The following is a 106,445-nucleotide window of genomic DNA, read 5'->3' as shown; positions in this document are numbered from 1 at the left end:
CGACTTCAGGTCGAACAGGTCTTCGGCTTCGGTGTGGGCGTACTTGCCGAAGGTCGACCAGCCGGTGTTGGCGAACTTGTATTCGCCGCCGACATTGACGTCCCAGACGTCGGCGTCATTGGCGCCGCCGTCCAGCTTGGCGTAGCCGAGGCCGGCGTCCAGGCGGAAGTCGTCCGAGACGAAGTAGCGGGCTTCGCCGCGCGCGGCGTACAGGTCGGCGTTCAGGTCGTTGGATTGACCGTAGGCGACCAGGCCGTTCAGCGTGACGTTGCTGAAGTACTTCGAAGCTTCGGCGCCGACGGCCCACAGGGTGTCGTTCGACGGACGCGACAGGGCGGCGAAGCCGCCGACGCGCCAGCTGTCACCGACCTTGGTGGTCAGGTGAGCGGCGGTCGAAGCGACGGTTTCGTCGCTCAGGTCGTTGTCGTTGACCGAGACATTGCCGTTCAGGGTCACGGTCCAGGCGCCGGTCGGGATGGCGACCGAGCCGTCGACCTTCACCGAGGTGCCGTCGCCGCTGGCGATGTTGGTGTCCAGGTCGGTGTAGTTCACGGCGGCGCCGACCGAACCGATGTTCTGGGCGAAGGCGGGAGCCGAAACGGCCATCGCCAGGACGGCGGCGGCGGCAAAGAGTTGGGTCTTCATAGTGGGTAATCCCCTTACTGTGTGGCCTCGATCGGCAGGCGGTCGTTTGGGGAGGGCCGCCGGTCCGTCGAGGAGCGGCGGATTTATGGAGCTTCGCCCGGGTCCACAACCCGTGGACCGATCGACGGCGGCGGATTGATGCAGTTTTATGACACTTGCGGAAACGACCTGGGATTCCCAACGCGTGCGCCCGCACGTTCATGCTTTATCGATCGTCGATGAAGGGCATGTTTGACCTAACGCTGGTTTGTCGGGCGGGCTTGCACCCTGATCCCGCTTACCCCGGCTTTCGCCGGAATGAGCGGTTTGGGGGAGGCGAGGGCGAGAGCCTTTTGGTGTCGCGCAATCCCTCTCCCGAAGCGCTTGACGAAATGGGATTCGGCACGTAAAAGCCCCCTTCTGTTGGACCGGCTGTGAGCTTTCGGGCTTAGACGCGGTTCGCGAACGACTGCCGATCGCGCCTTTTGGGGCGCAGTTTTCAGTCACCGGCCCTTGCGGGTGACCGCCGGGGCCAATTTGTTTTGCGGACGCTGCGTGCGGAGTCTCTTTTCGGAGAGGTTCCGGGTTGGTCTTTGAAATGGTTCGAGACGCGGGCGCAGCCCACTAGGAAACCGAGCGATATGGATCGTCAGAACATCCGCATCCGGCTCAAGGCCTTCGATCACCGCGTGTTGGATCATTCCACGCGCGAGATCGTCAATACGGCCAAGCGCACGGGTGCGACGGTGCGGGGTCCCATCCCCCTGCCCACGCTTATCGAGAAATTCACCGTCAACCGCTCGCCGCACGTCGACAAGAAGTCGCGCGAGCAGTTCGAGATCCGTACGCACAAGCGCGTCCTCGACATCGTTGATCCGACCCCGCAGACCGTGGACGCGCTGATGAAGCTCGACCTGTCGGCCGGCGTCGACGTCGAAATCAAGCTGTAAGGAGAGCCGAACAGATGACTCTCCCCGCACAACGCACAGGCGTTCTCGCCAAGAAGCTGGGCATGACCCGCTTCTTCGACGAAACCGGACAGCACATCCCCGTCACCGTCCTTTCGCTGGACGGCTGCCAGGTGACGGCTCAGCGCACGGTCGAGAAGGACGGTTACACCGCCCTGCAACTCGGCGCCGGCGCCAAGAAGCCGAAGAACACCTCCAACGGCATGCGCGGCCACTTCGCCAAGGCCTCGGTCGAACCCAAGCGGGTCGTCGCCGAGTTCCGCGTCGATGAAGCCGCCCTGATCGAAGTGGGCGCGGAATTCACCGCTGACCACTACGTCGCCGGCCAGAAGGTCGACATCCAGGGCCTCACCGTCGGTAAGGGTTTCGCCGGCGCCATGAAGCGCTGGAACTTCGGCGGTCTGCGCGCCACCCACGGCGTCTCGGTCTCGCACCGTTCGCACGGCTCGACCGGCAACCGCCAGGATCCGGGTCGTACGTTCCCGGGCAAGAAGATGGCCGGTCACCTGGGTCAGGAAACCGTCACCACCCTGAACGTCACCGTTTGGAAAGTGGACGTCGAACGCGGCCTGATCCTGGTCAAGGGCGCTGTCCCCGGCCACGAAGGCTCGTACGTCAAGGTTCGCGACGCGATCAAGAAGGCCGCTCCGGCCGACGTGAAGCGTCCGGGCGCCTTCCGCACGGCTGGCGAAGCTCCGGCTCAAGCCGCGGCTGAAACCCCCGCTGAAGAAACCTCCGCGGCGACGACCGAAGAGGGCGAAGGCTAATGAAACTCGACGTCATCAAACTGGACGGCGGCAAGGCCGGTTCCGTTGATCTCGACGACGCCATCTTTGGCATCGCCGACATCCGCGGCGACATCCTGCAGCGCGTCGTCACCTGGCAGCTGGCCAAGCGCCGCTCCGGGAACCACAAGATTCAGGTCCGCAACGAGGTCTCTCGTACGGGCAAGAAGATGTACAAGCAAAAGGGCACCGGCTCGGCTCGTCACGGTTCGCGCCGTGCGGCTCAGTTCGTCGGCGGCGCCAAGGCCCACGGCCCTGTCGTCCGCAGCCACGCGTTCGATCTTCCCAAGAAGATCCGCGCCATGGCTCTGCGCCACGCCCTGTCCTCGAAGGCCAAGGCCGGCTCGCTGATCGTGCTGGACAACGTGGCTCTGACCGATCCGAAGACGGCCGCCCTGCGCGCCACCTTCGACAAGATGGGTCTGAAGAACGCCCTGGTCATCGCGGGTCCGGAAGTGGACGGCAACTTCAAGCTCGCCGCCCGCAACATTCCGAACATCGACGTGCTGCCGAACGCCGGCCTGAACGTCTATGACGTGCTGCGTCGCCACACCCTGGTCCTCACGAAGGACGCGGTGGAAGCGATCTCGGCGCGCTTCGCTGAGAAGGAAGCCGCGTAATGGCCGCTACCGCCCGCCACTACGACACGATCCTGTCGCCGGTGATCACCGAGAAGGCCACCCTGCTCAGCGAGCAGAACAAGGTCGTCTTCCGGGTGTCCGCCGATGCGTCGAAGGACGAAATCGCCGCCGCTGTCGAAGAGCTGTTCAAGGTCAAGGTCACCAAGGTCAACACCCTGGTCACCAAGGGCAAGACCAAGCGCTTCCGTGGCATCATCGGACGCCGCTCCGATGTCAAAAAAGCCATCGTGACCCTGGCCGAAGGCCAGTCGATCGACATCACGACGGGGCTCTAATCAGATGGCCTTGAAGCATTATAACCCGACCAGCCCGGGCCAACGCGGCTTGGTGCTGATCGACCGCAGCGAGCTCCACAAGGGCCGCCCGGAAAAGAAGCTGGTCGAAGGTCTGACCAAGTCGGGCGGTCGTGGCGGCAATGGCCGCATCGCGGTCCGCTTCCGCGGCGGCGGCGCCAAGCGCCTCTATCGCCTGGTCGACTTCAAGCGTCGCAAGCAAGGCACGGCCACGGTCGTCCGCCTTGAGTACGACCCGAACCGCACCGCCTTCATCGCGCTCATCAAGTATGAGACCGATGGCGAGCTGGCCTACATCCTGGCCCCGCAACGCCTGAAGGCCGGCGACGAAGTCGTCACCGGCGAGAAGGTCGACGTGAAGCCGGGCAACGCCTCGCCGCTGCGCACCATGCCGATCGGCACGATCATCCATAACGTCGAACTGAAGCCCGCCAAGGGTGGTCAGATCGCACGTTCGGCTGGCGCCTACGCCCAGCTGGTCGGTCGTGACGCCGGCTACGCCCAGATCCGCCTGAACTCGGGCGAACTGCGCATGGTCCTGGACACCTGCATGGCCACCATCGGCGCCGTGTCGAACCCCGACCACTCGAACCAGAACCTCGGCAAGGCCGGTCGTTCGCGTCACATGGGCCGTCGTCCGCACGTTCGCGGCGTCGCCATGAACCCGGTCGACCACCCCCACGGTGGTGGTGAAGGTCGGACCTCGGGCGGTCGTAACCCGGTGACCCCGGCCGGTAAGCCGACCAAGGGCGCCAAGACCCGCGTCAACAAGGCCACGGATAAGTTCATCATCCGTTCGCGCCACAAAGCGAAAAAGGGCCGCTAAGCCATGACCCGCTCCGTCTGGAAAGGCCCGTTTGTCGACGGGTACCTCCTGAAGAAAGCCGATGTCGCCCTGGCGTCGGGCCGCAAGGATGTGATCAAGACCTGGTCGCGCCGCTCGACCATCATGCCGCAGTTCGTCGGCCTGGTGTTCGGCGTGCACAACGGTCACAAGCACATCCCCGTCTCCGTGTCGGAAGACATGGTCGGCATGAAGTTCGGTGAGTTCGCACCCACCCGCAGCTTCCCCGGCCACGCCGCCGACAAGAAGGCGAAGAGGAAGTAGGCCATGAGCCAAGCTAAACAAGCTCGCCGCCTGCCGGCCAACGAGGCGATGTGCAAGGTTCGTACCCTGCGCACCAGCGCTCGCAAGCTGAACCTGGTCGCTCAGTCCATCCGTGGCCTGAACGTCCAACGCGCTCTGAACGAGCTCGAATTCAGCCACAAGCGTATCGCTCAGGACGTCCGCAAGGCGCTGTACTCGGCGATCTCCAACGCCGAGAACAACCACAACCTCGACATCGACTCGCTGGTCGTCGCCGAGGCCTATGTGGGCAAGAACCTGGTGATGAAGCGCTTCTCGCCCCGCGCCCGCGGCCGTGCGACGCGCGTTGAAAAGCCGTTCTCCGAGATCACCATCGTGGTCCGCGAACTGGGTGAGGCCGCCTGATGGGTCAGAAAGTCAATCCGGTCGGGCTGCGGCTCGGCATCAACCGTACCTGGGACAGCCGTTGGTTCGCCGACGGCGAGCAGTACGGCAAGCTTCTGCATCAGGACCTCGCGGTCCGCACGATGCTGAAGAAGCGCCTGTATCAAGCCGGCGTGTCGCGCATCATCATCGAGCGTCCGCACAAGAAGTGCCGCGTCACGATCTATGCGGCGCGTCCCGGCGTGATCATCGGCAAGAAGGGCGCCGACATCGACAAGCTCCGCAAGGACCTGTCGGTGATGACCGAAGGCGAGGTTCACCTGAACATCGTCGAGATCCGCAAGCCCGAAACCGACGCCCAGCTGGTGGCCGAGTCCATCGCCCAGCAGCTCGAGCGCCGGATCGCCTTCCGTCGCGCCATGAAGCGGTCGATCCAATCGGCCGTCCGTCTCGGCGCCAAGGGCATCCGCATCAACGTGTCGGGCCGCCTCGGCGGCGCTGAAATCGCGCGGATGGAATGGTATCGCGAAGGTCGCGTGCCGCTCCACACCCTGCGCGCCGACATCGACTACGGTTTCGCGGAAGCCAAGACCACCTACGGCATCATCGGCGTGAAGACCTGGATCTTCAAAGGCGAAGTGCTGGACCACGACCCGATGGCGCTCGACAAGCGTCTTGCCACTGAATCCGGCCCGGCCGGCGAAGGTGGCGGACGCGAGCGCGGCGATCGTCCCGACCGGGGTGATCGCGGCCGTCGCGATCGGGGCTAAGGATAGAGCGCTATGCTGTCACCGAAAAAAACCAAGTACCGCAAGCAGTTCAAGGGCCGTATCCACGGCACCTCGAAGGGCGGCACCCTGCTGAATTTCGGCTCCTACGGTCTGAAAGCCGTTGAGCCGGAACGCATCACGGCTCGCCAGATCGAAGCGGCCCGCCGCGCGATCACCCGCCAGATGAAGCGTCAAGGCCGCGTCTGGATCCGTATTTTCCCCGACGTGCCGGTCACCGGCAAGCCGGCCGAAGTCCGGATGGGTAAGGGCAAGGGCGCCGTCGATCACTGGGCCGCGCGCGTCGCGCCGGGCCGGATCATGTTCGAAATCGACGGTGTGCCGGACGATATCGCCCGCGAAGCTCTGCGCCTCGGCGCGGCCAAGCTGCCGATCCGCACGCGCGTCGTGACCCGCATCGACGCCGGTGCGGCTCTGGAGGCCGAAGCGGCATGACCAAGATCCAAGACGTCCGGGGCATGACGCCCGACCAGCTCGCCGAGCAACTGCTCAACCTCAAGAAGGAGCAGTTCAACCTGCGCTTCCAGGCGGCGACCGGTCAGGTGGAAAAGACCCACCGCGTTGGTGAGATCCGCAAGGAAATCGCCCGCATCAAGACCGTGCTGCGCGCCAAGGCCGCGGCTTAAGGAGAACGATATGCCCAAGCGTATCCTCGAAGGGGTTGTCGTCTCCGATAAGGGCGACAAGACCGTAGTGGTTAAGGTTGAACGGACCATCGTTCACCCGCTGCTGAAGAAGATCGTGCGTCGGTCCAAGAAGTACCACGCGCACGATGAGAGCAATGCGTACAAGGCGGGCGAAGTTGCCCGCATCGTTGAGTGCGCTCCGAAGTCCAAGCTGAAGACCTGGGAAGTCCTTCCCAAGGCTTCGGCTTAATCTGGAAGGTTTGAACCATGATCCAGATGCAAACTAACCTGGAAGTCGCCGACAACTCCGGCGCCCGCCGGGTCATGTGCATCAAGGTGCTGGGTGGCGCAGGTCGTCGCTACGCCAGCGTCGGTGACGTGATCGTCGTGTCCGTGAAGGAAGCCATTCCTCGCGGCCGCGTGAAGAAGGGCGACGTGCTTCGCGCCGTCGTCGTTCGCGTGAACCAAGGCATGAAGCGTAAGGACGGATCGCTGATCCGTTTCGACAAGAACGCCGCGGTGATCGTCAACAAGCAGAGCGAGCCGGTCGGCACGCGGATCTTCGGCCCGGTTCCCCGCGAACTGCGCGCGAAGAACCACATGAAGATCATCTCCCTCGCCCCCGAGGTGCTGTAATGGCCGCTAAGATCAAGAAGGGCGACCGCGTTGTCGTCCTGGCCGGCAAGGACAAGGGCAAGCAAGGCGCTGTGACCCAGGTTCTCGTCAAGGCGAACCGTGTCCTGGTGCAAGGCGTGAACCTGGTTCAACGCCACACCAAGGCCACCCAGGCCGATCCGCAAGGCGGCATCAAGAGCAAGGAAGCGGCGCTGCACGTCTCGAACGTCGCGATCGTCGATTCCAAGGGCAAACCCACCCGCGTCGGCTTCAAGATCGAAGGCGACAAGAAGGTGCGTTTCGCCAAGACGACGGGCGAGGTGATCAATGGTTGATCAAGCTTACGAGCCGCGGCTGAAGTCCGAATATCGCGCGCGTATCCGCGCCGCGATGAAGGAACAGTTCGCGTACACCAACGAAATGCAGATCCCCAAGCTGGACAAGATCGTCCTGAACATGGGTATCGGCGAGGCCGTGGCCGACTCCAAGAAGGCCCAGACCGCGCTGAAGGATCTGATGGCCATTGCTGGCCAGAAGCCGGTCGCCACGAAGGCCCGCAAGTCCATCGCCGGCTTCAAGCTGCGCGAAGGCATGGTGGTCGGCGCCAAGGTGACCCTCCGCAAGGACCGGATGTACGAATTCCTCGACCGCCTGGTCACGATCGCGCTGCCGCGCGTGAAGGACTTCCGCGGCCTGAACGGCAAGAGCTTCGACGGTCGTGGCAACTACGCCATGGGCCTGAAGGAGCACCTGGTGTTCCCGGAAATCAACTATGACCAGATCGAACAGATCTGGGGCATGGACATCATCGTCTGCACCACTGCGAAGACCGATCAGGAAGCCAAGGCTCTCCTGAAGGAATTCCAGTTCCCGTTCACGAATTAAGAGCGGGCAGGGAAACACACCATGGCCAAGAAAAGCGCCGTCAACCGCAATCTCGCGGTCAAGGCCCTCGTTAAGCAGTATGCCAGCAAGCGCGTCGCGCTGAAGGCGATCGCCAATGACGAAAGCCTGCCGCTCGAAGAACGCTTCGAAGCCCGCCTGAAGCTCGCGAAGCTTCCGCGCAGCTCGTCCGCCGTTCGCATCCGTAACCGGTGCGAAGTCACGGGCCGCCCGCGCGCCTATTATCGCAAGCTGAAGATGAGCCGTATCGCGCTCCGCGAGCTCGGCTCGTCGGGCCAGATCCCCGGCCTCGTCAAGTCGAGCTGGTGAGGACGATCAGATGTCGATGAACGATCCCCTGAGCGATATGATCGCTCGCATCAAGAACGCCGCCACGCGCAAGCGCGCCAAGGTCGCGACGCCGGCTTCCAAGCTGCGTGCTCGCGTCCTGGACGTGCTGGCCGACGAAGGCTACATCCGCGGCTACTCGCTGGTCGAGAAGCCCGGTGCGTTCCCCGAATTCGAGATCGAGCTCAAGTATTTTGACGGTGAGCCCGTGATCGCCGAAATCAGCCGCGTGTCCAAGCCTGGCCGTCGCGTCTATTCGTCGATCAAGGACCTGAAGCCGATCAAGAACGGCCTTGGTATCTCGATCCTTTCGACGCCGAAGGGCGTCATGTCGGACTCCGCCGCCCGCGACGCTAATGTCGGTGGCGAAGTCCTCTGCCGCGTCTACTAGGCGCGGGAGGGAAAAACATGTCACGGATCGGTAAGAAAGCCGTCGCGATCCCCTCGGGCGTGAATGTCACGCTCGACGGGCAGACCGTCACGGTTAAGGGCCCCAAGGGTCAACTCTCCTGGACCATCGCGGAAGAGATCACCGTCAGCCAGGAAGGTTCCGACCTTCTGCTGGTGGCCCGCGATGACAGCAAGCGCGCCAAGTCGATGTGGGGTCTGTCCCGCACGCTGGTCGCCAACATGGTGCAAGGCGTCACCGCCGGCTTCGAGGAAACCCTCGAGCTGGTCGGCGTCGGTTACCGCGCCGCGATGAAGGGCGATGCGCTCTCCATCCAGCTCGGTTTCTCCCACGATGTGAATGTCGAGCCTCCGGCCGGCGTCACCTTCGCGGTGCCCAAGCAGACCGAAATCAAGATCGCCGGCGCTGACAAGCAGGCGGTCGGCGAGATTGCCGCGAAGATTCGCCGCATTCGTCCGCCCGAGCCCTACAAGGGCAAAGGCGTGCGCTATGCTGGCGAGAAGGTTCGCCGCAAGGAAGGCAAGAAGAAGTAAGCCATGGCGCTCTCACCTCGCGAATCCGCCGTGCGTCGTGCCCAACGCACCCGCACCCGCCTCAAGGCCCTGTCCAACGGTCGTCCGCGTCTGTCGGTCTTCCGTTCGTCCAAGAACATCTACGCCCAGATCATCGATGATGAACGCGGCGTGACCCTGGCGTCGGCTTCCACCCTCGAGGGTGAAGCCGCGACCAAGGGCGCGGACAAGGACGCGGCCGCTCTCGTCGGCAAGCTCGTCGCCGAGCGCGCTATCGAAAAAGGCGTCAAGGACGTCGTCTTCGATCGCGGTGGCTACATCTTCCACGGACGGGTGAAAGCCCTGGCCGACGCCGCGCGCGAAGCCGGCCTGAACTTCTAAGGGAAACATCATGGCTCGTGGTGATCAACAGCGCGGAGAAGGCGGCCAAAACCGCGGCCGTCGCGACCGCAACGCCCCCGAAGAGCGGGTCGACAGCGACATCGTCGAAAAGCTCGTTCACATCAACCGCGTCGCCGCCACCGTGAAGGGCGGCCGTCGCTTCAGCTTCGCCGCTCTGATGGTCGTCGGCGACCAAAAGGGCCGCGTCGGCTTCGGTCATGGCAAGGCGCGTGAAGTGCCGGAAGCCATCCGCAAGGCGACCGAAGAAGCCAAGAAGACCATGGTTCGCGTTCCCCTGCGGGAATCGCGCACCCTGCACCACGACGGCTACGGCCGTTGGGGCGCTGGCAAGGTCATGATGCGCGCTGCCCCTCCCGGCACGGGCGTCATCGCTGGTGGTCCGATGCGCGCGGTTCTCGAAACCCTGGGCGTCCAGGACGTCGTGGCCAAGTCGACGGGTTCCAGCAACCCGTACAACATGGTTCGCGCCACGTTCGAGGCCCTGAAGGTTCAATCGTCGCCCCGCCAGATCGCCGCCAAGCGCGGCAAGAAGGTTGGCGACATTCTCGGCCGCCGCGCCGACGGAGCCTCGGCTCCGGACGCCATCGAGGGCTAAGACATGGCTACTGCAAAAACCGTCAAGGTTCGCCAAACCGGCAGCCCGATCCGCCGCAACGCCGTCCAGCGCGCTACGCTGGCCGGCCTGGGTCTCAACAAGCTGGGACGCGAGTCCGAGCTGGAAGACACCCCGTCGGTTCGCGGCATGATCCGCAAGGTCGCGCACCTGCTGGAAATCGTCGAGTAGTTCTGCTACGAGACGTCGAAATCGCCACCCCGGTGAAAACCGGGGTGGTTTTCGTTTGAGTTTAGATACTGTTTTCAAAAGCCGAGTCCGGCCGCTGGCCGGGCGCAGATCTCCAAGGAGAGGCACATATGACCAAGCTTAATGAACTGGCTCCGGCTCCCGGCTCGACCAAGGGCCGCATGCGCATCGGCCGCGGCCCGGGTTCGGGCAAGGGCAAGACCGGTGGTCGCGGCGTTAAGGGCCAGAAGGCGCGCTCGGGCGTCGCCATCGCCGGCTTCGAAGGCGGCCAGATGCCGCTGCACATGCGTATGCCTAAGCGCGGCTTCAACAACCCCTTCCGCCTCGACTTCGCCGAAGTGAACCTGTGGCGCCTGGAACAGGCCGTCGAAGCTGGCAAGCTGAAGGCCGGCGCGACGCTGACCGCCGCCGACCTGATCGCCGCCGGCGTGATCCGTCGCGAGCTGGACGGCGTCAAGCTGCTGGGCAAGGGCGAGATCAAGGCCAAGCTGAACCTGACCGTCTATTCGGCGACGCAAGCGGCCATCAAGGCCGTCGAAGCCGCCGGCGGTTCGGTGACCGTGACCAAGAAGGCCAAGGTTCAGGCCGAGGCCTAAGACCAAGCGTCATCCCGGACGCCGCCTCTTGGCGGCAGGCTGGGATCGCGGGGAGGGGAGGGCTCCGGCCCTCCGGAAACTTCCCGCGGCTTCCCACCGGGATGACAGAATAACGAGGCTCGCCGTGACATCGCGGCGAGCCTCACCTATGTACGGCTCCGTACTCGGGCCAAGCCCGGATCGTGACTCGCTTCGATCCGGGCCCGGCTTGTGAATTATGCTTGGAGCGCGACCTGACCGCGGACGCGGCGCGCGCTCTCGACGTGGGGATTTGAATGGCCTCGGCCGCCGAACAACTCGCAGCCAACATGAACTTCGGGTCCTTCCAGAAGGCCACCGAACTTCACAAGCGCATCTGGTTCACGCTCATCGCGCTGATGGTCTATCGGCTGGGCACCTATGTGCCGATCCCGGGGATCAATCCCGAGGCCTTCGCGGCGGCCTTCGCCGGCCAGTCGAAGGGCATCCTGGGCATGTTCAACATGTTCTCGGGCGGGGCCGTGCAGCGCATGGCCGTGTTCTCGCTGAACGTCATGCCCTACATCAGCGCCTCGATCATCGTGCAGCTGATGGGCTCGGTGTATCCGCCGTGGGAAAAGCTGAAGAAGGAAGGCGGCGAAGCCGGCCGCAAGACCCTCAACCAGTACACCCGCTACCTGGCCGTGGTGCTGGCCCTGATCCAGTCGTTCTCGATCGCGGTCGGCCTGCAGAGCCAGGCGGGCATGGTGGTCGGCGGCATCGCCCCGGCGTTCTTCATCGCCTCCACCGTCGTGGCCCTGACCGGCGGCACCCTGTTCCTGATGTGGCTGGGCGAGCAGATCACCAGCCGCGGCGTCGGCAACGGCGTGTCCCTGATCATCTTCACCGGCATCGTCTCGGCCCTGCCGCTGGGCGTGGTGCAGATGTTCACCCAGGTGCAGACCGGCGCCATGTCGCCCTTCGCCCTGTTCGCCGTCGCTGGCCTGGCGATCGCGGTGATCTTCTTCATCGTCTTCATCGAACGCTCGCAGCGCCGCATCCTGATCCACTATCCCAAGCGCCAGCAGGGCAACCGGATGATCGGCGGCGACACCTCGTTCATCCCGCTGAAGCTGAACACCGCCGGCGTCATCCCGCCGATCTTCGCCTCCAGCCTGCTGCTGCTGCCGACCACGGCCATGGGCTTCCTGGCCACCGCCAACCTGCCCAGCTGGCTGCAATGGCTGCCCACCGTGGTGGGCGCGCTGCAGCACGGCCAGCCGCTGTTCATGGCGCTCTATGCCGGCCTGATCATCTTCTTCACGTTCTTCTACACCTCGGTCGTGTTCAATCCGGAAGAGACCGCCGAGAACCTGCGCAAGTATGGCGGCTTCATGCCGGGCATCCGTCCGGGCAAGCGGACGGCGGAGTATCTGGACTATGTCCTGACCCGCCTGACGGTGATCGGCGCGGCCTATATCACCGCCGTCTGCATCCTGCCGGAACTGCTGATGAACAGCATGGGCCCGACCAAGTTCACCCTGGGCGGCACCTCGATCCTGATCGTCGTGACCGTGACCATGGACACCGTCGCCCAGATCCAGTCCCATCTGCTGGCCCACCAGTACGAAGGCCTGATCAAGAAGTCGAAACTGCGTGGCGGCAAGGGGCGCTAAGCCTCCTATCGACGCGACGTAAGGCCACAGCGCGGAAGCCGGTTGTCACAAACCGGCTTCCGTTTTTGTCGAACCCACTCTAGGTCTGGCTGGCACGGGCGGCAGACCCGGGGAACGCGGGAAGTGCATTGATGAACTTGATCCTGTTCGGACCGCCGGCGGCGGGCAAGGGCACCCAGGCCAAGCGCCTGGTCGATCAGCGCGGCATGGTCCAGCTGTCGACCGGCGACATGCTGCGGGCCGCCATCGCCTCGGGCTCCGAGATGGGGACGAGGGTCAAGGGCGTGCTGGACCGCGGCGACCTGGTCACCGACGAGATCGTCATCGCCCTGATCGAGGACAGGCTGCCGGAGGCCGAAGCGGCCGGTGGAGCCATCTTCGACGGCTTCCCCCGCACGGTGCCCCAGGCGCGGGCCCTGGACGCCATGCTGGCCAAGCGCGGCCAGAAGATCGACTCCGTTCTCCGACTCAAGGTAGACGAGCCGGCGCTCATCGAGCGGATCAGCAAGCGATTCGCCGAACAGGGCCGACCTGACGACAATCCGGAAGTGTTCGTGACGCGCCTGGCGGCCTACAACGCCCAGACCGCGCCGCTGCTCCCGTACTACCGCGAGCAAGGCAAGCTCACGGAACTGGATGGCATGGCTTCCGTGGAAACGGTGGCCGCCTCTATCGACGCCGCGCTTTCGGTCGTGGCCTGAGACTTCGTTGGAATCCTTTCATTCGATCGGATTCCGCCATTGACGGATGCGCAACTATCCCTATAACGGGGCGCTTCCGCGAAAGGGCGCGATCTGTGCGCGCCGGACTGGGTCGAAAGACCGGGCCGGGCGCGCCGTTCGCGTCTTTAGTGCGTGACTAGGAGAACATTAGACGTGGCCCGTATTGCAGGCGTCAACATCCCGACGAACAAGCGCGTTCTGATCGCGCTTCAGTATATTCATGGCATCGGCCAGAAGTCCGCTCGTGACATCGTCACGAAGGTGGGCATCGATGACGCCCGCCGGGTCAACCAGCTGACCGACGCCGAAGTCCTGCAGATCCGTGAAACGATCGACAAGGACTTCACCGTCGAAGGCGACCTGCGCCGCGAAAATTCGATGAACATCAAGCGTCTGATGGACCTGGCCTGCTATCGCGGCCTGCGTCACCGCAAGGGCCTGCCGGTCCGCGGTCAGCGCACCCATACCAATGCTCGCACCCGCAAGGGTCCGGCGAAGCCGATCGCCGGCAAGAAGAAGTAAGGCAGCCTGAACGATGGCCAAGGAACCGGCACGCGTTAAAAAGCGCGAACGCAAGAACATCACCTCGGGCGTGGCGCACGTGAACGCCTCGTTCAACAACACCATGATCACCATCACCGACGCTCAAGGGAACACCATTTCCTGGTCGAGCGCCGGCGCGATGGGCTTCAAGGGCTCGCGCAAGTCGACCCCGTATGCCGCTCAAATGGCAGCGGAAGACGCGGGCAAGAAGGCCGCCGAGCACGGTGTGAAGACCCTCGAGGTCAACGTGTCGGGTCCGGGTTCGGGCCGTGAGTCGGCCCTGCGCGCCCTCCAGGCCGCGGGCATGACCATCACGACGATCCGTGACGTGACGCCGATCCCGCACAACGGCTGCCGTCCGCCCAAGCGTCGTCGCGTCTAGTACTATTACTACCCAATTCTCCATCGCCGGCTGCGAGATTCGCGGCCGGCGAGCCGCGTTCAAGGGATCGACCACGTGATCGAAAGAAACTGGAACGAGCTGATCCGTCCTGAGAAGCCGCAAATCGAGACTGGCGCCGACGCGACCCGCAAGGCTCGCATCGTGGCTGAGCCGCTCGAGCGCGGCTTCGGTGTGACGCTCGGCAACGCTCTCCGCCGCGTCCTGCTCTCCTCGCTTCAGGGCGCCGCCGTCACCGCCATCCAGATCGATGGCGTGGTGCACGAATTCTCCTCGCTCGAAGGCGTCCGCGAAGACGTCGTCGACATCGTTCTGAACATCAAGCAACTGGCCGTGCGCATGCACGCCGAAGGCCCCAAGCGCATGACCCTGCGCGCCACGGGCCCCGGCCCGGTGACCGCGGGTCAGATCGAAACGCCTTCGGACATCGAGATCCTGAACCCCGACCACGTGCTCTGCACGTTGGACGACGGCGCTTCGGTGCGCATGGAGTTCACGGTCAACACCGGCAAGGGCTACGTCCCGGCCGACAAGAACCGTCCGGAAGACGCGCCGATCGGCCTGATCGCCGTCGACGCCCTGTATTCGCCGGTCAAGCGCGTCGCCTATCGCGTTGAGCCGACCCGTCAGGGCCAGTCGCTGGACTATGACAAGCTGATCCTGGAAGTGGAAACCAACGGCGCGGTCACGCCGGTGGACGCGGTGGCCTACGCCGCCCGCATCCTGCAAGACCAGTTGCAGATCTTCATCACCTTCGAAGAGCCCAAGGCCAAGACGGCTGACGAGGCCAAGCCGGAACTGCCGTTCAACCCGGCGCTCCTGAAGAAGGTCGATGAGCTGGAACTGTCGGTTCGCTCGGCCAACTGCCTGAAGAACGACAACATCGTCTATATCGGCGACCTGATCCAGAAGACCGAAGCCGAGATGCTCCGCACCCCGAACTTCGGCCGCAAGTCCTTGAACGAGATCAAGGAAGTGCTGGCCGGCATGGGTCTGCACCTGGGCATGGACGTGCCGAACTGGCCGCCCGAAAACATCGAAGATCTGGCCAAGAAGTTCGAAGACCAGATCTAAGACCTGAGTACCGCGCTTAATCCGGGCCGCTCTTTCCGAAGAGCGGCCTGGGCCTTTTGAAGCCGCAACAGCGGTGGAGGGCCCCGGCGCTTCGTTCTGACCCCGGCAGGGACGCCGCCGGGATTGGTGACAATCGGCGCTTTTTCGCGCGCCACAGCGGGCCGAGGCCCAGGAGACACTACGATGCGTCACGGTAAAGCACACCGTAAACTGGGCCGTACGTCCGCTCACCGCACCGCCATGTTCGCCAACATGTCGGCCTCGCTGATCAAGCACGAGCAGATCGTCACCACCCTCCCGAAGGCCAAGGAACTGCGTCCCTTCGTCGAAAAGCTGGTCACCCTGGCCAAGCGCGGCGACCTGCACGCCCGTCGTCAGGCCATCAGCACCGTCCGCGACGTCGAGCAAGTCGGCAAGCTGTTCGCCACCATCGGTCCCCGCTACAAGGACCGTCAGGGCGGCTACATCCGCGTCCTGAAGGCCGGCTTCCGCTACGGCGACAACGCCCCGCTGGCCGTCATCGAGTTCGTCGACCGCGACGTCTCGGCCAAGGGCAAGGATTCGGGCCCGGTGTTCGACAACGCCTCGGACGACTAAGACTTTCCAGCGCCAGCTGAACGGAAAAGGCCCCGGAGCGATCCGGGGCCTTTTTTGCGTCTTGGCGTTCCCTACACCCTCTCCCAGCGGGAGAGGGAGGGGCCCGCCGCGCAGCGGTGGGAGAGCGAGCGATTACACCCTCACCGTTTTCTCTGGGCGCTCTGCCGGCACGCCGGTCAGCTCAGAACCCCCTCACCCTCCCAAGCTTCGCTTGGGCCCCTCCCTCTCCCCATGGGAGAGGGTCCGTCAGAGCATGGACGCCCTTCGCACTCAACAAAATCAACGGCTTGAAGTTTCTCGATGTTTTTCGTCCTCACCCCCTCCAGCCTCCCCGATACTGACCTCACCTGAAGGCACGGGGAGGGCGCACGTACGGCGACCGATGCGGCTTTCAGGACCCCCTCCAGCCTCCCCGATACTGACCTCACCTGAAGGCACGGGGAGGGCGCACGTACGGCGACCGATGCGGCTTTCAGGAGTGGTCGAGCGGGAAGGCTTGGCCGCCGCGCCTCACAAGGGCGCCTCTGGTCGGTTCGGAGCAGGTTCGCCTCAGTCGCGACGAAGCTCCGGCGCCGGGGGGAGGCGGACAAGGCAGCAGGTGCGAGGGGGTTACTCGCACGGTCCGGGACCGGGGCTCGCCGCCCTGGCCCGCCCGTCGGGGGCGAATGCAGACCGGCTAAGTGATAAAACNCCGGGACCGGGGCTCGCCGCCCTGGCCCGCCCGTCGGGGGCGAATGCAGACCGGCTAAGTGATAAAACCACTGCCTACCGGACGCTCTCGAACAACGGYTCCACGCGAAGCGCTCGTCTTCGTCGAAACGGTACTTAAAAACGCAAAACCTCCGGGCGGAGCCCGGGCGCTTCGCACCCTCCCCAACAGCTCAGCGGGTTTCCGCGTGAGGCGGCGAAGCCGTGTGTCCCAAAGCCTCCCCCTGTGGGGGAGGTGTCGGCGAAGCCGACGGAGGGGGGAGCAGTATGGCCTGGACCGCACACAGGACCGACCGCCGCAAACTCCCCCCACCGGTCGCTACGCGACCGCCTCCCCCAGAGGGGGAGGACCTTGATGGAGCCCACATGACCCAGCCCCGCCCGCCCCGCATCCACGACCCCGTCGAGCGTCGCATCGTCCACCTCAAGGCCGCCAAGGCCCGCCACGCGCAGCAGGCGGCCTTGGCGCGGCTGGAGCGCGAGGTGGCGGCTTTGGGCGATCCGACGCCGCCGAGCGCCAGCGAGGTGTTCAGCCAAGGTTCCGACGCGCGGATCCAGGCGATCCTGCGCGACTTGACGGCGCTCGAGGCCGCCTGCGACGGACCGTGAAGCAAGGCCGGGTCGCTATTCCTTCGTCAGGTCCTGCCGCCTGAACAGCACCAGCGCGCCGGTGGCCAGCACCGCCAGCCACACGAGCAGCATCACCAACCCCAGCCCCGCCGGACCGGCGTCGGGCCGGAAGCCTTCCGGGGCGGCGACGAAGGTCTTGAGGGTGCGGGCCGCGTAGGCGGGGATGGCCAGGGTCTTCCAGCTGGCGGCCTGGACCGCGGCGGCGGCGGTGGACTGCACGACCACCACCACCAGGCCGGCGATCACCGCGCCCATGGTCGAGCGGGTGACCACCCCGACCAGGGCGGCCAGGGCGCCGATCATCAGCACCTCGAGCCAGGTGATCAGGAAGACGCCGGCGAACTGGCCCAGGAAGGCCGAACCCACGCCGGAGCCCACCAGCGGGGCGGCGTTGACGACGCTGCTGAACAGCCCGGCCAGCACCGCGGCCAGGGCCGTCAGCAGCAGGCTCCAGGCCGAGGCCTCGGCGAAGACGATCAGCTTGGCGGCCAGCAGGTTGAGGCGGCTGTTGCGCGGGGTCACCAGCCGCCAGCTCTCCCAGCGGTAGTCGCCGGCGACGATCGCCGCCGCGCCGATCAGCAGGAACAGGGCCGTGACCGGGCCCGAGGCGCCGGCCACCGCGCCCATGGCCCGGTTGGCCAGGTCGGTGGTCGCGCCGGGGATGGTCCTGTGAAAGGCCAGGCGCACGAAGATGTCGCCGGCCAGGCTGAACAGCAGCGAGGCGAGGGGGGCGAACAGGAAGCCCCAGAACACGGCGGTGCGGTCGCGGATTAGCCGGAAGCGCTCGGCGGCGATGGCGTCAGCGAGCATCGGCGAGATCCTTTGGTTCAAGCGCGCCCAGATAGGCGCTTTCCAGGTCGCCTTCGCGCCAGCGCGCCTCGGTGATCTCGACCCCCGCTTCCACGAGGGCCCGGATCAGGGCTGGGGTCTCGGCGCGCAGCACGTCGGCCAGCACGGCGTGGGGGCCGTCCGGTTCGCCCTTGGCGCCGAGCACCGTCAGGGCCGCCTCGACCGGCGTCACCGTCAGCCGCAGGCGGGGACGGCCGCCGGTCAGCGACTCGACGTCGCCCTCGGCGGCCAGCTTGCCCTTGGAGAGGATCGCCACCCGGTCACAGACCCGGCGGACCTCGTCCAGCTGGTGGCTGGCCAGGATGATGGTCACGCCTTCCTTGTCGGCCAGGTCGCGGATCAGGGCGCGGATTTCCTGGATGCCGGCCGGGTCCATGCCACTGGTCGGCTCGTCGAGGATCACCAGTTCCGGGCGGGTGAAGAAGGCGGCGGCCAGGCCCAGCCGCTGCTTCATGCCCACCGAGAAGCCGCCGGTCTTGCGGTCGGCGGCGCCGCCCAGCCCGACGCGCTCGATCCAGTATTCGATGTCGGCGCCGGCCGCGCCGCTTTCGAGGGCCAGCATCTTCAGGGTGTCGCGGGCGGTCAGGTAGGGCGGATAGCGCGGGGTCTCGATCATCGCCCCCACCCGCCGCAGCGACGAGGTCTGGCCGGCCGGGGCGCCGAACAGCCGCGCGGCGCCGCTGGTCGGGCGCACCAGGCCCAGCGCGATGCGGAACAGGGTGCTCTTGCCGGCCCCGTTGGGACCCAGCACGCCGAACACGCCGCCGGCCGGGATGCTCAGGGACAGGCCGTCCAGCGCGCGCACCGCGCCGTAGGTCTTGACGAGGTTCTCGGCCTCCAGGGCAAGGTTCATGCGGGGTTTGGTCCGGCGAGGTTCATTCGGCGACTCCCTGGAAGACGCCGCGACTATGGCCGGAGGCGCGAAAACCGCCAAGTTAAGTCGCGGTCATCCGTGGCGGGGCGTCACATAGTCGGGCTATAGCGAGGCTTGGTGGGGTTCGAGGTGCGTGATGGTCGCTGTGTGTCGCTGGGCTGCCCTGGCTCTGGTCTTGGTGCTGAGCGCTTGCGCCACCGGGACGCCGCCCGCCGCCCCCAAGGCGGCGCTGACCGTCCTGGTGTCGATCGACGGGTTCCGGGCCGACTATCTGGACCGGGGAAACACCCCGACCCTGAGCGCCCTGGCCGCCGACGGCGCGCGCGGGGCGATGCGGCCCTCGTTCCCGTCCCTGACCTTTCCCAACCACTATACCCTGGTGACGGGCAAGCGGCCCGACCACAACGGGGTGGTCGACAACGTGATGGAAGATCCCGCGATCCCGGGCGTGACCTTCAGGATGTCCAGCCACGAGGCGGTCGTGGACCCGCGCTGGTGGAGCCAGGCCAAGCCGATCTGGGTCAGCGCCGAGCAGCAGGGCGTCCATGCCGGAACCCTGTTCTGGCCCGGCTCGGAGACCGAGATCGACGGCGCGCGCCCCAGCCACTGGAAAGCCTTCGACCAGAAAATCGTCGCCAATGACCGGGTCGACATCCTGCTGTCGTGGATCGACGCCAAGGACCCGGCCCTGGGCTTCGGTACCCTCTATTTCGATCCGGTCGACACCCAGGGCCACCACTACGGCCCGGACTCGCCGGAGGTGAACGCCGCCGCCGCCGGTGTCGACGCGGCCATCGGCCGGTTGGTGAGGGGACTGAAGGCGAGGGGCCTCTACGAGACCACCAACATCGTCGTCGTCGCCGACCACGGCATGGCGCCCCAGCCGCTGAGCGGGCTGATCGACGTCTCGACCCTGGTCGATCCGGCCAAGGCGCGCTTCGTCAGCACCGGTTCGGTGGTTTCGGTCCGGCCGCTGCCCGGCCACGAGGCCGAGGTCACGGCCGCCCTGCTGCGCCCCATCCCGCATCTGAACTGCTGGGAGAAGGGCAAGATCCCGGCCCGTTACGGCTACGGGACCAATCCGCGCGTGCCGCCGATCGTCTGTCTGGCGGAGACGGGCTGGTACTTCGCCACGGCCGAGGCCATCAAGAAGCGCTTGGCCGATCATCCGCGTGACGGGGGCGCTCATGGCTATGATCCCGCCGATCCGACCATGCGGGCGGTGTTCGTCGCCCACGGCCCGGCGTTCAAGCGCGGCGTGGTGCTGCCGGTGTTCGACAATGTCGACGTCTATCCGCTGCTGACCCGCGTCATCGGCATCCGGGGCGACAAGGGCGACGGCCGACTGAAGCCGGTGAAGGCGGCGCTGCGTTAGAGCAGGGCCAGCAGCCGCCGCTCCATGCGCGCCAGGGCCGCCGCGAAGACCTCCGGGTCGTCCAGGGCCCGGCACAGCACCAGCGCGCCCTGGACCTGGATCAGGGCGTCCTCGGCCGCGTCCCGCGCTTCGGGCGCCGCCACGCCGCCGCGTTCCAGCGTCGCGGCCAGGGCGTCGCGCCAGGCGGCGAAATAGTCGCGGACCTGGCCTGGAAAGCGCTCGCGGACATTGTCGAGCGCGAAGGCCCCGACCAGGCAGACACGGCGGCCGGAGCGGAAATAGGTGTCGACGGCGGCGCGCATCGCCCCGATCGCCGCGCGCGGGTCGCCGGGCCCGCGCAGCGGCGCGAACACCTCGGTCTCGAACCAGCCGTCGATCTGGGCCAGGACGGCGGCCCCCATCTCTTCCTTCCCGCCGGGGAAGAAGTGATAGAGGCTGCCCTTGCCCAGGCCCGTGCGCTGGCCGATCACCGACAGGCTGGCGCCCTCGAACCCGTTCTCGCGGAAGGCCTCCGCCAACAACGGAACCACTTGCGCGCGTTCGCTGGCGCCCTTGCCTCCGACAGTCCTGCCCACGCGGTCACAACCCCATTTCGGTCAGGCCCGGATGGTCGGCCGGGCGCGGTCCGAGCGGCCAGAAGAACCGGCGCTCGCTCTCGTCGATCGGGCGTTCGTTGATACTGGCCTCGCGCCGCCTCATCAGGCCATCGGCCTCGAACTCCCACTGCTCGTTCCCGTAGGCCACGTGCCACCGGTTGGAGTCGTCGCGATATTCATAGCGGAAGCGGACCGAGATGCGATTGCCGGTGAAGGCCCAAAGCTCCTTGATCAGCCGGTAATCCAGCTCCTTGTCCCACTTGCGCGCCAGCAGGGCCTGGGCGGCCGCGCGGCCTTGCGCGAACTCGGCGCGATTGCGCCAGGAGGTGTCTTCCGAATAGGCCAGGGCCACCTTGGCGGCGTCGCGGCTGTTCCAGCCGTCCTCGGCGGCCTGGACCTTGGCGACGGCGGTCTGGTGGGTGAACGGCGGAAGCGGGGGGCGGATGGCGGACATCGGTCGGTTTCCTGCTCGTCTGTACCGATTGGTACAATTGTACTGATCGGTACAGTCGTTGAAGTTCGGCGTCAATCCTCAAGGCTTGCGATTTTAGTTTCGATATGCGTTAAATATTTCGCCAAACTGCAAATGGAGCTTCGCCATGGCCCGCGCTTCCCTGACCTCGGCCCTCTGCTATCGCGACCCCAAGGCGGCGCTGAAATGGCTGGAGGCGGCGTTCGACTTCGAACTGGTGATGCTGATCGAAGACGCCGACGGCAACCTGGCCCATTCGGAGATGAAGTTCGGCGACAGCCTGGTGATGATCGGCACGGAATGGACCGATCAGCACCGCAGCCCGGCCTCGATCGACGGCCTCAACACCCAGACCGTGCACATCAAGGTCGAAGGCGATGTCGACGCCCATTGCCAGCGTGCCCGCGCGGCGGGGGCCGAGATCCTGATGGAGCCGGCCGACCAGTTCTATGGCGACCGTACGTACCGCTGCCGCGACCTGGAGGGCCACTTCTGGACCGTGGGCGCGGCGGTCAAGGCGGTGAGCCGCGAGGAGGCCGAGGCGGCGTCGGGCTTGAAGATCCAAGGCTGGATGTGACCCGCCCATGACGCAGGACGATTTCCGCCGCCTGGCCCTGGCCCTGCCCGAGGCGATCGAGAGCGCGCACATGGGCACGGTGGATTTCCGGGTCGGACGGATCTTCGCCACCCTGGGCTACCCCAACCCCGGCTTTGGCATGGTGTCGCTGACCCGCGAGCAGCAAGAGATGGTGGTCGGGGTCGAGCCGACGATGTTCGCCCCCGTGCCTGGGGCCTGGGGCCTGAAGGGCGCGACCCTGGTCGTGCTGGCGGCCGTCGACGAGCCCACCCTGCGCGGCGCGCTGGAGGCGGCCTGGCGGCTGAAGGCCAACAAGCGGCAGATCGCCCTGCTGGACGCCGGTCGCGCCCCGACCGACGCTCAAGCGCCATCATGAGCGTCTCGCTCGACGTCACCCTGGCGGCCCTGGCCGACCCGCACCGGCGGGCGACGGTGGACCTGCTGCGCCAGGGCCCGCGTCGGGCCGGTGAACTGGCTCTGGCCGCCGGCCTGTCGGCTCCGGCCATGAGCCGCCACCTGCGCACCCTGCGCCAGGCTGGGCTGGTCGAGGAAACCCATCCGCCGTTCGACGCCCGGGTGCGGGTCTATGCGCTGCGATCCGCCCCGATGGCCGAGCTGAAGGCCTGGGCCGAGGCGACCGAGGCGCTGTGGAGCGATCAGCTCCTGGCCCTCAAGGCCCATGTGGAGGCGGGGACTTGAGTTCGAAGGTCCTGGTCGCCCTGCGCATCAAGGCCGCGCCGTTGCGGGTGTTCGAGGTCTTCACCGCCGACATCGGCGCCTGGTGGCGGCCCAACGACCTGTTCTCGTTCACCCCGCGCTCGCCCGGCGTGCTGGCGTTCGAAGGGGCGGGGGAGGCCAGGGGGGAAGGTGTTCGTCTCGTGGAACGCCTGCCCAGCGGCAAGGTCTTCGAGATCGGCCCCGTCCGCGTCTGGACGCCCGGCGAGCGGCTGGTGTTCGGCTGGCGCCAGGCGACCTTCGCGCCCGGCATGGACACCGAGGTCGAGGTGCGGTTCGAGGCCGTGGGAGACGAAACCCGCGTCACCGTCGAGCATCGCGGCTGGGATACGGTGCCGATCGAGCACGTGGCGCGGCATCACTTCCCGGACGGCGTGTTCCTGCACCGGCATGGGGCGTGGTGGCGGGACCTGCTGGAAAGTCTCAGGCAGTCGATGATTTCACCGTCCCCTTGAATCGTCATCCCCGAACAAGTCGGGGGATGACGACCGAGGTGGAAAGCGTCGAAGAACAGAGTTAGGGGAGGCGTCATGACCAAGGCCATCAGCAAAACCCACCGCCAGGCGGCGCTGGGCTTCATCTTCGTCACCGCCACCCTGGACGTGCTGTCGCTGGGCGTGATGATTCCGGTGCTGCCCGAGTTGATGAAGCGGTTCAACGGCGGCGACACGGCCGAAACCGCGCTGTGGACGGTGCTGTTCGCCACCACCTGGGGGGTGATGCAGTTCTTCTGCTCGCCGATCCTGGGCCTGATGTCCGACCGGTTCGGCCGCCGACCGGTGATCCTGACCTCGATCTTCGGCCTGGGGATCGACTTCCTCTTCATGGCCTTCGCGCCGAACCTCTGGTGGCTGTTCGTCGGCCGGGTGTTCAACGGCATGACCGCCGCCAGCTTCTCGACGGCCGGGGCCTATGTGGCCGACGTCACCGCGCCGCAGGACCGCGCCAAGGGCTTTGGCCTGATGGGCGCGGCGTTCGGGGTGGGCTTCACCTTCGGCCCGGCCCTGGGCGGCTGGCTCTGGCATTTCGACCATCGCCTGCCGTTCCTGGTCTGCGCGGCCCTGGCCCTGTGCAACTGGCTGTACGGCTTCTTCGTGCTGCCGGAATCCCTGCCGCCGGAGAAGCGGGTCAAGCGCTTCGACTGGAGGAAGGCCAATCCGCTGGGGTCGCTGAACCTGCTGAAGAGCAAGCCCGACCTGCTGGGCCTGGCCGGGGTGGGTTTCCTGTTCCAGCTGTCCCACAACGTGCTGCCCAGCGTCTTCGTGCTGTACATGGGCTTTCGCTATCACTGGTCGACCGCGGTGATCGGCCTGACCCTGATGGGCAGCGGGATCGCCGGGATTCTGCTGCAGAGCTTCGTGGTCGGCCCGATCGTCAGGCGGGTGGGCGAGCGCGGGGCGCTGCTGATCGGCCTGTTCTCGTGCGCCGTCGGGTTCCTGATCTACGCCCTGGCGCCGACGGGCTGGCTGTACCTGTGCGGCCTGCCGATCTTCGCCTTCTCGGGCCTGATCCAGCCGGGTCTGCAGGGCCTGATGACCCGCCGGGTCGAGCCCTGGGAGCAGGGCCAGCTGCAGGGCGCCAATTCGGCGATGATGGGCATCACCGCCATCGTCGGGCCCTCGCTGTACCTGCTGCCGTTCGCCTGGGCGATCCGTCACGACGCGACCCTGCACCTGCCGGGTCTGCCGATCCTGATCGCCTCGGCAATGGTGCTGGCCGCCGCCGTCCTGACCCTGCGCGTCGCCCGGCCGCTGGCGGCGGAACCCCAGGCGGCCTGAGGGTTTCCGTCTTCAGACCCAGGGCCAAGGTCTCGAACCTTGGCCGCCATCAATGCGCCCGAAAGCTCGGCTGATGTCACGGGCTGCTTCCACGGAGTCGCGAACCCCCATGCGATCCTATCGCGTCCTGCTTCCCGCCCTGGCCGTGCTGGCCGCCTGTTCGCCGCAAGGGCCGTCGAAGGCTCAATCGATCCCGGACCTGGCCCAGCCGACTCGCCGCGTCCCCAGCGACCCGGGCTCGATGAAGGCCTCGTTCTCGCCGGTGGTGAAGAAGACCGCTCCGGCCATCGTCAACGTCGCCAGCAGGCGCGTGGTGCGCCAGCAGGCGCGCGATCCGTTCTGGGACTTCTTCATGGGCGGCGGCGGCGGCGCGCCGCGCGATCAGGTGCAGGGCTCGCTGGGGTCTGGCGCGATCGTTCGTGCCGACGGGGTGATCATCACCAACCACCACAATATCGAGAACATGAGCGACATCACCGTCCAGCTGGCCGACCGCCGGGAGTTCCCGGCCACGGTGCTGCTGGACGATCCGCGCTCCGACCTGGCGGTGCTGAAGATCGACACCAAGGGCGAGCGCCTGCCGGTGATCGCCATCGACGACCAGGAACAGCTGGAGGTCGGCGACCTGGTGCTGGCCCTGGGCAACCCGTTCGGGGTCGGCCAGACCGTGACCAACGGCATCGTCTCGGCCCTGGCCCGCACCGACGTCGGAGCGGCCGAGTTCGGCAGCTACATCCAGACCGACGCGGCGATCAATCCGGGCAATTCCGGCGGTCCGCTGGTCGACATGGACGGCGACCTGATCGGGGTGAACACCTTCATCATCTCGCGCTCGGGCTCGTCCAGCGGCGTCGGCTTCGCCATTCCGGCCGCCGTGGTGCGGCAGGTCGTCGGCACGGCCCTGGGCGGCGGCCACAGCGTGGTGCGGCCCTGGCTGGGCGTGAAGGGCCAGCCCGTGACCGCCGAGATCGCCCGCGGCCTGGGCCTGGCCACGCCGCGCGGCGTGGTGATCTCTGACGTCTACCCGGGCGGCTCGGCGCAGCGGGCCGGCATCCGCGAGGGCGACGTGATCCTGACCATCGACGGCCAGGCGGTGAACGACGAGGGCGGCGGCGCCTTCGCCATCGGCACCCACAAGGTCGGCGACCGGGTCACGGTGCTGATCAACCGCGGCGGCAAGGAACAGACCCTGACGCTGAAGGCCGAGGCCGCGCCGGAAAGCCCGGCCCGCGACGAGCGGGTGCTGAAGGGGCGCAACCCTTTCGACGGAGCCACCGTCGTCAACCTGTCGCCCGCCGTGGCCCAGGATCTGGGCGTCGACGCCTTCGCCGGTCGCGGCGTGCTGGTCACCAAGATCGGCCAGGGCTTCGCGCTGAACGCCGGCCTGCGTCCGGGCGACTTCGTCCGCGAGGTCAACGGCAAGGCCATCAACACCACCGCCGAGCTGGCGGCAGTCGCCAACGCCGGCGGTTCGACCTGGACGGTGACGATCGAGCGCAACGGCCAACGGATCACGGCGCGGCTGCGGGCGTAGCGGAGCCCGCCTCGGTGCTCGCGACGCTTGTTCGAAAGGCGCGCGAGCGGTACCGTGGCCTGGCTGGCCAACCGACGATACGAAGGTCGAGGAAACGCGCCATGACCCATGTTGGAAGTTGCTTTTGCGGCACGGTCCAGTTGGAGGTCACCGGCGAGCCGGAGGCCATGGGCTATTGCCATTGCCAGTCGTGCCGTTCGTGGTCGGGCGGGCCGGTCAACGCCTTCAGCCTGTGGAAACCCGAGGCCGTGCGGATCATTTCGGGGTCCGACGAGGTGGCGACCTATCAGAAGACCGCGTTCAGCCAGCGGCAGTACTGCGCCAAGTGCGGCGGGCATCTGATGACCAACCATCCGACCCTGGGGCTGGTGGACGTGTTCGCCGCCACGCTCCCGACCCTGGCCTTCGCGCCGGGCGTACACGTGAACTACGCCCAGACCGTCCTGCCGATGCACGACGGCCTGCCCAAGCTGAAGGACTTCCCGGCCGAATTCGGCGGTTCCGGCGAGAGCATGGCGGAGTAGGCTTGCCTACGCCTTGATCTTCGAAGCGATCGACCAGCTGTGACCGAACGGATCGACTAGTTGGCCGTAGCGGTCGCCCCAGAACTGGTCGGCCAGCGGGAAGCGGACGGTCGCGCCGGCCTCGATCGCTCGGTTCCACCAAGTGTCGGCGTCGTCGACCTGCAGGTGCAGGGTGACCGAGGCGGGCGGGACGAAAGCCGCGCCGCCGGCCATCTCGGCGAAATGGTCCGACAGCATCACCCAGTCGCCATTGATGATCAGCCGTGAATGCAGGATCCGCTCGCCGTCATCGGCAGTGTTGCGGAACGTTTCCTCCGCCAGGAAAGCTCGTTTGTAGAACTCCACGGCCGCCTTGCCGCCGACCACGGACAGATAGGGGGTGACGCCGGATTGCGGAGCCCGGGTCGGGTCGCCGTCGTTGGTCATGGTGGTTCCTCCCACGATTAAGTAAACCTACCCCATGTCCGATCTTTTCCAAGCCGCCGGCCTGACGCCCCATGCGCCCAGCCCGCTGGCAGACCGCCTGCGACCCCAGACCCTCGACGAAGTGGTGGGCCAGGAACACCTGCTGGGCCCCGACGGCCCCATCGGCCGGATGGCCGCGGCTCGTCGCCTGGCCTCGATGATCCTGTGGGGGCCGCCCGGCACCGGCAAGACCACTATCGCCCGCCTGCTGGCCAAGGCCGGCGGCTACGAGTTCATGCAGATCTCGGCGGTGTTCTCCGGCGTCGCAGACCTGAAGAAGGCCTTCGAGCAGGCCCGCATGCGCCGCCAGGCCGGCCAGTCCACCCTGCTGTTCGTCGACGAGATCCACCGCTTCAACCGCGCCCAGCAGGACGGTTTCCTGCCGTTCGTCGAGGAGGGCATCGTCACCCTGGTCGGGGCGACGACCGAGAACCCGTCGTTCGAGCTGAACGGCGCTCTGCTGTCGCGCTGCCAGGTCTTCGTGCTCAAGCGCCTGGACGAGGAGGCGCTGGAGGCCCTGCTGGTCAAGGCCGAGGCCGCCGAGGGGCGGAAGCTGCCGCTCGATCCCGACGCTCGCGCGACCCTGGTGGCCATGGCCGACGGTGACGGCCGCTATCTGCTGACCCTGACCGAGACCCTGCTGGCCGTCGGCACGGACACGCCGCTCAACCCCACCCAGCTCGCCCAGTTCCTACAGAAGCGCCGCCCGGCCTACGACAAGAACCGCGAGGAGCACTACAATCTCGTCTCGGCCCTGCATAAGTCGGTGCGCGGCAGCGATCCGGACGCGGCGCTCTACTGGCTGGCGCGGATGCTGGAGGGCGGCGAGGACCCGCTGTTCATCGCCCGCCGCCTGGTGCGGATGGCGTCGGAGGACATCGGCGCGGCCGACCCGCTGAGCCTGCTGCTGACCACCGCCGCCAAGGACGCCTACGACTTCCTCGGGTCGCCCGAGGGCGAACTGGCCCTGGCCCAGGCCGTGGTCCACATGGCCAGCGCGCCCAAGTCCAACGCCGTCTACATGGCCTACAAGGCCGCCCGCCGCGCCGCCAAGGAGACCGGCAGCCTGCCGCCGCCGGCCCACATCCTCAACGCCCCGACCAAGTTGATGAAGACGCTGGGCTATGGCGACGGCTACGCCTACGACCACGACGTCGAGGGCGGGGTCTCGGGCCAGAACTATTTCCCCGATGGCATGGCGCGTCCCAGCCTGTATGAGCCCAAGCCGGTCGGGGCCGAGGCCAAGGTCAAGGAACGGCTGGACGCCTGGAACCGCCTGCGGAGAGACGGCAAGTGAAGCTTACACCCGCGGTCCGCGTGACCGCCGCGCTCTGCCTGATCCTGCTGGCGGTGGGCGGGCTGCTGCTGTGGCTGGCCGCCGTCACGCCCTGGCACAGCGACTCCAAGGCCTATTTCGCCGAGTTGCACGCCTTGCGCGGCCTGCTCTATTTCGGCGAACCGCAACTGGCCGACTTCAAGCAGGCCACGGCCCGGTTCGGCGTGCTGCAGGCCAAGTACGCCACCCACAAATGGCTGTACGCCGACCTGGCCTATAGCTGCCTCAGCCTGGCGGCCTTCGCGGCCGTCGTCGCGGGCCTCGTGGCGCGGTTCGGGACGCGGTTGCTGACGACCCAGCGCAACGCTCTGATCGTCCTGGGCATAACGTTCCTGGCCCTGTTGGCCACCCTGGCGGGCCTGGCGGCCGATCCGCTGCATCGGATGTATCGCGAGCAACTGCCGGAGTGGTCGGACGCCATCGCCATCCCGCTGGCCGGCGCGGTGGTGGCGATGATCCCCATCGCCCTGGTCACCCTGTTGCTGGTCGTTACGCCCCTGGTCGCCCGTCGCCGGGCGCGCGGACCGCTGCTGGTCCTCAGCCGGCCGCCGCACTGGCGGGCCTCGATGGCCAACCTCGTCCATGTCTTGCCGCTGGCCTTCGCGGTATTCCTGTTGACCAGCTTGGCCTCGCGCGGCGGCTGGGCCTTGGCGCCGGCCGGACTGCTGTTGCTGTGGCTGTTCCTCAACGCGCGCGCGCTGTGGATCGCCCCCAAGGAAGAGCCGGCATGAACCGTCCGCCCCGCCGTCCGCCGCTGGCTCCCAAACCCAAGGCCTCCGACACGCCCGTCGTCCTGACCGAGGCGGAGGTCGCGTTCACCCGATCGCTGGTGATCCACGAGGACGACAGCGTCTTCGTGCTCAACAAGCCGGCGGGCCTGTCCAGCCAGGGCGGTCGCATCCAGGCCCATACCCTGGACGACCTGCTGTGGGCCCTGGCCCGACGCGACCGGCCGCGGCCGCGGCTGATCCACCGCCTGGACCGCGACACCTCCGGCGTGATCCTTACCGCCCGCACCAAGCCGGCGGCGACCTTCCTGGGCAAGGCCCTGATGGGCAAGCGGTTCCGCAAGACCTATCTAGCCATCGTCACGCCGGGCGCGCCCGATCCGCGCGGCGGCCAGATCGACGCGCCCCTGCGCCGCGAGTCGATCGGTCGCGAGGCCTATATGCGGGTCTGCGAGGAGGGCCACCCGGACGCCGAGACCGCCCGCAGCCGCTACAAGACCCTGGCGGCGGGGGAGGGCGCGGCCCTGGTCGAGCTGAGCCCCGACACCGGCCGCATGCACCAGTTGCGGGTTCACATGGCCTCGATCGGCCGGCCGATCGCCGGCGACAGCCGCTACGGCGGGGCGCTGATGCTGGGCGGCGCGCCCGTGCCGCGCCTGATGCTGCACGCCGCCAGCCTGGTCTTCCCGCATCCCGAGGGCGGCGAGCGGCGGATCAGCGCGCCGATCCCGGACGACATGCGCGCGATTCTGGATAAGCTGGGCCTTGCCGTTCCAGACCGGCAGGGGCCGGAACGCCAGCGGCCGGACGCCCGTTAAGCCTGGCAGGAGATGTCGTCATGAAGCCGCTGATCGCCTTGGCCTTTTCCGCCGCTCTGCTGAGCGCCTGCGCCACCGCCGCCCCGACCCTCTATGGCGCGCAGACCGCGCCGCGCGCGGCGGGCTATTCCGAGTACCGGTTGGAGGCCGGTCGCTACCGCGTGACCTTCCAGGGCAATCCCGGCGCGCCGGTCAACCAGGTGTCGGACTACGCGCTGCTGCGCTCGGCCGAGCTGGCGCTGCGCGACGGCTATGACTGGTTCCGCGTCGCCGACCGGGTGACCCAGAGCACCGGCCAGGGCGGAGGCTCGACCCTGTCGATCGGCGGCGGTTCGGGCAGTTACGGCCGCAGGAGTTCTGTCGGGGTGGGGCTGGGCACCAGCTTCAACCTCGGTCCCGGTCCCGCCGTCAGCAGTTCGATGGAAGTGGTGTTCGGCAAGGGCGCCAAGCCGAGGGACCGCGACGTCTACGACGCCCGCGACATTGTCCGGACCGTGGGGCAAGGCCGGGCGGCGATCTAGCCGAGCCTCGAAGGACGCAGGGCGTGAGCTACCCGACCGCCTTCTTGGCGGCGGTCGCCGGGATCGGGTGCGAAGCCCGCAGCGCCGCGTGGGTCAGGCCAGCCGTCTCGGCGGCAGCGAAATAGCCCTCGGCGGGCAGGCCTTGCAGGGCGACCATCGGGGCTAGGCCCTTGGCGTCGCGGCCGAACGCCATGATCTCGGCGGCGATCTTCTCGGCCGGGCCGGACAGGTCGCTGGCGTCGAGGGTCAGGCCGGCCAGGCGGGCGTCGCGGAGCACGCGCAGCGCTTCCTTTTCGGGCGGCACGCGGGCGATGACGCCGCGCGTCAGGGCCTTGAGCAGGCCGACCACTTCCAGCAGACGCCCGGCGGGCGTGCCGCGCGTGACGTCGACCAGTTCCATCATCACCCCGCCGCGCAGCAGGGCCAGGGACAGGCCGCTGGTGCCGGTCAGCATGTCGCGGCCGCGCTGGGTGCCCAGGGTGCGGAACGAGGCCGGCACGATCAGGTCGGGACGGTCGTGGCCCTGCGAGGCGCGGGCGAAGACGGCGGCGAACTTCAGGGCCGCCTCGTCGATGAAGGCGGCGTCGCGGTCGGGCAGGCGCGAGACGGCGCGAGCGCTGATCTGCTTGCCCGAACCCAGGTGGGTGACGACCGGCTCGATGCGCACGGCTGTGGCCACGTTGCGGCGCAGGCTGATCATGTGCTCGAGGGTGAAGTCGACGCGCAGGGCCGCGCCGCCGCCCGTGGTGAAGGCCACCGGGGTGCGGCGGGTCTCTTCCAGCGGGTCGATGTCGAAGCGGATGGGCGAACGCGTCGAGTCGCGGCGGGCCCGGGCGGCCAGGACCACGGCGGCGTCGATCGGCCGGCAGACCACGCCGTTCGCCTCGACGCCGATCACGGCGCGCACGCCCAGATCCGACGGCTCGGCCGCGCCCAGCAGGTGGGTCAGCACGTCCTCGAGGATGCGCACGCTGGTGGCCTGAGCCGCCAGGCCCTGGTCGTTGTTCATGGCGATCAGGAAGTCGTCTTCGCCGATCCGGGCGCGCAGGTCGGCGCGGTCCAGGTGTTCGGCCAGCTTGCGCTCGACATAGGTCCAGACGTCGACGCGCTTCTTGTCCCACCAGTCGCCGGCCCAGCGGCGGATGGCCTTGGTGCTGATGATGTTGACCGAACCACGGGCGATCAAATCCGACCCCGCCAGCCTTTGCAGCACGGGGGCGCTGAGCGTCAGGCGCTCGTGGCGATCGTCGTTTTGGCTCGAATCGAAGGGCATGTTCGCCTTGGGGCGTGAGGAGGCTCCAGCATGCCCTTCATACGCTTAACAGTCGGTGCAAGAATACAGTTTCCAAACGCGGTTACCGCAAGTCGCTCAAGGGTTAAGCACGCTTCTACAGTATAGCTTAGTCTGCGATTTACTTGGGCGCGGGGAGAGTTCGGGCGGACTGCAGAGCACGGAAATCAGTCAATCCGACGGCCCCAGCGCCGGGCGGCGGGCCTGGACCGTTAAGGGTGTTGTCGGCGATCCCGCTGAAGGCGCCGGCGGGCCTTGCCGACGCGACTAGGGCGCCGCCGGTCCGACCGACTTGGCGTTCGGGCCCGCTCGGCGCATAAGGGGCCCAATGACCAAACTTTTCCTCGTAGCCGCCGGTGGCGCCATCGGCGCCGTCGCCCGATATCTGGTGGGCGTGCAGACCTTCCGGCTGTTCGGGTTCAACTGGCCCTACGGCACCTTCACCGTCAATCTGACGGGCGGGCTGCTCATGGGGGCGTTGGTTTCCTGGCTCGCCCACCGCGGCGGCGCCAATCAGGAGCAATGGCGCGTCCTGCTTGGGGTCGGCGTGTTGGGCGGTTTCACCACCTTTTCGGCCTTTTCGCTGGAGACCGCGCTGATGATCGAGAAGCGCGCCTACGCCCAGGCCTTTACCTATACGACCGCCAGCGTGATCCTGTCCGTGGCGGCTGTTTTCGCGGGCCTCTTGATCGCCCGCAGGATTTTCGCGGCATGAGAGAAGTACGCACCCTTTATGTGGACAACGGCGAGGACGGCGTCCGACTGGACCGCTGGTTCAAGCGCCGCTGGCCGCATCTGAACCACATCCAGCTCAACAAGCTGTTCCGCTCCGGCCAGGTGCGAGTCGACGGTTCGCGGGCCAAGGCCGACACCAAGCTGGCGGCTGGCGCGCAGATCCGTGTGCCGCCGCTGCCCGACGCCCCCGATCCGAACGAGAAGCTGGCGCTGTCCAAGCGCGACATCGCCTTCGCCAAGTCGCTGGTGCTGTACGAGGACGAGGAAGTCCTGGCGCTGAACAAGCCCGCCGGCCTGGCCGTGCAGGGCGGCACCAAGACCACCCACCACATCGACAAGCTGCTCAGCGCCTGGGGCGAGGGCGTCAACCGGCCCAAGCTGGTCCACCGCCTGGACCGCGACACCTCCGGCGTGCTGCTGCTGGGCAAGACCCCCGGCGCGGCCGCCAAGCTGTCGGGCGCCTTCGCCCGGCGTCGCGCCCAGAAGACCTACTGGGCCATCGTCGCCGGCAACCCGCACCCGACCGAGGGCGTCATCGAGCTGCACCTGGCCAAGCGCGGCGTGGGCGACCGCGAACTGGTCGTGCCGGCCGAGCCCAAGGATCCGGACGCCCAGCCGGCCGAGACCGAATTCGTCTCGATCAGCCGGGCCGGCCCCCGGGTCACCTGGATGGCCCTGCGCCCGCACACCGGCCGCACCCACCAGCTGCGCGCCCACATGAAGGCCATCGGCCACCCGATCCTCGGCGACCCCAAATATAGCGACGAGAAGGCGTTGCAACTGTCGGAGGGCCTGAAGCTGCAACTTCACGCCCGCTCGATCCTGTTGCCCCACCCGACGGTCGGTACCCTGGCCATCGAAGCGCCGCTGAGCCCCGAGATGAAGGCCGGCTTCGCCAAGTTCGGCTTCTCGGAAGACGAGGCCGAGTACGACCCCTTCGCGCGGCGGCAGGTGAAGCGGCGGTAGGTAGGACGCCCTGGACGACGCCGCCAGCCTGCCGCCGGCCCAGCGCGAGCGGCTCGACGTCGCCCGTCGCATACCCTCCCCGCAAGGGGGAGGGACGGGGCGCTGGGCTAAACCAACCCCGTAACCATCTTCGCCCCTGCGCTGTCGGGAAACACCGTCCCTTCCAGCGCCGCGCGCTCGACGCCCATGTGCTCGTTCAGCACGCCCTTGAACAGGCCACGCAGGTCCAGGCTGGGCGTCACGTCGCGGTTCTCGAACAGCGCCGTCTGTTTCAGGGTCGGCCAGTCGCCGATGATCCCGCCGCGCTTCAGGCCGCCGCCCAGCACCAGGGCGGTCGAGCCCGTGCCGTGGTCGGTGCCGCCGGTGCCGTTGACGCGGGCGGTGCGGCCAAACTCGGTGGTGACCACCACCACGGTGTTGCTCCATTCCGCGCCCAGCCCGGTGTTCAGCCCGTCGAGGACGGCGTCCAGGTAGGACAACCGGCTGTTCAACTGCCCGACCTGGCCGGCATGGGTGTCCCAACCGTCCAATGAGATCGCGGCGATGCGCGGCCCGCCCGGCTGGACCATGAAGCCGGCCAGGGTCGCGCCCAGGGACCGCGCGGCCTCGCGGCCTTGCTTCGGGTTGGGGGCGGCCGGGACCATGGTTTGCGCGCCCATCATGTTTGGCGGCATGGACGCCTTGTCGGCCGAGGCCGGAATGACCTTGGGAGCCGGAGGCGGCATCGCGGCCTGGGCCATGGCCTCGGTCTCCAGGCCACGCGCGAAGGCTGGGCCCATCAGCGGGTCGGCCTTGTAGATGTCCTGCAGCAGGGTCGGCAGGCGTGCGGTCTCGTCGACGCCCGGGCCCGGCGACCAACTGGCGGCCTGGACCTTGCCGCGCAGGATCAACGGGGCGGTGGCGCCGACCGACAGGCCCTCGACCTTGCGAGGGCCCATCACTTCCAGCGTGCGGTTCAACCAGCCGGAACCGACGCCGTAGACCTGGGCGGCGCCGGTCTCCAGCACGTCCTGGGCCTCGAAGTGCGAGCGGGCCCGGTCGGGGCTGGCGATGGCCGGGGCGATGCGGGCCTGGCCCTTCAGCGCCAGGGCGTGGACCGAGGTCAGGGCGGGGTGCAGGGCGAAGGTGGAATCCAGCTTCAGCGCCTGGTCGGCGGGCACGGCCACGTCGCCGCGTAAGCCTGCGTAGTCGGGATCGCCGACCGGCGGGCTGACGGTCAGGCCGTCCATGCCGCCTCGGCAGATCACCACCACCATCTTGCGCGTCGACAGGGGGCCGTCGGCGGTGGCGAAGGCCGATCCGCCCAGGAAACTGACCGAAAGGCCGATGCCGGCCAGCAGGGACCGCCTGGAGAGATGGGGGGAAGGGAGCGCGTTCATCGGCGTTGGAACTCCGGACTCATCAGCAACAGGGCCATGGCCTCGCGGCGGGTCTCGGCCCGGGCCACGGCCTTGGCGACGGGCGGGGTGAGGCGGGCGCCCAGGGTCGATTGGGCGAATTCGACGGGGTCGAGGCGGTCGGCGGCCTGGGCCGCGAAGGCCTCGCTGAACCGTAGGCGCTTGATCAGGGCGTCGGGCGCGCACCAGACCTGGGCCTCCTCCGGCCAGCCCTTGGGCGAGGGGGCCGAGAACGGCTTCTGGCCCAGGCCGGTCAGCACCGGCGCCAACTTGCCGATCGCCTGGGGCTGGCCGCCCACCGACCGCCAGGTCGAGATCGCGAACTCGTAGGGCATCTTGAACTTGGCGGGGGCGGGGTCCCAGGACTCCGGCGCGTTGACCAGCGCGCGGGCCAGGTCGTCGAGCCGCCCGCCGCTGTCGTTGAAGCTCTTCTCCAGCCGGGCCACCAGGGCCGGCGGGGGATCGTCGCCCACGAAATGGACGGCCAGCTTGGTCGCGACGTGACGGGCGGTCTGGGGGCTGGCGGCCAGGTCGCGCATCACCGCCAGGGCCTGGGCCTGGCCATCCTGGCCATAGCGCCGACCCATCACCGTCCGGGCGCCGGGCTCATGGGCGTTGTCGCGGAACAGGAACTGGAAGGCGCGTTCCTCCTGCGGCCGGCCGATGCTGAAACCGGTCATGGCCCGGGCGAATTCGGTGACGTCGGCCTGGCTGTAGCCGGCCTCGACGCCGACCGTGTGCAACTCCATGATCTCCCGGGCCAGGTTCTCGTTGAGGCCGCCGCCCTTCGCCCGCCGCTGCATGTAGGCGCCCGCCTTGCTGTCGGGACCGATCGACTGGGCCTGGTCCAGATAGAGCAGCATGGCCGGGTGGGTGGACGAGGCGACCAGCAGGTCCTCGAAGCGGCCGAACACGTGCGGGCGGATGGCCTCCTGCTCGAACGGCCCGATCACCGTGCCGGTGATCTGCTTGGTGGCCGAGACGGTGAAGTGGTTGGCCCAGAACAGCGCCCAGCGCTCGCGGAACGCCGCATCGGTGGTCGAGGCCAGCTGAGCGCGGGCCAGGAAGTCGCCGCCCGTGTCGTCGCGCAGCATCTTCTTGGCGTCCTTGAGCGGATCGGGCTTGGGATTGCCCCCCACCTCGCCTTGAGCGGCCTTCGCGTCGCGCTTCTGCATCTGGTAGTCGCGGAAGTCGGACAGCCGTTGAGCCGAGCCCTCGGCGCCGGCCTGCGGCTGGTCGGCGCCCTGGGGACGGATCTGGGCGGTCAGGAAGCCGCGCGGGTCGCTTCGCGCCGCCGCGATCTCGCCGGGGCGTGCGCCCAGGCCGAAGCGGGTGGCGGCGATGGCGGCCATCATGTCGGTCGGAGGCAGGCTCAAGCCGTCTCTCCCTTGCGTCGTGGGCGTTGTTTGCCCATTCAACGCGCTGGACGCGTTTCTTTGATGTCCGGATTGAAAAGAAGATCACGCCTTGGCCGACAAGCCCGACCTGCTGCATCGCCCCCGCCGGTTCTACAAGGCCGCGACCATCGCGCCCCACGAGGGCGGTTTCGCCGTGCTGCTGGACGGCCGCACGCCCAAGTCGCCGGCCAAGGCGCCGCTGGTCCTGCCCACCCAGGCCCTGGCCCAATTGGTCGCCGACGAGTGGGAGGCCCAGGTCGAGGTCATCGACTCCACGGTGATGCCCGCCACCCGCCTGGCCTTCACCGCCATCGACCGCATCCGAGAGACCCGCGCCGAAGTCGCCGCCGAGGTTGCGGCCTATGCCGGCTCCGACTTGCTCTGTTACTGGGCCGATCACCCGACGCCGCTGGTCGAGCGCCAGAAACGCGACTGGGGCGGCATGCTGGACTGGGCCCGGGCCGAGCTGGGCCTGAACCTGCAGCCGGTCAGCGGCGTCATCCACACGGCCCAGCCGCCGGCCGCCCTGGCGTCCGTCGAGGCGCTGGCCCTGACCATGGATGACTTCACCCTGGCCGGGGTGGCCTATGGTGCGGGCCTGCTGGGCTCGACCGTGCTGTCCCTGGCGCTGCGGGCCGGGGCGGTGACCGGCCAGCGGGCCCTGGACCTGTCGCGGCTGGAGGAGACCTTCCAGGCCGAAACCTGGGGTCAGGACGCCGAGGCCGTCGCCCGCGCCCAGGCCCTAGCCGTGGAAGCCGAGGTGCTGGAGCAATGGTTCGCGGCGCTGCGGCGGTGAGAACCATCGCCGTCCACGTCCCGGCGAGCGCGGCCTAGGGCGTTGCTGCACTGCCGCAACGGATGCCTTGCCACGGAGGGCTCGCGCCATTAGGCGTCGGTCCATAAGGTAGGGAATTCTACCCAGTAAGAGAGCAGGGGAGCGTCCGCGTGCAGCACATTCTCGAGGAACTGGATCGTCGTCGCGAGCAGGCCCGGGCCGGCGGTGGCGAGAAGCGCGTGGCCGCCCAGCACGCCAAGGGCAAGCTGACCGCCCGCGAGCGCATCGACCTGCTGCTGGACGAGGGCTCGTTCGAGGAGTTCGACATGTTCGTCGAGCACCGTGGTGTCGAGTTCGGCATGGCCGAGCAGAAGGTGCCCGGCGACGGCGTCGTCACCGGCTGGGGCACGATCAACGGCAAGGTCGTCTACGTCTTCTCCAAGGATTTCACGGTGTTCGGCGGCAGCCTGTCGGGCGCCCACGCGGCCAAGATCGTCAAGGTCCAGCGCCAGGCGATGAAGATCGGCGCGCCGATCATCGGCCTGTTCGACGCCGGCGGCGCGCGCATCCAGGAGGGCGTCGACAGCCTGGCCGGATACGCCGACATCTTCCTCGAGAACGTCATGGCCTCGGGCGTGGTGCCGCAGATCAGCGTGATCATGGGCCCCTGCGCCGGCGGCGACGTCTATTCGCCGGCCATGACGGACTTCATCTTCATGGTGAAGGACACGAGCTACATGTTCGTGACCGGCCCGGACGTGGTCAAGACCGTCACCAACGAGGTGGTCACCGCCGAGGAACTGGGCGGGGCCCGGGTGCACGCCAGCAAATCGGGCGTGGCCGAGGGGGCGTTCGAGAACGACCTGGAAGCCTTGACCCAGGTGCGCCGGCTGATCGACTTCCTGCCGTCGTCCAACCGCGAGACCACGCCCGAGCGCGAAAGCTTCGACGAGCCCTATCGCGAGGAGCCCAGCCTCGACAGCCTGATCCCCAGCGATCCGGGCAAGCCCTACGACATGAAGGAACTGATCCTGAAGATGGTCGACGAGGCCGACTTCTTCGAGATCAGCAGCGAGTGGGCCAAGAACATCGTCTGCGGCTTCGCCCGCATGGACGGCGAGAGCGTCGGCATCGTCGCCAACCAGCCTCAGGTGCTGGCCGGGGTGCTGGACATCGATAGCAGCCGCAAGGCCGCCCGCTTCGTGCGGTTCTGCGACGCCTTCAACATCCCGATCATCACCCTGGTGGATGTGCCCGGCTTCATGCCCGGCACCAAGCAGGAGTACGGCGGCCTGATCAAGCATGGCGCCAAGCTGCTGTTCGCCTATGCCGAAGCCACCGTGCCGAAGATCACCCTGATCACCCGCAAGGCCTATGGCGGGGCCTATGACGTGATGAGCTCCAAGCACCTGCGCGGCGACTTCAACTATGCCTGGCCCACCGCCGAGATCGCGGTGATGGGGGCCAAGGGCGCGGTCGAGATCATCTTCCGCCAGGAGGCCAAGGACCCGGTCGCCCTGGCCGCCCGCGAGGCCGAGTACAAGGAGCGCTTCGCCAACCCGTTCGTGGCCGCCTCGCGCGGCTATATCGACGACGTGATCATGCCGCACGGCACCCGCCGCCGCATCGTCCGGGCGCTCAAGAGCCTGCGGGGCAAGGAACTGACCAACCCCTGGAAGAAGCACGACAATATTCCGCTCTAGAGGCGGAACATCCTGACTAAAGCACGCCGTTGTCGTGCAGGTAGCGGAGTACGTAGTCTAAGGTCACCCCCTCCCGCTGCTGGATGGCGAGGGGGTGATCCGTTGGCTCCAGGACGATAGTCGGTCGTTGCCGGTTATCCTGCGGAACCACGTGGCAGGCCAACCCCTGTGTGTCGGGGTAGCCCGCCAACCGATTGGAAAACCAGCCGAACATTTCACCGAGCTTCGATTGGTCCTGATCGTCGAACGTCTCCACGTAGCGCCAGAAATTCTCCGCGCTTAACGTGCTCCAGACCCCGAACTCGAATACTTCGCTGTCGGAATCGACGATCGGGATTTTCAGCACGCAGCGAACGAAGAAGTGCTCTTCGCGAAACGCGCAGAAATCATCGCTCAAACGGAAGTCCCGCGCGCGCTCCTCTTCCGTCGCTTCCAACCATAGGCCGGGAGCGCGACAAGTAGAGGCCGGCAGTCCCTCATGAGTGACGCCGCATTGGCTGCAAATATAAGACAATCTACTTCACCACATCCATCGTCACGCTCAGCGTCCCATCCGGATTGCCCGGCGACTTGGGCGCGCCGCCGAAGGCGCCGGCATAGGCCGGGGCCAGCAGGGCCTGGAAGGTCGAGGCCGGGACGGTGACCTCGTAGTCGCCCTCGGCATAGGGGCCGACCACGTAGGGGTCGATGATCGCGGTCAGGCCGCCGATCTTGCCCGGCGTGGTCGAGGGGGTCAGCACCAGCACGGTTTCGGACCATTTGGGACAGGCGAACATGTCGTTCAGCGGCACGGCACCCTCGCGGTGCGACTTGGCGGCGCCGACCGCGTCGCAGATCGCCTTGTCCAGCACCTTCATGTCGGCGTCGGGACGGAACAGGGCCTTGGTCTGGATCTCGCTGTTGCTGGCGGTGTTCCAGAGCAGGGTCGAGCCGCCATGGTTGGGATGGGCGCCGCCGGTGTCCTCGAACCACAGGGCGCGTAAGGCCACCAGCGGCGCGGCGTCGGCGCTCAGGAACCATTGGCTTTGCCGGCCATAGGCCCGCCAGGGGTAGGATCCGTCCGACGCCTTGCGGTCGGCCTGGGCCTTGGCCGCGAAGGCTTTCAGGCCCGCGACCTCACGGTCGTAGAGCAGGGCGTGCAGGGCGGGGAAGCGGGCGATCTCGGCCGGCAGGCGCAGGGCGACCTTGGCGGCGTCGTCGGACTGGTCGAAGGCCAGGGGGCGGGCGGCGGGAGCCGGGGCGGCGGGCGCCGTCGGAGCGGCCGGGGCTTGCGGCGCCTCGGCCGGCTTGCGGTCGCAGGCGCCGAGCGCGGCGACCAGGGCGAGGGCGGCGAGGGCAGGGGTCTTCATCAGGCTTCTCCAGGCAGCGCGTCACCCCGAAAGCACAACCTGCCTTGCCGCGTCGGGATCGTCCATGGGGTGTGAAGCGTCGCCATTCGCGTCGAACGCGGCTACAGGGGCGTTGGGCTGACAGGGGAGCGGATGATGAAGCGCTGGGGACTTTGGCTGCTGCTGGGCGCGAGCGCGGCGGTGTTGGGGGCCTGTTCGACCACCACGGCGCCGATGGGCTTGACCGCCGGCCGGGCCGAGGACGCGGCCTCGTCGCCGCCCGCCAACATGGTCTGGAACTATCGTGAGGGCCTCGGCGGCAAGGTGCATCTGAGCTACGGCGTGCCCGACAGCGACATCGTCGGGATCATGTTCGACTGCCGCCGTCAGGCGCCGGCCGTCGGCTTCGTCACCGACCTGGAGAAGGGCAAGCCCGGCCCCGGCGCGGTGCGGTTCCGGTCCGCCAAGGCCGAAGGGCGCTACGTGGCGCGCCTGCAGCGCTCGGAACTGACCGGCGGGTGGGACGCGATGGGCGAGATTCCGCTGGCCGATCCGGTGCTGGCCAGTTTCGAGAAGACCGGCGCGATCGCCCAGGTCGAGGACCATGTCTACCCCCAGAACGCCCGCTCGCCGGACGAGCGGGCCAACATCAAGCGGTTCTTCGGGTTCTGCCGGGGGTGATGGTCCTCCCCCACCGTCGGCTTCGCCGACATCTCCCCCAAGGGGGAGGACTGGACCTTTAAGTTGACGCCCGCCGAGGGCGCCTTCAAATGAGCGGGCCCGCGTCGGGGCGAGAAGAACACGGTCGCAACTCGCGAGATGGACGACCACGCCGCTTTTCCGCAGAGATTTGAAGCCTTGCGCGTCGGCGTCGACCGTCGGCTGGCCGAACTCGCGCCGCCCGTCGGCTCGGCGCCGGACCGCCTGGTCGAGGCGGTGCGCTACGCTCTGCTGGCGCCGGGGAAACGTTTTCGTCCGATGGTCACCCTGCTGGCCGCCGCCGAGTTCGGCGCGCCGGAGGGCGCGGCCCTGGATGCGGCCTGCGCCTTCGAGATGATCCACGCCGCCTCGCTGATCCTCGACGACCTGCCGTCGATGGACAACGCCGGCCTGCGCCGGGGCCTGCCGACCATCCACCGGGCCTTCGACGAGGCCACGGCGATCCTGGCCGGCGTCGGCCTGCTGAACCAGGCCTATGCGGTGATCGCCGCCGACGCTGGCCTGCCGGGCCCCCTGCGCGCCGACCTGACCGCCCGCGCCGCCCAGGCGGTGGGGTTCTCCGGCCTGATCGCCGGCCAGGCCCGCGACCTGTTCGATCGTGAGAAGCTGCGCGACCAGGCCACGCTGGACCGGCTGAACCACGAGAAGACCGGCGTGCTGATCATCGCCGCCGCCCAGGGCGGAGCGGCGATCGCCGGGGCGTCCGTGACGGCGGTCGAGGCCGTCGGCCTGTTCGCCCGCCACGTCGGCCTGGCCTTCCAGATTCGCGACGACCTGATCGACGCCCAAGGTTCGGCCGAGGCGGCCGGCAAGGATGTCGGCAAGGACGCGGCCATGACCACGGTGGTCTCGACCCTGGGCCTGGCCGGCGCTCGCCAGGCCATGGAAGGCCACCTGGCCAGCGCCGCGAACGCCCTGGCCGGCGTCGGTTGCGGCGACCTGCTGGGCGCCTATGTCGGCGGCCTGTTCGCGGGGCGCAAGGCGGCGGCGTGAGTCCAGATCCCATTCTGACGGTAAAGGGCGCGGTCCACGCCTATGGCGGCAAGCCCGTGCTGCGCGACGTCGACCTGACGCTGCGGCCCGGCGAGATCTATGCCCTGCTGGGTCCGAACGGGGCGGGTAAGACCACCCTGATCCGCACGATCTGCGGCCGCATCCGACCCGACAGCGGCGAGGTGCTGCTGAACGGCCGCGACCCGGCCCGGGTCCCCACCGCCCGCGCGGGCCTGGGCCTGGTCCCGCAGGAGATCGCGCTCTATCCGAACCTGACGGTGGCCGAGAACCTCCAGACCTTCGCCGTCCTGGCCGGCACGCCGCGCAAGGCCGTGGCCGCCGCCGTGCGACGCGCCCTGGAACTGACCCGTACGGTCGATCGCGCCCATGTGCCGATCAAGCACCTGTCGGGCGGCTATCAGCGCCGGGCCAACATCGCCGCCGCGATCGTCCATGAACCCTCCCTGCTGATCCTCGACGAGCCGACCGTCGGCGTCGACATCGACGCCCGGGAGGCGGTCGACGTGGTGATCCGGGGCCTGCGTGACCTGGGCGTCGCCGTGCTGATGACCACCCACGACCTGGAGCAAGCCGGGGCTCTGGCCGACCGGGTCGGGTTCCTGCGCGAGGGCCGGATGGTGCTGGAAGGCGAACCCAAGGCGCTGGTCGCCGAAGCCTTCGGCGCCCGGATGGAGATCCTCGTCCACCTGACGACAGAGGCCGACCCCGCCGGCGAGGCCCGCTTGGCCCAGGAGGGGCTGGAGCGCACGCCCCGGTCGCTGGTCTGGTCGCGGCTCGACGCCGACGGCTACGCGGCCGCCGAGCGGCTGGACAAGCGTCTGCGCGAAGCGGGGTTGGCGCCGAGCGAGATCCGGGTGCGAGAGCCGTCGCTGGCCAACCTGTTCACCCTGCTGGCCGAGCGGAAGCAGGCGGCATGAGCGCTCGCCTGCTGATGATCGTCGCCATGGTGCGGGTCATGGCGCTGGAGCTGTGGCGCGACCGCGGCGCGCTGATCATGACCTTCCTGCTGCCGCCGCTGGTGTTTCTGATCTTCTCGTCGGTGTTCGCCGGCACCACGGGCGAGAATATCCAACTGAAGCTGGCCGTGGCCGACATGGCCAGGACCGAGACCTCCGCGCGATTGACGACGGCGCTGGTCAAGTCGCCCGACATCCGCGCCGAGGTCGTTTCTCCGTCCACGGACAGCGAGGTGCGCCGCCAGGTCAAGGCGGGACAGGCCGACGCCGGGCTGGTGATCCGCACCGACCCCGCCGGGCCGGGCAAGCCATTCCTGATCGTCGCCGATTCCAGCCGCGCCGTGGCCGCGCCCCTGACCCAGGCAAGGGTCCAGCAGGTCCTGGCGGCCGCCTTGCCCGACGTCGCCCTGCGCCGCACGGTCGACCAGGTCGCGCCGGCCCTGGGTTCGTTGACGCCCGCCCAGATCGCCCGGGTCGACGCCGCGGCGCGGGCCCTGCGCAAGGCTCCGCCCAGGACCGACACCAGCCTGTTCGACCGCGAGGAGGTCAAGGACGTCAAGACCGGAGGCGGGGTGATCGCCTACTACGCCGGGGCGGTGATGATCCTGTTCGCCCTGTTCTCGGCCATGCAGGGCGCGCTGGGCCTGATGGAGGAACGGCGCACCGGCGTCGCCGATCGCCTGCTGGCCGGGGTGGCCGGCATGGGGCCGGTGGTGACCGGCAAGTTCCTGTTCCTGGTCGCCCAGGGCCTCGTCCAGGCCGTGACGATCTTCGCCACCGCCCAGCTCGTCTACGGCGTGGCGGTGGTCCAGCACGCGGCCCTGTGGCTGCCGACCACCCTGGCGGCCTCGGCCTGCGCGGCGGGGCTGGCGCTCGGCCTGGTCTCGATCTGTCGGACACGCGACCAGGCGCAGATGTTGTCGACCTTCGTGATCCTGGTCCTGGCGGCGGTCGGCGGCAGCATGGTGCCGCGCTTCCTGATGCCGCCCTGGCTGCAACAGGTGGGCTGGTTCACGCCGCACGCCTGGGCCATCGAGGCCTATCAGGCCATCCTCTGGCGCGACGCCGGGGTCGGCGCGGTGTATAAGGCCTGGGGCGTGCTGACGGCCATCGGCCTGGTCGGCCTGGGCCTGGCCCATGTGCTGGCCCGCCGGTTGCGACGGTAGGAGAACGATGCAGATCCTCGGCCTCGACCTGGCCCTGTTCCTGGCGGCCCTGGCCTTCATGGAAGGCTTCGCCTGGTTCACGCACCGCTACGTGATGCACGGCTTCCTGTGGGTGTGGCACCGCTCGCACCACGAGCCGCGCACCGGCATGTTCGAGCTCAACGACCTGTTCGCGGTGGTGTTCGCCGCCCCGGCCATCGTGGCGATCTATTTCGGCGTACACGGGATTCCGTGGCTGCTGCCGATCGGGTTGGGCGTCACGGCCTATGGCGCGATCTACGCGGTGTTCCACGACGGCATGGTGCACCAGCGGTTCAAGGTGCCGCTGGGCAAGTCGCGGTACTGGCGGCAGTTGATCCAGGCGCACCGGATCCATCACGCGGTGCATACGAAGGACGGGGCGGTGTCGTTCGGGTTCCTGCTGGCCCGGCCGGTGCGGGAGCTGAAGGCGAAGCTGCGGGATAGGGGCGTGGGGGTTTAGGGCGTCTTCGGACTTGCCCCCACCTGGCGACTTCGTCGCCTGTCCGCCCCCATAGGGGGCGGAGCCCAAAGCGCGAAGCTCTTCCCCCTATGGGGGAGGAGGGCCGTCAGGCCCGGAGGGGGCAAGTGCGCCGTTTCCTAGATTTTCGACCATAGATCAGGCCGCGCCGGCGCCTTGCCCCAGCGGTCCAGCGTCGCCGAGCGCAGCGCCACGACGCCACCCTCCAGCGCCCGCCAGGCCTTCATCCGGCCGCTGACCACCACGCGCTCGTCCCACGCCGTGTCGCCAGCCTTCACCACGTCCAGCCCGATCTGCCGATAGACCCCGCGCGCCGCCGCGATGGCCCAGGCCGAGCGGACCGGCAGGTCGCGCAAGCCCCAGCGGGCGGAGGCGTAGTAGGGCTCCGCGGCGTCGACCAGCCTCTTCGCGAGGACCGCCACGGCGGTCCTGTGGGCTGGATCGGCGACCGCGTCCTCCGGCACGCCCCGTTCGGCCAGCCAGTCGCCGGGCACGTAGACCCGGCCGTTGCGGGCGTCCTCGACGATGTCGCGGGCGATGTTGGTCAGTTGGAAGCCCAGGCCCAGGTCCTGGGCGCGGCGCAGGGTTGGCAGGTCGTCCGGGCGGACGCCCATGACCAGGGCCATCATCGTTCCGACCACGCCGGCCACGCCCCAGCAGTATTCCAGCAGGTCGTCGAGGGTCTGGTAGCGGCGGCCGGCCACGTCCATGGCGAAGCCATCGATCATGTCCAGGGCGTAGCGCTCGGGAATGCCCCGACGCAGGGCCACGGTCTGGAAGGCGGCGAACACCGGGTCGGTGGGCCTTTCGCCTGCCATCGCGGCGCGGGTCTGGGCGTAGAGGGCCTCCAGCCGCGCCGGGCCGTCGGCCACCGGGCTCATGCCGTGGCCCAGGGTCTGGCCGTCGATCACGTCGTCGCAGTGACGGCACCAAGCGTAGAGCATTTCGGCGTCGGCTCGCGTTTCGGCGTCGAACAGGGCGGCGGCGGCGGCGAAGCTCTTGCTGCCCTTCTGGATCGCCTCGCGGCTCTGCGCTTCCAAGTCGCTCATGCGGGGACGGTATCGTAGTCGTCGATCATCAGGCCGGCCGTCGCCTTGGCCGAGCCGACCACGCCCGGAATGCCCGCGCCCGGATGCGTCCCGGCCCCGACGAAATAGAGGTTGGGGATCACGTCGTCGCGGTTGTGGGTGCGGAAGAAGGCGCTCTGGGTCAGGATCGGCTCCAGCGAGAAGGCCGCGCCCTTCCAGGCGTTGAGGTCGGTCACGAAGTCGTCCGGGGTGATGAACCGGCAGGTGACCATATCGGCGGTCAGGCCCGGGATGTAGTGCTTCTCCAGATAGGCCAGGACCTTGTCGCGGTACCTGGGCCCTTCGACCGACCAGTCGATATTGGCGGTCTCCAGGTTGGGCACCGGCGACAGGGCGTAGAAGGCCGAGCAGCCCTCCGGGGCCATCGACGGGTCGCTGGCGCTCGGGTGATGCAGGTACAGCGAGAAGTCGTCGGCCAGGCCGTCCTTGCCGTAGATCTCGCCGATCAGTTCGCGATAGCGGTTGCCGAAGCAGATGGTGTGGTGGCGGATCTCGGGGTGGGTGGTCTTCAGGCCGAAATAGACCACGAACAGCGACGGGCTCCAGCGCTTGCCTTCCAGCGCCTTGCCCACCTTCTTGCCCCGTGGGTCGTCGGCCAGAAGATGGCGATAGGTGTGCATGACGTCGGCGTTCGAGGCGACGGTGTCGAAGGCCTCGAACTGGCCGTCGGCGCGGATCACGCCGGTGACGCGGCCGGCCTTGGTGGTGATCTTCTGGATCGGCTGACCCAGGTGGATCTGGCCGCCCAGGTCTTCGAACAATTTCACCAGCGCCCGGACCAGGGCGTGCGTGCCGCCGCGCGGGAACCAGACGCCGCCGCGACGCTCCAGGGCGTGGATCAGGGCGTAGATCGACGAGGTGGCGAACGGGCTGCCACCGACCAGCAGGCTGTGGAACGACAGCGCCTGGCGCACGTGCTCGTCCTTCACGAAGCCGGCGACCTTGTCATAGACGCTGCGCCAGGCCTGCAGCTTCATCAGGGCCGGGGCGTTGGCGAGCATGCTGGAAAAGTCGAGGAACGGCACGGCGCCCAGTTCGACATAGCCCTTCTGGTACAGCTCCTCGGAATAGGCGTGGAAGCGGCGGTAGCCCTCGACGTCGGCCGGGTTGCGGGCGGCGATCTGGCGATCCAGACCTTCCTGGTCGTCAACGTAGTCGAAGACGTCGCCGTCTTCCCAGACCAAGCGGTAGAATGGATCGACCGGCAGCAGCTCGACATAGTCCTCGATCCTGCGGCCGGAGAGTTCGAACAGTTCCTTCAGGCAATCGGGATCGGTGATCACCGTCGGGCCGGCGTCGAAGGTGAAGCCGTCGTCGTGCCAGACATAGGCCCGGCCGCCCGGCTTCTCGCGGCCTTCGAACACGGTGACGTCGAAGCCGTTCGACTGCAGGCGGATGGCCAGGGCCAGGCCGCCGAACCCGGCGCCGATCACGGCGGCCTTGGGCTTGGGAGAGAGCGGCGTCGTGCTGGTCATGCGTCTTGTCCTCCGAACACCGAGCTTTCGCTGATGCATTTGATGGCCGCCGAGATCGGCACCGGCGGCTTGCCGATCAGGATCCGGACCCTGTCCCATCGGGTCAGACGGGCGGCGTAGAAGCGTTGGATCAGGCCGGGCGACAGGCGGTAGAACCGCTCCAGCACCCGGTAGCGCTGGTCGGGCGCGCAGGCCCGAAACAGCATGCGATTGAGCAGCCGCAGGAAGCGCCGCCGCCGCCAGGTGGTCTTGGATCGCGCCTCGACGCAAGCTCGGACCGTGGCGCTGGTGATCTTGGGCAAGCCGGCGATGGCCTCGGCCATGCGGGCCGCGTCGGGCAGGGAATAGCCGGTGGTCGGCTGGAAGAGGGCGGCGCGCAGGCCGACCTCGGCCACCTGCGAGCGGGCTTCCTTCCAGTAGGCGTCGATGTCGCCGCCCAGGGCGATGGGCAGGATGCCGTCCTCCTCGCGCTCGACCTGCGCGATGGTCCAGCCCTGGGCCTTGGCGTAGGCGCCGATGGCCCGGCGCAGGCCGACGCGGTCGAGGGCGGGGCCGTCGCTGTAGCGGGTGTCCTCGATCAGCAGGCGCGTGGGGTCCAGCGGCAGGACATAGACGAAGCGGTAGCCATCTTCCTGCGAGACCGTGGCGTCCATGATGATCGGCCGGGTCAGGCCGTGCGGCGCGGTCAGGCGCACGCCCTGGCCAACGAACTTCTGGTAGCCCAGGGCCAGGCTCCGGCTCTTGCGCGGGCCGCGGCCGTCGATCACCGCCCCGGCGACCAGGATCCGGCCGTCGGCCAGGGTGACCTGGTGCGGATTGACGTCGGTGACCGAGGCGCCCAGCCAGGCGTCGGACCCCAGGGCGGCGCCGACCACCTGGTGCAGGCGTTGCGAGGTGATGGCCAGGTAGTCGGTGGCCAGTTCGCGCCGATGGCCCGGAAACCGCACCTCGTAGCCCGACCAGCGATGGACGATCAGCGGTCGCAGCCAGCCAGCCACGGCGGCGTCGACGTCGGTGGCGAAGTGGCACCAGGTGTGCTCGCCGCCGATCGTCGGACCTTGCTCCAGCATCACCACGCGTAGCGTCGGCCGCAGACTTTTCAGCCGCAGGGCGATCAGGCTGTTGGCCAGTCCGCCGCCCACCAGGACGACGTCGGCGCGTTGGGATGCGGACGCGGAGACCATGGTTCGGCTCTAGCATGATTGGCGGACGGCAAAGCGACTTCCTGCGGCGGTTGGCGGATATTGCGTGCGGTCGATCCAGGGGCTAGGCACGCGCAAACAGGAGACGGCGATGTCGCAAGCCAGAATCATCGACGGCAAGGCCTTCGCGGCCCAGCTTCGCGAGAAGATCGCCGCCGAGGTCGCGGTGCTGAAGGCCGAGCACGGCCTGACGCCGGGCCTGGCCGTGGTGCTGGTCGGCGAGGACCCCGCCAGCCAGGTCTATGTGCGCAGCAAGGGCGAGCAGACTCTTGCCGCCGGCATGCATTCCGAGACTCACCGCCTGCCGGCCGACACCAGCCAGGCCGAGCTGCTGTCGCTGGTCGAGCGCCTGAACGACGACCCGGCGATCCACGGCGTGCTGGTGCAGTTCCCGGTGCCCGACCATCTCAGCCAGGCCGCGATCGTCGCGGCGATCTCGCCCGACAAGGACGTCGACGGCCTGACCGTGACCAACGCCGGCCGCCTGGCCAGCGGCCTGCCGGCCCTGACCTCCTGCACCCCGGCCGGCTGCATGGTGCTGCTGAAAGACGTGGTCGGCGACCTGACCGGCAAGCGGGCGGTGGTGATCGGCCGCTCCAACCTGATGGGCAAGCCGATGGCCCAGTTGCTGCTGGCCGCCGACTGCACGGTGACCATCGCCCATTCGCGCTCCAAGGACCTGCCGGCCATCTGCCGCGAAGCCGACATCCTGGTGGCGGCCGTGGGCCGGGCCGAGATGGTCAAGGGCGACTGGATCAAGCCGGGCGCCACGGTGATCGACGTCGGCATCAGCCGCTTCCCGTCGCGCGATCCCGTGGCCGCCGCGGCCGGCAAGACCCGCCTGGTCGGCGACGTGGCCTTCGACGAGGCCAAGGCGGTGGCCGGGGCCATCACCCCGGTGCCGGGCGGGGTGGGACCAATGACCATCGCCATGCTGCTGGCCAACACCGTCAGCGCCGCCAAGCGCCTGAACGGGATCGCCGAATAGTGCGCTCCCTGGCCGCTCTGGTCCTCGTCGCGGGCCTGGCGGCCTGTTCCAAACCGGTCCCGCCCGCGCCGACGCCGGAGCAGGCCCTGACGCTGGCGCCGGCCGACGCACGCCTGGCGACGCTCTATGGCGAGTCCTGCAAGGCCTGCCACGCCATCCCCGGCACGGGCGCTCCGCTGGTCCACGACCGCCAGGCCTGGGACCCGCGCTGGAAGCAGGGCGAGGCCATGCTGCTCGACCACAGTATCCAGGGTTTCCAGGCCATGCCGGCCGGCGGCCAGTGCGTCGCTTGCAACCCGGACGATTTCAAAGCTCTCATACGCTTCATGGCGGGGCGCGAAGACTCCGCGACATAAGGGTGGGGGAGCGCATGAAGGTCTCGAGACGCGGGGCGCTGCTGGCCGGAGGCTTTGGCCTCGGCGCGGCGGTGGTCGGCGGCGGCTATGCGGTCGCCACCCACGACAAGCCCGAACCGCAGGCCCCGCCGACCACCGATGCCGAGGGCCACCTGCTGTGGCGCAACTGGTCGGGTGTGCAGCACGCCTATCCCTCGGCCCGCCTCGCGCCGAAGACCGAGGCGGACCTGGTCGCCGCCCTGAAGACCGCCGTCGCGCCGATCCGGCCGGTGGGGGCGGGACACTCGTTCACCGCCCTGGCTCCGACCAGCGGGACCCTGGTGTCGCTGGACGCCCTGTCGGGGATCATCGCCTGGGAGGGCGACGAGGCAGTGGTCGCGGCCGGCACGCGGCTGGGCGCGCTCGGCCCCGCGCTCGCTCGGAACGGCCGGGCCATGGCCAACCTGCCCGACATCAACAAGCAGTCGCTGGCCGGGGCGCTGGGCACCGGCACCCATGGCACGGGCGTTGGGCTGAAGGCCCTGCACGGCGACGTCACCGCCCTGCGCCTGGTCACGCCCCAGGGCCAGGTGATCGACTGCGACGAAACGCGCCAGGCCGACATCTTCCACGCCGCCAAGGTCTCGCTGGGTAGCCTGGGCGTCATCACCCAGGCGCGGCTGAAGACGATCCCCAACCGCCGGATCGAACGCAACGTCTGGATCGAGCCGTTCGAGGACGCCCTGGCCCAGGCCGAGGCGCGCTGGGCCAAGCACCGCAACTACGAGTTCTACGCCGTGCCGTTCACGGGCCTGGCCGTCGCCATCAGCCACGACGAGACCGACAAGCCGGCCCTGGCGCGCGGTCCCGACCAGGACACCGTCTTCCTCGACGCCCTTAAGGGGCTGCGCAACCTGCTGGGCTTCTCGACCCCGCTGCGCAAGGCCGCCGGCCGCGCCCTGCTGGCCGGCGCCAAGCCCGAGAAGGCGATCGACGAGGGCTGGAAGCTGCTGTCCACCGAGCGGCCGGTGCGGTTCAACGAGATGGAGTTCCACCTGCCGGCCGGGGTCCAGCTGAAGGCTCTGGCCGAGGTGGTGGCGGCCATCGAGAAACACCGCCCCGACGTGTTCTTCCCGATCGAGGCTCGCCGCATCGCCCCCGACGACGCCTGGCTGTCGCCTTTTCAAGGCGAGCCCCGGGGTTCGATCGCCGTCCATGCCTACTACAAGGACGAGTTCGCCTTCCTCTACACCCTGATCGAGCCGATCTTCCGCCGCTACGGCGGCCGGCCGCACTGGGGCAAGCTGCACAGTGTGTCGGGCGACCAACTGGCCGCGCTCTATCCGCGCTGGAAGGACTTCCTGAAGCTACGAGCGGCGCTGGATCCGGATGGGCGGATGCTCAATCCGTACCTGAAGGGGCTGTTCGGGATCTGATCCACTCGACGAATCTCACCGTCCCGCTGGCTTGCCAATGGACAAGCTTCCCGACTTGGTGACACGGTCGAAGACAATTTCAAGCTGTAGTGAGTATCACGATGTCGACCCGTGCAAAGGCCAACGGCCCAGCGCTTACATCCGTCGCGCGAGGGTTGGCCGGACTGGCGTGCGGAGCGGCTCTGATGGCGAGCACGCCAGCGCGGGCGTTCACCGAATGCGACTACACGGTCGCCATGATTTATGCCGGAACGACCGGAGAGGTCTTCGCCTACTTCAAGGAAGGCGGGCAGATCTATATCGACCCCAACAACGCCTCGAAGGACCGGTTCTTTTCGATGCTGTTGACCGCCAAGGCGACCGGACAGCACGTGAAGGTCCGCTTCTCGACGGACGGTGGATCTTGCACGGTCGCCCGCGCCGACTCGGTCCTGGGCCTCTGGGTCTACTAGAGCGTCGACATGGTCGGGCGGCCGCCGTCGGCGAGGCGAGAGGCAAAGAAAAAGCCCCGACGCGGCCGGGGCTTTTCAGAACCTTCGAAGGTCGGCCGATCAGCCGGCCAGATAGTCCGCCACGCGGCCTTCCAGCTCGGCCGCCAGCACCTTGCCGACCGGGTGGGTGTCGACCCTGATGTCGTCGCGGACGCAGGCCTTGATGGCGTCGATATGGGCGTCGACCAGGAACATCGGGGCCGCCAGGCGCGTGTCGGGGTCGTCGATCAGCTTGCACAGCGAGGCGGCCAGGCGGGTGATCAGCGGGAAGTCGTAGGTGGCGCCCAGGCCCTTGAGGTCATGGGCGCGCAGATAGAGGGTCTCGACCGTCTCGGCGGTCAGGCCATGGGCCCGGACGTCCTGGCGGGCGGCCTCCAGCTTGACGATCTCGTCGTTCAGCCACTGGGCGAAGTTGCCCGACAGGCTTTTCAGCGCGGCCTCGGCCTTGGCGATCGCCGCCATGTCGATCCCGCCCCGTCCGCCAACCTTGAGTTTGAGCATGTTCGGCACCTGAATCACTTCCGCGGCGGACTTGTTGGTCACGGACGCCTCCCATCGGCATTAGGTACAGAATGTAAAATCCAAGGCGTTAACATTAGATGAGACGCCCATTTCCACCCTGGCCAAACACCGGTCATTGCCCTGACCAATATTCATCCGTCCGACTAGGCCGAGAACTGCTCCGTCAGGACCCGTTCCTCCAGGCTTCGACCGGCGTCGAAGAGCATGGAAAGGCTGGCGCTGCTGTCCTCGGCGATATGAACTTCGACCACGTCGCGAACCTCGAAATTGTCGGCCACGGCGCTTACCGGCCTCTTATCGCATTCCAGGACCTCGAAGGTCACCCGCGCCGTCTGCGGCAAAAGCGCGCCACGCCAGCGCCGGGGACGGAAGGCGCTGATCGGGGTCAGGGCCAGCACCTGGGCGCCGATCGGGATGATCGGGCCGTGGGCCGACAGGTTGTAGGCCGTCGAGCCGGCCGGGGTGGCCAGCAGCACGCCGTCGCAGACCAGCTCGCCCATCCGCACCTTGCCGTCGATGCTGATCCGCAGCTTGGCGGTCTGCCGGGTCTGGCGCAGCAGCGACACCTCGTTGATGGCCAGGGCCCGGTGCTGCTTGCGGTTGGAGTCGATGGCGACCATGGCCAGCGGATGGATCACGGCCCGTTCGGCGGCGTTGATCCGCCCCAGCAGGTCGTCTTCGCTGTACTCGTTCATCAGGAAGCCGACCGAGCCGCGGTTCATGCCGTAGATCGGCGTCTGGCGCGCCATGGTGTCGTGCAGGGTTTCCAGCATGAAGCCGTCGCCGCCCAGGGCGACGATCACCTGGGCGTTCTCGTCGCCGACGTCGCCGTAGCGAGCGGTCAGGCGTTCGAGGGCTTCCTGCGCCTCGGGGCGGTCACTGGCCTTGAAGGTCAGGCGAGTCACGAAGGGCAGGGGCTGGAACATTTCGCCAAGTGGCGGGATCGCCGCGTGCTTGTCAAACCTGATTGGGTAAGGGTTCAAAGCCCTCGAAGTGTGGTCATCCCGGACAAGCGCGCAGCGCGCAGATCCGGGACCGACGCGTGAACTCAGTGCTTCCGGCGGTCCCGGATCTGCGCTTCGCTTCGTCCGGGATGACACAGGTGGAGCGTGGATTTTGCGGGATTAAGCCGCGCTGACCGCCTGGCGGAACGCCATGGCGGCGATGTCGGGCGCGAACGGGCCGAAGGCGCCGCTGGCCTTGCGCGCGGCTTCGGCTCCGCCGCCCGGACGGCCGCCGTTCAACTGGCGCACATGGTCCAGGATGGTCGGGAAGACGCTGCGGTCGATGCCCACGGCCGAACAGGCCAGGGCCAGCAGTTCGGGACGGTTGCTGTCGACGGCCCGCCGCACCTGGCGGATGTCGAACTGGCCCAGGCGCGCCAGGGCGAACAGGAACAGCGGCAGCCGTCGTTCGCGCAGCACCCGCAGCAGGTAGCCGGGACGCAGTTGGCCGGCGGCGTCGAGCTTCTCCACCAGGGCCGCCTCCATCTCCTCGCGGTCCTCGTCCTGCTCCAGGCTGGGGGTGTCGATGGCGGTCGACCCCTGATGGACGGCGCGCAGCGAAGCCTCGATGGCCTGGGCCATCTTGTCGGGGTCCAGCTGGAAGCGGACGACCAGGGCGTCGCGCAGGGCGCGGCCGACCCACAGATAGAGCTGTTCGGCCAGGTCGCTGGACAGGCTGGGGTGGCGGGCCAGGGGCGAGCGCAGGGCGACCACGTCGCGCGCCTTGTCGACCAGGCGGCGCAGGCCGTCCGGCGAGACCTGGGCGGTGGGGTTGCTGGCCAGGGCGGTCAACACGGCCGACTCGTCCTTGGCCAGGATGGCCTCGACCACGGCGGGCGACAGCTCTGGACGGCGGGCGATCTCGATCTGGTGTTCCAGCGTGGCCTGGACCAGCAGGCGGATCAGGTCGTGGTCCTGCAGGACCGGGCTGCGGGCAATGATCGGGCGGGCGATCTCGATCTCGTCCAGGGCCAGGATGTTGATCAGGGCCGCGGGCGCCCAGGCGGCGTCGGCCAGGCGTTCGGCCAGGCGGGCGCGGATGTCGCGCTCGGCCTCGACCACCAGGGTCATGAAGATCGAATCCAGCAGGATCCGCACTTCGGGCGCGGCGGGGCAGCCCTCGACCTGGCTGGCGTCGCACAGGTCGACGATGCCGGCGAGCAGGCGTTCACGGTCGGCCGGCTCGCGGCTGCGGGCCAGGGACAGGAGCTGCGCGGTCTGGTCGGCCTGGCTCACCAGACTCCTCGGCTCAAAGCTTAACCAAGACGACCTTGGCGGTGTCAGATGAAAACATGCTTAAACAGGTGAATCCATGGAACGCGAAGATTTGCGTCGCGATGCCGCAGGTAGAATAACGCCGAAAAGGCCAGCCGGGAGAAGCAAGACGCATGGGCCAACCTCTGATCCTGGCGCTCGATCAGGGCACGACCAGCACCCGGGCGATCCTGTTCGAGACCAGCGGCAAGCCGGTGTGCGACGCCGGCCGGCCGCTGCGCCAGAGCTATCCGCGCGACGGCTGGGTGGAGCACGACGCCGAGGAAATCTACGCCGCCTGCGTGGGCGTGCTGCGCGACACCGTCGAGAAATGCGACCGCGACGCCGCCGACATCGTCGCCCTGGGCGTCACCAACCAGCGCGAGACCGTGGTGGTCTGGGATAAGGCCACGGGCCGGCCGATCCATCCGGCCATCGTCTGGCAGGACCGCCGCACGGCCGACGTCTGCGACCGCCTGAGGGCGGCCGGACACGAACCCGTGGTCACCGCCGTGACCGGCCTGCTGCTCGACCCCTATTTCTCCGGCACCAAGATCGCCTGGATTCTCGACAATGTGCCTGGCGCGCGAGGGCGGGCCGAAGCGGGCGAGTTGCTGTGCGGCACCATCGACACCTGGGTCATCTGGCGGCTGACGGGGATGGGCGCGCACGTCACCGACGCCACCAACGCCTCGCGCACCCTGCTGTTCGACATCGAAAAGCAGGCCTGGTCGGACGAGATGCTGGCCCTGCTGAACGTGCCGCGAAACCTGTTGCCGGCGGTGCTGGACTGCGCGGCCGACTATGGCCAGGTCACAGCGGACATCCTGGGCCGGCCCCTGCCGATCCGCGGCGTGGCCGGCGATCAGCAGGCCGCGCTGATGGGCCAGGGCTGCATCCGACCCGGCGAGATGAAGGTCACCTACGGCACCGGCGGCTTCATGCTGGTCAATACCGGCGAGACGCGGCCGCATTCGGCCTCGCGCCTGCTGACCACGGTGGCGGCGCGGGTGGGCGGGCGCACGACCTACGCGCTGGAGGGCTCGATCTTCGTGGCGGGGGCGGCGATCCAGTGGCTGAACGAGGGACTGGGCGTCACCGGCGGCCCGCGCGGGGCCGAGGCCCTGGCCCGCTCGGCGCGCGGCGACCATGCCGTGGTCGTGGTCCCGGCCTTCACCGGCCTTGGCGCGCCGTGGTGGGACGCCGAGGCGCGTGGCGCGGTCTTCGGCCTGACCCGCGACGCCGGCCTGGCCGAGATCGCCGCGGCCACCTACGACTCCTGCGTCTTCCAGGGCCGTGACCTGATCGAGGCCATGCGGGCCGACGCCCCCTCGGCCTTCGAGGACGCCGCGCTGCGCATCGACGGCGGCATGGCCAAGAGCGCCTGGTTCAGCCAGCGCCTGGCCGACCTGACCGGCATCCCCGTGCACCGCGCCGGCTACCAGGAGACCACCGCCCTGGGCGCGGCCCTGTTCGCTGGGGTCGGGGCGGGGGTCTACGGCTCGGTCGAGGAGGCGGCGCGGGCGCGGCCGGAAGCGGAACTGCTGAAGCCGGCGCTCAATGTCGCCACGCGGGAGAGAGCCTACGCGCGGTGGTTGGACGCCTTGCCGAGGGTAAGGTCGTAGCGGCGGTTTCTACCGCCCTTCGGTCCACAGGCTGAGCGGCTGCTTCTCTTCACGCCGCACCAGGATGGCGTAGCCGACGGCGAACACCACGATCCCGATGATCAACCCGCCCAGGAACCCGGCCGGGGTGGCGAACCACACGGTCAGGGTCGAGATGGCGGTGGCCAGGCCCAGCATGCACCATCGCAGGAGGATGCTGAAGCCGTGGTAGGTCTGCTCGTGGGCCAGCAGATCGGGCTTGTTGGTGTCGTTGAAGTCGGCGTCCATGCGTAACCTCCATGAGGAACGAACCGGGCCGTCGTACGCGGCCTCGGGCCGAACACTGGGAACGAGGTTACGCCAGATCGGGTTCCAGCGCGAGCAAGGCGGCCAGAACCTTGAGCATCAACGGGGCCAGCGGTCGTGCGCCCGGCGCGGCCGGGTCGATCCAGGCCAGTTCGTCAATCTCGGCCCGGGCTTCGATCGCGCCCTCGACTTCCGCGAGGTAGGTCGCCGCCCGCACGGTGAAGCCGGGCTCGTTGGCGGCCGGCGCCTCGAAGTCGCCAAGCCGGGTGGCCGACACCAGGCGGCAGCCCAGTTCCTCGTCCAGCTCGCGGGCCAGGGCGGTCAGGTCGTCCTCGCCGGGCTCGCGCTTGCCGCCGGGCTTCATGAAGCGGGTCGTGCCGCGCTTGCGGACCACCAGCATGAGGCCGGTGTTGTCGCGGATCACGGCGGTGACGATGTCGATGGTCGAAGGCATGGGCGCGAGGCTAGCAACGGAAAGGATTCGCGTCCGCCACCGCGAGGTCGCCAGCGTCGATGATGAGGTCCGGATAGCGCCAGACGCCGTCGGGCCCATGCCTTAGCCAGAGTCTCTCACAGGAGACACACCATGACCGACGCCGAAAAACAAACCTTCGTGGACCGCTTCGCCGCCGCCTGGGCGGCCAAGGACGGCGCGGCCTTTCTCGCGCTCTGGCATCCCGAGGGCCAGCTCCACTATCCCTTCGCCAACCGCGTGATCCGGGGCGACGAGATCGGCATGCTGAACGACCTGACCAAGGTCAACGCGCCCCACCTGACCTGGTCCCTGGTCGGCTGGACCACGCGCGGCGAGGTGGTGGTGATCGAGTGGGAAAGCTCCAACCGTTACGGCGAACACCTCGTGACCTGGCGGGGCGTCGACAAGCTGACCTTGCGCGACGGCCGGATCATCGAGGAGGTGGTCTATGCCGACACCGCGCCGCTGCAGGCCCTGCGCCAGGGCAAGCCGTTCGACGCGCTGATCCAGTTGCCGAACTGACGCCTACGGCTGAACCGCCGCCAGCACATGCTCGCTCAGCAGTTTCTCCGAGATGGCGTGCGGCTGGCGGACGTTGAAGTTGGTGGTGGTGATCACCGCGACCAGCGCGAGGTCGGGAACCACCACGACCTTGTTGCCGCCCGTGCCGCTCATCACCCAGGCCTTGTGGCCGGCGAAGGTCTGCAGCCAGATCAGGTAGTCGTAATCGGCGTTGGGCCTGGCCTGGGCGGGTGGGGCTGTGGCGGCGGCGACCCAGGCGGCCGGCAGCGCTCGACGGTCGAGACGCCATAGAACCGGCCTTGGCTGAAGGCGGTCCCGGGCCTGGCCATGTCAGCCGAGCGTCCCGGTGGCCGCGGTTCTGGCCAGGGTGAGGCCGCCATGGCCGTGATAGACCGTGGTGTCCCGACGCTCCTTGCTGCTCGCGACCGTCACGACGAAATGCGGGCCGTAGGGCGAGGCGTCGATAAAGCGGATGGTCAAATCCGCGAAGTCTCCGACCGATCCACCATGCTTGGCGGCCAGGATCGACAGCCAGTCGAGATAGCGCAGGATCGCCTCGGACATGACGTTCGAAGGCATGGCCCCGCGCATTTCGCCCTTCATGAAATCGATCTCGACATAGCCCTCGGCCGAGGCCCGGGCTTCGGCGAAGACGTCGTAGCCGTAGAGGCCTATGGGGAGACCCAGGCCCGAAGCGATGGAGTCGCCCAGGTTATGGGCGATCGATCTGAGGGTTCCGAACCTCACGCGCCCAGCTTTTCCGCCGCCCAGGGCGCGAAATAGCTGATGATCCCGGCCGCGCCGGCTCGCTTGAAGGCGGTCAGGCTTTCGAGGATGGCGCGTTCCTCGTCGATCCAGCCGTTCATCCCGGCGGCCTTGATCATCGCGTACTCGCCCGAGACCTGGAAGGCGTAGGTGGGCATGCGGAATTCCTCGACCAGGCGGCGCAGGATGTCGAGATAGGGCATGCCCGGCTTGACCATGACCATGTCGGCGCCTTCGGCGATGTCGAGGGCAACCTCGCGGATCGCCTCCTCGGTGTTGGCCGGGTCCATCTGGTAGGTCTTCTTGTCGCCCTGGCCGGCCGACAGTTTCGCCGAGCCGATGGCGTCACGGTACGGGCCGTAGAAGGCCGAGGCGTACTTGGCGGCGTAGGACATGATCATCGTGTCCTGGAAGTTCGCGGCCTCCAGGGCCGCGCGCAGCTTGCCGATCCGGCCGTCCATCATGTCGGACGGGGCCAGGATGTCGGCGCCGGCTTCCGCCTGCATCAGGCCCTGTTCGATCAGCCGCTCGATGGTCGGGTCGTTGAGGATGCGGCCGCCCTCGACCACGCCGTCGTGGCCGTGGTCGGTGAAGGGGTCCAAGGCCACGTCGCACATGATCCCGACCTCGGGGGCGGCGTCCTTCATGGCCTTGACGGCGCGGGGGATGACGCCGTCCGGATCGGCGGCGATCGAGCCGAACGCGTCCTTCCGGGCCCCGTCGATATGCGGGAAGATGGCGATGGCCGGGATGCCCAGGTCGCGGGCCCGCACGGCGGCCTTGGCGGCCTCCTTGACCGACAGGCGCTCGACGCCCGGCATCGAGGCGACGGGGATCACGCCCTCGCCCTCGTGCACCACCATCGACCAGATCAGGTCGGACGGCGTCAGCGTGGTCTCGCGCACCAGGCGGCGGGTCCAGTCGGCCTGGCGCAGGCGGCGCAGGCGGGTGGCGGGGTAGGGGGCGAGCGGGGGCGTGGTCATGGCCTAGGGTTTCGCGCGGGAGGCGGCGCGAGGCAAGGGTGACGAAGCCCTTAAGCACCCGCCGCCCTTGCCTCGCAGCCTTCAGGAATAGACGAAGGCGGGATCGTCCAGGTCGATGGCCGGGATCTCGTCCTTCTCGGCCCAGTAGTCCTGGGTGTGTCGCCATTCGGACTTGCTCCCCGCCTTGGGCAGCAGGTGCATGCCGCGCGTCAGGTAGCCCGGATTGAAGTTCTCCGGATCGATCCAGCCGGAAAGCGGCATGTCCTTGTCCTCGGGGCGCAGCGCCACCGAGACCTGCCTGGCGCCCTTGTCCTCCATGTGCGCCAGCAGCCGGCAGACGAAGTCGCCGACCAGATCGGCCCGCAGGGTCCAGCTGGCCCGGAAATAGCCGAACACCCAGATGAGGTTGGGCACGCCGGTGAACATCATGCCGCGATAGGTGACGGTGTCGGCGAAATCCAGCGGCCGGTCGTCGATGCTGAAGGCGATGTCGCCCAGGGCGTTGAGGTTGAAGCCGGTGGCGGTGACGATGATGTCGGCGTCCAGCGTCCGGCCGGATTTCAACAGCAGGCCGGTTTCGGTGAAGCGTTCGATCTCGTCGGTGACGACCGACGCCTTGCCCGCGGCGATGCCTTGGAAGAGGTCGCCATCGGGCACGAAGGCGATCCGCTGCCGCCAGGGCCGGTAGCGCGGGGTGAAATGGGTCGCGATGTCGAAGTCGGGACCCAGGAAGGCCTTCACGCCTTCGAGCAGCTCCTGGGTGACGACCTCGGGCTCCTCGACGGCGCGGCGGGTGAACACCGCCTGGTCGAGCAGCACCTTGCGGCGGACGATCTCGTGGATCCACGACTCGTCGATCTCCAGCTCGCGCAGGGTGTTGGCCAGTTCGTTCTCGTTGCGCCCAGGCACGAAGAAGGTCGGCGAGCGCTGCAGCAGGGTCACATGGCCGCTGTCGTCGGCGATGGCCGGGACCAGGGTCGCGGCGGTCGCCCCGGAGCCGATGACGACCACCGTCTTGCCCTTGTAGTCGAGGTTCTCGGGCCATTCCTGCGGGTGGACGATCTGGCCCTTGAAGGCCTCCATGCCGGGCCATTCGGGGGTGTAGCCCTGCCGTTGCCGGTAGTAGCCCTGGCACATCCACAGGAAGCCGGTGGTGAAGCGGGCGATTTCGCCGTCCTCGCGCCGGACCTCCAGCGTCCAGAGCTTGTCGGCGCCGGACCAGCGGGCCGAGACGATTCCGTGGCCGTAACGGATGTGCCGGCCCAGATCGTTGTCGGCGATCACCTCGCCCATATAGGTCAGGATTTCGGCGCCCGTGGCGATCGGCGGCCCGATCCACGGCTTGAACCGGTAGCCGAAGGTATAGAGATCGCTGTCGGAGCGGATGCCCGGGTACCGGTGGCTATGCCAGGTGCCGCCGAAGCTCTCCATGGCCTCGAGAACCACGAAACGCGTCCCCGGCCGCTGCTGGGCCAGGTGGTAGGCTCCGCCTATTCCGGAGATTCCAGCCCCGACGATGATCACGTCGAAATGCTCGGTCGACGACTGTCGCGAGGCGCCTTCGAGCGCGGCGGTCTCCGTCATGGCGCACACCTTCCCTAGGCGGCGAAGCTTGGAGCTCGCCGCGTTCCTCACCCAGGCCGGCGTCTCTGCGGACGCCTAACTGAACACTGTCAACCTGAGGCTGGCGTCTTGTGGGGTCCGGATCAAGCGGTTTGTCGCGGATCGAACAGGGGCGTGTCAGCTGGCGCGGTCGTCCAGCCGCGCCGTGACGGTGTCGATGCGGGTCCAGATCTGCGACTTGCACAGCACCTTGCCCAGGACGCAGCCCTTGGCGCGCATGGTGCGAGCGTCGATGAACTCGGCGGTGCCCGACAGGGTGACCTTCAGGGTCGGCACGAAGACCTTGCCGCGCATGTTGCCCTTGCCGTCGGGCTCGAAGTTGCGCAGCAGTTGCTGGCCGACCAGAGTTGTCAGGCCGCTCTTGCGGGCGTCGGCCTCGGCCTTGGGGCTGGCATAGACCACGGTGCCGCAGGTGCTGGTCCCGCAGCTCTTGATCGCGACCCGGACATTGTCCTTCGGGCCGGTCCAAACACCCAGGTCGGCCGCCTGAACCGACGACACGCTGGCAAGCGCCGCGAGAGCGGCGAAAACGGCAATGAACTTACGCATGACAGAAAGACGACGCCTCCGATGGGGGCGATTTGGTACGGGACGTGTTGCGGATCAAGGGCGGCGCGACGTTTTTGGCCGCACCGCAGCATGTAAAGTCGCCAAGTGAGATATGATTGACACAGCGCGCGCCGCGCGGCACGTCAGCGGCCAAGAAGGCGAGGGGTTCACTCTGCCCCGCACGGGAGGATATCGCGCATGGATTTCGCGCTGACTGACGATCAGGTCGCTATTCAGGACGCGGCCAGGGCCTTCGCCGAGGGACAGCTTGCCCCGCATTCCGCCGAGTGGGACGAGAAGAAGCATTTCCCGGTCGACGTGCTGCGCCAGGCAGCCGAGCTGGGCTTCGCCGGCATCTATGTGCAGGAGGACGTCGGCGGCACGGGCCTGTCGCGCCTTGACGCTTCGATCATCTTCGAGGCCCTGAGCTATGGCGACGTGTCGACCGCGGCCTATCTGACCATCCACAACATGGCCTCGTGGATGATCGACCGGTTCGGCTCGGATGAGCTGCGCAACCGCTATCTGCCGCGCCTGACGACCATGGAATTGATCGCCAGCTATTGCCTGACCGAGCCGGGCTCGGGCTCGGACGCCGCCAACATGCGCACCACCGCGCGGCTGGACGGCGACCACTACGTGCTGAACGGCGGCAAGGCCTTCATCTCGGGCGGCGGGGTCTCGGACGTCTATGTGGTCATGGCCCGCACCGGCGTGGACGGCGCCAAGGGCGTGTCGGCCTTCGTGGTCGAGAAGGGGACGCCGGGCCTGAGCTTCGGGGCCAACGAGCGCAAGATGGGCTGGAACAGCCAACCGACCGCGGCGGTGAACTTCGACGAATGCCGGGTGCCGGTCGCCAACCGTATCGGCCAGGAAGGCGAGGGCTTCCGCTTCGCCATGATGGGCCTGGACGGCGGGCGGCTGAACATCGCCTCGTGCTCGCTGGGCGGGGCGCAGCTGGCCCTCGACACCGCCAAGGCCTATATCGAGACCCGCAACCAGTTCGGCAAGCCGCTGAAGGACTTCCAGGCCCTGCAGTTCAAGCTGGCCGACATGGCCACCGACCTGGAGGCCGCCCGGCTGATGGTGCGCCGCGCCGCCCACGCGCTCGACAACCGAGATCCTCAGGCGACGAAGCTGTGCGCCATGGCCAAGCGCTTCGCCACCGACGCCGGCTTCCAGGTGGCCAACGACGCCTTGCAGCTGCACGGCGGTTACGGCTACCTGCAGGACTACCCGCTGGAGCGCATCGTCCGCGACCTGCGGGTGCACCAGATCCTGGAAGGCACCAACGAGATCATGCGGGTGATCATCGCGCGCGAGATGTTTCGGCAGTAGCGCCGGGTGTCAGGTCTTGGCGCGGCGGCGACGTGGAACGCGGACGGTGGCTTCGCCGTCCATGATCAGGTCGTCGCCGACAAAGCCTTCGCAGCGCAGCGTCACCCGCGCGCTCACCTCGTCGATCGCGGCGATGGTGACGCGGGAGACCACGACGTCGCCGATGCGCACGGGCCTGTGGAACGCCAGGGTCTGGGCCAGATAGATCGCGCCCGCGCCTGGCAGGATGGTGCCGACCAGGGCGGACCCGAACGAGGCCGACAACAGGCCGTGGGCGATCCGGCCGCGATAGGCGGTCTTGGACGCGAAGGCCTCGTCCATGTGCACGGGATTGAAGTCGTCCGAGGCTTCGGCGAACTTCTGGATGCGCTCTTCGGTGATGGCGACGCGTTTTTCGGCGACCATCCCGACGACGAGTTCTTCCAGGATGTAGCCGCCGGAGGAATGGGGTTCGATCATACCGCGCCGTTACCGGCCATGGGGCGTCGTGGCCAGCAAAAATGCACGGACAGGCGTCCAGCCGCGGTCGTCATGCCTCGAGACGAGGCGACATCGACGGCGTTCCGGACTATGTCGAGCGCCTTCGGAGCTTGGGGAAGCGCCACGTGATCTATCTCTGCCGCCACGGCCAGACCGCGTTCAATCGCGAGCATCGCCTGCAGGGGCAGATGGAGTCCGACCTGACGGCGCTGGGCCGCGCCCAGGCCGGGGCGATGGGGGATCTGCTGCACGACCTCATCGTCCGGGATTCACCGGCCTCTTGGCGGATCGTCGCCAGCCCGCTGCGGCGGGCGCGCGATACGGCCGGAATCATCGGCGCCCGCCTGGACCTGTCCGTCGAATTCGACGACCGGCTGATGGAGCTGACGGTCGGGGCGTGGGAAGGCCGTCTACGGGCGGAGCTGGCGCGAGAGCACCCCGAGATCTTCGCCGACAGGCGATGGTTCTTCGCCGCGCCCGGCGGCGAGACCTATGACCAGGTGATGACGCGAGTGTCCGACTGGCTGGCCGAGCAGGTCGCCGAGCCCGAGCGGCGGCTGATCGTCGTCAGCCATGGCATCGCGGGCCGACTGCTGCGCGGCGCCTATGCGGGCCTGTCGCCCGCCGAGGTGATGGAACTGGACGTGCCGCAGGACGCCCTCTACCGGCTGAGCGCCGGCCAACTCGACCGCTTCGCCTGCGCGCCGGTCGAAGACCTCGAACCCGTCAAGGACCTCGCATGAACGACCAACCCGAAGTCCTCGTCCGCGTTCAGAAGAACGTCGGCCGGCTGACCCTGAACCGGCCCCAGGCCCTGCACGCCCTGACCCAGACCATGTGCGAGATCATGATCGGCGCGCTGCTTGACTGGCGGGAAGATCCCGAGATCTACATGGTCATCATCGACCACGCCGGCGAGCGCGGCTTCTGCGCCGGCGGCGACATCCGCATGCTGGCCCACAGCGGGGCGGGCGACGGCAAGGAAGCCCGGGCCTTCTTCCACACCGAGTATCAGCTCAACCACCTGCTGTTCACCTACGAGACCCCGGTGGTGGCGGTGATGGACGGGGTGGTAATGGGTGGCGGCGTCGGAATCTCGATGCCGGCCCACTACCGGATCGCCACCGAGCGCACGACCTACGCCATGCCCGAGACCGGCATCGGCCTGTTCCCGGACGTTGGCGGCGGCTGGTACCTGCCGCGCCTGCCGGGCAAGGCCGGGCTGTGGCTGGCCCTGACCGGGGCGCGGATCAAGGGCGCCGACTGCCTGCGCCTGGGCATCGCCACCCACTTCGTCGAGTTCGGCGCCGTCGAGGGCCTGAAGAAGGCCATCGTCGCCGACCCGCGCCGCATCGACGACACCCTGAAGAAATACCGCGCCGACGCCGGCAAGGCGCCGCTAATCAGCATCGAGCAGGACCTCAACCGCCTGTTCGTGGGGACCAGCGTCGAGGAAATCTTCGAGTTCCTGGAGGCCGACTCCAGCGACTGGGGCAAGGCCCAGCTGGCGGTGCTGAAGACCAAGTCGTCCCAGACCCTGAAGGTGGCCTTCCGCCAGCTCGAGACCGGCGCGGCCCTGACCGACTTCGCCGATAACATGGCCATGGAATACCGCATCGGGGCCCGCGTGGTTCAGAGGCACGACTTCATCGAGGGCGTGCGCGCGGTGATCATCGACAAGGATAACGCCCCGCGCTGGGATCCGGCAGAGCTTGAAGGCGTTAGCGACGCGATGCTCGACGAGATTTTCGCGCCTCTGCCGAGCGATCAGGAATGGACGCCGCTGACGTAGCGTCTTCGCTGCGCTAGCTTGTCGGCAAGAAGAAGATGTTCGTCGGAAGGAATACCATGCGTAAGCCGCTACTCAGCCTCGTCGCCGCGCTCACCCTGACCGCCTGCGCCACGACCCCGATGGGCCCCATGGCGCCGCCGCCGCCGCCGGCCGACGCGCCCGCCGCCGTTCCCGCCAACATCACCGCGGCGCTGTCGGATCCGTCGCGCCCGTCCGCCGACATGGTGCGCGACGAACTGCGCCTGCCCGGCCAGGTCCTGGCCTTCGCCGGCGTCAAGCCGGGCGCCAAGGTCGCCGACCTGATCCCCGGCGGCGGCTATTTCACCCGCATCCTGTCCAAGGCCGTCGGGCCGCGCGGCCACGTCTACGCCTATGTGCCCGACGAACTGACCAAGCTGGCCAAGCGCGAGCCGGCGGTGAAGGCGATCGCCGCCGATCCGAACTATCGCAACGTGTCGGTGATCCTCAACACCTTGCCCAACTTCAACGCGCCCGAGAAGCTGGACCTGGTGTTCACCGCCCAGAACTATCACGACATGCACGACAAGTTCATGGGCCCGGCCGACCTGTCGGTGGTCAACCGCCAGGTCTTCAAGGCCTTGAAGCCCGGCGGCGTCTATCTGGTGCTCGACCACGCGGCGCAGGCCGGCTCGGGCCTGCGCGACACCGAGACCCTTCACCGCATCGATCCCGCGGCGGTGAAGGCGGAAGTCACCGCCGCCGGCTTCATCTTCGAGGGCGAAAGCCGCGTGCTGCGCGACAGCGGCGACAAGCGCAACCTCAGCGTCTTCGATCCGTCGATCCGCGGCAAGACCGACCAGTTCATCTACAAGTTCCGCAAGCCGGCCGGCGCGCGGTAAAAACCACTTCAAAAGCTGTCATCCCGGAAAGCGCGCAGCGCTTGTCCGGGACCCAGGGGCGGTTGCACCGCGTCGGCCCAGTCACCTGGGTCCCGGACAGCCTCTGCGAGGCTTCCGGGATGACAACCTATTGTGAAATATAACAAAGCGTTGTGCCCATGAAGGTGCGGCCGTTTGCGTGAGGAGACACCAAGCATGACCCGCATCGCCTTCATCGGGCTCGGCAACATGGGCGGCGGCATGGCCGCCAACCAGGCCAAGGCCCAGCATCACGTCAGCGCCTTCGACCTGTCGGCGGCGGCGCTGGAACGGGCCGTGGCGGCCGGCTGCCAGGCGACGGCTTCCGTGGCCGAAGCGGTGAAGGACGCCGAGGTCGTCATCACCATGCTGCCGGCCGGACAGCACGTTCGGTCCGTCTACGGCGACCAGATCCTGGCCCATGCCCCCAAGACCGCCCTGCTGATCGACTGCTCGACCATCGATGTCGAGAGCGCCCGCGCGGTAGCCGCCCAGGCCAAGGCGGCGGGCTTCCGCTTCGCCGACGCGCCGGTGTCGGGCGGGATCATGGCCGCCGAGGCCGGGACCCTGGCCTTCATGGTCGGCTGCGACGCCGCCGACTTTGCCGCCGTCGAGGCGGCGCTTGAACCGATGTCGCGGGTGACCATCCACGCCGGCGACCACGGGGCGGGGCAGGCGGCCAAGATCTGCAACAACATGCTGCTGGGCATCTCGATGCTGGGAACCTGCGAGGCCTTCGCCTTGGCCGAGAAGCTGGGCCTGGCCGCCGACCGGTTTTTCGAGATCGCCAGCAAATCGTCGGGTCAGTGCTGGTCGGTGTCGACCTATTGCCCGGTCCCGGGCGTCGGCCCCTCGACTCCGGCCGACCGAAACTACGAGGGTGGGTTCGCCACGGCGATGATGCTCAAGGACCTGAAGCTGGCCCAGGACGCCGCCGCCAAGGCCGGCGCGAGCACCCCGATGGGCGCCCAGGCCGAGGCTCTCTACGCCCTGTTCGACGGCAACGGATTCGGCGGCAAGGACTTCTCCGCCGTGCTGCAGATGCTACGGGGACAGTTGTCGCAGCTGGGCTGAGTCGCCGGGGCTCGTCGGGTCTGTTCACTCACGAAGACAATGCGGCCATTCGCGCCTTGGGCTTTGTAGGTAAACGTCCTTATGTGGACAGTGCGCGTCGCTGGTGCGAAAAGCCAAGCCTTGAGAAGGGACCGATCGGGCCTGCGTGCTCCTCGGGTAAAGATGCCATGGACTACAAAGCCGCGTTCCGCAGCGCCGTCGACCAGATCCGTGACGAAGGCCGCTATCGGGTGTTCGCCGATGTGAAGCGCCATCGCGGCGCCTTCCCGCGCGCCACCTGGACCCGTCCGGACGGCGGCGAGAGCGAGATCGTGGTCTGGTGCTCCAACGACTATCTCGGCCAGGGCCAGAATCCCGTGGTGCTGGACGCCATGCACGCGGCGATCGACGACCACGGCTCGGGCTCGGGCGGCACGCGCAACATCTCGGGCACGAACCACCACCATGTCGAGCTGGAGGCCGAGCTGGCCGACCTGCATGGCAAGGAAGCGGCCCTGCTGTTCACCTCGGGCTACGTCTCCAACGAGGCCAGCCTGTCGGCCCTGCAGAAGATCCTGCCGGGCCTGGTCATCTTCTCCGACGCCCAGAACCACGCCTCGATGATCGCTGGCATCCGCAACGGCGGCTGCCAGCGCCACATCTTCCGGCACAACGACCTGGCCCACCTTGAAGAACTGCTGATCGCCGCGCCGGCCGACGCGCCCAAGCTGATCGCCTTCGAGAGCGTCTATTCCATGGACGGCGACATCGCCGACCTGGCCGGCACGGTGGCCCTGGCCAAGAAGTACGGCGCCATGACCTATCTGGACGAGGTCCACGCCGTGGGCATGTACGGCCCGCGCGGCGGCGGCGTCGCCGAGCGCGACGGCCTGATGGACCAGATCGACATCATCGAGGGCACCCTGGGCAAGGCCTTCGGCGTCATGGGCGGCTACATCACCGGCGACGCCGTGGTGGTGGACGCCATCCGCCTGGTGGCCTCGGGCTTCATCTTCACCACCTCGCTGCCGCCGGCGCTCACCGCCGGAGCCCTGGCCAGCGTCCGGTGGCTCAAGCAGCACCCGGAGGTCCGCGAGGCCCACCAGGAGCGCGCCGCCACCCTGAAGGCGATGTTCAAGGCCGCCGGCCTGCCGGTGATGGACAACGACAGCCACATCGTCCCGGTGCTGGTCGGCGACCCCCACCACACCAAGCTGATCAGCGACATGCTGCTGGCCGATCACGGCGTCTATGTGCAGCCGATCAACTACCCCACCGTGCCGCGCGGCACCGAACGCCTGCGCTTCACCCCGACGCCGTTCCACACCGACGACATGATGCGCAAGCTGGTCGGGGCGATGGAAACGCTGTGGGCCCATTGCAACGTGGCCCGCATGGGCGGCCACGCGGCGTAAAACTCACCCTCTCCCAGCGGGAGAGGGAGGGGCCCACGCCATCGGCGTGGGAGGGTGAGGGATTACGCTGTTTCAAATCCGGGCAGGGCGTTGGGGAATGACGTTGGACGTCTAAACCCCTCACCCTCCCACCGCTACGCGGCGGGCCCCTCCCTCTCCCACTGGGAGAGGGAGCCTAATTTACCGCCCCCGCATCGCGCCCTTGCCCAGGCCGATCTGCTTGGCGAAGTCCGACCGCCGCTCGGCATAGGCCGGCGCCACCATCGGATAATCCCCGGGCAGCGACCATTTGCGGCGGTAGTCTTCGGGGCTCATGTCGTAGTGGGTGCGCAGGTAGCGCTTGAGCATCTTCAGTTTCTTGCCGTCTTCCAGGCAGACGATGTAGTCGCGCTGCACCGAGCGCGAGACCGGCACCGCCGGCTTGGCGCGGTCGGCCACGGGCGGAGCCTGCACGGCGCCAAGCGCTGAAAGCGCGCCATGCACCGAGCGGATCAATTCGGGCACCGCCGAACGCGCCACGGTGTTCTGTGCGACATAAGCGGCCACGATGCCGGCGCTGAGGCCCAGGATGTCGATGTCGTTGTCGTTGATTTCCGCCTCGCCGTGCGACGTCGCCATGCCAGTCCGCCTTGTCATTTACAGTCACTGAAACACCCGGTGCGCCAGCCTTGCCGGCGCCGGTTCCTGCGCAACGCGTCCCCGCCGGTGAGGTTCCCGGATTGATCGTGGCGCGAAGGGGGGTAAAGAGAGCGCGACCGACTCCCCGCCAGTCGCCCTTTTAATCTCCCAGCCCCAGGAGAGCGTCGATGACCGCACCGGCCAACAACATCACCGCCGACAAGAACGCCTTCTTCGGCGCCGACCTCGCCGCCGCCGACCGCGACATCTTCGACCGCATCGGCCTGGAGCTGAATCGTCAGCAGAACCAGATCGAGCTGATCGCCTCGGAGAACATCGTCTCGCGCGCCGTGCTCGAGGCCCAGGGTTCGATCCTGACCAACAAGTACGCCGAGGGCTATCCGGGCAAGCGCTACTACGGCGGCTGCGAATATGTCGACGAGATCGAGACCATTGCCATCGAGCGCGCCAAGGCGCTGTTCGGCGCGGCCTTCGCCAACGTCCAGCCGCACTCGGGCTCGCAGGCCAACCAGTCGGTGTTCATGTCGCTGCTGCAGCCGGGCGACACCTTCCTGGGCATGGACCTGGCGGCCGGCGGCCACCTGACCCACGGCAGCCCCGCCAACCAGTCGGGCAAGTGGTTCAAGCCGGTGTCCTACACCGTGCGCCAGCAGGACCAACTGATCGACTACGACGCCGTCGAGGAGATCGCAGTCCGCGAGAAGCCCAAGCTGATCATCGCCGGCGGCAGCGCCTACAGCCGCCAGATCGACTTCGCCCGCTTCCGCGAGATCGCCGACAAGATCGGCGCCTATCTGATGGTCGACATGGCCCACTTCGCGGGCCTGGTGGCCGGCGGCGTGTTCCCCAGCCCCATCCCGCACGCCCACGTGGTCACCACCACCACCCACAAGACCCTGCGCGGTCCGCGTGGCGGCATGGTGCTGACCAATGACGAAGCGATCATCAAGAAGGTCAATTCGGCGGTGTTCCCGGGTCTGCAGGGCGGCCCGCTGGAGCACGTCATCGCCGCCAAGGCCGTGGCCTTCGGCGAGGCGCTGCGGCCGGAGTTCAAGGTCTACGCCCAGCAGGTGATCGACAACGCCCGCGCGTTGTCCGAAGCCCTGCAGACCCAGGGCGTCAATATCGTTTCGGGCGGCACCGACAGCCACCTGATGTTGGTCGACCTGCGGCCCAAGGGCGTGACCGGCCGCGACGCCGAGCACAGCCTCGAGCGCGCCCACATGACCTGCAACAAGAACGGCGTGCCGTTCGACACCGCGCCGTTCACCGTCACCTCGGGCATCCGCCTGGGCACCCCGGCTGGCACCACCCGCGGCTTCGGCACGGCCGAGTTCACCCGGGTCGGCCAGCTGATCGGCGAGGTCGTCAACGGCCTTGCCGCCAATGGCCCGACCGGCAACGGCGAGGTCGAGGCCAAGGTGCGCGAGGAAGTCCTGGCCTTGACGGCCCGGTTCCCGATCTACAACTAATAGGCCTGTGTCGGGCGGGAGGGCCTAGATCATGCGCTGCCCGTTCTGTGGCCACCTGGAAAGCCAGGTGAAGGACAGCCGCCCGTCGGAAGACGGGGCGGCCATCCGTCGCCGTCGGCTGTGTCCTGAGTGCGGCGGCCGCTTCACCACCTTCGAGCGAGTGCAGCTGCGCGAACTGACGATCGTCAAGCGTTCGGGCCGCCGTTCGCCGTTCGACCGCGAGAAGCTGGTCCGCTCGATCTCGCTGGCCATGCAGAAGCGGCCGGTGGATCCCGAGCGGGTCGAGCGGATGGTCAACGGCATCGTCCGCCAGCTGGAAAGCCTGGGCGAGACCGAATTGCCCTCCTCGGCGGTGGGCGAGATGGCCATGAAGGCGCTGAAGTCGCTCGATGACGTGGCCTACGTCAGATACGCCTCGGTCTATCGTGATTTCCGGGAAACCAGTGATTTCGCGAAGTTTCTGGGGGAAGAAGGCCTGAGCGACGTCGCCGAAGACGAGCTATAGGCGCATCCTGTGATTCGGTTTTGGCGGCGACGCCGCCGGACTACGATTCGATTTTGCGGCGGAGCCCTTTGGTTCTAGGTGACCGGTCCCGCCGGGGAGAGTTCAAGGACTATGGTTGAAGACAAGATTCGTCTGCTGATCGTGGAGGGCCGACGTTATTCGGGGCTTTCCGACGAACTGCTGCGCGGCGCGACCCAGGCGATCGAGGCGCATGGCGCGGACTTTGACGTGATCACCGTCTCCGACGCCTTGCAAATTCCCAGCGCCGTCGCCCTGGCCGAAGAGGCCGGCCATCGTCCGGTCGGCGTGCGCTATGACGGCTACGTCGCCCTGGGCGTCGTCATGCGCGGCGAGACCTACACCTTCGAGATCGTCGCCAACGAGACCGCGCGCGGTTTGCAGGACCTGGCGATCGGCAAGCGCCTGGCCATCGGCTACGGCGTGCTGAACGTCGAGGACGAAGACCAGGCCTGGGCGCGCGCCCGGGTCTCCGAAGGCGATCGTGGCGGCCACGCGGCCCGCGAATGCCTGGAACTGGTCGCCCTGCGCGCCCAACTGCTGGGAGCGGGCCGATGAGCCGGGACGATCGCGTCAAGCCGCGCTCCGTCGCCCGCCTGGCGGCCGTGCAGGCGCTGTACCAGATGGAAGTCTCGGGCGTCGGCGTCGACGCCGTGGTCCGCGAGTTCTCCGAGCATCGCTTCGATCGCGACGTCGACGGTCCGGACGGCGACAAGCTGGCGGCGGCCGACGAGACCTTCTTCGCCGAGCTGGCCAAGGGCGTCGTCGCCCACCAGGCCGCCGTCGACCAGGCCATCGTCAGGCGCCTGGCCTCGGGCTGGAAGCTGGAGCGCCTGGACGCCACGGCCCGCGCGGTCCTGCGTTCGGGGGCCTATGAGCTCATGCACCGCCCCGACGTGCCCACCGAGGTGGTGATCGACGAGTATGTCGAGATCGCCAAATCCTTCTTCGAGGGACCGGAATCCGGTTTCATCAATGGCGCCCTGGACGCCATCGCGCGTGACGCCAGAAACTGACGACGACTGGTTCGCCGAGCCGGCGCCGGAAACGGCGGCGGTCGACGATGCGTGGTTCGAGGAGACCGTGCCGCCGGCAGAGGTCGCGTCGGTCAACGAATTTGGCCTGATCGCGCGCTTCCTGCGGCCGCTGACCCGCGGCGACGCCGCGGCGCTTGACCTGCTGGACGACGCGGCGGTGCTGCCCTCGCGCCCCGGCTACGACCTGGTGATCACCAAGGACGCCATGGTGGCAGGCGTGCATTTCCTGGCCGGCGAGGACCTGGACGTGGTGGCCAAGCGGCTGTTGCGCACCAACCTGTCGGACCTGGCCGCCAAGGGCGCGGTTCCCTACGGCTACTTCCTGGCGGTGGGCTGGCCCTCGGGCACCACCGTGACCGACCGCGAGACCTTCGCGCGCGGCCTGGCCGAGGACGGCGCGCTCTACGACGTCAACCTGCTGGGCGGCGACACGGTCACGACCTCGGGCCCGCTGGTGGTCTCGGCCACCTTCCTCGGCTGGGTTCCCAGCGGCGACGCGGTGCTGCGCAGGGGCGCGCGGGTTGGCGACCGGCTGATGGTCAGCGGCACGATCGGCGACGGCTGGCTGGGCCTGCTGGCCCACTGGGGCGAGGTCGAGGATCCCGACGGCGGCCTGGCCCGCCGCTATCGCATGCCGCCGCCGCGCCTGAGCATCCGTGACGCCCTGCGCGCCTATGCGCGCGCCGCCGCCGACGTGTCCGACGGCCTGCTGGCCGACGCCGGCCACGTGGCCAAGGCCAGCGGCCTGCGGGTCAAGGTCGACCTTGACCGGCTGCCGCTGTCGCCCGGCGCCCGCAAGTGGCTGGGTGCCCAGCCGGAAGCCGGCGAGGCGCGGATGTCGCTGGCCTCGGGCGGCGACGACTACGAGATCGTCTGCGCCGTCGATCCCACCGACGTGGCCGCCTTCCAGGCCGCCGCCATGGCCGCTGGCGTGCCCGTGCGCGACATTGGCGAGTTCGTGGAAGGCGAGGGGGTCTGCGCTCTGTTCAAGGGCAAGGACATCACGCCGGAACGGCTGGGCTGGCTGCACGGGTAGACGGTGGTTTTCGACTGGCGGCGGGTCCTCAGGTTCGCGTTGTTTGTAGCAACGCTCTTTGCCTACCGAGTCGCGGCGATGCGGCTGGCCGACCTCGTTCCGGCCGGGACCTTCACTTGGCTTGCTCGAGCTCTCGGCGCTGAGACCGCCTCGCACGTGATCTTCGTAGCATTGATCGCGCTCATGATTGTCTGCGCTCTCTTTGTTTACTGGCTAACCTCAAAAGCTTTGGGCCTTCCGATGCGTGATGGCCCGCGGTAGCAAAACCTCAAACTTTCTTGGTTAAGCGGGAACCATGACCCGCTCCATGTCGATCGCCCGCCGCGTCCTGCTGATCGCCCCGCTGGCCCTGCTGGCGGTGACGCCGGCCCTCGCCAGCTCGCCGAAGAAAAAGGACGGCGAAGGGGAGGCGAAGGCCGATCCGGTGATCAAGCTGCAGTCCATGGCCCTGCCGATCATCGTCGACGGCCGACTGGTCAACTACGTCTTCGTCCAACTCAACATCACCTTGAAGACAGGAGTTCCGACCACGGCGTTCGGGAGCAAGGAGCCGATGCTGCGCGACGCCGTGGTGCGCGAGGCCCACGACAGGCCCTTCACGCGGCCCGACAGCTACGTCGCGCTGGACGAGACGCGCCTGAAGGCCTCGGTGCTGCGCGAGGTCAACGGCCTGATCGGGCCTGGCAAGGTGGCCCTGGTGACGGTCGTCAAGCAGACGCCGCGCAACTTCGTTCCGCCGCCGGCCAAGGCCGGGGCCCAGGCGGGGGGAAAGCCCGCGCCGCATCGGGAACCGGCGCCGGACCCGAACATCGTTCCCTAGGCCCGCATCCGCGTCCGTCCCTGACTGAACGCCGTTCCCGCAAGCGGTTGCGCGGGCCGCGACCATTTGGCACTGTCCCCGCCTTGGCGCCAAACCGGCGTCATCAGGGAGCATCGAGGGGGCATGAGGCCATAGGCCCGCCCGTCGTGTGCGGCCGGGCGCGATCCTGACGGGTCGTGATCCTGCCGAGCCGGCGACCCTCTCGTTATTGAAACGCGAAGAGGGCGACTTACCGATGAGTTCTTGGCTTTACGTGGCCATTGGGGCCGGGCTGCTGGCGGTGCTGTACGGCGCCGTGCAGACGGCTTCCTTGATGCGGGCTTCGCCCGGCAATGCGAAGATGCAGGAGATCGCCGCGGCGATCCAGGAAGGGGCCCAGGCCTATCTGAACCGCCAGTACACGACGATCGCCATCGTCGGGGTGGCGGTCATCGCCTTGCTGGCGTTCTTCTTCAAATCCTGGGAACAGCCCGTCGGCTTCGCCCTGGGCGCGACTCTGTCGGGCGCGGCCGGCTTCGCGGGCATGCTGATCTCGGTGCGGGCCAATGTCCGCACGGCGCAGGCCTCGTCCGAGAGCCTGGCGGCCGGACTGAAGATGGCCTTCACCTCCGGCGCCGTGACCGGCATGCTGGTGGCGGGCTTCGCCTTGATCGGCGTCGCCGGTTACTTCGCCGTGCTGCTGAGCACCGGCCACGCCGGCACCGACCGCGTGGTGGTCGACTCGCTGGTGTCGCTGGGCTTCGGCGCCTCGCTGATCTCGATCTTCGCCCGCCTGGGCGGGGGCATCTTCACCAAGGGCGCCGACGTCGGCGGCGATCTGGTGGGCAAGGTCGAGGCCGGCATCCCGGAAGATGACCCGCGCAACGCCGCGACCATCGCCGACAACGTGGGCGACAACGTCGGCGACTGCGCCGGCATGGCCGCCGACCTGTTCGAGACCTATGCCGTGACCACGGTCGCCACCATGGTGCTGGCGGCGATCTTCTTCCGCGGCACGGAAGCCGTATCGTCGATGATGCTGCTGCCGCTGGCCATCTGCGCCGTCTGCATCGTCACCTCGATCATCGGCTCGTTCGCCGTGCGTCTGGGCAAGAAGCAGAACATCATGGGCGCCCTCTATCAGGGCTTGATCGTCACCGGTGTGCTGTCGATCCCGGCGGTCTACTACGTGATCCACCAACTGGTGCCGACCGCCGTCACGGTGGGCGACCGCACCTTCGACGCCAACGCCCTGTTCTTCTGCGGCCTGGCCGGCCTGGCCGTCACCGCCCTGATCGTGGTGATCACCGAATACTACACCGGCACCAATTTCCGCCCGGTGAAGTCGGTGGCCCAGGCATCCGTCTCGGGTCATGGCACCAACGTCATCCAGGGCCTGGCCATGTCGCTGGAATCCACCGCCCTGCCGGCCCTGACCATCATCGTCGGCATCCTGGTGACCTATAACCTGGCGGGCCTGTTCGGCATCGCCATCGCCACCACCACCATGCTGTCCCTGGCCGGCTTCATCGTCGCCCTGGACGCCTTTGGTCCGGTCACCGACAACGCCGGCGGCATCGCTGAAATGGCCGGTCTGCCCAAGGAAGTCCGCGTCACCACCGACGCTCTCGACGCCGTGGGCAACACCACCAAGGCCGTCACCAAGGGCTACGCCATCGGTTCGGCCGGCCTGGGCGCCCTGGTGCTGTTCGCCGCCTATACCGAAGACCTGAAGTTCTTCTCGGCCCATGCCGAGGCGGGCAGCTTCTTCGAGGGCATGGGCCCGGTGACCTTCGACCTGTCCAACCCCTATGTGGTGGTCGGCCTGCTGTTCGGGGGGCTGCTGCCCTTCCTGTTTGGCGGCATGTCGATGACCGCCGTGGGCCGGGCGGCCGAAGCCGTGGTGGCCGAGGTCCGTCGCCAGTTCCGCGAGAACCCGGGCATCATGACCTATGAGGTGAAGCCGGAATACGGCAGGGCCGTGGACATCCTGACCAAGGCGGCGATCCGCGAGATGATCGTGCCGTCGCTCCTGCCGGTGGTTTCGCCGGTGGTGCTGTTCTTCGTGATCAAGGCCATCGCCGGCAAGGTCGACGCCTTCGCGTCGCTGGGCGCCATGCTGATGGGCGTGATCGTCACCGGCCTGTTCGTCGCCATCTCGATGACCAGCGGCGGCGGCGCCTGGGACAACGCCAAGAAGGTGATCGAGGAAGGCTTCACCGACAAGGACGGCGTCCTGCACTCCAAGGGCGGCGACACCCACAAGGCGGCCGTCACCGGCGACACCGTCGGCGACCCCTACAAGGACACCTCGGGCCCCGCCGTGAACCCGATGATCAAGATCACCAACATCGTGGCCCTGCTGCTGCTGGCGATCCTGGCCCACGGCGTCTGATCACGATCCACGCCGGATACGACGACGCCCCGGAGGGAAACCTCCGGGGCGTTTTCGATTCCGGGCGCTGGCGGACGCCGGTCAGTACATGTCGTCGAGCGCGACCTCGGCCTCGGCGGCGACCGCGCCACGGCGTTCCTGGCCCTCGTAGTCGTGATCGATGCGCCGCCGGCGGCAGGGGCCGAAATAGGCGCCGGCCCGCACGAAGTCGCGCGGGTTGTTGATCACCTCGTTGACCCGGTGCAGCACGCCGCGGGCGGTGAGGGGCTTGGCCAGGAATTCGGTGACCCCGGCCATCCGCGCCTCGTCCAGGCTGGCGCGGGTGGCGTGGCCGGTGACCATGATGATCGGGACATAGGGATTGCCGCTGGCCGGCGAGGTGCGCACCCAGCGGATGAACGCCAGGCCGTCAACCGGCTGCATCATCAGGTCGGTGAAGATGATATCGATTTCGCGCTCGGTGACGGCCTTCAGCGCCTCGACGCCGTCGCCGGCCTCGATGATCTTGCGCACGCCCAGCGACTTCAGCACCGTGCCGATGATCTCGCGCATGGGCGCGTTGTCGTCGATGATGAGCACCGTCAACGAACGCAGATTAGGTGCGCTCAAAGTCTTCCCCCCGGAAAGGCGGCGTCAGCCACCGCGACCTCACCAGGGAGCGTAATCGGATCGTCGTTGAGAAACCGTTGATACCGGCGACGAAATGTCGCGGAATTTCAGATGGTTATGCTTAACCATCGGTACGGCTCGGCTTGTCGGGACGCTTGGGGGCCTAGCGGCGGTCCTGCGGGCGGTTGCCCGGGGTGTCCTGATCGTCCTGCGGCAGCATGCCGCCGCGGCCGACGTTGCCCAGCAGCTGCTCGAGGATGGTCATTTCGCGGCCACGGGTCGGCGTTTCACGACCGTTGTAGGCGATGACCTTGCCGTCCTTCAGCGTGTAGGTGTCCACCGAGGCGACTTTTTCGTCGGCCGGGTTGAACTTGATCGCGACCACGTCGCGCTTGATCACCCGCGGCCTGTAGAAGGCCACGCGGTCGGTGGTCTGCGAGATGTAGTACCAAGAATTGGCGTCGAAAGTGGAGGTGGCCGAGGGCGAGCCCAGCTTTTCGGTGACCGTCGACTTGCTGTCCTCGCCGACCTTCATGTCGACGGGCTTGGCTTCGATGGCCTGGAAACCGGAATAGCTCGTCAGCGGCGTGCAGCCTCCGGCGACGGCGGCGAGGCCGATGACAGCGGCGGCGAGAACGGCGGGACGAAACATGCAGGCTCCGGAACCTAAAAAGGCTGACTTTGACCTATCGCCCGCGCGGGCTTAGTTCAATGGTCCGCGTGGATCGGATGGCGAAGTTAGTTCCGTGTCGCGGCGAAATCGAGGCGAAGTCATGTTTCTGGACCGGCTGCTCAAACCCAGGCCCGCCAAGGCGGCGGGGAGCAAACTCTATGCCGGCGCGGTGGCCCAGGCCCGTTCCGCGCCACTTTACGTCCAGATGGGCGTGCGCGACTCGCTGGAAGGCCGGTTCGAGCTCTTCACCCTGCACGTGGTGCTGTTGCTGGAGCGATTGAAGGGCCACGGCGAGTCGGCGGCCGAGCTTTCCCAGGCCACGTTCGACGCCTATGTGCGCGGCCTGGACGACGCCTTCCGTGAAATCGGCGTCTCCGACACGGCGGTGGGCAAGAAAATGAAGAAGCTGGCCGGAGCGTTCTACGGCCGCCTGAAGGCCTTCGACGAGGCGGTCGCCGGCCTGCCGGACCAGGCGGCCCTGACAGACCTTCTGGCCCGCACGGCCTTCGAGGAGCGCGACGAGGGCGACGTGGCGGCCCTGACGGCCTATGTGGTCGCCGCGCGCGACCATCTGGCGGCCCAGCCGCTGGAGCGCTTGATGCAAGGAGAGGCCCAATGGCTGAAGGCGTGATCAATCCCTGGCCCTACAGCGTCACCCTGGGGCGCATGGGGCGCGGCATGGATCTGCGCTTCGAGCCCGACGAGGCCGCTCGCAAGGCGATCGCCAAGACGCTGAACCTCGTGTCGCTGGATTCGCTGGACGCCGAGATCTTCCTGCGTCCCTGGATGGACGGCGCCGAGGTTTCCGGCCTGATCCGGGCCCGCGTCACCCAGGTGTGCAGCGTCTCGGCCGACGAGTTCGAGGAGCCGGTCGAATCACGCTTCTCGGTCCGCGTGCTGCCGGCCGACAGCGAGAACACTTCGCCGGACGAGAACGGCGACCTGGCGTTGGACCCGGAGGGCGACGATCCGCCCGACGTGCTGGAAGGCGAGACCATCGACGTCTCGGGCTATGTGATCGAGCACCTGGCCCTGGAGCTGGACCCGTTCCCCCGCAAGCCGGGCGCGGTGTTCGAGGCACCGCCCGAACCGGTGGAGCTGTCGCCATTCGCGGCGCTGAAAGCGCTGAAGGCCGATCCCGATCCCAGCGGCGACGGGGCCTGAAATGCCGGTTCCGTTCTGCTTGCGTGATATCCTCGCGCCTGTATCGTCCCGCCGCCTTGACCTAGCGGTGCGCCGCTCCAGGAGCCGATAGCGCCTCGTGCCTCAACCCATTGTCATTTCGATCGACGCCATGGGCGGGGATCACGGTCCGTCCGTGATCGTGCCCGCCGTCGCGATCGCCGCCGGAAACCTGCCGGACGTCCGCTTCCTGCTGCACGGCGACCAAGCCCTGCTGAACGCCGAACTGGCCAAGTCGCCGGCCGCCCGGGCGGTCAGCGAGGTGCGTCACACCGACAAGGCCATCTCGATGGACGAGAAGCCCGCCCAGGCCATGCGCCGGGGCAAGGGCTCCAGCCTGTGGAACGCCGTCGAGGCGATCCGCGAGAACCAGGCCCAGGCCGTCGTCTCGGCCGGCAACACCGGCGCCCTGATGGCGATTTCCAAGCTGATCCTGCGCATGGGGGCCAACCTGGAGCGCCCGGCCATCGTCGCCAACTGGCCGACCATGCGCGGCGTCTCCGCCGTGCTCGACGTCGGGGCCAATGTCGAGAGCGACGCGGCCCAGTTGGTCGAGTTCGCGATCATGGGCGCGGCTTTCCACCACGCGGTGCACGGTTCCGACCGACCGACCGTCGGCCTGCTCAATGTCGGCTCCGAAGACCAGAAAGGTCATGAGGAAGTGCGCGAGGCGCACGCCATCCTCAAGGAAACCACGCTGGACTTCGACTATCGCGGCTTCGTCGAGGGCACCGACATCGCCAAGGGCACGGTCGACGTCGTCGTCACCGACGGCTTCACCGGCAATGTCGCTCTGAAGACCGCCGAGGGCTTGGCCCGCTTCTTCGCCGCCGAGATGAGGACGACCCTGACCTCGAGCCCCCTGGCGATGCTGGGGGCGTTGATCGCCTCGGGCGCCTTGAAGAAGATGCGCCAGCGCCTGGATCCGGCGCGCGTCAATGGCGGGCCGCTGCTGGGGCTGAACGGCATCGTGGTCAAGAGCCACGGCGGCGCGGACGCCACGGGCTACGCCTCGGCCATCCGCGTGGCCGTCGACCTGGCCCGCAGCGACTTCTCGGCCGAGATCGATCGCAATCTGAAACGCCTGACCGAAACCGGCCTCAAGTCCGGTGTAGAATTGACGGCCGAAGGCGTGTCGGGCGCCGAGGGCCAGGGAGCTTCCGAGTGAGCGTAATTCGTAGCGCCGTCACCGGCGTCGGGGCCTATCTGCCGGACAACGTGGTCACCAACGATCAGTTGGCCGAAACCGTCGACACCAGCGACGAATGGATCGTCGAGCGCACCGGCATCCGCCAGCGCCACAAGGTGGCCGATGACCAGCCGGTCTCGGACCTGGCCTGGCGCGCCGCCGTGCAGGCGCTGGAGAAGGCCGGCAAGACCGCCGCCGACGTCGATCTGATCATCGTCGCCACCACCACGCCGGATATGACCTTCCCGGCCACCGCCACCATCGTCCAGCGCAAGCTGGGCGCGCCGGTCGGCATCGCCTTCGACGTCCAGGCCGTGTGCTCGGGTTTCGTCTACGCGCTGAGCGTCGCCGACGGCTTCGTGGCCCGGGGTCATTCGAAATGCGCCCTGGTGATCGGGGCCGAGGCCATGACCCGGCTGATGGACTGGACCGACCGCGGCACCTGCGTGCTGTTCGGCGACGGGGCCGGCGCGGTGGTGCTGGAGCCGCGCGAAGGGCAGGGGACCACGGCCGACCAGGGCCTGCTGGGCTTCGCCCTGCGCGCCGACGGGACCAAGCAGGAATTGCTCTATGTCGACGGTGGTCCGTCCACCACGGGCACGGTCGGCAAGCTGCGGATGCTGGGCAACCAGGTGTTCAAGCACGCGGTGATCAACATCTCCGAGGCGATCCACGCGGCGGCCAAGGCGGCCGACGTCACGATCCCCGAGGTCGACTGGTTCATTCCGCACCAGGCCAACCAGCGCATCCTGGCCGGCGTCGCCCATCGGGTGGGCATCGACGAGAGCAAGGTGATCTCGACCGTGGCCCTCCACGCCAACACCTCGGCCGCCTCGATCCCGCTGGCCTTCGCCCAGGGAATCGCCGACGGCCGCATCAAGCCGGGCCAGCTCTTGCTGCTCGAGGCGATGGGCGGCGGGCTGACCTGGGGCGCCTGCGTCATTCGCCTGTAGGCAAAAGCGCGGCGTCTTTGGGTCAAGCGTGGCCATTTTAGGCGGTCAGCTTGTGTCATCGCCTGAAGTCTTGGCGCTCAGCCTTTGACTCCATGCGATAATCGCGGCATGCAGGCTTGAGTTGATGAGAGCACGTTGCGGAAAAACGGGTCTCGGCCCGGTCTGACGCGTGCCCTCTGGGGTGCCAATCCAGCGTAGGGGGCGTCATGAAAGGCGCGACATTGACCCGGGCCGATCTCTGCGAGGCGGTTCATGAGGAAGTCGGTCTGACCCGCCAGGATTGCGCGGGTCTGGTCGAACGGACTCTCGATCTGGTCGCCGAGGCGCTGGAACGGGGCGAAACCGTCAAGCTTTCCGGATTCGGCGTCTTCCAGGTCCGCGACAAGCGGGCCCGGATGGGCCGCAATCCCAAGACCGGCGAGCCGGCCGAGATCGAGCCCCGCCGGGTGATCGGCTTCCGGGCCTCGCAAGTCATGAAGGCGCGAATCGACCGCGCCTTGGGCGGCTAGGGGAGCGGTCGGCGGTGGCGAAGGGACCCAACGCCTTCCGCACGATCTCCGAAGCCGCCGAAGAGCTGGGCGTGCCGCAGCACGTCCTGCGCTTCTGGGAAACCAAGTTCTCGTTCATCCGGCCCATGAAGCGGGCCGGCGGCCGGCGGTTCTACCGCCCGCAGGACATCGCCGTGCTCAGCGGCGTGCGCGCCCTGCTGCACGCCGAGGGCTACACCATCAAGGGCGTGCAGAAGCTGCATCGCGAGCAGGGGATCACCCATGTGATCGCCGCCGGCCTGGGCGATAACGGCTCGGCCTCGCTCGACATCCCGATCGACGTGCCGATCGATTCTGCGCCGCACGGCGAGCTGGGCGAGGAAGCCCGCGACCGCCTGGTCCTGGCGCTGGACGACTTGAAGGCCGTGAAAGCCCGGCTGGACGGGCTTTTGAAGGGGCTCTGAGGGCCGCTGAAAAACAGCCGGGAAACCCCGCGAAATCCCATTGCCCCCGGCAAGGCTCGCACCTATAAGGGCGCTCCTTCCGGATCGGAGCGTGGCGCAGCCTGGTAGCGCACTTGACTGGGGGTCAAGGGGTCGCAGGTTCGAATCCTGTCGCTCCGACCATTTCCTTTATTGGAAATGAGACCGGAAGAACGCAAAGGCCGCCCTTCGGGGCGGCCTTTTTCGTTTGCGGGTTCGGCCCACTTGCCCCCTACGGGTCGCTTCGCGACCGTCTTCCCCCATAGGGGGAAGAGCTGAGGCTCCGCCCCCTATGGCGGCGGACAGACCGCGAAGCGGTCAGGTGGGGGCAAGTCCGTGAGCCTCAGAGCTTCCTGTCCGCCTTGCCCATCCACGACATCAGCGGCAGCAAGGGCAGCCCCCAGGCCAGTCCGGCGACAGCGAAATAGATCAGGTGGATGGCCCGGTTGTTGGGCAGGTAGTCGTACAGGCTGGTGAAGGCCCAGACATAGGCGGCCAGGAACACCATGATGCCGATCCCGCCGATCAATTTGCGCAGGCGGGCGGGGATGAGGGGAGCGCTCAAGCGGGTCTCCGGAAGATGCCCGAGACGATACCCAGGACGGCCAGGAAGAAGATCGCCCCCAGGCTGGAGACCAGCAGGCTGCCGAGGAAGCCGTCGAACCTGAAGTCCAGCCGTTGGGCGACGAACGCTCCGATGAACGAGCCGACGACGCCGATCAAGAGCTTGGTGAACAGCGCGTGCCGGCGGGCCAGCACCAGATCGGCGATCCAGCCGGCCAGAATGCCGATGACGACCGCCACGAACACGCCCACGCCGCTCATCGATGGTCTCCGAACCCGCGCCCGCCCCGGCGCCCAGGCATGATCATCGCACGCCGCGCCGCAACCGTCATGAGGGCATGGACGTCGCGACCTGCGCGGCGTACGGCAAGGCTTCGCCTTATTCACGCCCTCAAACGGCGATCTTTGCGGCTGTCATGACGTCCTTCCTGCGTTCCGATCGTTCCCGGCCCGTGGCCATCTGGCTGTTCGTGGTGGCCGTTCTCGTCTTCGCCATGGTGGTGGTCGGGGGCGCGACGCGCCTGACCGATTCCGGGCTGTCGATTACCCAGTGGAAACCGATCATGGGCGCGATGCCGCCGATGTCGGAACAGGCCTGGCAGGCCAATTTCGCACTCTACAAGCAGATCCCGCAGTACAGGCTGGTCAATGCCGGCATGACGCTGGAAGCCTATAAGGGCATCTTCTGGTGGGAGTGGGCGCACCGGCTGCTGGGTCGCCTGGTCGGCCTGGTGTTCGCCCTGCCGTTCGCCTTCTTCCTGATCCGCCGGATGATCCCGCGCCGGCTGGTCTGGCGTTGCGTGGTGCTGCTGGCCCTGGGCGGCCTGCAGGGGCTGGTCGGCTGGTGGATGGTCTCCAGCGGCCTGTCGGAGCGGGTCTCGGTCGCGCCCGAGCGGTTGATGATCCACCTTGGCCTGGCCCTGGCGCTGTTCGTCATGCTGATCTGGACGGCGCTGGACGCCTGGGCCGGCGCGCCGCGCATCGAGGAGCGGACGACCTGGCGCGGCTGGGCGCTGGCCTTCCTGGGCGCGGTGTTCTTCCAGAGCCTGCTGGGTGCGCTGGTCGCGGGCAACGACGCCGGGCTGGTCTATAACGACTGGCCGCTGATGAACGGCGCCCTGATCCCGGCCGAATATGCCGGCCACGGCTTCTGGGGCACCCTGGCCCACAGCCAGGGCGCGGTGCAGCTGCATCACCGGCTGATGGCCTACGCCCTGTTCGTCGCCGCCATCGTCGTCGGCGTAGCCGCCGCGCGGACCCGGCGCATGCCCGAGGACGCCAAGGCGGCCGCCTTCGTGCTGGTCGGGGTGGTCTGCGTGCAGGCCGGCCTGGGGATCTGGACGCTGATGGCCGCCGTGCCTCTGGCCCTGGGCGTGCTGCACCAGGCCGGAGCGGCGATCCTGCTGGCCACGGCCACGGCCTTCGCCTGGCGGGTGCGGCGGCCCTAGTCCGCCCGCCCAATCCGTCATCGCCGAACAAGTCGGGGGGATGGCGAGGTTAGGGGCGAAGCGCTCGAAGAACTGTCACAACTTTGCAGCAAAGCACGCGGGTTCCCTTGCTGGAGTTCCGTCCCGTGATCCGCGCTTCCCACCTCCTGGCCGGAGCCCTGCTCCTGGCCGCGCCCGTCCTCGCCCAGGCCGCGCCGAAACCCGCCCCCAAGCCGCTCGCGCCGGCGACCAACGCCGCGCCGGGCGACGCCTATTACAAGGCCGGGGAGGCGGCCCTGGCCAAGGCGCTGGCGGTCAGTCCCAATACCGGCCGCGCCAAGAACGTCATCCTGTTCCTGGGCGACGGCATGGGCATCTCCACGGTCGTCGCCAGCCGCATCTACGAGGGCCAGCAGCGCGGCGTCGACGGCGAGAGCAATGCGTTGTCGTTCGAAAAGCTGCCGTGGACGGCGCTGTCCAAGACCTACAGCCACGACACCCAGGTCACCGACAGCGCCGCCGGCATCACCGCCATCACCACCGGCGTGAAGACCCGCAACAAGGTCATCGGCCTGTCGGGCGCCGCCAAACCGGAAAGCTGCGCCAGCGAGGTCGGGACCCGCGTCCAGACCATCGCCGAACTGGCCAAGGCCCATGGCCTGTCGGCCGGCGCGGTGACCACCACCCGCATCACCCACGCCACCCCGGCCGGGACCTACGCCCACACCTCCTATCGCGACTGGGAAGGCGACGGCGACATGCCGACCGACGCCCTGGCCGCGGGCTGCCGGGACATCGCCCGCCAACTGGTCGAGGCCCCGATTGGCCTGCGCCTGGACGTCGCCATGGGCGGCGGACGCTCGCGCTTCCTGCCCGAGGCCAAGGATGGCAAGCGCGCCGACGGCCGCGACCTGACCGCCGAGTGGCTGAAGGCCCCCAAGGCCGCCTATGTGACCACCGACGCGCAACTGGCCGCCCTGGATCCGACCCAGACCGGCCCGGTGCTGGGCCTGTTCGCCAACGAACACCTGCCCTACGAGGTCGAGCGTCCGGTGCTGGGGCAGGGCGTGCCGACCCTGGCGGCCATGACCACCAAGGCCATCGACCTGCTATCGACCAACCCCAAGGGCTATTTCCTGCTGGTCGAGGGCGGCAAGATCGACATGGGCAGCCACCTCAACAACGCCAAGCGCACCCTGACCGAGACCGTCGAGTTCTCGAAAGCTATCCAGGCCGCGCTCGACAAGGTGGACCTCAAGGACACCCTGGTCATCGTCACCGCCGACCATAGCCACGGCCTGGTGATCTCGGGCTACGCCGCTCGTAACGCCCCGATCCTCGGCCTGGCCGGCAACGAGGGCGAGCCGATCGTGGCCGGCGACGGCAAGCCCTACACCGTGCTGAGCTTCGCCACCGGCCCCGGCGGTCCGGAAGGCGGCGGCTCGCGCGCCGACCCCTCGAAGGAAGACACCGACGACGTCGACTACCACCAGGAGGCTCTGGCTAACCTGCCCAGTTCCGCCCACTCGGGCGAGGACGTGGGGGTGTTCGCCGACGGTCCGGGAGCGTATCTGGTGCATGGCGTGGTCGAGGAGAGCTACCTGTTCCAGGTCATGCGCCACGCCTACGGCTTCGACGCCAAGCCCTAAACCTTCACGCTCGCCCAAGGCCCGGTGATCGCCAAGGTGATCCCGGGCCACTGGACGTTGACGAACAGGGTCTGGCCGTCGGGCGAGAAACAGGCCCCGGCGAACTCCGAATTGCCCCGGAACACGTTGCGCCCCAGGGTGTAGACCTTGCCCTGCGGGGTGACGCCCTTGAGGTGGTTGGGCTTCACGTCCGAATAGCGGTCCTCGCAGACGACGATGTGGCCCAGCGGCGAGACCGTGATGTTGTCGGCGAAGTCCAGCACCCGCTCGTCCTTGCTCTCGACGAACAACTGCAGGCGACCCGGCTTGTCGGCCTCGCCGGCCTGGCCTTCCTGGGGGCTGGGTACGTAGCGGAAGATCTGGCCCGAGCCGGCCGCGCCGCCCGAGGTGCAGGTGAAGTAGAGCTCGCCCGTGCCCCAGTGCACGCCTTCGCCCCGGGCGAAGAACGCCGCGCCCTTGGCGTGGCCGCGCAGCCGCAGGTCGTCATAGGGATTGTCGACGCCGTCCAGGTCGATCCAGCGCGTCTCGACCCAGGCCCCAGGCTTGAGGTTGTCGGCGCCTTCCTGGTTGCGGGTGTCGGCGTCCTCGGCGACGCCGACGATGCCCAACGCTTGCAGCTTGCCGCCGGCCGCCAGGTTTCGGCGATCGTTGGGCAGGAAGCGATAGAACAGGCCGTCCTGCAGGTCCTCGGTCATGTAGACGACGCCGGTGCGCGGATCGATGCAGGCGGCCTCGTGCTTGAAGCGGCCCATGGCCTTCAGCGGGATCGGATCGGCCAGGCCCTTGCCGGCGCTGGGCACTTCGAAGGCGTAGCCGTGGTCCTTGCCGATCTCGAGGCCGGCCGTCAGCGTCGTCTCCTCGCAGGTGATCCACGAGCCCCAGGGCGTGGTCCCGCCGGCGCAGTTGACCGCCGTGCCGGCCAGGCTGAGGTGCTGGCTGACCGTCTGGCCGGTCTTCAGGTCGTAGACCACCGTGGTCGTGCCGCCGGGGAGAGGCAGGCCGGTATCCGCGAAGTCGTAGGCGCGATCCTTGGGCAGGCGATGGGCCAGGTGGCCGCCCAGGCCGAACGCCCCGTCGTTGAACGCCGCCGGACCCAGTTCGTGGTTGCGCACCAGGGCCACATGGTCGCCACCCAGCGAGAAGCAGCCCATGCCGTCGAAGGCCCCGGGCACCAGCAGGCCGTCCGACATCGTCTCGCCGGCCTGCGAGATGATCCGGTACGAGAAGCCCCGGGGCAGGTCGAGCATGCCCTTGGGGTCGGGCAGCAGCGGGCCGTAGCCCTCGACCTCGTTCAGATAGGACGGCAGCTCGGCCGCCTCGTCCTGGGCGCGGGCGCCGAAGCCGGCGAAGGCCAGGCTGGTGGCGGCGGAGGCGATGAAGGCGCGGCGCGAGAAGGGCATGAACGGATCTCCGGAGCTAGGCGTGCCCTATGCCTTCGCCCGATAACGGGATCATGACAGCGACGATGTGGTATTATGATACCTCATCGCGAAATTCCTTGCTGCACAAGGGTTTGCGGAGTTTCTTGCGCACGCATTGTTGACAGGCCGCGAACCCTCCTGTACCTGCCGCCCCTCACGCAGACGGAGCCGCTTTCCTTGGCCCCCGACGCACAAGGAATACGGATCAATCCCATGCAAAAGACCACGGCTTCCCTGAAGCCCGCCGAGGTCGAGAAGAAGTGGATCGTGGTCGACGCCCAGGACGCCGTTGTCGGCCGCCTGGCGACGTTCATCGCCATGCGTCTTCGCGGCAAGCATCGTGCTGACTACACCCCGAACGTCGACTGCGGCGACTTCGTCGTCGTGATCAACGCCGACAAGGTGAAGTTCACCGGCAAGAAGATGGACGACAAGATCTACTATCGCCACACCGGTCACCCGGGCGGCGTCAAGTCGACCAACCCGCGCAAGCTGCTGGAAGGCCGCTTCCCGGAACGCGTCCTCGAAAAGGCCGTCGAGCGCATGCTGCCCAAGGAAAGCCCCTTGGCCCGCAAGCAACTGACCCACCTGCTCATCTACAACAACGGTGAGCACCCGCACCAAGCGCAAAGCCCTGAAGTGATCGATTTCGCTTCGCGCAACGCCAAGAACACCCGGAGCGCCTAAGTCATGTCCGAAGCTCAAGGCTTTGACGCGCTGGCTAGCCTGTCCAGCAACCCCGAAGCGGCCGCTCCGGCCGTCCAGAAGCTCGACGCCCAGGGCCGCGCCTACGCGACCGGCAAGCGCAAGAACGCGATCGCCCGCGTCTGGATCAAGCCCGGCAAGGGCACGATCACGATCAATGGTCGCGACCAGGAAGTGTACTTCGCTCGCCCCGTGCTGCGGATGATGATCGCCCAGCCCTTCCAGGTCACCGACCGCGAAGGCCAGTTCGACGTCGTCGTGACCGTCGAAGGCTCGGGCCTGTCGGGTCAAGCCGGCGCCGTGCGTCACGGCCTGTCCAAGGCCCTGACCTACTACGAGCCGGGCCTGCGTCCGCTGCTGAAGCCGCACGGCTTCCTGACCCGCGACAGCCGCGTGGTCGAGCGTAAGAAGTACGGCAAGGCCAAGGCCCGCCGCAGCTTCCAGTTCTCGAAGCGCTAAGCGCGTCACGTTTCGTGCTTATGGAAAGGCGCTTCGGTTTCGGCCGAAGCGCCTTTTTCTTGTTTTCTTGTCCTTGCGATTGGGATGTCCATGACCCCGAAAGTCTTCATCGACGGCGAAGCCGGCACCACGGGCCTGCAGATCCGCGAGCGCCTGGTCGGCCGCAAGGACCTGCAACTGGTCTCGATCGATCCGGACAAGCGCAAGGACGCCAGCGCCCGCAAGGCGATGCTGAACGACGCCGACGCGGTCATCCTGTGCCTGCCCGATGAGGCGGCTGTGGAAGCCGTCGCGCTGATCGACAATCCGCGGGTCAAGGTGATCGACGCGTCGACCGCTCACCGCACCGCGCGGGGCTGGACCTACGGCTTTCCCGAACTGGACGGCGCCCAGCGCGGCAAGGTCGCCGCCTCGACACGGGTGTCCAACCCCGGCTGCTACGCGACGGGCGCGATCGCCCTGGTCCGGCCGCTGGTCTCAGCCGACATCGTCGCCCCCGACCTGCCGCTGTCGTTCAACGCGGTGTCTGGCTACACGGGCGGCGGCAAGGCGATGATCGCCGAGTTCGAGGACAAGAGCTCGCCGAACTACACCACCGTTCCGTACCGCATCTACGCCCTTGGTCTGGGCCACAAGCACCTGCCCGAGATCCAGTCGCACGGCGGCCTGCTGACCCGGCCGATCTTCACCCCGGCCGTCGGCCGCTACGCCCAGGGCATGCTGGTGGAGCTGCCGCTGCATCTGGGCATGCTGAACGGCAGCGTGTCGGTGACCGAGATTCACGAGGCGCTGGCCAAGCACTACGAGCGCGAGGCTTTCGTCGAGGTGGCGTCGCTGCACGAGGCCAAGAACCTGACCACGCTCGACCCGGAGGGGCTGAACGGCACCAACCGGCTGAAACTGTTCGTGTTCGGTTCGGAAAGCAGCGGCCAGGTGCGCCTGGTGGCCCTGCTCGACAACCTGGGCAAGGGCGCCTCGGGCGCGGCGGTGCAGAATCTGAACCTGATGCTGGGTTTGAAGGAAGGGGCGGGGCTGTAAAGCTCCGCCGCCTTCGCTAGACCCGCCTTCGCTAGACCCGCCAGCGGTAGTGCGCGACCGCCGTGTGCAGCTTGAACATCCACAGCGGCTCTTCCTTCGCGCCCCCGCCGATGTTGTGGACCACGCGCGGATGGTCGGGACCGGCGCTGACCACGCCGATATGCGGCCGGCCGCCCCACACTCGCCAGGTCAGGATGTCGCCGGGCAGCGGATCGGTGAAGCGGTCGCCGCCGGCCTTGGCCGGGGCGCGGGCCAACAGGGCGTTCTGGCGGGCCAGGTAGGTTTCCAGGTTCAGCACCCGGCGATGGTCGATGTTGGAGTCCGGCCCCTTCAGGCCCCAGGCGCGCCGCGAGGGATAGGCGTTGAAGGCCCGGCTCATGTCCTCATGGACGCGCTGCTGCAGGTCCGCCTTCCAGGCGTCGCGCGCCGCCCGCACCAGCACGTCGGCGCAGACCCCGGTGGTGCGCAGCACGTCGCCGTTGGGATAGGGGATGGCGCGATAGCTGGGGTCATAGTCCCTGGTGACGCCGACCTGGCTGCGCGCCGCCGAAGCCAAGCGCTCGCCGTCGTCCGCGTCGGCGGGGCGCGCCATGGCGTTCGCCCCGCCAAACACCGGCGCGGCGATCAGCATTCCCACGGCGGTGCGGCGGCTGAGTCCGGACATGGCGCGAAGCTCCACCACAATCCGGGCGAGTTTTGGGCGAACGCCGATCGTCTTGGCCGATGTCAGTCCGCGTTCGCTTCCAGCAGCCGCGCTCCCGCGCCTTGTGCGCCGAGCGCGTCCTGGGGATTGCGCAGCGGACAGGTCTTCAGCGACAGGCAGCCACAGCCGATGCAGTCGTCCAACTGGTCGCGAAGTTGGGTCAGGCGGCGGATGCGTTCGTTCAGCTCGGCCTGCCATGTGCGCGACAGGGCGGACCATTCCTCGGCGGTCGGGGCGCGGCTGTCGGGCAGCGTGGTCAGGGCCTCCTGAATCGAGGCCAGGGGAATGCCGGTGCGCTGGGCGACCTTGATCACCGCCACCCGCCGCAGCACGCCGCGCGGATAACGCCGCTGGTTGCCCTCGGTGCGCAGGCTGCGGATCAGGCCCCTGGTCTCGTAGAAGTGCAGGGTGGAGACGGCCACGCCGCTGCGCTTGGCGACTTCGCCGACGCTCAGGGTTCCGCCGGCGCATGGGAAATCAGATTTCGGCATTGGCGCTTGACCTCAACTAAGGTTGAGGTTTTACAGGAAGGGCTCCTCCCACGGCAACGCCTTTCCAGGAGCCTTCATGACCACGCTCACCGTTCCAGATCACGCCACGGTCGCGGCCGCCTTGTCCGACCCGCCGGTTTTCAGCATCAGCATCATCCAGACCAAGCCCGGCAAGTTCGACGAATTCGTCGCCTTGCAGCACGCTCAGTTCATGCGCGTGCGCGGCCAGGTCCAAGGCGTGCGCGGGAGCCGGATGTTGAAGTCGCCGGCGAAGGGCGTGGTGGTGTTGATCTCCTCCTTCGACACGGCCCAGGACGCCGAGCGTTTCCGCCGGGATCCGCGTTTCATTGAGCACCTGGAACGCGTGCAGCCGCTGATCGACATCGCCGAGGCGATGCCGGTTGAGCTGGCCTATGAGGTTGGGCTGATCTAGCTAGACCGCTGCGTTCGACCGCACGCGGACATAGCTTCCAGGGGCGTCCTCGATCGGTTTGAGGACGCCCCTGGCCGGATCGCGGGCAGGGACCAGCTTGCCCGACTTCGCCTTCAGCCAGGTCGCCCAGTGCGGCCACCACGAGCCGGGATGCTCGGCGGCGCCGGCCCGCCAGCCCTCGACCGAGCCTGGCAGGTGCTCGTTGGTCCAGTGCTGGTACTTCATCGCGTCAGGGTGGTTGATCACCCCGGCGATGTGGCCCGAGCCGGCCATGGTGAAGGTCACCGGCCCGCCGAAGGCCCGCGCGCCGCGATAGACGCTGCGGTAGGGGGCGATGTGGTCGTCCTTGGACGACTGGACGTAGATCGGCGTCTCGACCTTCGACAGGTCCAGCGCCTCGCCGCCCAGGGTCAGGTGGCCCTTGGTCAGGGCGTTGTCCTTGTAGAAGTTGCGCAGGTAGTAGAGGTGCAGGGCCTTGGGCATGCGCGTCTGGTCGGCGTTCCAGAACAGCAGGTCGAAGGGCCGCGGCTCCTTGCCCATCAGGTAGTTGTTGATGAAGAACGACCAGATCAGGTCGTTGCCGCGCAGGCTGTTGAAGGTGTCGGCCATCGACTGGCTGGGCAGGTAGCCGCCCTGGCGGTCGATCTGCTCCTCGATGGTCTTGATCCAGGTCTCGTCGGTGAACAGCAGCAGGTCGCCGGCCTCGGAGAAGTCCTGCTGGGCGGCGAAGAAGGTGGCCGAATTGATCCGCTTGTCGCCCTTGGCCGCCATGTGGGCCAGGGCGCAGGACAGCAGGGTGCCGCCGATGCAGTAGCCGACGGTGTTGACCTTATCGACGCCGGTCTGGGCCATCACCTGCTGGCTGGCGTCATAGACGCCCTCGAACATGTAGTCCTCGAAGGTCTTGTCGGCCTGGCGGCTGTCGGGATTGACCCACGAGGCGACGAACACCGTGAAGCCCTGGCCGGTCAGCCAGCGGATCATCGAGTTCTCGGGGCGCAAGTCGAGGATGTAGAACTTGTTGATCCACGGCGGGAAGATCAGCAGCGGAATTTCATGGACCCGCTCGGTGGTTGGGTCGAACTGCAGCAGTTGCAGGATGTCGTTCTGGTAGACCACCTTGCCGGGCGCGGTGGCGACGTTCTCGCCGACCTTGAACTTGGCCAGGTCGGTCTGGCTGATCGCCAGTTGGCCGCCGCCGCGCTCCAGGTCGGCGGCGAAGTTCTCCATGCCGCGCACCAGGCTCTCGCCCTTGCTCTGCATCACCTCGCGCAGGGCGGCGGGGTTGGAGATCAAGAAGTTCGACGGCGAGAAGGCGTCGGTCAGCATCTTGGTGAAGAACGCCACCCGCCGCTTGGCCGACGGGTCGACGCCCTCGGCCTGCGACACCAGCTCGTTCAGCCAGTTGGACGACAGCAGATAGGACTGCTTCATCATGTCGAACATCGGATTGGACGCCCAGTCGGGGTCGCTGAACCGCTTGTCGCCGCTGGAGGGGGAGACGACGGGCTGGGTCGGCTCGCCGGTCATCTTGCGGGCGGCGGACTGCCAAAGGTCCATGTAGCGGCTGAAGAGGTCGGCCTGGGCCCGCAGCAGCCGGTCGGGCTGGGCCGCCAGGCTGGTCATCACCTCGTTGAAGGCGGGGCCGACATGGAAGGGATCGGGGTTGAGGGCGGCCGGCCGGTCGGCCTGGCGCAGGGCGGCCTCGGCGATCGCGCCCTGGGCGGTGACCGCCGCGCGGGCCAGGTTGGCCGAAAGGGTCTCCAGCATCTGACGCTGATCGGGCGAGAGGAAGGCCTCGAAGTTGGGCGGAATGGCGGTCGGCGGCGGCTCCCGGCGCGTCGCCGATTCGGCCGAGGCCGCGGCGGCGTCCGGCGAGGGCTTGGGCTTCGGAGTCGCTTTTGGCGATGGCTTGGCGGCGGCCTGCGCCGCGTCGGCCTTTGGAGCGGCCTTTTTACGCGGTTTGGGGGAGGTTTCAGTCATGGCCATGGGCTTCCTTCCACCTTCTTGTCTTGGGCCATCTCACTTGGTGATGCGGATGGCCTTTCGCTCGCCGCGATCATCGCATAAGACCTGAGGCAAGATGAACGACGAAACCGGCAAAATCGTACGTCTTGGCGTACTCTTCTGTGGCGTGGCCCTGAGCCTTGCCGCCTGCGCGTCGCCGTTCTCGCCGCCGCCGGCCGATCCGGCCTCGCCGGTGGCCGCCGCCGCCAACGCCGCGGCCAAGGCCTCCAAGCGCGCCGACCGCCCGTCCTTCATGGATATCCCGGCGATTCCGACCGACGTGCGCACGCCGGTCCAGTTCAAGAAGGCCGTCGGCGACGAGAAGGTGGCCGCCGCCAAGCTGATGCGCGACACCGCGCCCGGCACCTGGACCCTGTCGAACACCGAGGTCTACGCCGCCAAGGCCCGCGCCGCGGCCAAGGCGCCGGCGCTCGACATTCCCACCGACGCCGACCGCGCCGCGACCGAAGCCTTCGCGAAGGCGGCGCGCGAACGAGCTACCGCGCCTCCGTCCAAGCCCCAATAGGGCGACGGAGGCATAATTTCCCTTGAACTGGCTTGGCTGGACCCCGCTCGGGGTCTATCCATGCCCGACATCTGCTCCCGGCGCGCCGAAGCGGCGCAATGAGCCCTTTCATGACCTCCGATTTCCACCGTATCCGTCGCCTGCCGCCCTACGTTTTCGAAGAGGTGAACAAGATCAAGGCGCGCCTGCGCGCCGAGGGCACCGACATCATCGATTTCGGCATGGGCAATCCCGACATGCCGACCCCCAAGCACATCGTCGACAAGCTGATCGAGACGGCGCGCGATCCCAAGGCCGGCCGCTACTCGGCGTCCAAGGGCATCGCCGGCCTGCGCAAGGCGATGGCCGGCTACTACGGCCGCCGGTTCGGCGTGAAGCTGAACCCCGACACCGAGGTGATCGCCACCCTGGGCTCAAAGGAAGGCTTCGCCAACCTGGCCCAGGCCCTGACCGCGCCCGGCGACGTGATCATCTGCCCCAACCCGGCCTATCCGATCCACGCCTTCGGCTTCATCATGGCCGGCGGGGTGATCCGCCACGTGCCGGCCCTGTCGCCCGAGCAGTACCTGTCCAACATCAGCCGCGCGGTGAAGCACTCGGTGCCGCCGCCCAGCGTGCTGATCCTGTCCTACCCGTCCAACCCGACGGCCCAGTGGGTGGACCTGGACTTCTACAAGGACGCCGTGGCCCTGGCCAAGAAGCACGACCTGCTGGTGATCAGCGACGTGGCCTATGGCGAGATCTATTTCGACAACAACCCGCCGCCCTCGATCCTGCAGGTCGATGGGGCCAAGGACATCGCGGTCGAGGTCAACTCGCTGTCCAAGACCTACGCCATGGCCGGCTGGCGCGTGGGCATGGTGGTCGGCAACGCCCGCATCTGCGCCGCCCTGGCTCGGGTGAAGTCCTATCTCGACTACGGCGCCTACACCCCGGTGCAGGTGGCCGCCGCTGCGGCGCTGAACGGTCCGCAGGACTGCGTCGACGAGATCCGCGCCATCTACAAGAGCCGTCGCGACACCCTGGTGTCGTCGATGCAGCGGGCCGGGTGGGATATTCCCAACCCGCCGGCCTCGATGTTCGCCTGGGCCAAGATCCCGCCGGCCTACGAGGCCGCCGGCTCGATGCTGTTCTCGCGCCTGCTGATCGAGGAGGCCGGCGTCGCCGTGGCTCCCGGCATCGGTTTCGGCGAATACGGCGAGGGCTATGTGCGCATCGGCCTAGTCGAGAACGAGCAGCGCATCAAGCAGGCCGCCCGCAACGTCAAGAAGTTCATCGCCAACGCCGACACGATCCTGGCCAAGGCGCACAACAAGATGGAACAGGTCTGAGCCGCCCAAATCCCCCAAAAGGATGGGCGTCGCTCGACCCTCGGAACCAGGAACGCAGAACATGACCCAGAAAACCTGGCGCGTCGGCGTCGCCGGCCTCGGCACCGTCGGCGGCGGCCTGCTGCAGTTCCTGGCCGAGCGCCCCGACTTCGCCCCGGCCGGCGACCGCGCCGTGGTGACGGCGGTGTCGGCCCGCTCGCGCTCGCGGCCGCGCGCCATCGACATTTCGGGTCTGACCTGGTTCGACGACCCCGTCGCCCTGGCGTCGTCGCCGGACGTCGATCTGTTCGTCGAGCTGGTCGGCGGCTCGGACGGTCCGGCCAAGGCCGCGGTCGAGGCGGCGCTGAAGCTGGGCAAGCCGGTGGTCACCGCCAACAAGGCCCTGATCGCCGAGCACGGCGCCGAACTGGCGGCCCTGGCCGAGGCCAACAACGCTCCGCTATTGTTCGAGGCCGCCGTGATGGGGGGCACGCCGGCGGTGAAGATGCTGCGCGAGGCCATGGTCGGCGACGACGTGATCGGCGTGGCCGGCATCCTCAACGGCACCTGCAACTTCATCCTCTCGGAGATGGAGAAGACCGGCCGCGACTTCGCCGACGTGCTGCGCGAGGCCCAGGCCCTGGGCTATGCCGAGGCCGACCCGACCATGGACGTCGGCGGCTTCGACGCCGGTCACAAGATCAGCATCCTGGCCGCCCTGGCCTTCGGCTGCGCGCCCGATTTCGGCGCCGCCGAGATCGAGGGCATCAGCGACGTCGAGCTGCTGGACATCAAACTGGCCAAGGACCTGGGCTATCGCATCAAGCTGGTGGCCGGCGCGGCCAAGACCGACGACGGCGTGTCGGTGAAGGTGCATCCGTCGCTGGTGCCGCTCGACCATCCCCTGGCCCAGGCCGGCGGGGCGCTCAACGCCCTGTTCATCGAGGGCAAGCGAATCGGCCGGATCTTCATCCAGGGCCCGGGCGCCGGCGCGGGGCCCACCGCCGCCGCCGTGGCCGCCGACATCGCCGACGTCATGACCGGCGCCAAGCGTCCGGTGTTCCAGGCTCCAGCCGGCCAGCTGAAGCCGTTCGTCGCCGTCGATCCGGCCCGTTCGGTGGGCAAGGCCTATCTGCGGGTCATGGTCCGTGACGAGCCTGGGGCCATCGCCGCGATCTCCGAAACCCTGGCCGAATGCGCCGTCTCGATCGACAGCTTCCTGCAGAAGCCCGTCGAAGGGGCGGGGGGCGTTCCCATTGTGCTCGTCACCCATGCGACTCCCGAATCCAATCTCCTGGACGCGATTAGCCGCATCGAAAAGCTGCACGCCGTGCTAGAGCGTCCCCGCCTTTTGCGCGTCGCGCGCATCTGAGAACCGCGCGAAGCGGTCGGGACTTAGGCCTCGCATAGGCTGGGAGACACTGATGAGTTCGAAGACCCTGGACCGCTCGCTGGTCCTGGACGCGGTCCGGGTGACCGAAGCCGCCGCCATCGCCTCCTGGACCATGGTGGGTCGGGGCGACGAGAAGGCGGCCGACCAGGCCGCGGTCGACGCCATGCGCAACGCGCTCAACGAACTGACCATCGCAGGCGAGATCGTGATCGGCGAGGGCGAGCGCGACGAAGCGCCCATGCTCTACATCGGCGAGAAGGTCGGCACGGGCAAAGGTCCGAAGGTCGACATCGCCCTGGACCCGCTGGAGGGCACCACCCTGGCGGCCAAGGCCATGCCCAACGCCCTGGCGGTGATGGCCTGGGCGCCCAAGGGCACGCTGCTGAACGCGCCCGACACCTATATGGACAAGATCGCCTGCGGCCCCGGCCTGCCGGCCGGCGTGATCGACCTCGACAAGTCCCCGGCCGAGAATGTCCAGGCCATCGCCGCGGCCAAGGGCGTCCCGCCGGAGCAGATCACCGTCTGCGTGCTGGACCGCCCTCGCCACGCCGAGATCATCGCCAGCGTCCGCTCGGTCGGCGCGCGGGTGCATCTGATCACCGACGGCGACGTGGCCGGGGTGATCAACACCACCGATCCTTCCACCGGCATCGACCTCTATGTCGGCTCCGGTGGCGCGCCCGAGGGGGTGCTGGCCTGCGCCGCGCTGAAGTGCGTCGGCGGCCAGTTCCAGGGCCGGCTGTTGTTCCGCAACGCCGACGAGAAGGCCCGCGCCGCCAAGTGGGGCATCACCGAGCTCGACAAGAAGTACGACCTGCACGACATCGTCCGCGCCGACGCCATCTTCGCCGCCACCGGCGTCACCTGGGGCAACCTGCTGGACGGTGTCACCTACAAGGACGGCTTCGTCCACACCCACACCCTGGTGATGAATTCGACCACCGGCACGGTGCGCGAAGTGCGGATGAAGCGGAAGGTCTAGAGCATCGTGCGGAAAAGTGGGGACCGGTTTTCCGTAGAAACGATGCGAAAACAAAAACCTAGAGCAAGCCGGGCCTATGTCGCGCGGCTTGCTCTAGGCGCGGCGTCTCAAGACTGCCGCCTTTTCCAGGCCATAACCTTGAACCCCGCTTCGGCGGGGTAGCCGTCGTTGGCTCGCACCCACCCTTTGACTAAGGTCGCGGCGAATCCCGCCGCCATTCGAGGCCTCCGCATGACCACCCTGATCGATCTCGCCGACCACCTGGCCGCCGAGCAGGCCGCTGATCCGGCGGTCAAGGACGTGATCGCGGCGGTCGCCGGCGCCTGCGTCCAGATCAGCAAGGTCGTCGCCTCGGGCGCGATCTCGGGCAGCCTGGGCGCGGCGGGCCAGGTCAACGTCCAGGACGAAGAGCAGAAGAAGCTCGACATCATCACCAATGACATCCTGCGCGACGCCCTGAAGGGCTGCGCGGCGGTGGCGGGGCTGGCGTCCGAGGAGCTCGAGGAGATCGAGACGACCGGGCGGGAAGGGGGCTTCCTGGTCACCTTCGATCCGCTGGACGGCTCCAGCAATATCGACGTCAACGTCTCGGTCGGCACGATCTTCTCGATCCTGCCCGCGCCGGCCGCCGGCGTCCCAACCGAGGCCGACTTCCTGCAACCCGGCCGCCGTCAGGTCGCCGCCGGCTACGCTGTCTATGGTCCTCAGACCATGCTGATCCTGACCCTGTCGAACGCCGTCGTGGGTTTCACCCTCGACGCGGACGGCGCCTGGCGTCTGACCCACGGCGAGGTGGCGATCTCGCCCGACACCGCCGAGTTCGCGATCAACATGTCCAACCAGCGCCACTGGGCCGAACCAGTCCGGCGCTACATCGACGGTTGCCTGCAGGGCAAGGCGGGGCCGCGCGGCAAGAACTTCAACATGCGCTGGGTGGCCTCGATGGTCGCAGACGTCCACCGCATCCTGATGCGTGGCGGGATCTTCCTGTATCCGTGGGACAGCCGCGAGCCGGACAAGCCGGGCAAGCTGCGCCTGCTCTATGAAGCCAACCCAATGTCGCTGATCGTCGAGCGGGCCGGCGGCAAGGCCACCACCGACGGCCAGGCGGCGATCCTCGACCTGCAGCCGACCAAGCTGCACCAGCGGGTGCCGGTGGTGCTGGGCTCGGCCAACGAGGTGGATCTGGTCACGGCAGCTTAGGGATCGCGAGTATCGCGTCCTAAGTTGACGTAGGGTGGCTATATCTTCGAATTCGCCCGCTGAGTAAGCTTGGCTGCAATGCTCAAGGAAGCGGGTGCAGGGGTGGTTTTATGCCTTCGCCGGAACTTGCTGCGATACTCCAACATGCAATGTCCCCTTGCCCGCATTTCGAGGGAATATGTGCAGACCACTGCACATGGCGGCCCGAGGCTGGTCATATTCCGCGAGGTTTTGTGGGAGGCAACGGGTCATCCGAGAACGTCCGACTCGTTCTCGTAAATGCTGAACCAGGCAATCCGGCAGACGGCGAGCAGTACGTAGGTGATTCGACCGCATGGGTGGCGGATCACGCCAATTATTTTGAGTCTTTATTGGAAACGGATTCGTTGCGGCGCAGCGGTCGTCCCGCGCCCTTTCATCGTAATCTTCGCAAAATCCTAGATCTCTGTTGGCCCAACGAGACGCTCACCGAGCAGTTGGAGAAAACCTGGATCACGGACGCCGTGCTTTGCTCCGCCAAATTTTCCGGAGGACCGATCGACAAGGTTGTCGAAAACGTGTGTGTGACGAACTATCTGGCCCGCCAGATTGCTGTGCTTCCGAACGCGTTCATTGTCACCTTGGGAGGGAAGGCGGCCCGGCGACTTCGGCGGCAGAATCTGTGCATCGATTTTCTCGCCCAGCATCCGAGTGCGCGCCCCAATACTTCGCCGGAGGCGAGCTGGCAGCGTGCAGCGGCATCGTTTCGTACTTGGCTGGAATTGGCTGAAAGCGATGCTCAGCTGGAACGAATCTAGGCTGAAGCGTAGGTCTCTACGATGCGTCCAGCGATTTTCTTGCCACTAGTCATTCGTGCCGTCAGCCACGCTGAATGGATGAGGCGCTAACCTATGACCGCCGACGGACACGCCTCTCTCGACACCGGCCACTTCCTCGACGTCTCGCACTCGCTGAGCGGCCGGGCCTGGCGCGAGCGGCCAGGCGACGCGGCCGCCGCGCGCAGCCACCAGCAGTTGCATGGCCTGTCCGAGCCCTTGGCTCGGGCCCTGGCCTCCCGCGGCGTAGGCGTCGATGGGGCCGAGAATTATCTGCGGCCAACCCTTAAGGCGCTGTTCCCCGACCCGTCGAGCTTCACCGACATGGACGAGGCGGCGCGGATCCTGATCGACGCGCTGGAAAGCGGTCGCTCGACCATGGTGTTCGCCGACTATGACGTCGACGGGGCCACCAGCGCCGCTCAGTTGGTGCGGTGGTTCCGGCATATGGGCGTCGAGCTGCCGATCTACATTCCCGACCGCCTGACCGAGGGCTATGGCCCCAGCCCGGCGGCCTTCAAGACCATCCGCGATACCGGGGCCGAGCTGGTCGTCACCCTGGACTGTGGGGCGGCGGCCTATGACGCCATCGCCAGCGCCGCGACCATCGGGCTGGAGGTGGTGGTGATCGACCACCACCTGATGCGCGAGGACCCGCCGGCCGCCGCCGCCGTGGTCAATCCCAACCGCCCGGGCTGCCAGAGCGGGCAGGGGGTGCTGGCCGCCGCTGGCGTGACCTTCGTGCTGTTGGTCGCCCTCAACCGCGAGGCCCGCCGGCGTGGCCTGTTCCGCGAGGACCGCCCCGAACCCGACCTGCGCCAGTGGCTCGATCTGGTGGCCATGGGCGAGGTCTGCGACGTCACCCAGCTGGTCGGCTTCAACCGCGCCCTGACGACCTTGGGGCTGCGCACCATGTCCAGTTGGGGCAATCCGGGCCTCAAGGCCCTGTTCGAGGTGGGCAAGGGCTCGGGCCCCGCTTCGGTGTTCCACGCCGGCTTCATCCTGGGACCGCGGATCAACGCCGGCGGCCGGATCGGACGCTCCGACCTCGGCGCGCGCCTGCTGTCCACGGATGATCCGTTGGAGGCCCAGGCCCTGGCCGAGGAGCTCGACCTCCTCAACACCGAACGCAAGGCCGTCGAGGCCGGGGTGGTCGAGGAGGCCGCGGCCATCCTCGAGCGCGGCAGCAACTTCAACCCCGACGCCCCGGTCATCGTCGTGGCGGGGGAGGGTTGGCACCCCGGGGTGATCGGCATCGTCGCCGGCCGCCTGCGCGAGCGCTATCGCAAGCCGGTGGTTGTGATCGGCATCGATCGCGCCGCCAATGTCGGCAAAGGTTCGGGCCGCTCGCAGCCGGGCGTCAACCTCGGCGCGGCCATCCAGGCGGCTTTCGAGGCCGGCCTGCTGATGGCCGGCGGCGGCCACGCCATGGCGGCGGGCCTTAGCATCCGTCCCGATTCCATTCCCGAGTTCCGCGCCTTCCTCGAAGAGCGCCTGGCCGGCGAGATGGAGGCCGTCGGCGTCGAGGGGGTCGATATCGACGCCCTGGTCCAGCCGCGCGCCGCCAACCGCGCCCTGTGGGCCGAGTTCCAGCAACTGGCTCCGTTCGGTCCGGGCAACCCCGAGCCGATGTTCGCCCTGGCTGGCGTGCGCCCCGAGCGGATGATGGCGATGAAGGGCGGCCATGTGCGAGTTGATCTGGTCGGGCCGTCGGGCGACCGAATCAAGGCGATCTCCTGGCGCTCGGCCGAGACCGCCCTGGGCCAGCGCCTCCTGGCCGGCGGCGGCGCGCTGCACGCCGTGGGCCGTCTGAAACCGGACGATTACATGGGCCGCGAAGGGGTTCAGCTGGAGATCGAGGACGCCGCCGACCCCCGTATGCGCACGACTTGAAAAAACTGCGCCGGGTCGCTTGCGCCCCGGGGGGAAGCTTTGTATATCGCCTGCTCTTCGCGGCCACGTGGTCCCTTCGTCTATCGGTTAGGACGCCAGATTTTCATTCTGGAGAGAGGGGTTCGACTCCCCTAGGGACTACCACCGCGAAGCCTACTTAGACTTTACATGCGAATACCCGCCTAATGCAGGCGCCGTGGTCCCTTCGTCTATCGGTTAGGACGCCAGATTTTCATTCTGGAGAGAGGGGTTCGACTCCCCTAGGGACTACCACCGCCACGGACATTTCAGGTTGATGTCGATCTAGACGCTGCGACGAAATGTCGCGGGCGTTGATTGACGGCCGTTCCCCGACGATTGGTTATTGACGGCTCTCCTTCCGCGAGAACAGTGTTATTCTGTAGTGCTCGCCCGCTAGGGCTGTTTGGGCGAGCCAGAGGGGCGGAATGTCTGGTTTCGATTTCGAAGAATCGGGATCGCACGAGGAATTTGTGCGCATCAGCGGTCGTGTGAAGTGGTTTGATACGGGGAAGGGCTACGGTTTCATCGTACCCGACGATCCCGGTCAGACCGGCTTGAAGGACGTGCTGTTGCATGTCACCTCGCTGCGCAACTGCGGGCGGGAGACGGCGCTGGAGGGCGCGGTCATCGTCTGCGACGTGGTCAAGCGGCCCAAGGGCTGGCAAGTGTCCGAGGTTGTCGACCTGGACGAAAGCGCGGCCAGCGCGCCGATGGAGCGTCCCAAGCGGGCGTTCGGCGACGGCGGGATGGGCCTGCGCCGCGACCATGGTCTTCGCTCCGGCATCGACAGCGGCCGCCAGGCCCTGGAGCCCGTCGGCCCGGCCGAACGGGCCAAGGTCAAGTGGTTCAACCGCACCAAGGGTTACGGCTTCGTCGTCCGCGACGGCCAGTCGGGCGACATCTTCGTCCACATCGAGACCCTGCGGCGCGGCGGTCTGGAAGACCTGCAGCCGGGCGACGACGTGATGGTGCGCTTCGCCGAGGGCCCCAAGGGCTTGGTGGTCGCCGAGATCACGGCCGGCGAGGACTGACTTTCGCCACCGGCCAGGCGCGTCGTATGGATTGAACCGTCGCGCGACGCGCGGCGGTTTCGGCCCGTGGGCGGTCGAGGAACAGCGGTGGCGAGGTTGGCGTGGCTTTGATGACGAAGATCGGACGACGGATCCTGGTCCTGGTGGCGCTCGGCGCGGCCCTGGTCGCGACTCCGACCTACGCCTATCAGGCCAAGCCAAGGCCGGCCGCCCCATCCTCCTCCCTTGGGACCGCCAAGCCGGCGGCCCGGCTCGACACCGTCGAGATCCTGACCAGCCGGGGGTCGGCCAGGTTCACCGTCGAACTCGCCATTACCCCGGCCGAGCAGCAGCGCGGCCTGATGTTCCGCAAGTCCCTGGCCCCCGACCGCGGCATGCTGTTCCCCTACAGCAAGCCCCAGCGGGCTGCGTTCTGGATGAAGAACACCCTGATCCCGCTGGACATCATCTACATCGCGCCGAATGGCCGGGTGCTGTCGATCGCCCGCAACGCCGTGCCGCATGACGAGACCCCGATCCCCTCCGGCGGCGTCATCGGCGGCGTGCTGGAGATCGCCGGGGGGCGGGCGGCGCAACTGGGCATCCTGCCTGGCGACCGGGTGCTCAACAAAATCTTCCCGAAAGGCTGAGTTCTACCGGAAAGCTGGACGTGGCGCGTTGCCCCGCGCGGCGAAGCCCTGTAGAGCACGCGCCTGCCGGTGTTCCGGAGCGTAGCGCAGCCTGGTAGCGCATCTGGTTTGGGACCAGAGGGTCGCAGGTTCAAATCCTGCCGCTCCGACCACCGCAGGCCCCTTCTGGGGGCAAGGAACGACCTGGAGAGGCTCATGCTCGCGCGCATCTACCGCCCCGCCAAGACCGCCATGCAGTCCGGCAAGGCCAAGACCACCGACTGGGTGCTGGAATTCGAGCCGGCCTCGGCCAGACGTTCCGACCCGCTGATGGGCTGGACCCAGTCGAGCGACATGAACGGCCAGGTCCGCCTGAGCTTCGAGACCCGCGACGAGGCGATCGCCTACGCCCAGCGCCATGAAATCTCGTTCCAGCTGTTCGAGCCCAAGACGCCCAAGCGCATCATCAAGACCTATGCCGACAACTTCGCCGCCGGCCGCCGCCAACCCTGGACGCACTAGCCGTTCGGCCCCAAGGTTTCCCAGGTTCGCGCCCTTAGCTCAGTTGGATAGAGCACTCGCCTTCTAAGCGAGCGGTCGCTGGTTCGAATCCAGCAGGGCGCGCCATCCTTCGCCGATCGTACGAGTGCCCTACGCCAGACTGCGCTAGCCCACGCCAGAGCCCGCCAAAGTTGAATGGCGGGTCTTTTTTTGCGCAAGAATCGTAGAATCGGCGGCTCTATGCGTTCGAATCCCGCATGGGATAGAGCTGCAATGCAATCTTTAGGCGTGTCGCCCGCCGGAGACGCACGCGTCATTTATCCAATTAGGACAGCTTGGCGGGGCCTTTGGACTTTGAAGCCTTGCCGTCGCCCCGGCGCATTGGGCCCTCTGGCATTGTGAAAGCGGATACGTAGACGTCGCCGCGGGCCCAGAGGGCTTCGCCCGTGCGCTCCAGTTTCCGAAGCTAGGGCCTGTCATCATACTAGCTTCGCCAGCGTGATAACGCTGGTAGGCTAGAGAAGCCCAGGAGTCTCGTAATATACGTTAGAGAAATATCATCGCGCCTCATGTAGTCATGGAGCATGTCCCGGCGCACGCGATTCAGAATGTACGAGTATGTATTTCCTTGTGCTTTCAACCGTCTTGATAGTGTTCGACGATCCAAAGCGAGGCGCTGGCGCACGTGCTCGATAGAGCATCGGTGATTTGGCAGAATTTCACGGATCAGAGCTTCGATCTGCCCCGCGACGTCCGGCTTGGGGGCTATCAGGGTGGAGGCGAGTGGAGGTGGCCATGGAAACCTACCTGGCGAATTGTCCCAAATGATCAATGAAAATGTCCCAACATGTTAAGCGATGCGGCCCACGGCCCCTAGTGGCGCTAGCCGCCCCTTACCGCAGCCGGCCCAGATCACCGCGGCGTTCGTGTCTTCTTGTCCAGCTCGCCTGGTCCGCCGGCGTGCGAAATTCCGATTTGGCGTGGGGTTGCTCGCCCCGGCTTCGGCGATGAGCCCGCCACATAGCGCCCCGGCTTGTGGTTGATCATCAGAACGCCGCTAAGCGCGGCGGCGCTGACAATCGACAAGAGAACCTCGCGCGGCGGCATGACGAAGAACCCCGCTCCGACGATGATCGCGTCGAAAACGAGTTGGACGAGGCCGGCGCTGACGCCATGGCGCTCTTGCATGTAGATCGCCAGCACGCCGGTGCCCCCGACGCTGGCGCCGTGGCGGGCAAGCGCCATGATGCCGAAACCGATCAAGGCCCCGCCGAAAAGGGCCGCGAACAGCGGAGAAACCGCCGCCAGGCCCAGCCAGTTCGGGATCAGCAGGCCCATGGCGACAAGCAGCAGGTTGGTGATGATCGTCTTGAACGCGAAGCCGCGCCCGAAAAACCGCCAGGCCAGGAGGTGGAAGGGCGCGTTGAGCGCGAAGAAGATCACGCTCACGGGCGCCTTCACGCCGTAGGAGAGAATGAGCGCCGCGCCCGCCAAGCCGCCGGTGAACAGGCCCGCAGCCTTGAGGAACGCGATGCCGACGGCGATGAACAGCGACGCCAGGACCAGGGCGTGCGCGTCTTCCAGCAGGGTGTGCTTGCCCGGTGCGGAAGATGGGCGAGATGCCTGGGCGCTAGGGGCGGCCATCGACGGCGTGCCCATTGCTCTTGTAGACGGCGCCGCCCTTCATCACGAACTGCACGTTCTCCAGCAGCTTGATGTCGGAGAGCGGGTCGCCGGCGACCGCCACGAGGTCGGCGTAGCGGCCGGGCGCGATGACGCCGATGTCGCTGGAGCCGATCAGGTCGGCGCCGTTGCGCGTGCCGGCCAGGATCGCGTCGGCGGGCGAGACGCCGGCCTGGACGAGGTATTCGAACTCCGCGCCGTTCTGCCCATGCGGGCGCAGGCCAAACGTGTCGGTGCCCAGGGCCAGCTTGACGCCGGCCTTGTAGGCGTTGGCGACGTTGCCCATCATGGTCGGCGTCACCGCGATGGCCTTTTGCGCCACGCCCGGCGGCAGCTTGTCCGGAGTGGTCGTGGCGATGCGATAGATGTCCTGCGCCACGGTGAGCGTGCCGACCAGGTAGACGCCCTTTTGCTTCATGGCCGCATAGCTCTCGGGGCCGGCATAGGTGCCGTGTTCGATCGAATCCACGCCCAGGCGGACGGCCGCGTCGATCGCCGCGCGTCCATGGGCGTGGGCGGCGACCTTCATGTTCAGGCTATGGGCGGTTTGCACGACGGCCGAGATCTCGGCGTCGGTCATCAGTTGCAGGTTGGGATCGTCGCCGACGCTGGCGACGCCGCCGCTGGGCATGATCTTGATGAGGTCGGCGCCGCGCTGGCGCAGCTTGCGCACCGCCCGCACGGCGGCCTCGGGGCTGTCGACGACGCCCAACATCCATTCGTCGTGCCGATCCCAGCTGGCGTCGACATCGTTGGACGGGTCGCCGTGACCACCGGTGGGGCCAAGAGGCTGGCCGGCGACCCAAAGCCTGGGGCCGGGAACCAGGCCCTTGTTGATGGCGCGCTTGAGCGCGGCGGTGACCTCGATGTCGCCCCCACAATCGCGCGCGCTCGTGAAGCCGGCCATCAGCGTCTTGCGGGCGTTGTCCGCCGCGGTCAGGGTCTGGTCCTCGGGCGAGTTGCGCATCTTGGCGTCCAGGCCGCTGACGGCGATGTGCACGTGGACGTCGATGAAGCCCGGCAGCACGGTCTGGCCGGAAAGGTCGATGACCTCGGCGCCCGCGGGGCTGACGAAACCGTCGACCACCTTGGTGATCCTGTCGTCGTGCACGAGGATCGACATGTTCGACTGAATGCGGCCGGAGGCGCCGTCGAACAGCTTTCCGGCGTGGATGACCTTGTCGAGCGCCAGGGCCGGTCCGGCCAGAGGCAGGGCGAGGGCCGCGGCGAGGGCGCCAAGGCGCAGAAGCTTGAACGTCGTTCTCATGGATTTCGTCCTTGGATTCGCATGCCTGGCGGCGCGGACGAACCGCGCCGCGCCTTGTCCGCCTAGAAGCGCTTGCTCAGGTCGAAGCCGATCGTTCGCGGGGTGATGCTGACGGCGCGAACCGCCGTGGCGCTGCCGTAGATGACGCTGTTACCCTTCTCGCTCAGGCCAAGCTCGTCGAAGAGGTTGGACACGAACACCGACGCGCTCCAGCCGCCGCCGCGGCTCTCGAGACCGGCTCGGGCGCCGACCGTCGCGAAGCCGGGAAGCTTCTGGAGGGTCGCGTTGGTGCGCCGAAATTGGGTCCAGGACGTGGAGTTGTAGGTGACGTCGGCGCGGACGCTGGCTTGCAGGTCGTCACTGGCCGCCCATCCGTACTGGATCGAGCCCTGCAAGGTCGCTTCCGGCACATAAGGGATCTTGTCGCCCTTGAGGCCCGGGGCGTTCAGCACGCTGCTCATCTGGTTCGACATCAGCTTGGCGTCGATGTAGGAGCCGGATAATTGCAGTTGAAGTCCCGCCATCGGCTGGTAGTTGGCGTCGAATTCGACGCCCTGCGAGCGCGCGTCGCCCGCGTTGGAGATGAACGAGAAGGTGCTGCCGTTCGACTGCGTGCTCGTCGTGCCGGTCACCTGCATGTTCTTCCAGTCGATCCGGAATAGGTCGACATTGAGGGTCAGGCGACGCCCGAACCAGGCGGTCTTGGTTCCCAGCTCGTAATTCCACAGGCTGTCGGACTGGTAGGGGGCCAGCGAAGCCGGCAGCCCGATGACCTGGTTGACGCCGCCGGGCCGGTAGCCCTGGGACGCCTCGCCATAGACCAGGATGTCGTGCGTGGCCTTGTAGCTGAGATTGAGCTTGGAGACCCAGCCGTCCTCCTGGGTCTGATAGAGCGCGGGGGCCGAGATCGCGGAGCCGATCAGCGTATTGCCGACAAGGACCGCGCCGACGACGGACTTCTTGTAGTCGAAATAGCGCGTGCCCACCGTCAGGTCGATCTTGGGGCCAAAGCTCAACGTGCCCTCGCCGAAGGCGGCCGTTTGCTTGAGCACGTCGTC

The 106,445-nt window shown here is 67.7% G+C and carries 127 protein-coding genes, 5 tRNA genes and 1 pseudogene (2 of these 133 running past the window's edge); 96 read left to right on the top strand and 37 right to left on the bottom strand.

Features of this window, described 5'->3' with window-relative positions; genetic code table 11:
• Window positions 1-645: the 5' portion of a hypothetical protein gene (locus tag ASD79_RS19680; RefSeq protein ID WP_056724722.1), read on the bottom strand. It extends 114 nt beyond the left edge of the window; 645 of the gene's 759 nt are visible here — the first part of the coding sequence; its start codon is at window positions 643-645; the stop codon falls past the left edge of the window.
• A gap of 508 nt (window positions 646-1,153) precedes the next feature.
• Here ASD79_RS19680 and ASD79_RS25220 point away from each other — a divergent pair.
• The 29 genes and pseudogenes from ASD79_RS25220 to ASD79_RS19540 all read left to right on the top strand — a co-directional run.
• Window positions 1,154-1,252: pseudogene (locus ASD79_RS25220) on the top strand (hypothetical protein); the annotation flags it as partial.
• A 13-nt stretch (window positions 1,253-1,265) separates the two neighbouring features.
• Entirely contained in the window at window positions 1,266-1,574 is a 309-nt protein-coding gene (gene rpsJ, locus ASD79_RS19675) for a 30S ribosomal protein S10 (protein WP_004616952.1), read from the top strand.
• A gap of 14 nt (window positions 1,575-1,588) precedes the next feature.
• The gene (rplC, locus tag ASD79_RS19670; RefSeq protein WP_056724720.1) at window positions 1,589-2,359 is read left to right on the top strand and encodes a 50S ribosomal protein L3; all 771 of its coding nucleotides are present in this window, start codon (window positions 1,589-1,591) and stop codon (window positions 2,357-2,359) included.
• Window positions 2,359-2,997, top strand: a complete 639-nt coding sequence (rplD, locus tag ASD79_RS19665) for a 50S ribosomal protein L4 (RefSeq protein ID WP_007662756.1) — start codon at window positions 2,359-2,361, stop codon at window positions 2,995-2,997. The genes rplC and rplD overlap by 1 nt, the downstream gene beginning before the upstream one ends.
• Window positions 2,997-3,293, top strand: coding sequence for a 50S ribosomal protein L23 (locus tag ASD79_RS19660; protein ID WP_007662755.1), 297 nt, complete (start codon window positions 2,997-2,999; stop codon window positions 3,291-3,293). The genes rplD and ASD79_RS19660 overlap by 1 nt, the downstream gene beginning before the upstream one ends.
• Before the next feature lie 4 nt (window positions 3,294-3,297).
• On the top strand, window positions 3,298-4,137 hold the full coding sequence (rplB, locus tag ASD79_RS19655; RefSeq protein WP_007662754.1) for a 50S ribosomal protein L2: 840 nt from the start codon (window positions 3,298-3,300) through the stop codon (window positions 4,135-4,137).
• 3 nt (window positions 4,138-4,140) lie between these two features.
• Window positions 4,141-4,419, top strand: a complete 279-nt coding sequence (gene rpsS, locus ASD79_RS19650; protein WP_007662753.1) for a 30S ribosomal protein S19 — start codon at window positions 4,141-4,143, stop codon at window positions 4,417-4,419.
• A gap of 3 nt (window positions 4,420-4,422) precedes the next feature.
• Window positions 4,423-4,803 carry a 50S ribosomal protein L22 gene (gene rplV / locus ASD79_RS19645; RefSeq protein ID WP_007662752.1) on the top strand — a complete coding sequence of 127 codons (381 nt, stop codon included), beginning with the start codon at window positions 4,423-4,425 and terminating at the stop codon, window positions 4,801-4,803.
• Window positions 4,803-5,552: a 30S ribosomal protein S3 gene (gene rpsC, locus ASD79_RS19640; protein ID WP_007662751.1), complete on the top strand. Its 750-nt coding sequence runs from the start codon at window positions 4,803-4,805 to the stop codon at window positions 5,550-5,552. Before rplV ends, rpsC begins: the two co-directional genes overlap by 1 nt.
• 12 nt (window positions 5,553-5,564) lie before the next feature.
• A complete protein-coding gene (rplP, locus tag ASD79_RS19635) occupies window positions 5,565-6,005 on the top strand; it encodes a 50S ribosomal protein L16 (RefSeq protein WP_012285672.1) in 441 nt (146 codons plus the stop codon).
• Window positions 6,002-6,196, top strand: a complete 195-nt coding sequence (gene rpmC / locus ASD79_RS19630; RefSeq protein WP_056724718.1) for a 50S ribosomal protein L29 — start codon at window positions 6,002-6,004, stop codon at window positions 6,194-6,196. Before rplP ends, rpmC begins: the two co-directional genes overlap by 4 nt.
• Before the next feature lie 10 nt (window positions 6,197-6,206).
• Window positions 6,207-6,446: a 30S ribosomal protein S17 gene (rpsQ, locus tag ASD79_RS19625; RefSeq protein WP_007662746.1), complete on the top strand. Its 240-nt coding sequence runs from the start codon at window positions 6,207-6,209 to the stop codon at window positions 6,444-6,446.
• Between the two features lie 17 nt (window positions 6,447-6,463).
• Window positions 6,464-6,832 (top strand): 50S ribosomal protein L14, encoded by a 369-nt coding sequence (rplN, locus tag ASD79_RS19620; protein WP_007662742.1) that lies wholly within the window; start codon window positions 6,464-6,466, stop codon window positions 6,830-6,832.
• Window positions 6,832-7,146, top strand: coding sequence for a 50S ribosomal protein L24 (gene rplX, locus ASD79_RS19615; RefSeq protein WP_012285674.1), 315 nt, complete (start codon window positions 6,832-6,834; stop codon window positions 7,144-7,146). The genes rplN and rplX overlap by 1 nt, the downstream gene beginning before the upstream one ends.
• On the top strand, window positions 7,139-7,696 hold the full coding sequence (rplE, locus tag ASD79_RS19610; RefSeq protein ID WP_007662739.1) for a 50S ribosomal protein L5: 558 nt from the start codon (window positions 7,139-7,141) through the stop codon (window positions 7,694-7,696). The genes rplX and rplE overlap by 8 nt, the downstream gene beginning before the upstream one ends.
• Before the next feature lie 21 nt (window positions 7,697-7,717).
• Window positions 7,718-8,023, top strand: a complete 306-nt coding sequence (gene rpsN / locus ASD79_RS19605; protein WP_007662736.1) for a 30S ribosomal protein S14 — start codon at window positions 7,718-7,720, stop codon at window positions 8,021-8,023.
• 10 nt (window positions 8,024-8,033) lie between these two features.
• Entirely contained in the window at window positions 8,034-8,432 is a 399-nt protein-coding gene (rpsH, locus tag ASD79_RS19600; RefSeq protein ID WP_007662733.1) for a 30S ribosomal protein S8, read from the top strand.
• A 17-nt stretch (window positions 8,433-8,449) separates the two neighbouring features.
• Window positions 8,450-8,983 carry a 50S ribosomal protein L6 gene (gene rplF / locus ASD79_RS19595; protein WP_056724716.1) on the top strand — a complete coding sequence of 178 codons (534 nt, stop codon included), beginning with the start codon at window positions 8,450-8,452 and terminating at the stop codon, window positions 8,981-8,983.
• A gap of 3 nt (window positions 8,984-8,986) precedes the next feature.
• Window positions 8,987-9,343 carry a 50S ribosomal protein L18 gene (gene rplR, locus ASD79_RS19590; RefSeq protein WP_007662729.1) on the top strand — a complete coding sequence of 119 codons (357 nt, stop codon included), beginning with the start codon at window positions 8,987-8,989 and terminating at the stop codon, window positions 9,341-9,343.
• Window positions 9,344-9,353: 10 nt separating this feature from the next.
• A complete protein-coding gene (gene rpsE / locus ASD79_RS19585) occupies window positions 9,354-9,959 on the top strand; it encodes a 30S ribosomal protein S5 (protein WP_007662727.1) in 606 nt (201 codons plus the stop codon).
• 3 nt (window positions 9,960-9,962) lie between these two features.
• Window positions 9,963-10,148, top strand: a complete 186-nt coding sequence (gene rpmD, locus ASD79_RS19580) for a 50S ribosomal protein L30 (RefSeq protein ID WP_056724714.1) — start codon at window positions 9,963-9,965, stop codon at window positions 10,146-10,148.
• A gap of 128 nt (window positions 10,149-10,276) precedes the next feature.
• The gene (rplO, locus tag ASD79_RS19575) at window positions 10,277-10,762 is read left to right on the top strand and encodes a 50S ribosomal protein L15 (RefSeq protein ID WP_056724712.1); all 486 of its coding nucleotides are present in this window, start codon (window positions 10,277-10,279) and stop codon (window positions 10,760-10,762) included.
• 275 nt (window positions 10,763-11,037) lie between these two features.
• On the top strand, window positions 11,038-12,396 hold the full coding sequence (gene secY / locus ASD79_RS19570) for a preprotein translocase subunit SecY (RefSeq protein WP_056724710.1): 1,359 nt from the start codon (window positions 11,038-11,040) through the stop codon (window positions 12,394-12,396).
• 131 nt (window positions 12,397-12,527) lie between these two features.
• Window positions 12,528-13,097, top strand: a complete 570-nt coding sequence (locus tag ASD79_RS19565; RefSeq protein WP_056724708.1) for an adenylate kinase — start codon at window positions 12,528-12,530, stop codon at window positions 13,095-13,097.
• A gap of 174 nt (window positions 13,098-13,271) precedes the next feature.
• Window positions 13,272-13,640: a 30S ribosomal protein S13 gene (rpsM, locus tag ASD79_RS19560; RefSeq protein ID WP_035034191.1), complete on the top strand. Its 369-nt coding sequence runs from the start codon at window positions 13,272-13,274 to the stop codon at window positions 13,638-13,640.
• Between the two features lie 13 nt (window positions 13,641-13,653).
• Window positions 13,654-14,043: a 30S ribosomal protein S11 gene (gene rpsK, locus ASD79_RS19555; protein WP_007662706.1), complete on the top strand. Its 390-nt coding sequence runs from the start codon at window positions 13,654-13,656 to the stop codon at window positions 14,041-14,043.
• A gap of 75 nt (window positions 14,044-14,118) precedes the next feature.
• The gene (locus ASD79_RS19550) at window positions 14,119-15,135 is read left to right on the top strand and encodes a DNA-directed RNA polymerase subunit alpha (RefSeq protein WP_056724706.1); all 1,017 of its coding nucleotides are present in this window, start codon (window positions 14,119-14,121) and stop codon (window positions 15,133-15,135) included.
• Between the two features lie 183 nt (window positions 15,136-15,318).
• Window positions 15,319-15,732, top strand: a complete 414-nt coding sequence (rplQ, locus tag ASD79_RS19545) for a 50S ribosomal protein L17 (RefSeq protein WP_007662704.1) — start codon at window positions 15,319-15,321, stop codon at window positions 15,730-15,732.
• A gap of 1,074 nt (window positions 15,733-16,806) precedes the next feature.
• On the top strand, window positions 16,807-17,049 hold the full coding sequence (locus tag ASD79_RS19540) for a hypothetical protein (protein ID WP_056724705.1): 243 nt from the start codon (window positions 16,807-16,809) through the stop codon (window positions 17,047-17,049).
• Between the two features lie 15 nt (window positions 17,050-17,064).
• Here ASD79_RS19540 and ASD79_RS19535 read toward each other — a convergent pair whose 3' ends face one another.
• Window positions 17,065-17,880, bottom strand: coding sequence for a hypothetical protein (locus tag ASD79_RS19535; RefSeq protein WP_056724703.1), 816 nt, complete (start codon window positions 17,878-17,880; stop codon window positions 17,065-17,067).
• Entirely contained in the window at window positions 17,870-18,772 is a 903-nt protein-coding gene (locus tag ASD79_RS19530) for an ABC transporter ATP-binding protein (protein WP_056724702.1), read from the bottom strand. The genes ASD79_RS19535 and ASD79_RS19530 overlap by 11 nt, the downstream gene beginning before the upstream one ends.
• Before the next feature lie 157 nt (window positions 18,773-18,929).
• Here ASD79_RS19530 and ASD79_RS19525 point away from each other — a divergent pair, with 157 nt between their 5' ends.
• Window positions 18,930-20,168: an ectonucleotide pyrophosphatase/phosphodiesterase gene (locus ASD79_RS19525; protein WP_056724700.1), complete on the top strand. Its 1,239-nt coding sequence runs from the start codon at window positions 18,930-18,932 to the stop codon at window positions 20,166-20,168.
• Here the strand turns inward: ASD79_RS19525 and ASD79_RS19520 are convergent.
• Together ASD79_RS19520 and ASD79_RS19515 are read right to left on the bottom strand one after the other, a co-directional pair.
• Window positions 20,165-20,698, bottom strand: a complete 534-nt coding sequence (locus tag ASD79_RS19520) for a TetR/AcrR family transcriptional regulator (RefSeq protein ID WP_235524533.1) — start codon at window positions 20,696-20,698, stop codon at window positions 20,165-20,167. The two genes, ASD79_RS19525 and ASD79_RS19520, sit on opposite strands and share 4 nt — an antisense overlap.
• Window positions 20,699-20,747: 49 nt before the next feature.
• Window positions 20,748-21,218 carry a DUF1348 family protein gene (locus tag ASD79_RS19515; RefSeq protein ID WP_056724697.1) on the bottom strand — a complete coding sequence of 157 codons (471 nt, stop codon included), beginning with the start codon at window positions 21,216-21,218 and terminating at the stop codon, window positions 20,748-20,750.
• Window positions 21,219-21,363: 145 nt separating this feature from the next.
• On the opposite strand from ASD79_RS19515, the gene ASD79_RS19510 reads away from it, so the two are divergent.
• The 7 genes from ASD79_RS19510 (at window position 21,364) to ASD79_RS19480 (ending at window position 26,384) form a co-directional block, all read left to right on the top strand.
• Window positions 21,364-21,813 carry a VOC family protein gene (locus ASD79_RS19510; RefSeq protein ID WP_056724695.1) on the top strand — a complete coding sequence of 150 codons (450 nt, stop codon included), beginning with the start codon at window positions 21,364-21,366 and terminating at the stop codon, window positions 21,811-21,813.
• A 7-nt stretch (window positions 21,814-21,820) separates the two neighbouring features.
• Entirely contained in the window at window positions 21,821-22,189 is a 369-nt protein-coding gene (locus ASD79_RS19505) for an MmcQ/YjbR family DNA-binding protein (RefSeq protein ID WP_056724692.1), read from the top strand.
• Window positions 22,186-22,512: a helix-turn-helix transcriptional regulator gene (locus tag ASD79_RS19500; RefSeq protein ID WP_056724691.1), complete on the top strand. Its 327-nt coding sequence runs from the start codon at window positions 22,186-22,188 to the stop codon at window positions 22,510-22,512. The genes ASD79_RS19505 and ASD79_RS19500 overlap by 4 nt, the downstream gene beginning before the upstream one ends.
• Window positions 22,509-23,003 (top strand): SRPBCC domain-containing protein, encoded by a 495-nt coding sequence (locus ASD79_RS19495; RefSeq protein WP_056724689.1) that lies wholly within the window; start codon window positions 22,509-22,511, stop codon window positions 23,001-23,003. The genes ASD79_RS19500 and ASD79_RS19495 overlap by 4 nt, the downstream gene beginning before the upstream one ends.
• 75 nt (window positions 23,004-23,078) lie before the next feature.
• Window positions 23,079-24,326 (top strand): TCR/Tet family MFS transporter, encoded by a 1,248-nt coding sequence (locus ASD79_RS19490; protein WP_056724687.1) that lies wholly within the window; start codon window positions 23,079-23,081, stop codon window positions 24,324-24,326.
• A 73-nt stretch (window positions 24,327-24,399) separates the two neighbouring features.
• Entirely contained in the window at window positions 24,400-25,860 is a 1,461-nt protein-coding gene (locus ASD79_RS19485; RefSeq protein ID WP_200952329.1) for a Do family serine endopeptidase, read from the top strand.
• Between the two features lie 101 nt (window positions 25,861-25,961).
• A complete protein-coding gene (locus ASD79_RS19480) occupies window positions 25,962-26,384 on the top strand; it encodes a GFA family protein (RefSeq protein ID WP_056724683.1) in 423 nt (140 codons plus the stop codon).
• Between the two features lie 6 nt (window positions 26,385-26,390).
• Here ASD79_RS19480 and ASD79_RS19475 read toward each other — a convergent pair whose 3' ends face one another.
• On the bottom strand, window positions 26,391-26,810 hold the full coding sequence (locus tag ASD79_RS19475; protein ID WP_056724681.1) for a glyoxalase/bleomycin resistance/extradiol dioxygenase family protein: 420 nt from the start codon (window positions 26,808-26,810) through the stop codon (window positions 26,391-26,393).
• 34 nt (window positions 26,811-26,844) lie between these two features.
• Between ASD79_RS19475 and ASD79_RS19470 the strand changes: the two genes are divergently transcribed.
• The 4 genes from ASD79_RS19470 to ASD79_RS19455 are packed head-to-tail and all read left to right on the top strand — an operon-like array spanning window position 26,845 to window position 30,252.
• Entirely contained in the window at window positions 26,845-28,146 is a 1,302-nt protein-coding gene (locus tag ASD79_RS19470) for a replication-associated recombination protein A (RefSeq protein WP_056724680.1), read from the top strand.
• Window positions 28,143-28,916 (top strand): hypothetical protein, encoded by a 774-nt coding sequence (locus ASD79_RS19465; protein ID WP_156400588.1) that lies wholly within the window; start codon window positions 28,143-28,145, stop codon window positions 28,914-28,916. The genes ASD79_RS19470 and ASD79_RS19465 overlap by 4 nt, the downstream gene beginning before the upstream one ends.
• Entirely contained in the window at window positions 28,913-29,731 is an 819-nt protein-coding gene (locus ASD79_RS19460) for an RluA family pseudouridine synthase (RefSeq protein ID WP_056724675.1), read from the top strand. Before ASD79_RS19465 ends, ASD79_RS19460 begins: the two co-directional genes overlap by 4 nt.
• A 20-nt stretch (window positions 29,732-29,751) precedes the next feature.
• The gene (locus ASD79_RS19455; protein ID WP_056724673.1) at window positions 29,752-30,252 is read left to right on the top strand and encodes a hypothetical protein; all 501 of its coding nucleotides are present in this window, start codon (window positions 29,752-29,754) and stop codon (window positions 30,250-30,252) included.
• 28 nt (window positions 30,253-30,280) lie between these two features.
• Here ASD79_RS19455 and ASD79_RS19450 read toward each other — a convergent pair whose 3' ends face one another.
• A complete protein-coding gene (locus ASD79_RS19450; RefSeq protein WP_056724671.1) occupies window positions 30,281-31,525 on the bottom strand; it encodes a hypothetical protein in 1,245 nt (414 codons plus the stop codon).
• A gap of 346 nt (window positions 31,526-31,871) precedes the next feature.
• Here ASD79_RS19450 and crcB point away from each other — a divergent pair, with 346 nt between their 5' ends.
• Together crcB and ASD79_RS19440 are read left to right on the top strand one after the other, a co-directional pair.
• A complete protein-coding gene (gene crcB, locus ASD79_RS19445) occupies window positions 31,872-32,258 on the top strand; it encodes a fluoride efflux transporter CrcB (RefSeq protein ID WP_056724669.1) in 387 nt (128 codons plus the stop codon).
• Window positions 32,255-33,244, top strand: a complete 990-nt coding sequence (locus ASD79_RS19440; RefSeq protein ID WP_056724667.1) for an RluA family pseudouridine synthase — start codon at window positions 32,255-32,257, stop codon at window positions 33,242-33,244. Before crcB ends, ASD79_RS19440 begins: the two co-directional genes overlap by 4 nt.
• A 107-nt stretch (window positions 33,245-33,351) precedes the next feature.
• Here the strand turns inward: ASD79_RS19440 and ASD79_RS19435 are convergent, their stop codons facing one another.
• Window positions 33,352-34,623, bottom strand: coding sequence for a DUF1501 domain-containing protein (locus tag ASD79_RS19435; RefSeq protein ID WP_056724665.1), 1,272 nt, complete (start codon window positions 34,621-34,623; stop codon window positions 33,352-33,354).
• Complete coding sequence (locus ASD79_RS19430; protein ID WP_156400587.1) at window positions 34,620-36,017, bottom strand: DUF1800 family protein; 1,398 nt, start codon at window positions 36,015-36,017, stop codon at window positions 34,620-34,622. Before ASD79_RS19430 ends, ASD79_RS19435 begins: the two co-directional genes overlap by 4 nt.
• 91 nt (window positions 36,018-36,108) lie before the next feature.
• Between ASD79_RS19430 and ASD79_RS19425 the strand changes: the two genes are divergently transcribed.
• Both ASD79_RS19425 and ASD79_RS19420 read left to right on the top strand, forming a co-directional pair.
• The gene (locus tag ASD79_RS19425) at window positions 36,109-36,834 is read left to right on the top strand and encodes an ATP12 family chaperone protein (protein WP_056724662.1); all 726 of its coding nucleotides are present in this window, start codon (window positions 36,109-36,111) and stop codon (window positions 36,832-36,834) included.
• A 149-nt stretch (window positions 36,835-36,983) separates the two neighbouring features.
• Window positions 36,984-38,516: an acyl-CoA carboxylase subunit beta gene (locus ASD79_RS19420; protein WP_056724660.1), complete on the top strand. Its 1,533-nt coding sequence runs from the start codon at window positions 36,984-36,986 to the stop codon at window positions 38,514-38,516.
• A 16-nt stretch (window positions 38,517-38,532) separates the two neighbouring features.
• Here ASD79_RS19420 and ASD79_RS19415 read toward each other — a convergent pair whose 3' ends face one another.
• Together ASD79_RS19415 and ASD79_RS19410 are read right to left on the bottom strand one after the other, a co-directional pair.
• Window positions 38,533-39,030 (bottom strand): DUF2199 domain-containing protein, encoded by a 498-nt coding sequence (locus ASD79_RS19415; RefSeq protein ID WP_082585034.1) that lies wholly within the window; start codon window positions 39,028-39,030, stop codon window positions 38,533-38,535.
• A gap of 1 nt (window position 39,031) precedes the next feature.
• A complete protein-coding gene (locus tag ASD79_RS19410) occupies window positions 39,032-39,865 on the bottom strand; it encodes an RsiV family protein (RefSeq protein WP_056724656.1) in 834 nt (277 codons plus the stop codon).
• 135 nt (window positions 39,866-40,000) lie between these two features.
• Between ASD79_RS19410 and ASD79_RS19405 the strand changes: the two genes are divergently transcribed.
• The 5 genes from ASD79_RS19405 to ASD79_RS19385 all read left to right on the top strand — a co-directional run bounded on the left by ASD79_RS19405 (window position 40,001) and on the right by ASD79_RS19385 (window position 44,181).
• Window positions 40,001-40,525, top strand: coding sequence for a hypothetical protein (locus ASD79_RS19405; RefSeq protein ID WP_056724654.1), 525 nt, complete (start codon window positions 40,001-40,003; stop codon window positions 40,523-40,525).
• A 177-nt stretch (window positions 40,526-40,702) separates the two neighbouring features.
• Window positions 40,703-41,557: a polyprenyl synthetase family protein gene (locus ASD79_RS19400; RefSeq protein WP_235524531.1), complete on the top strand. Its 855-nt coding sequence runs from the start codon at window positions 40,703-40,705 to the stop codon at window positions 41,555-41,557.
• Entirely contained in the window at window positions 41,554-42,495 is a 942-nt protein-coding gene (locus ASD79_RS19395; RefSeq protein WP_056724650.1) for an ABC transporter ATP-binding protein, read from the top strand. Before ASD79_RS19400 ends, ASD79_RS19395 begins: the two co-directional genes overlap by 4 nt.
• Window positions 42,492-43,700, top strand: coding sequence for an ABC transporter permease (locus ASD79_RS19390; RefSeq protein ID WP_056724648.1), 1,209 nt, complete (start codon window positions 42,492-42,494; stop codon window positions 43,698-43,700). Before ASD79_RS19395 ends, ASD79_RS19390 begins: the two co-directional genes overlap by 4 nt.
• A 7-nt stretch (window positions 43,701-43,707) precedes the next feature.
• A complete protein-coding gene (locus tag ASD79_RS19385) occupies window positions 43,708-44,181 on the top strand; it encodes a sterol desaturase family protein (RefSeq protein WP_056724646.1) in 474 nt (157 codons plus the stop codon).
• Between the two features lie 137 nt (window positions 44,182-44,318).
• Here ASD79_RS19385 and ASD79_RS19380 read toward each other — a convergent pair whose 3' ends face one another.
• Genes ASD79_RS19380 through crtY form a run of 3 tightly spaced genes read right to left on the bottom strand, consistent with a single transcriptional unit; the run spans window position 44,319 to window position 47,946 of the window.
• Complete coding sequence (locus tag ASD79_RS19380; protein ID WP_056724644.1) at window positions 44,319-45,248, bottom strand: phytoene/squalene synthase family protein; 930 nt, start codon at window positions 45,246-45,248, stop codon at window positions 44,319-44,321.
• On the bottom strand, window positions 45,245-46,762 hold the full coding sequence (locus ASD79_RS19375; RefSeq protein WP_056724642.1) for a phytoene desaturase: 1,518 nt from the start codon (window positions 46,760-46,762) through the stop codon (window positions 45,245-45,247). Before ASD79_RS19375 ends, ASD79_RS19380 begins: the two co-directional genes overlap by 4 nt.
• Window positions 46,759-47,946: a lycopene beta-cyclase CrtY gene (crtY, locus tag ASD79_RS19370; protein ID WP_056724640.1), complete on the bottom strand. Its 1,188-nt coding sequence runs from the start codon at window positions 47,944-47,946 to the stop codon at window positions 46,759-46,761. The genes ASD79_RS19375 and crtY overlap by 4 nt, the downstream gene beginning before the upstream one ends.
• Window positions 47,947-48,055: 109 nt before the next feature.
• On the opposite strand from crtY, the gene folD reads away from it, so the two are divergent.
• The 4 genes from folD to ASD79_RS19350 all read left to right on the top strand — a co-directional run bounded on the left by folD (window position 48,056) and on the right by ASD79_RS19350 (window position 51,175).
• Complete coding sequence (gene folD / locus ASD79_RS19365; RefSeq protein WP_056724637.1) at window positions 48,056-48,952, top strand: bifunctional methylenetetrahydrofolate dehydrogenase/methenyltetrahydrofolate cyclohydrolase FolD; 897 nt, start codon at window positions 48,056-48,058, stop codon at window positions 48,950-48,952.
• Window positions 48,952-49,308: a cytochrome c5 family protein gene (locus ASD79_RS19360; protein ID WP_056724636.1), complete on the top strand. Its 357-nt coding sequence runs from the start codon at window positions 48,952-48,954 to the stop codon at window positions 49,306-49,308. The genes folD and ASD79_RS19360 overlap by 1 nt, the downstream gene beginning before the upstream one ends.
• Window positions 49,309-49,322: 14 nt before the next feature.
• Complete coding sequence (locus ASD79_RS19355; RefSeq protein ID WP_056724634.1) at window positions 49,323-50,723, top strand: D-arabinono-1,4-lactone oxidase; 1,401 nt, start codon at window positions 49,323-49,325, stop codon at window positions 50,721-50,723.
• 185 nt (window positions 50,724-50,908) lie between these two features.
• Window positions 50,909-51,175, top strand: a complete 267-nt coding sequence (locus ASD79_RS19350) for a hypothetical protein (RefSeq protein ID WP_056724632.1) — start codon at window positions 50,909-50,911, stop codon at window positions 51,173-51,175.
• A 99-nt stretch (window positions 51,176-51,274) separates the two neighbouring features.
• Here ASD79_RS19350 and ASD79_RS19345 read toward each other — a convergent pair whose 3' ends face one another.
• The 3 genes from ASD79_RS19345 to ASD79_RS19335 all read right to left on the bottom strand — a co-directional run bounded on the left by ASD79_RS19345 (window position 51,275) and on the right by ASD79_RS19335 (window position 53,946).
• On the bottom strand, window positions 51,275-51,757 hold the full coding sequence (locus ASD79_RS19345; RefSeq protein ID WP_056724630.1) for a hypothetical protein: 483 nt from the start codon (window positions 51,755-51,757) through the stop codon (window positions 51,275-51,277).
• A 122-nt stretch (window positions 51,758-51,879) separates the two neighbouring features.
• Window positions 51,880-52,662 carry an NAD kinase gene (locus ASD79_RS19340; RefSeq protein ID WP_056724628.1) on the bottom strand — a complete coding sequence of 261 codons (783 nt, stop codon included), beginning with the start codon at window positions 52,660-52,662 and terminating at the stop codon, window positions 51,880-51,882.
• Window positions 52,663-52,860: 198 nt separating this feature from the next.
• Window positions 52,861-53,946, bottom strand: a complete 1,086-nt coding sequence (locus ASD79_RS19335; protein ID WP_056724792.1) for a DUF2336 domain-containing protein — start codon at window positions 53,944-53,946, stop codon at window positions 52,861-52,863.
• Window positions 53,947-54,128: 182 nt separating this feature from the next.
• On the opposite strand from ASD79_RS19335, the gene glpK reads away from it, so the two are divergent.
• Window positions 54,129-55,619 (top strand): glycerol kinase GlpK, encoded by a 1,491-nt coding sequence (gene glpK / locus ASD79_RS19330; protein WP_056724626.1) that lies wholly within the window; start codon window positions 54,129-54,131, stop codon window positions 55,617-55,619.
• A gap of 9 nt (window positions 55,620-55,628) precedes the next feature.
• On the opposite strand, the gene ASD79_RS19325 is transcribed toward glpK, so the two are convergent.
• Window positions 55,629-55,886 (bottom strand): hypothetical protein, encoded by a 258-nt coding sequence (locus tag ASD79_RS19325; RefSeq protein ID WP_056724624.1) that lies wholly within the window; start codon window positions 55,884-55,886, stop codon window positions 55,629-55,631.
• Between the two features lie 67 nt (window positions 55,887-55,953).
• Complete coding sequence (locus ASD79_RS19320; RefSeq protein ID WP_056724622.1) at window positions 55,954-56,358, bottom strand: NUDIX domain-containing protein; 405 nt, start codon at window positions 56,356-56,358, stop codon at window positions 55,954-55,956.
• Between the two features lie 132 nt (window positions 56,359-56,490).
• On the opposite strand from ASD79_RS19320, the gene ASD79_RS19315 reads away from it, so the two are divergent.
• Window positions 56,491-56,901 (top strand): nuclear transport factor 2 family protein, encoded by a 411-nt coding sequence (locus ASD79_RS19315; protein ID WP_056724620.1) that lies wholly within the window; start codon window positions 56,491-56,493, stop codon window positions 56,899-56,901.
• 3 nt (window positions 56,902-56,904) lie between these two features.
• On the opposite strand, the gene ASD79_RS25215 is transcribed toward ASD79_RS19315, so the two are convergent.
• From ASD79_RS25215 to ASD79_RS19295, 5 genes are all read right to left on the bottom strand, one after another.
• Window positions 56,905-57,054 (bottom strand): hypothetical protein, encoded by a 150-nt coding sequence (locus ASD79_RS25215; RefSeq protein ID WP_235524529.1) that lies wholly within the window; start codon window positions 57,052-57,054, stop codon window positions 56,905-56,907.
• Between the two features lie 177 nt (window positions 57,055-57,231).
• On the bottom strand, window positions 57,232-57,648 hold the full coding sequence (locus ASD79_RS19310) for a hypothetical protein (protein WP_056724618.1): 417 nt from the start codon (window positions 57,646-57,648) through the stop codon (window positions 57,232-57,234).
• Window positions 57,645-58,649, bottom strand: coding sequence for a porphobilinogen synthase (hemB, locus tag ASD79_RS19305; RefSeq protein ID WP_056724616.1), 1,005 nt, complete (start codon window positions 58,647-58,649; stop codon window positions 57,645-57,647). Before hemB ends, ASD79_RS19310 begins: the two co-directional genes overlap by 4 nt.
• Before the next feature lie 81 nt (window positions 58,650-58,730).
• A complete protein-coding gene (locus ASD79_RS19300) occupies window positions 58,731-60,233 on the bottom strand; it encodes an NAD(P)/FAD-dependent oxidoreductase (protein ID WP_056724614.1) in 1,503 nt (500 codons plus the stop codon).
• Between the two features lie 156 nt (window positions 60,234-60,389).
• The gene (locus ASD79_RS19295; protein WP_056724612.1) at window positions 60,390-60,821 is read right to left on the bottom strand and encodes a DUF2147 domain-containing protein; all 432 of its coding nucleotides are present in this window, start codon (window positions 60,819-60,821) and stop codon (window positions 60,390-60,392) included.
• Window positions 60,822-61,019: 198 nt separating this feature from the next.
• Between ASD79_RS19295 and ASD79_RS19290 the strand changes: the two genes are divergently transcribed.
• Window positions 61,020-62,159 (top strand): isobutyryl-CoA dehydrogenase, encoded by a 1,140-nt coding sequence (locus tag ASD79_RS19290; RefSeq protein ID WP_056724610.1) that lies wholly within the window; start codon window positions 61,020-61,022, stop codon window positions 62,157-62,159.
• Window positions 62,160-62,168: 9 nt separating this feature from the next.
• Here the strand turns inward: ASD79_RS19290 and ASD79_RS19285 are convergent, their stop codons facing one another.
• Entirely contained in the window at window positions 62,169-62,618 is a 450-nt protein-coding gene (locus ASD79_RS19285) for a MaoC family dehydratase (protein ID WP_056724607.1), read from the bottom strand.
• Window positions 62,619-62,764: 146 nt separating this feature from the next.
• Between ASD79_RS19285 and ASD79_RS19280 the strand changes: the two genes are divergently transcribed.
• The 5 genes from ASD79_RS19280 (at window position 62,765) to hemA (ending at window position 67,777) form a co-directional block, all read left to right on the top strand.
• Window positions 62,765-63,382 carry a histidine phosphatase family protein gene (locus tag ASD79_RS19280; RefSeq protein WP_056724790.1) on the top strand — a complete coding sequence of 206 codons (618 nt, stop codon included), beginning with the start codon at window positions 62,765-62,767 and terminating at the stop codon, window positions 63,380-63,382.
• Complete coding sequence (locus ASD79_RS19275) at window positions 63,379-64,431, top strand: enoyl-CoA hydratase/isomerase family protein (protein WP_056724605.1); 1,053 nt, start codon at window positions 63,379-63,381, stop codon at window positions 64,429-64,431. Before ASD79_RS19280 ends, ASD79_RS19275 begins: the two co-directional genes overlap by 4 nt.
• Window positions 64,432-64,487: 56 nt before the next feature.
• A complete protein-coding gene (locus tag ASD79_RS19270; RefSeq protein WP_056724603.1) occupies window positions 64,488-65,291 on the top strand; it encodes a class I SAM-dependent methyltransferase in 804 nt (267 codons plus the stop codon).
• 195 nt (window positions 65,292-65,486) lie between these two features.
• Window positions 65,487-66,383 (top strand): 3-hydroxyisobutyrate dehydrogenase, encoded by an 897-nt coding sequence (gene mmsB, locus ASD79_RS19265; protein WP_056724602.1) that lies wholly within the window; start codon window positions 65,487-65,489, stop codon window positions 66,381-66,383.
• 167 nt (window positions 66,384-66,550) lie between these two features.
• A complete protein-coding gene (gene hemA / locus ASD79_RS19260; protein WP_056724600.1) occupies window positions 66,551-67,777 on the top strand; it encodes a 5-aminolevulinate synthase in 1,227 nt (408 codons plus the stop codon).
• 180 nt (window positions 67,778-67,957) lie between these two features.
• Here the strand turns inward: hemA and ASD79_RS19255 are convergent, their stop codons facing one another.
• Window positions 67,958-68,395 (bottom strand): MucR family transcriptional regulator, encoded by a 438-nt coding sequence (locus ASD79_RS19255; RefSeq protein ID WP_056724598.1) that lies wholly within the window; start codon window positions 68,393-68,395, stop codon window positions 67,958-67,960.
• Window positions 68,396-68,583: 188 nt separating this feature from the next.
• On the opposite strand from ASD79_RS19255, the gene glyA reads away from it, so the two are divergent.
• The 7 genes from glyA to ASD79_RS19215 all read left to right on the top strand — a co-directional run bounded on the left by glyA (window position 68,584) and on the right by ASD79_RS19215 (window position 75,678).
• A complete protein-coding gene (gene glyA, locus ASD79_RS19250; RefSeq protein WP_056724596.1) occupies window positions 68,584-69,888 on the top strand; it encodes a serine hydroxymethyltransferase in 1,305 nt (434 codons plus the stop codon).
• A 31-nt stretch (window positions 69,889-69,919) separates the two neighbouring features.
• Window positions 69,920-70,393 (top strand): transcriptional regulator NrdR, encoded by a 474-nt coding sequence (gene nrdR, locus ASD79_RS19245; RefSeq protein WP_056724595.1) that lies wholly within the window; start codon window positions 69,920-69,922, stop codon window positions 70,391-70,393.
• Window positions 70,394-70,504: 111 nt separating this feature from the next.
• Window positions 70,505-70,969 carry a 6,7-dimethyl-8-ribityllumazine synthase gene (locus ASD79_RS19240; protein WP_056724593.1) on the top strand — a complete coding sequence of 155 codons (465 nt, stop codon included), beginning with the start codon at window positions 70,505-70,507 and terminating at the stop codon, window positions 70,967-70,969.
• On the top strand, window positions 70,966-71,427 hold the full coding sequence (gene nusB, locus ASD79_RS19235; RefSeq protein ID WP_056724592.1) for a transcription antitermination factor NusB: 462 nt from the start codon (window positions 70,966-70,968) through the stop codon (window positions 71,425-71,427). Before ASD79_RS19240 ends, nusB begins: the two co-directional genes overlap by 4 nt.
• On the top strand, window positions 71,387-72,484 hold the full coding sequence (gene thiL / locus ASD79_RS19230; RefSeq protein ID WP_056724590.1) for a thiamine-phosphate kinase: 1,098 nt from the start codon (window positions 71,387-71,389) through the stop codon (window positions 72,482-72,484). Before nusB ends, thiL begins: the two co-directional genes overlap by 41 nt.
• 295 nt (window positions 72,485-72,779) lie before the next feature.
• Window positions 72,780-73,304: a hypothetical protein gene (locus ASD79_RS19220; protein ID WP_056724586.1), complete on the top strand. Its 525-nt coding sequence runs from the start codon at window positions 72,780-72,782 to the stop codon at window positions 73,302-73,304.
• A gap of 235 nt (window positions 73,305-73,539) precedes the next feature.
• Window positions 73,540-75,678 (top strand): sodium-translocating pyrophosphatase, encoded by a 2,139-nt coding sequence (locus tag ASD79_RS19215; RefSeq protein WP_056724583.1) that lies wholly within the window; start codon window positions 73,540-73,542, stop codon window positions 75,676-75,678.
• 81 nt (window positions 75,679-75,759) lie between these two features.
• Here the strand turns inward: ASD79_RS19215 and ASD79_RS19210 are convergent, their stop codons facing one another.
• A complete protein-coding gene (locus ASD79_RS19210) occupies window positions 75,760-76,287 on the bottom strand; it encodes a response regulator (protein WP_082585032.1) in 528 nt (175 codons plus the stop codon).
• Window positions 76,288-76,450: 163 nt separating this feature from the next.
• Window positions 76,451-76,939, bottom strand: a complete 489-nt coding sequence (locus ASD79_RS19205) for an outer membrane protein assembly factor BamE (RefSeq protein WP_007667208.1) — start codon at window positions 76,937-76,939, stop codon at window positions 76,451-76,453.
• Between the two features lie 121 nt (window positions 76,940-77,060).
• Between ASD79_RS19205 and ASD79_RS19200 the strand changes: the two genes are divergently transcribed.
• The 7 genes from ASD79_RS19200 to ASD79_RS19170 all read left to right on the top strand — a co-directional run bounded on the left by ASD79_RS19200 (window position 77,061) and on the right by ASD79_RS19170 (window position 81,398).
• On the top strand, window positions 77,061-77,591 hold the full coding sequence (locus ASD79_RS19200) for a ubiquinol-cytochrome C chaperone family protein (RefSeq protein ID WP_056724581.1): 531 nt from the start codon (window positions 77,061-77,063) through the stop codon (window positions 77,589-77,591).
• Window positions 77,576-78,124: a DUF177 domain-containing protein gene (locus tag ASD79_RS19195; RefSeq protein ID WP_056724580.1), complete on the top strand. Its 549-nt coding sequence runs from the start codon at window positions 77,576-77,578 to the stop codon at window positions 78,122-78,124. Before ASD79_RS19200 ends, ASD79_RS19195 begins: the two co-directional genes overlap by 16 nt.
• A gap of 97 nt (window positions 78,125-78,221) precedes the next feature.
• Complete coding sequence (gene plsX / locus ASD79_RS19190; protein ID WP_082585031.1) at window positions 78,222-79,310, top strand: phosphate acyltransferase PlsX; 1,089 nt, start codon at window positions 78,222-78,224, stop codon at window positions 79,308-79,310.
• Entirely contained in the window at window positions 79,307-80,284 is a 978-nt protein-coding gene (locus ASD79_RS19185) for a beta-ketoacyl-ACP synthase III (RefSeq protein ID WP_056724575.1), read from the top strand. The genes plsX and ASD79_RS19185 overlap by 4 nt, the downstream gene beginning before the upstream one ends.
• A gap of 206 nt (window positions 80,285-80,490) precedes the next feature.
• Entirely contained in the window at window positions 80,491-80,793 is a 303-nt protein-coding gene (locus tag ASD79_RS19180) for an integration host factor subunit alpha (RefSeq protein WP_007667198.1), read from the top strand.
• 14 nt (window positions 80,794-80,807) lie between these two features.
• Window positions 80,808-81,236 (top strand): MerR family transcriptional regulator, encoded by a 429-nt coding sequence (locus tag ASD79_RS19175; RefSeq protein ID WP_056724573.1) that lies wholly within the window; start codon window positions 80,808-80,810, stop codon window positions 81,234-81,236.
• Window positions 81,237-81,321: 85 nt separating this feature from the next.
• A tRNA-Pro gene (locus tag ASD79_RS19170) sits at window positions 81,322-81,398 on the top strand.
• Between the two features lie 199 nt (window positions 81,399-81,597).
• Here the strand turns inward: ASD79_RS19170 and ASD79_RS19165 are convergent.
• Both ASD79_RS19165 and ASD79_RS19160 read right to left on the bottom strand, forming a co-directional pair.
• A complete protein-coding gene (locus tag ASD79_RS19165; protein ID WP_007667192.1) occupies window positions 81,598-81,819 on the bottom strand; it encodes a DUF2842 domain-containing protein in 222 nt (73 codons plus the stop codon).
• Window positions 81,816-82,079 carry a GlsB/YeaQ/YmgE family stress response membrane protein gene (locus ASD79_RS19160; protein ID WP_056724572.1) on the bottom strand — a complete coding sequence of 88 codons (264 nt, stop codon included), beginning with the start codon at window positions 82,077-82,079 and terminating at the stop codon, window positions 81,816-81,818. Before ASD79_RS19160 ends, ASD79_RS19165 begins: the two co-directional genes overlap by 4 nt.
• Before the next feature lie 155 nt (window positions 82,080-82,234).
• On the opposite strand from ASD79_RS19160, the gene ASD79_RS19155 reads away from it, so the two are divergent.
• Window positions 82,235-83,266 (top strand): COX15/CtaA family protein, encoded by a 1,032-nt coding sequence (locus tag ASD79_RS19155; RefSeq protein ID WP_056724570.1) that lies wholly within the window; start codon window positions 82,235-82,237, stop codon window positions 83,264-83,266.
• 125 nt (window positions 83,267-83,391) lie between these two features.
• Window positions 83,392-84,894 carry an alkaline phosphatase gene (locus ASD79_RS19150; protein ID WP_056724785.1) on the top strand — a complete coding sequence of 501 codons (1,503 nt, stop codon included), beginning with the start codon at window positions 83,392-83,394 and terminating at the stop codon, window positions 84,892-84,894.
• On the opposite strand, the gene ASD79_RS19145 is transcribed toward ASD79_RS19150, so the two are convergent.
• Window positions 84,891-86,294, bottom strand: a complete 1,404-nt coding sequence (locus ASD79_RS19145) for an alkaline phosphatase PhoX (RefSeq protein ID WP_056724568.1) — start codon at window positions 86,292-86,294, stop codon at window positions 84,891-84,893. The two genes, ASD79_RS19150 and ASD79_RS19145, sit on opposite strands and share 4 nt — an antisense overlap.
• Window positions 86,295-86,528: 234 nt before the next feature.
• Here ASD79_RS19145 and rplM point away from each other — a divergent pair, with 234 nt between their 5' ends.
• The 3 genes from rplM to argC all read left to right on the top strand — a co-directional run bounded on the left by rplM (window position 86,529) and on the right by argC (window position 88,517).
• The gene (rplM, locus tag ASD79_RS19140; RefSeq protein ID WP_007667182.1) at window positions 86,529-87,002 is read left to right on the top strand and encodes a 50S ribosomal protein L13; all 474 of its coding nucleotides are present in this window, start codon (window positions 86,529-86,531) and stop codon (window positions 87,000-87,002) included.
• A gap of 3 nt (window positions 87,003-87,005) precedes the next feature.
• Window positions 87,006-87,479: a 30S ribosomal protein S9 gene (gene rpsI, locus ASD79_RS19135; protein WP_056724566.1), complete on the top strand. Its 474-nt coding sequence runs from the start codon at window positions 87,006-87,008 to the stop codon at window positions 87,477-87,479.
• Between the two features lie 84 nt (window positions 87,480-87,563).
• The gene (gene argC / locus ASD79_RS19130; protein ID WP_156400585.1) at window positions 87,564-88,517 is read left to right on the top strand and encodes an N-acetyl-gamma-glutamyl-phosphate reductase; all 954 of its coding nucleotides are present in this window, start codon (window positions 87,564-87,566) and stop codon (window positions 88,515-88,517) included.
• Window positions 88,518-88,548: 31 nt separating this feature from the next.
• Here argC and ASD79_RS19125 read toward each other — a convergent pair whose 3' ends face one another.
• Window positions 88,549-89,181: a DUF1287 domain-containing protein gene (locus tag ASD79_RS19125; protein WP_056724564.1), complete on the bottom strand. Its 633-nt coding sequence runs from the start codon at window positions 89,179-89,181 to the stop codon at window positions 88,549-88,551.
• A gap of 62 nt (window positions 89,182-89,243) precedes the next feature.
• Window positions 89,244-89,711 carry a redox-sensitive transcriptional activator SoxR gene (gene soxR, locus ASD79_RS19120; protein ID WP_056724562.1) on the bottom strand — a complete coding sequence of 156 codons (468 nt, stop codon included), beginning with the start codon at window positions 89,709-89,711 and terminating at the stop codon, window positions 89,244-89,246.
• A gap of 76 nt (window positions 89,712-89,787) precedes the next feature.
• On the opposite strand from soxR, the gene ASD79_RS19115 reads away from it, so the two are divergent.
• A complete protein-coding gene (locus tag ASD79_RS19115; protein ID WP_056724561.1) occupies window positions 89,788-90,144 on the top strand; it encodes a hypothetical protein in 357 nt (118 codons plus the stop codon).
• Here the strand turns inward: ASD79_RS19115 and ASD79_RS19110 are convergent, their stop codons facing one another.
• The gene (locus ASD79_RS19110) at window positions 90,145-92,133 is read right to left on the bottom strand and encodes a class I poly(R)-hydroxyalkanoic acid synthase (protein ID WP_162252386.1); all 1,989 of its coding nucleotides are present in this window, start codon (window positions 92,131-92,133) and stop codon (window positions 90,145-90,147) included. It abuts the gene before it with no gap.
• A 145-nt stretch (window positions 92,134-92,278) separates the two neighbouring features.
• Here ASD79_RS19110 and ASD79_RS19105 point away from each other — a divergent pair, with 145 nt between their 5' ends.
• From ASD79_RS19105 to ASD79_RS19045, 14 genes are all read left to right on the top strand, one after another.
• Window positions 92,279-92,677, top strand: coding sequence for a hypothetical protein (locus ASD79_RS19105; protein WP_235524527.1), 399 nt, complete (start codon window positions 92,279-92,281; stop codon window positions 92,675-92,677).
• Window positions 92,678-92,787: 110 nt separating this feature from the next.
• The gene (locus tag ASD79_RS19100) at window positions 92,788-94,008 is read left to right on the top strand and encodes an LL-diaminopimelate aminotransferase (RefSeq protein WP_007667165.1); all 1,221 of its coding nucleotides are present in this window, start codon (window positions 92,788-92,790) and stop codon (window positions 94,006-94,008) included.
• Between the two features lie 61 nt (window positions 94,009-94,069).
• Window positions 94,070-95,359: a homoserine dehydrogenase gene (locus tag ASD79_RS19095; protein ID WP_056724557.1), complete on the top strand. Its 1,290-nt coding sequence runs from the start codon at window positions 94,070-94,072 to the stop codon at window positions 95,357-95,359.
• Between the two features lie 52 nt (window positions 95,360-95,411).
• Window positions 95,412-96,365, top strand: a complete 954-nt coding sequence (gene glpX / locus ASD79_RS19090) for a class II fructose-bisphosphatase (protein ID WP_056724554.1) — start codon at window positions 95,412-95,414, stop codon at window positions 96,363-96,365.
• 231 nt (window positions 96,366-96,596) lie between these two features.
• The gene (locus tag ASD79_RS19085; RefSeq protein WP_056724553.1) at window positions 96,597-97,568 is read left to right on the top strand and encodes a class 1 fructose-bisphosphatase; all 972 of its coding nucleotides are present in this window, start codon (window positions 96,597-96,599) and stop codon (window positions 97,566-97,568) included.
• A gap of 110 nt (window positions 97,569-97,678) precedes the next feature.
• On the top strand, window positions 97,679-98,365 hold the full coding sequence (locus tag ASD79_RS24090; RefSeq protein ID WP_156400584.1) for a uracil-DNA glycosylase family protein: 687 nt from the start codon (window positions 97,679-97,681) through the stop codon (window positions 98,363-98,365).
• A 93-nt stretch (window positions 98,366-98,458) separates the two neighbouring features.
• Window positions 98,459-100,276: a single-stranded-DNA-specific exonuclease RecJ gene (gene recJ, locus ASD79_RS19080; RefSeq protein ID WP_056724551.1), complete on the top strand. Its 1,818-nt coding sequence runs from the start codon at window positions 98,459-98,461 to the stop codon at window positions 100,274-100,276.
• Window positions 100,277-100,345: 69 nt separating this feature from the next.
• Window positions 100,346-100,420, top strand: a tRNA-Glu gene (locus ASD79_RS19075).
• A gap of 54 nt (window positions 100,421-100,474) precedes the next feature.
• Window positions 100,475-100,549, top strand: a tRNA-Glu gene (locus ASD79_RS19070).
• Between the two features lie 173 nt (window positions 100,550-100,722).
• A complete protein-coding gene (gene cspD / locus ASD79_RS19065) occupies window positions 100,723-101,328 on the top strand; it encodes a stationary phase survival cold shock domain protein CspD (protein ID WP_056724547.1) in 606 nt (201 codons plus the stop codon).
• Between the two features lie 110 nt (window positions 101,329-101,438).
• Window positions 101,439-101,957 carry a DUF192 domain-containing protein gene (locus ASD79_RS19060; RefSeq protein WP_056724545.1) on the top strand — a complete coding sequence of 173 codons (519 nt, stop codon included), beginning with the start codon at window positions 101,439-101,441 and terminating at the stop codon, window positions 101,955-101,957.
• A gap of 75 nt (window positions 101,958-102,032) precedes the next feature.
• Window positions 102,033-102,109: transfer RNA gene (locus ASD79_RS19055), tRNA-Pro, on the top strand.
• Between the two features lie 43 nt (window positions 102,110-102,152).
• Complete coding sequence (locus ASD79_RS19050; protein WP_007667148.1) at window positions 102,153-102,458, top strand: ETC complex I subunit; 306 nt, start codon at window positions 102,153-102,155, stop codon at window positions 102,456-102,458.
• A 28-nt stretch (window positions 102,459-102,486) separates the two neighbouring features.
• A tRNA-Arg gene (locus ASD79_RS19045) sits at window positions 102,487-102,563 on the top strand.
• 786 nt (window positions 102,564-103,349) lie between these two features.
• Here ASD79_RS19045 and ASD79_RS19040 read toward each other — a convergent pair.
• The 3 genes from ASD79_RS19040 to ASD79_RS19030 all read right to left on the bottom strand — a co-directional run.
• Complete coding sequence (locus tag ASD79_RS19040; RefSeq protein WP_235524526.1) at window positions 103,350-104,096, bottom strand: YitT family protein; 747 nt, start codon at window positions 104,094-104,096, stop codon at window positions 103,350-103,352.
• Window positions 104,068-105,387, bottom strand: a complete 1,320-nt coding sequence (locus tag ASD79_RS19035; RefSeq protein WP_056724542.1) for an amidohydrolase family protein — start codon at window positions 105,385-105,387, stop codon at window positions 104,068-104,070. Before ASD79_RS19035 ends, ASD79_RS19040 begins: the two co-directional genes overlap by 29 nt.
• A gap of 62 nt (window positions 105,388-105,449) precedes the next feature.
• A protein-coding gene (locus tag ASD79_RS19030; protein ID WP_162252384.1) for a TonB-dependent receptor crosses the window boundary here: on the bottom strand, window positions 105,450-106,445 show its 3' end. Its footprint extends 1,323 nt past the window's final position; 996 of the gene's 2,319 nt are visible here — the last part of the coding sequence; the start codon falls outside the window, past its right edge; the stop codon is at window positions 105,450-105,452.

Origin of the sequence: Caulobacter sp. Root655 (assembly GCF_001427665.1) — a bacterium.
Classification (GTDB): domain Bacteria; phylum Pseudomonadota; class Alphaproteobacteria; order Caulobacterales; family Caulobacteraceae; genus Caulobacter.
Note: the sequence above shows the minus strand (reverse complement) of the source record. Positions and strands in the feature narration are given on the sequence as shown.

What these genes read in the sequence shown, in the direction of transcription:
- ASD79_RS19220 (WP_056724586.1), top strand. Translation starts at nt 72,780, where the DNA reads ATGACCCGCTCCATGTCGATCGCCCGCCGCGTCCTGCTGATCGCCCCG.
- ASD79_RS19460 (WP_056724675.1), top strand. Translation starts at nt 28,913, where the DNA reads ATGAACCGTCCGCCCCGCCGTCCGCCGCTGGCTCCCAAACCCAAGGCC.
- rpsK (WP_007662706.1), top strand. Translation starts at nt 13,654, where the DNA reads ATGGCCAAGGAACCGGCACGCGTTAAAAAGCGCGAACGCAAGAACATC.
- ASD79_RS19525 (WP_056724700.1), top strand. Translation starts at nt 18,930, where the DNA reads ATGGTCGCTGTGTGTCGCTGGGCTGCCCTGGCTCTGGTCTTGGTGCTG.
- ASD79_RS19385 (WP_056724646.1), top strand. Translation starts at nt 43,708, where the DNA reads ATGCAGATCCTCGGCCTCGACCTGGCCCTGTTCCTGGCGGCCCTGGCC.
- ASD79_RS19155 (WP_056724570.1), top strand. Translation starts at nt 82,235, where the DNA reads ATGACGTCCTTCCTGCGTTCCGATCGTTCCCGGCCCGTGGCCATCTGG.
- ASD79_RS19215 (WP_056724583.1), top strand. Translation starts at nt 73,540, where the DNA reads ATGAGTTCTTGGCTTTACGTGGCCATTGGGGCCGGGCTGCTGGCGGTG.
- ASD79_RS19450 (WP_056724671.1), bottom strand. Translation starts at nt 31,525, where the DNA reads ATGCCCTTCGATTCGAGCCAAAACGACGATCGCCACGAGCGCCTGACG.
- ASD79_RS19435 (WP_056724665.1), bottom strand. Translation starts at nt 34,623, where the DNA reads ATGAACGCGCTCCCTTCCCCCCATCTCTCCAGGCGGTCCCTGCTGGCC.
- ASD79_RS19205 (WP_007667208.1), bottom strand. Translation starts at nt 76,939, where the DNA reads ATGTTTCGTCCCGCCGTTCTCGCCGCCGCTGTCATCGGCCTCGCCGCC.
- ASD79_RS19275 (WP_056724605.1), top strand. Translation starts at nt 63,379, where the DNA reads ATGAACGACCAACCCGAAGTCCTCGTCCGCGTTCAGAAGAACGTCGGC.
- ASD79_RS19240 (WP_056724593.1), top strand. Translation starts at nt 70,505, where the DNA reads ATGGTTGAAGACAAGATTCGTCTGCTGATCGTGGAGGGCCGACGTTAT.
- ASD79_RS19540 (WP_056724705.1), top strand. Translation starts at nt 16,807, where the DNA reads ATGACCCAGCCCCGCCCGCCCCGCATCCACGACCCCGTCGAGCGTCGC.
- ASD79_RS19255 (WP_056724598.1), bottom strand. Translation starts at nt 68,395, where the DNA reads ATGGCGACGTCGCACGGCGAGGCGGAAATCAACGACAACGACATCGAC.
- nrdR (WP_056724595.1), top strand. Translation starts at nt 69,920, where the DNA reads ATGCGCTGCCCGTTCTGTGGCCACCTGGAAAGCCAGGTGAAGGACAGC.
- rplM (WP_007667182.1), top strand. Translation starts at nt 86,529, where the DNA reads ATGCAAAAGACCACGGCTTCCCTGAAGCCCGCCGAGGTCGAGAAGAAG.
- ASD79_RS19325 (WP_056724624.1), bottom strand. Translation starts at nt 55,886, where the DNA reads ATGGACGCCGACTTCAACGACACCAACAAGCCCGATCTGCTGGCCCAC.
- ASD79_RS19375 (WP_056724642.1), bottom strand. Translation starts at nt 46,762, where the DNA reads ATGACCAGCACGACGCCGCTCTCTCCCAAGCCCAAGGCCGCCGTGATC.
- rpsN (WP_007662736.1), top strand. Translation starts at nt 7,718, where the DNA reads ATGGCCAAGAAAAGCGCCGTCAACCGCAATCTCGCGGTCAAGGCCCTC.
- ASD79_RS19350 (WP_056724632.1), top strand. Translation starts at nt 50,909, where the DNA reads ATGGCGAGCACGCCAGCGCGGGCGTTCACCGAATGCGACTACACGGTC.
- ASD79_RS19320 (WP_056724622.1), bottom strand. Translation starts at nt 56,358, where the DNA reads ATGCCTTCGACCATCGACATCGTCACCGCCGTGATCCGCGACAACACC.
- ASD79_RS19470 (WP_056724680.1), top strand. Translation starts at nt 26,845, where the DNA reads ATGTCCGATCTTTTCCAAGCCGCCGGCCTGACGCCCCATGCGCCCAGC.
- ASD79_RS19300 (WP_056724614.1), bottom strand. Translation starts at nt 60,233, where the DNA reads ATGACGGAGACCGCCGCGCTCGAAGGCGCCTCGCGACAGTCGTCGACC.
- ASD79_RS19475 (WP_056724681.1), bottom strand. Translation starts at nt 26,810, where the DNA reads ATGACCAACGACGGCGACCCGACCCGGGCTCCGCAATCCGGCGTCACC.
- thiL (WP_056724590.1), top strand. Translation starts at nt 71,387, where the DNA reads ATGGCGCCCTGGACGCCATCGCGCGTGACGCCAGAAACTGACGACGAC.
- ASD79_RS19455 (WP_056724673.1), top strand. Translation starts at nt 29,752, where the DNA reads ATGAAGCCGCTGATCGCCTTGGCCTTTTCCGCCGCTCTGCTGAGCGCC.
- ASD79_RS19340 (WP_056724628.1), bottom strand. Translation starts at nt 52,662, where the DNA reads ATGTTCCAGCCCCTGCCCTTCGTGACTCGCCTGACCTTCAAGGCCAGT.
- ASD79_RS19195 (WP_056724580.1), top strand. Translation starts at nt 77,576, where the DNA reads ATGGCTGAAGGCGTGATCAATCCCTGGCCCTACAGCGTCACCCTGGGG.
- ASD79_RS19295 (WP_056724612.1), bottom strand. Translation starts at nt 60,821, where the DNA reads ATGCGTAAGTTCATTGCCGTTTTCGCCGCTCTCGCGGCGCTTGCCAGC.
- ASD79_RS19315 (WP_056724620.1), top strand. Translation starts at nt 56,491, where the DNA reads ATGACCGACGCCGAAAAACAAACCTTCGTGGACCGCTTCGCCGCCGCC.
- rplC (WP_056724720.1), top strand. Translation starts at nt 1,589, where the DNA reads ATGACTCTCCCCGCACAACGCACAGGCGTTCTCGCCAAGAAGCTGGGC.
- ASD79_RS24090 (WP_156400584.1), top strand. Translation starts at nt 97,679, where the DNA reads ATGCCTTCGCCGGAACTTGCTGCGATACTCCAACATGCAATGTCCCCT.
- hemB (WP_056724616.1), bottom strand. Translation starts at nt 58,649, where the DNA reads ATGACCACGCCCCCGCTCGCCCCCTACCCCGCCACCCGCCTGCGCCGC.
- rplF (WP_056724716.1), top strand. Translation starts at nt 8,450, where the DNA reads ATGTCACGGATCGGTAAGAAAGCCGTCGCGATCCCCTCGGGCGTGAAT.
- mmsB (WP_056724602.1), top strand. Translation starts at nt 65,487, where the DNA reads ATGACCCGCATCGCCTTCATCGGGCTCGGCAACATGGGCGGCGGCATG.
- ASD79_RS19565 (WP_056724708.1), top strand. Translation starts at nt 12,528, where the DNA reads ATGAACTTGATCCTGTTCGGACCGCCGGCGGCGGGCAAGGGCACCCAG.
- crtY (WP_056724640.1), bottom strand. Translation starts at nt 47,946, where the DNA reads ATGGTCTCCGCGTCCGCATCCCAACGCGCCGACGTCGTCCTGGTGGGC.
- rplV (WP_007662752.1), top strand. Translation starts at nt 4,423, where the DNA reads ATGAGCCAAGCTAAACAAGCTCGCCGCCTGCCGGCCAACGAGGCGATG.
- argC (WP_156400585.1), top strand. Translation starts at nt 87,564, where the DNA reads ATGTCCATGACCCCGAAAGTCTTCATCGACGGCGAAGCCGGCACCACG.
- ASD79_RS19660 (WP_007662755.1), top strand. Translation starts at nt 2,997, where the DNA reads ATGGCCGCTACCGCCCGCCACTACGACACGATCCTGTCGCCGGTGATC.
- ASD79_RS19290 (WP_056724610.1), top strand. Translation starts at nt 61,020, where the DNA reads ATGGATTTCGCGCTGACTGACGATCAGGTCGCTATTCAGGACGCGGCC.
- rpsJ (WP_004616952.1), top strand. Translation starts at nt 1,266, where the DNA reads ATGGATCGTCAGAACATCCGCATCCGGCTCAAGGCCTTCGATCACCGC.
- ASD79_RS19125 (WP_056724564.1), bottom strand. Translation starts at nt 89,181, where the DNA reads ATGTCCGGACTCAGCCGCCGCACCGCCGTGGGAATGCTGATCGCCGCG.
- ASD79_RS19110 (WP_162252386.1), bottom strand. Translation starts at nt 92,133, where the DNA reads ATGGCCATGACTGAAACCTCCCCCAAACCGCGTAAAAAGGCCGCTCCA.
- ASD79_RS19490 (WP_056724687.1), top strand. Translation starts at nt 23,079, where the DNA reads ATGACCAAGGCCATCAGCAAAACCCACCGCCAGGCGGCGCTGGGCTTC.
- ASD79_RS19180 (WP_007667198.1), top strand. Translation starts at nt 80,491, where the DNA reads ATGAAAGGCGCGACATTGACCCGGGCCGATCTCTGCGAGGCGGTTCAT.
- rpsC (WP_007662751.1), top strand. Translation starts at nt 4,803, where the DNA reads ATGGGTCAGAAAGTCAATCCGGTCGGGCTGCGGCTCGGCATCAACCGT.
- ASD79_RS19535 (WP_056724703.1), bottom strand. Translation starts at nt 17,880, where the DNA reads ATGCTCGCTGACGCCATCGCCGCCGAGCGCTTCCGGCTAATCCGCGAC.
- cspD (WP_056724547.1), top strand. Translation starts at nt 100,723, where the DNA reads ATGTCTGGTTTCGATTTCGAAGAATCGGGATCGCACGAGGAATTTGTG.
- ASD79_RS19515 (WP_056724697.1), bottom strand. Translation starts at nt 21,218, where the DNA reads ATGTCCGCCATCCGCCCCCCGCTTCCGCCGTTCACCCACCAGACCGCC.
- ASD79_RS19485 (WP_200952329.1), top strand. Translation starts at nt 24,400, where the DNA reads ATGTCACGGGCTGCTTCCACGGAGTCGCGAACCCCCATGCGATCCTAT.
- ASD79_RS19285 (WP_056724607.1), bottom strand. Translation starts at nt 62,618, where the DNA reads ATGATCGAACCCCATTCCTCCGGCGGCTACATCCTGGAAGAACTCGTC.
- ASD79_RS19040 (WP_235524526.1), bottom strand. Translation starts at nt 104,096, where the DNA reads ATGGGCACGCCGTCGATGGCCGCCCCTAGCGCCCAGGCATCTCGCCCA.
- ASD79_RS19440 (WP_056724667.1), top strand. Translation starts at nt 32,255, where the DNA reads ATGAGAGAAGTACGCACCCTTTATGTGGACAACGGCGAGGACGGCGTC.
- ASD79_RS19115 (WP_056724561.1), top strand. Translation starts at nt 89,788, where the DNA reads ATGACCACGCTCACCGTTCCAGATCACGCCACGGTCGCGGCCGCCTTG.
- rpsE (WP_007662727.1), top strand. Translation starts at nt 9,354, where the DNA reads ATGGCTCGTGGTGATCAACAGCGCGGAGAAGGCGGCCAAAACCGCGGC.
- ASD79_RS19200 (WP_056724581.1), top strand. Translation starts at nt 77,061, where the DNA reads ATGTTTCTGGACCGGCTGCTCAAACCCAGGCCCGCCAAGGCGGCGGGG.
- glpX (WP_056724554.1), top strand. Translation starts at nt 95,412, where the DNA reads ATGAGTTCGAAGACCCTGGACCGCTCGCTGGTCCTGGACGCGGTCCGG.
- rpmC (WP_056724718.1), top strand. Translation starts at nt 6,002, where the DNA reads ATGACCAAGATCCAAGACGTCCGGGGCATGACGCCCGACCAGCTCGCC.
- ASD79_RS19380 (WP_056724644.1), bottom strand. Translation starts at nt 45,248, where the DNA reads ATGAGCGACTTGGAAGCGCAGAGCCGCGAGGCGATCCAGAAGGGCAGC.
- ASD79_RS19145 (WP_056724568.1), bottom strand. Translation starts at nt 86,294, where the DNA reads ATGCCCTTCTCGCGCCGCGCCTTCATCGCCTCCGCCGCCACCAGCCTG.
- ASD79_RS19355 (WP_056724634.1), top strand. Translation starts at nt 49,323, where the DNA reads ATGAAGGTCTCGAGACGCGGGGCGCTGCTGGCCGGAGGCTTTGGCCTC.
- rplE (WP_007662739.1), top strand. Translation starts at nt 7,139, where the DNA reads ATGGTTGATCAAGCTTACGAGCCGCGGCTGAAGTCCGAATATCGCGCG.
- nusB (WP_056724592.1), top strand. Translation starts at nt 70,966, where the DNA reads ATGAGCCGGGACGATCGCGTCAAGCCGCGCTCCGTCGCCCGCCTGGCG.
- rplN (WP_007662742.1), top strand. Translation starts at nt 6,464, where the DNA reads ATGATCCAGATGCAAACTAACCTGGAAGTCGCCGACAACTCCGGCGCC.
- secY (WP_056724710.1), top strand. Translation starts at nt 11,038, where the DNA reads ATGGCCTCGGCCGCCGAACAACTCGCAGCCAACATGAACTTCGGGTCC.
- glyA (WP_056724596.1), top strand. Translation starts at nt 68,584, where the DNA reads ATGACCGCACCGGCCAACAACATCACCGCCGACAAGAACGCCTTCTTC.
- rplD (WP_007662756.1), top strand. Translation starts at nt 2,359, where the DNA reads ATGAAACTCGACGTCATCAAACTGGACGGCGGCAAGGCCGGTTCCGTT.
- crcB (WP_056724669.1), top strand. Translation starts at nt 31,872, where the DNA reads ATGACCAAACTTTTCCTCGTAGCCGCCGGTGGCGCCATCGGCGCCGTC.
- rpsI (WP_056724566.1), top strand. Translation starts at nt 87,006, where the DNA reads ATGTCCGAAGCTCAAGGCTTTGACGCGCTGGCTAGCCTGTCCAGCAAC.
- folD (WP_056724637.1), top strand. Translation starts at nt 48,056, where the DNA reads ATGTCGCAAGCCAGAATCATCGACGGCAAGGCCTTCGCGGCCCAGCTT.
- ASD79_RS19410 (WP_056724656.1), bottom strand. Translation starts at nt 39,865, where the DNA reads ATGAAGACCCCTGCCCTCGCCGCCCTCGCCCTGGTCGCCGCGCTCGGC.
- ASD79_RS19530 (WP_056724702.1), bottom strand. Translation starts at nt 18,772, where the DNA reads ATGAACCTTGCCCTGGAGGCCGAGAACCTCGTCAAGACCTACGGCGCG.
- ASD79_RS25215 (WP_235524529.1), bottom strand. Translation starts at nt 57,054, where the DNA reads ATGAGCGGCACGGGCGGCAACAAGGTCGTGGTGGTTCCCGACCTCGCG.
- ASD79_RS19085 (WP_056724553.1), top strand. Translation starts at nt 96,597, where the DNA reads ATGACCACCCTGATCGATCTCGCCGACCACCTGGCCGCCGAGCAGGCC.
- hemA (WP_056724600.1), top strand. Translation starts at nt 66,551, where the DNA reads ATGGACTACAAAGCCGCGTTCCGCAGCGCCGTCGACCAGATCCGTGAC.
- rplX (WP_012285674.1), top strand. Translation starts at nt 6,832, where the DNA reads ATGGCCGCTAAGATCAAGAAGGGCGACCGCGTTGTCGTCCTGGCCGGC.
- ASD79_RS19160 (WP_056724572.1), bottom strand. Translation starts at nt 82,079, where the DNA reads ATGAGCGGCGTGGGCGTGTTCGTGGCGGTCGTCATCGGCATTCTGGCC.
- ASD79_RS19390 (WP_056724648.1), top strand. Translation starts at nt 42,492, where the DNA reads ATGAGCGCTCGCCTGCTGATGATCGTCGCCATGGTGCGGGTCATGGCG.
- rplP (WP_012285672.1), top strand. Translation starts at nt 5,565, where the DNA reads ATGCTGTCACCGAAAAAAACCAAGTACCGCAAGCAGTTCAAGGGCCGT.
- rplO (WP_056724712.1), top strand. Translation starts at nt 10,277, where the DNA reads ATGACCAAGCTTAATGAACTGGCTCCGGCTCCCGGCTCGACCAAGGGC.
- ASD79_RS19095 (WP_056724557.1), top strand. Translation starts at nt 94,070, where the DNA reads ATGACCCAGAAAACCTGGCGCGTCGGCGTCGCCGGCCTCGGCACCGTC.
- rpsS (WP_007662753.1), top strand. Translation starts at nt 4,141, where the DNA reads ATGACCCGCTCCGTCTGGAAAGGCCCGTTTGTCGACGGGTACCTCCTG.
- rplB (WP_007662754.1), top strand. Translation starts at nt 3,298, where the DNA reads ATGGCCTTGAAGCATTATAACCCGACCAGCCCGGGCCAACGCGGCTTG.
- rpmD (WP_056724714.1), top strand. Translation starts at nt 9,963, where the DNA reads ATGGCTACTGCAAAAACCGTCAAGGTTCGCCAAACCGGCAGCCCGATC.
- rpsH (WP_007662733.1), top strand. Translation starts at nt 8,034, where the DNA reads ATGTCGATGAACGATCCCCTGAGCGATATGATCGCTCGCATCAAGAAC.
- glpK (WP_056724626.1), top strand. Translation starts at nt 54,129, where the DNA reads ATGGGCCAACCTCTGATCCTGGCGCTCGATCAGGGCACGACCAGCACC.
- ASD79_RS19500 (WP_056724691.1), top strand. Translation starts at nt 22,186, where the DNA reads ATGAGCGTCTCGCTCGACGTCACCCTGGCGGCCCTGGCCGACCCGCAC.
- recJ (WP_056724551.1), top strand. Translation starts at nt 98,459, where the DNA reads ATGACCGCCGACGGACACGCCTCTCTCGACACCGGCCACTTCCTCGAC.
- rpsQ (WP_007662746.1), top strand. Translation starts at nt 6,207, where the DNA reads ATGCCCAAGCGTATCCTCGAAGGGGTTGTCGTCTCCGATAAGGGCGAC.
- ASD79_RS19270 (WP_056724603.1), top strand. Translation starts at nt 64,488, where the DNA reads ATGCGTAAGCCGCTACTCAGCCTCGTCGCCGCGCTCACCCTGACCGCC.
- ASD79_RS19510 (WP_056724695.1), top strand. Translation starts at nt 21,364, where the DNA reads ATGGCCCGCGCTTCCCTGACCTCGGCCCTCTGCTATCGCGACCCCAAG.
- ASD79_RS19060 (WP_056724545.1), top strand. Translation starts at nt 101,439, where the DNA reads ATGACGAAGATCGGACGACGGATCCTGGTCCTGGTGGCGCTCGGCGCG.
- ASD79_RS19100 (WP_007667165.1), top strand. Translation starts at nt 92,788, where the DNA reads ATGACCTCCGATTTCCACCGTATCCGTCGCCTGCCGCCCTACGTTTTC.
- soxR (WP_056724562.1), bottom strand. Translation starts at nt 89,711, where the DNA reads ATGCCGAAATCTGATTTCCCATGCGCCGGCGGAACCCTGAGCGTCGGC.
- ASD79_RS19505 (WP_056724692.1), top strand. Translation starts at nt 21,821, where the DNA reads ATGACGCAGGACGATTTCCGCCGCCTGGCCCTGGCCCTGCCCGAGGCG.
- ASD79_RS19405 (WP_056724654.1), top strand. Translation starts at nt 40,001, where the DNA reads ATGAAGCGCTGGGGACTTTGGCTGCTGCTGGGCGCGAGCGCGGCGGTG.
- ASD79_RS19035 (WP_056724542.1), bottom strand. Translation starts at nt 105,387, where the DNA reads ATGAGAACGACGTTCAAGCTTCTGCGCCTTGGCGCCCTCGCCGCGGCC.
- rplQ (WP_007662704.1), top strand. Translation starts at nt 15,319, where the DNA reads ATGCGTCACGGTAAAGCACACCGTAAACTGGGCCGTACGTCCGCTCAC.
- rplR (WP_007662729.1), top strand. Translation starts at nt 8,987, where the DNA reads ATGGCGCTCTCACCTCGCGAATCCGCCGTGCGTCGTGCCCAACGCACC.
- ASD79_RS19480 (WP_056724683.1), top strand. Translation starts at nt 25,962, where the DNA reads ATGACCCATGTTGGAAGTTGCTTTTGCGGCACGGTCCAGTTGGAGGTC.
- ASD79_RS19050 (WP_007667148.1), top strand. Translation starts at nt 102,153, where the DNA reads ATGCTCGCGCGCATCTACCGCCCCGCCAAGACCGCCATGCAGTCCGGC.